Genomic DNA, 114,488 nt, shown 5'->3' on the forward strand with positions numbered 1-114,488 from the left:
GTGAGTGAAGATGAATATCAGTCACGAATGGCGATTTGGAACAACCTAATCACACCTACGGCACCGATAGAAGAAGCAAAGAAGTTTGTCGATGCAGCTTTTAGCAAACTAGAGCAAGACCTCAAGGCATCAAGCAGTGAGTTAGTCATCAACTACAACGAGTTTGTCACTCTAGCCAACGAAGAGATTAACTACATCAGAGTTCATGTTGCAGACAATCGCTCGCAATATTTTTGGTACGCGACAATCGCGTTAACTATCTGTTTAACGGCTTCGCTGTACTTCTAATCAATCTCGGTGTTAAGCCTTCCTCATGAAGGCTTAACACTAAACTAGTGAATGGCTCCGCTTTGCCTTCTCCACCGGGATCAAAGCAAACAGCATAGATGAAGCCATCAATAGTATCGCTGCGATACTCCAGCTTACCCCTATTCCAAAATGATCGGCTAAGTAGCCGAAACCTAACGATGCCCCCATCCCACCGACCGTCACCATTAGCGAACTTATCGACAACATAGTCGAACGCATATGACTCGGCGTGTTGTCTTGCAGCAAAACGCTTTGCGAGTTCTCACCAAGGGTAAACAAAAAGAAAAATAGCAGATAGACGATGGCAAAGCTCTCTAGCTCAGTGGTCAACGCTAGACCACACAGCGCCCCTCCAGAAGCTACCCGACTTACCAAAAGCAACATTCTGTGTGACCCGGAAAACCAACTCAGCACTTTGACAGAAAGCCAAGAAGAGAGAGCAGCCATAAGAAAATAAAGTGCTGAGATAAGGCCAAATACCTGAGTTCCAGTGTCTCGCTCACTCAACAGCTCTGAAAGGTAAGGCTGCCACAAATTCTCCACACAGCTTAATACCATGCCTAACACGAGTGTTGTTTGCATCACGGGTTTTAGAACACTGTGATGCCAAGATAATCTCAATGCTTGACGCCCTTTGGTTAACAGATTGCTTGGCCTAGGTTCAGGCTTGCTTTCTACCTTAGACAGTTCGATTGGTACTAACCATTGAGTCACAATGAGTAAAGCGATACTTGCGGTGATGATCACCAGTAAGTTGATATCATAGATAGATTGCGTCCAAGAAAAATGTACTAGGCCAGAGTCAGGTAACCAGCCTCCAATCAGAGAACCAAGTGCTAAGCCAAAAGTAACCATAATGTTGATCTTAGCAAGTGCTGAGTGATAGCTAGCCTCTCCTTCAATTGACTGAAATTGTTCATAAAACCAAGCGTCTAACGTACTCGAATAGATGGCACGAGCTGCGCCAAGTAATACAGCACTCACCATAACAAGAATCAAGTTTGACGCCTGCAACATTAGTGCTGCACCTAATATGGTCATTAACAGAGACAATCGGTAAGTTCTCACTCGACCAAACTGATCAGCAAAGCTACCTAGTGGTACCTCAAGCAGTGCAGTAGTGCCAATCCACAGCGCCATCACGATACCAATTTCGGTGAGATTTAAGCCGCGGGTTTGGAAAAGCAGAATCAGAACCGGAACGAGCAATCCCGTAATCGACCAATGCAAAGCTTGCTGAGTTGCAAATCGATATATGAGGGCTGATTGGGTCATTGTGTCTCTCACTCACTAATTAGAATGAGAGAAGAATCCCATAGTGATTCTAAAATACAAACATATCTATTTTAGGTCATTAATATGATACTCAATGTATCGTCACATGCGTTCGGAAATAGAATGGATCAAAATCTGGCAGTAGAAATCTGCCGACTAATTAAACGAGAATTAAAGAAGCTGGGAGTTTCTTATCAAGATCTTGCCGAGCAACTCGATCTCTCAATCGTGAGCGTTAAACGATTACTTAATAATGCTCAACCCATGTCGATGCAACGACTGATTCATATTAGTCAAATTATCGAACTTCCATTGTCTCAGCTGCTCAAATTAGCCGAGCAAAACCTTAATACGCTTCCTCTATTCACCACAGAGCAAGACACGGCTTTTTACCAATGCCCTCCCCTGTTTACTTTTTGGAGCGAACTTGCCGAACACAAAACCGTAGACGACATTGCGTGGAGGTATCAATTGGATCAAGCATCCGTGCATTTGTATCTACGCATGCTCGAAAAGGCGGAACTAATCTCTCTGGGTATCAATAATCAGTGTAAGCTCTTGGTTCCCGGTCATACCGCATTTGAACAAGGCGCCAGATACCCTGAATTTTTCACCACCAGAGTTTTAAGTGGCTTGCAAAAACGCGTCATCAATATTCCCGTAGAAGATGATCAGGCTTTTCTGGTTAGCCTGAAAGCAGAGCTGACTCACCAAGAATTTTTGGAGATAAACCATAAGCTCGAAGACTGGATGTTCACTCTGCTCAGAGAAAGCCAAGATATCGCGGCAAGAGATGGACTCAAGGTGACCCCCTATACCTTTGGTTTTATGGGAGCACAGGGCGCATTTCATGACACATTGCCGACAATTGTGCGACTGACTGAGAAACAGTAATCCGTCACCAATAACAAAAAAAGCCTCCAGTTGGAGGCTTTTACGTATCTAGTGATTGATATTAGCGAACAATCAAACCAAGCAGGATACCGACAGCACCGAAGTCTGCGTCACTGAAAGTTGTGTTAGCAAAACCTAGGTCGCCCAACACTGGCATTAGGAATACTGGTAGGAAGGTAATCAGTAAACCTTGAGCAAAAGCACCTAAGATTGCACCACGACGGCCACCTGTTGCGTTACCAAATACACCCGCTGCAGCACCAACGAAGAAGTGCGGTACCACACCTGGGATAATCACAGTTAAGCCCATCACGTAAAGTAGGAACATACCTAGCAAACCCGCAGCAAAACTGGATAAGAAACCAACTAGTACTGCATTTGGCGCGTATGGGAATACCACAGGACAATCTAGAGCCGGTTTAGCGTTTGGCACAAGCTTGTCTGAAATACCCTTAAATGCAGGAACGATTTCAGCGATAACCATACGAACACCTTGCAGGATAACGTAAACACCACCAGCAAAGGTAATCGACTGCATCAGGGCAAACATAAACCAGTGCTTGCCACCACTTACTTCGCGAACAAAGTCACCGCCAGCGAAGATACAGGTCACCATAAAGATAATGCCCATAGTGAAAGAGATAGCGACTGGCGTATCACGTAAGAACAACAAGCTCTTTGGTACGTTCATCTCTTCTGTGGAGTGCTCTTTATTACCAAACTTGCTGCCAATGAAGCCCGCTAGCACGTAGGAGAGTGTCGAGAAGTGACCAATAGCCACATCATCAGAACCTGTCACTTGCTTCATGTAACGGTGCGCGATGGCTGGGAAAAACACCATCACTGAGCCAACAACCAAAGAACCTAGTGCAATAAGAGGTACACCACTCATTCCACTTGAAGAGAGGATCGCCGCCACCATCATCGACATAAATAACGTGTGATGACCTGTCAGGAAGATAAATTTCCATGGTGTTAGACGAGCGATCAAAATGTTCACCAGCATCGCAAAGAACATGATCATCGCCATCTCTTTACCAAATGCTTCTTGAGCAATTGACACAATCGCTTCGTTGTTTGGTACTACACCCGTAATGCCAAACGCTTGTTGGAAGATAGTCGCAAAGTCACCTAGAGAGGTAACAACTAAGCCAGCACCGGCGCCCAAGATGATAAAACCGAGAATGGTTTTTACTGTGCCTTTAATGCATTCAGTCACCGGCTTTTTCTGAGCAATTAGGCCGATAAGAGCGATAAGACCGACCAAAACAGCAGGTTCTGATAGGACATCGTTCATTAAGAAACTAAAGAATTCCATAATGGCCCCCTATAGTGCGCCAAGTTCTTGTAAAGCCGCAGATAAACGCTCTTTCATTGCTACTTTATCAACCATGTTATCTAGGCTGACGATCTTCGGTTCAACATCGAGTGCTTTCAGTTGGTCAGTAATATCGTTCGTACCAATAAAGATGTCACAATCTGTGCCTTTTGCACTGCCTAAATCAATGTGATCAACCGCTGCATTAATCTCAAGCTCTTTGACGATGCCCTTGATGCTCATTTCCATCATTAGGCTCGTGCCAAGACCGTGTCCACAAACAACCATAATTTTCATAATTCAGTACCTTTTTATTCTTGATATCTATAGGGGTGATAGTCAGGAGTTATGTTTTAGTAATTCTTGATGACGGCTAAAACGTCATCGACAGATTGAGCGTTGCAGATTTGCTCTACATGCTCTTCATTCATAAACAGCTCAGCCAGTTTTGAAATGGCACCGACATGGCTATCGCTATCCGTTGCCGCTAGCGTCACCAACATCTTCACAGGGTCATTACCTTCAGAGTCAAAGTTAACGCCGTTTTGAATCACAGTGATCGCAAGTGATAAACGATTAACGCCATCTTCTGGTCTTGCATGCGGCATCGCCATACCAGGGCCAACGACATAGTAAGGACCTAGCTCTTGATGCGAGCGGAAAATCGCCTCTACGTAGCTTGGCTCAACAGCGCCATTATCAAGCAATGCCTGACACGATTTTTGAACAGCGTCTTTCCAGTCACTGGCTTCAGCATGGACTCGAATCACATCAGAGGTAATCAGTTCACTTAGCATTGGATCTTTCCGATTTGTTGTTTTGATGGCGCTACTCTAACGATGATCCTTTTGGAAAAACCGGATGATGATCACAAATGATAGCGCTATCTGGTAGCGCTATCATAAATTGTGATAGCGCTACCATTTATTAATCTTAATGCGGTTTCATATGCTTGTGATCACCATCTAATGCGCTAATATCATTTCAACCCAAGGGCTGTGATAAGATGTCGCGGCGAATTAATAGATAAAAAAACGAAAATAAAAAATGAGCGAACCGCGAAAACGCAGAAGCACTGGAAAAGTCACACTTGCCGATGTAGCCAAAAAGGCCGGTGTGGGTTCAATGACCGTTTCGCGAGCATTAAGAACGCCAGATTTGGTGTCTGATAAACTGCGAGAAAAGATTCAGCAAGTCGTTGATGAGCTAGGTTATATTCCCAATAAAGCGGCGGGTGCATTGGCCTCAGCTGAAAGCTATTCCATTGCTTTGATCCTGCCTTCATTGATCGATAAATCTTGTGCCTTGTTCCTACCTAGCTTCCAGCAAACCCTAAACAAAGCGGGTTACCAACTGATTCTCGGCTACAGCGACTACTCGGTAGATCAAGAAGAAAAACTGCTTTCAACCTTTCTCGAAAGTCGCCCTGCGGGCGTGGTACTGTTTGGTGGCGAACACAGCAAACGCACCCATCAGTTGTTGGAGGCAGCAAATACGCCAGTACTTGAGATCGCCGAACTTACCTCTACCGCCCAATATCTGAATATTGGTGTGGATCATTTCGACATCGGGAAATCCTGTACCAAGCATATTATCGAGCAAGGTTTTAACAATGTTGGCTTTATTGGTGCACGTGGTGAGCATTCAACTCTCCAGCGCAAACTCCATGGTTGGCAAAGCGCGATGATAGAGAACTATCTAACACCAGATCACTTTCTAACCACGCACGAAGCCCCTTCTTCACAACTCGGAGCCGAAGGTTTGGCTAAGCTACTGCTGCGCGATTCCACTCTCAATGCGTTGGTATGTAGTCATGAAGAGATTGCCATCGGCGCATTATTTGAATGCCACCGTAGAGTACTCAAGGTTCCAACCGATATTGCGATCATCTGTTTAGAGGGATCGTCAATGGCAGAGCATGCCTACCCGAGCCTAACCAGTGCAGAAGTCGACTACGAGCGAATGGGAACCAAAGCCGCAGAAAAACTGCTCCACCAGATCAAAGGCGACCGAGTAGAAGCCGTAACAGATATCGGCTTTAAGCTGACGCGCAGGGCTAGTACTGCGATCAACTAATTAGGTAGTTTGTTCAGTCAATATCGGACTTTATAAGCGGTTCAACGACCCAAGGTTTACATTGTTTAAAGGATTCCAGTAGCCATAGTCGAAACTGCTCTTCCAATTTTGTGGCTGGCTGATTTTTGCTGAGTAAGATATAGCTATGCCCCGACGGGATAAAACCAAACGGGGCGATGAGATTACCACGTTGCAGGTCATCAACAACCAAAGGGTAAGAGCCTATCGTTGCCCCTAGCCCATCAACACTGGCTTGAAGTGAGAAATAAAAATGAGCAAAAGTCTGTTGCTCATTGGCTAGCAGCTCCGGTTTGTTGAGCTCATTACACCAATTTTCCCAAGCCAACGGACGTGTCTGACTGTGCAGCAGTTTCATGGCACTCAAATCCCGTTCTACTTGTTGCCAGTACTCAGGTGACATCACAGGTCCAACCCACTCTTCAATTAAAGGAGTTTGCTGATAGTCATGGGGAATAGCAAAGTCATCTCGTCGTATCGCCATGGATAATCCAGATCGATCCAGATTGATTGCTCCACCTGCGGTTGATAAGCGCACATCCGTAGCGAAGTCGTCGTTAAACGTAGACAACCTAGGCATTAACCAACGCATGGTTAGTGTCGGTTCACAAGAGACTTCTAGTACGTTTTGATTGTGTGTTCCTAACTTAGCCACACCCGTTTCAAGCGCTTGAAAAGCCTGCTCTGTGTAGGTTTTCAGCAGCTCACCTTGCTGACTCAAACGGACATTTCTTCCTTGCTTCACAAACAAGGTCTGGTCGAGATAGTTTTCCAGCACTTTAATCTGCTTGCTGACTGCACCGTGCGTAATGTTCAGTTGCTCTGCAGCCTCGCTGTAATTTGAGCACTGCGCTGCAACATGAAAAACATGAAAGGATTTAAGATGCCTCATTAGTGAATTTTTCTCACACAAAACTAGAATTCATTTCGATTATAGGCACAACCAGATTTACCTACAATGCTAGCCACAATCCAATCAAACTGGGAATAAATATGGAGTTAGTAAGTTTAGCGCTATTGGGCATCTTAATCGTGATTAGCCCGGGAGCTGATTTTGTTCTGGTGCTTAGAAACAGCCTTAATCATGGCCGTAAATCGGGTGTGATGAGTGCACTGGGAATCAGTCTTGCCATCGGTGTTCATATTGCTTACTCGATGCTCGGCATTAGTTACCTAATCTCACAAAATGAATGGTTATTTAATCTGGTGCGATACCTAGGTGCAGGATACTTAATTTACTTAGGATTAAAGGGCCTTTTGGCACGCTCCTCAGCGCCGTCTAATGCAATCGAGCCGAGCGCAGCCAAATCCGCTTGGCGCTATTTAGGTGAAGGCTTTCTTTGTAATGTGCTTAATCCTAAAACCATGCTGTTTTTCTTGAGTATTTTCAGTCAGGTAATGACCAACGACGCATCAAGCAACAACAATGCCCTTATCTATGGTGGCTATATGATGCTTCTACACGGCCTGTGGTTTGTATTAGTCGCACTACTCTTCTCCTCTAATAAGCTGCAAACCTTACTGAGTAAAGCAAAGCATCGACTTAATCAATTGTGTGGCGCAGGGCTACTTCTATTCGGACTAGCACTAGGATTTAATGATTAACCGTAAGGGCTGGCGATGACAGCCCTTTGTCTATTTCGATCTGACGCTAGGCTAACTCGCCTGCTCCTTGAACTGAACGGGCACTGTTTTCAACCAAGAACACCGTGGCCGCTTGTTTTAATGTCTCCCACTCAGCATCTTCAACCAAGATACCCTCTTGCCATGATGTTTGTTGGGCGCGGCTTAACTCTGCACTATCAACATGGATAGAGTAACCTTTCGCACTTTGGTTAACATCAAAGTCGTTAACCGATAGCTCAATCAGCATTGAGTGTACGTCATCGTCACCATTTACTAGGCTGTCGGAAAAATACACCTCCGGTGCGATGCAACCACGATTAAGCACATACAAGGCGCGTTGAGGGCTGCTACCATTGACCCATTGTGCACGGCAGGCGATGCCTTTTGCGGCCAAACGAACCAGCTCACTGTAGGCTAACCAGCGATTATGGCACTGCTTTAGCGTGATTGAGATGGTTTTGTTATCCACCATTTTCTCTAAGGCAAAATCGAGTACCGCAGGCAACTGACATGCGATACTGCTATTGTGGAAATCAACCTCAAAGCTAGAATCGCTTTGGTTGGAGATCGATACCGCACAATCTGAATCTAGGCTGAGAAACTGACTGGCATTGTTAAAATGCCTCACGCCGCTAAGCCCCACCATCTGCAAATCCGCCACCATATTGGCGATGACATCCGCTTCACCACAATGACGACGCATACCTAAAAATGCCTTATTCACTGCGGCAACCAATTCATTGTGTGAAACGATCATGATGCCAATCCTCCATTGATCTTTTGTGGCTCTGTGCAGGTAATCTCTTGGCTACTTGGCGTGGTCGGAAAAATCCATGTGTCACTATATTCTGGGTCACGGATTTCATCTAACAATGGCGCTCCTTGGAAGAAGGTCACTCGTACCCAGCGATCAGAGCGCGGGTCAAATTTGGTTGCGCCGAATATTGCCAGCTTGCAGCGTAGCAGGTGCATTGGTAGCGCATCTTGACGTAATACGTTCATCTGGATGTCACCCATAACGCGATTACCTAAAGTCCAGACCCGTCGGGTGATAGCACGATATTGAGGGCACTGGAGGAGAAACTCCGCCACGCTCGTCTCAGCAGAGTAGTCATCAAGCGCATGGAACAACTGATTGGCCTGACGACCAATATCAAGTGGCAGTTCACGATCTTCACCCGCTTCTTCACCGCGGACACCGAGTCTTGGTTCTTCTTTATCTTGAGAGCGATACCAGAACCAGTATTTGTTTTCTGCTAGCGAGTAGTCTGCTTCGACAGCCCACTTGTATTTGTCGCTGAGTAACTGGCGCAGCTGTTGGACGGTTTTACCACTTGGAATCGATAGTGCTTCGCTGGTGTTCATTTGGTTTTCAAACTGATCAACCACACTCGGATAGATCTCAAGCAGACAAGAGGTAAGGATTTCTTGGGCTTCCAAACTCATGCTTTCAGCCTGCTTAACAACATCACACCAGTGCGAATGCGCCGCAATAACTTGCGGCAGGTGCTCTATAAGCTGAGCAATATCGGTGATCGCCAATTGATTTAAGCTGTCTTGTTGTTCGTTAATGGTGATGACTTGTTCTAAATGGCACTTGGCCTTAGCCAATAAATCTCGCAATTGCTCATGCTTCTGGCTGTCACACGGCAACGCCAATACTTGCCCAATCGCGCGCTCTCTTGACGTCATCCACTGATCAACGATACACGGATGATTGATTAGATAAGGCGCCATGCCTAAGCCCGTTGCGTTGCCCACTCCTAAATAGCGCTGCAAGCCTTTGTGTAGCAAGATAGCCTTATCGCCACCTTTCTGCTCTGCAAGATAATGCACCCAATCTAGGCTAAACTCACGCAGCATGTACACGGCACACATTTGCGCGCTAAAGGACTGATTAAAATCAGGATTCGTTTCAAGCAGCTTAAAATCGGCAATGCCAAATTTACCATTGCCATACACCGCCGTAGTACGCAGTATGTAACCAACCTCTGCCAACTCGTCGGGCTGTGGCTGCTGACCTTTGGCTAAAGCGCCGACTATATGCTCAAAAACTCGCACGCTCTTGTTTGCACGCGCCAATACAAGCACCTTGTTAGGATTTCGACCTGCTTCTTGCAGGGGCACATTGGCACGCAACTGCTCTAACAGTTCAACATCAACATCGCCATGAACCAAAGCGAATGTGACATCCCACTTTTCCGCAATGACACGATCATTACGCTCTTCGTCGGCAATCTCATCGCAAAAGACGACTAAGTGATATGTTTGGGTCGGAGTCGCCAGTTGGTAAATAACATGACCATAGCCCTGCGGACATAATTGCCACTCATGCTTGGTTACACGCCAGTTTTGTGTCGCCATTTTACGAATCAAACTTCTCACAAAGCTGATTCGATTTTGGTGCATAGCGCCTAGCCTTTCCGGAGCCATGACAAGGGCTGCATTGCGCAGCTGGGTTTCAGTGTAATTAGAACGATGTGCATCCATTTTGCTCACCACCTATTTTTTATTGTAAGAATAATAGGAGTTTGCGCGGGCGTAGGGTACAGCCTACGCAAACTCATCGGTATTGGATTAATAAATTAAAGCCCTTGCTCCTTGGCCATCTTCATTGCGATCTGAGGTGCATTCCATAGCGAAGGCAGCAGTATTAGAGAGACAGGTACTGCGGTAATAACAATGAAAGATTGCAGAGCTGAAATGCCTCCGGAGCCCAGTGAGATGAGAATCAGCGCAGTGACCCCCATCGCAACGCCCCAGAAAGTACGAACGATAGCGTTAGGCTCCGTTTCACCACTGATCACGACACTGATGGTGTAAGTCATCGAGTCACCTGTCGTGACAATGAAAATCGTGGTCAAGATGAGGAACAAAATCGAGACAAGCATTGGTAGAGGCAGTTGCTGCGTAACGGCAAGCAGTGCACCCGGTAAGTTGAAGCCTTCAAACGCTTTACTCACACTGCCCGGTTCTGCAATTTCAAACGCCAGACCTGAACCACCAACAATGGTGAACCAGAAACAGGTTGTGAGTGGCGCAATGATGCTAATTGTCGAAATGATCTGACGAATGCTGCGTCCACGTGAGATTCGAGCAATGAAGATCGCCATCATTGGACCATAACCTAGGAACCAGCCCCAGAAGAACACCGTCCACCAACTCAACCAACCTTCATCTCCGCGGTAGGTCGCCATTGGGATGAAGTTATCCAGCATGCTACCGACACCTTGAATGTAACCATTGAAGATAAAGTCTGTTGGCCCAAACAGTAGGATGTAGATCATTAAGGCAATCGCCAGAATCACGTTGTAGCGGCTGAGCATTTGCATGCCTCGATTAAGACCACTCAAAGCAGATAGGGTATACAGAGCAATCGCAAACAGAATGATAATAAGTTGCGTGGTAAAGCCATCAGGAATATCAAACAGCGCATTTAACGCGTAGCTAACCTGTAGACCGAGGAAACCAATTGGCCCAATGGTGCCGGCCGCCACAGCGATAATACAACACGCATCAATCAGTGCACCGGTATGGCCTTTAAGGGCACGCTCACCAATCACAGGGTAAAGCAAAATGCGAGGCTTTAGAGGTAGGCCTTTGTCGTAATGCAGGTGCATGACAACGATTGACGTTAAGCTGCCAACAATTGCCCACGCAAGGAAACCCCAATGCATGAAGGATTGCGATAGTGCATTGACCGCACCTTGCTGCGGATTATCCTGCGCACCATATAGTGGCGGGGGGCTCACGTAATGAGCGATAGGCTCCGCCGCTGCCCAGAATACGCCACCACCAGCAAGCAGGGTACAGAAGATGATCGCCATCCAGCGAAAACCATCCATCTCCGGTTTGGCCGAACCACCAAGAATCACCTTGCCTGTTCGCCCTGCAGCGAGACCAAGACCAATAAGAAAGGTGAGAAGAAGCAGTATTTGCCAGTAAGGTCCAAAGACCTGCACTGACCATGCAAAGCCAGCATTGACTAAGCTTGATAGCAGCTCACCATCATAGAGCGCGAGTGCAACAAAAAGTGCGATAAAACCGCCACTGTACCAAAAGGCTGGGTTACTCAAACCCAGCTTATCTGGAGAGTTTTCGGTGGCAGGCGTAGTGTTGTGTTTTGCTTGTGGCTTACCCGATGACACGTTCATAGGGTTTGCTTTCATGCTATTGGTTAAATCAGACATACTCTGACTCCAGACTGTTTTGCGGCAGCCGACGACTGGCAGCAAAAGTTAAATTAACACCTGCCTTATTATTGTTGTGTTGGCAGGCTGTTCCTTGTTTGGGTTACTGCTCTGAAATAGGCTCGAGTCCTTGTTTGAGGAAATTAAACCAGTTATCACCCAGTATTTGTCCCGCCTCAGATTCACTGAATCCATGGCGCATTAATCCGTTGTAGATGTTCTCCATCCCCTTACTGCCACTAAACCACGGCAGCGCATCTGGCCAACCCGAGTTACTGGCCGAGCCTTCGCCATAATCCATCGCTTTCGACCAGCGGCCATTGCGCATCCACTCCAGAACTTGTTGTGGTTGGTTAAGACACAAGTCACTACCAATGCCCAAGTGTTCGGCGCCAAATAGGTCAGCCGTTTTCGCCACCATTTGGCAAAAATCGTCCAACGTGCACTGGCTGCCATTTGGCAAATGGAAGGGGTACAAACTAAAACCAAGTAAGCCGCCACGTTGTGTTAGTGCTTTGAGCACGGTGTTGGATTTGTTTCGCAGAGCATCATGAGCGAACGTCGGGTTAGCGTGGCTAATGCAGATTGGTCTTGAAGAGAGGTCGATTGCTTCTAGCGTTGAGCGCTCTGCACTGTGAGACATGTCGATGATCATGCCAACGCGATTCATCTCTTCGATCGCTTGTTTGCCAAAGCGAGTAACACCTGAGTCATTCTGCTCATAGCAACCTGTCGCCAATAAGCTCTGGTTGTTGTAAGTCAATTGCATGATTAACAAACCTTGGCGACGCATCACTTCAATCAGACCAATTTCGTCATCAATAGGCGAACAATTCTGAGCACCGAAGAAGACGCCGACTTTGCCCTGCTGTTTCGCCTTTGCCACATCTGCCATGGAATAAATTGGCATGATGAGGTCTGCGTTTTGCTCGAAGCGAAGGTTCCATTCGGCAAAGCGAGTTAGGGTCTCACGTGCATTTTCGTGATAGACGATAGTGGCATGAACAGCAGTGATGCCACTCGCCTTAAGGGTTTGGAAATACTCACGATCCCAATTGCAGTATTGCAATCCATCTATCACAATCCGTTGTTGGTACATAACCACTCCTTAAACGTTGAATCGCCTTTAATTGGGAAGCAGGTAATGTTCTGCCTCCCACGGTCAGAGCCTAGTAAGGGCGTTGGTAAGCGGTTTTCACCACGGTGTAGAATTCTTTCGCGTATTGACCTTGTTCGCGCGGGCCAAAGCTAGACTCTTTGCGGCCACCAAACGGTACGTGGTAGTCGGTGCCTGCGGTCGGTAGGTTCACCATTACACAACCGGTCTGCGCTTGCTGCTTGAAGATGGCACTAGTGCGCAGGCTTTGCGTGATAATGCCGCCCGTCAAGCCAAAACGGGTATCGTTGGTAACGGCTATGGCTTCATCTAGGTCAGCCACTCGAATCACACTCGCCATCGGCGCAAACACTTCCTCTTGGTTCACTTCCCAACTGTTTTGGGTGTTGAGGAATAAGGTTGGCGACATGTAGTAGCCGTCGTGCGCTAAGTTAAGGCGCTCGCCACCAAAGGCCAGCTCAGCACCACTTTGACGAGCGTTTTCAATCCACTCGAAGTTTGCTTCAAGCTGATTACCGTCAACAACTGGCCCCATGAAGATACCTTCATCCAGTGCATGACCCACTTTCAGCTCACTCATACGTTTGATCAGCGCTTCAACGTAGGCATCATGAATCCCATCCATCACCACTAGACGTGATGACGCGGTACATTTCTGTCCGGCACCAGAGAAAGAGCCGGCAATGGTCGCTTCTACTGCGATTTGAATGTCTGCATCATCGGCAACCACCAAGGCATTTTTACTGCCCATTTCAAGCTGGCAGCGTACAAAGTTTGGTGCCGTTGCGGCCGCAACCTTACGGCCCGTATCGACAGAACCGGTAAAGCTCACTCCATTGACCTCTTTCGAGTTGATCAAGGTATTGCCCACCTGTGAGCCACTGCCGAGTACTAGGTTGAACGTGCCCGCTGGCAGACCTTGACGATGAATGATTTCCGTCAGCGCCACAGCACTTGCTGGTGTTAGATTGGCAGGTTTCCAAACCACGCTGTTACCAAACGCGAGTGCCGGAGCAATCTTCCACGCTGCCGTTGCGGTCGGAAAGTTCCACGGAGAGATAATGGCGATAACGCCAACCGCTTCGCGAGTGACTTCAACGGAGACGCCTGGACGGACGGAGGCAGCGTTATCACCAATTTGGCGCAGCACTTCCGCCGCAAAATATTGAAAGAACTGACCTGCTCGGTAGATTTCTCCGCGTCCTTCCGCAAAGGGTTTACCCTCTTCGCGTGAAAGCAGCCTGCCTAACTCATCGCAGCGCTCAATCAACTCATCGCCAATCGCTTGTAGCACCGCTTGCTTGCGCTCCATTGGCGTCTTTTCCCACTCTGGTTGCGCTTGCTTAGCAACTTGAATCGCTTGCTCTACCTGAGCCTGACTAGCTTGAGCAAAATTGCCCAGATTTTCACTGATGTCCGACGGGTTAATGTTTGCTACGGTGTCGACACCTGCCTGCCATTCGCCGCCAATATAAAGGGCCTTTTCTGCTTGAACATTGTTAATAAAAGTCATTGCTCTTTCCTTGTTCTTGTTTGACTGACGAGATCAATCAGTTTCAATTATTGGAGGGTTACTCTGGCTGACTTGCCGACGCGTAAACCACAAACTCCACCAGCATTTCTTCGCGAGCTAAGCCTGCAACCACCATGGCTGCACGATTTGGATAAGGCGCTTCAAAATACTCTGCGTAAATTTGATTAACAGTTTTTAGGTATTCGCGATCGGTCACGTAAATAAGTACCTGCAGCACCGAGTCAAGCGACTCACCTGCGCACTCTAGGGTATGAACGAGATTGTTAAATGTCTGTCGAGTTTGTGCCTCAATGCCGCCCTCGACCACCGCACCGGTGTCATCGATCGGGATCTGCGCCGTGTATAAAGTTCCGTTGTTAACAATCGCCCATTCAAGGGGAGCCTTAGAAGCAAACAGAGCGGTTTTTACTGGGTGTTTTTTCGTTTGAGTATTCACGTGCCTTTCAACCTATGTAACAACTTTGTTTCAAGATGGTTAAATCATGCACATTGACACCTGATAAATCTAACGGTAAATTTTTTACATTTGATAAGTTTTATTTATCACTTTTAACAACATCAGAGAATTAAAGGGATTTGAAAGGTGGTCAGATGAGTATCAAGCTTCAACAATTAATGCATTTTGTGATGGTGGTAGAAGAAGGTGGTTTCCGAGCCGCATCACACCGCGCTAATCGCTCTCAGGCAGCATTATCTACGTCAATAAAAGAGCTAGAAAAGATACTCGGACAAAATCTTTTTGAAACGGGAAACAAAGCCAAATTAACGCCATTTGGTGAAATATGTCTGCCTAAGATTATTCAGTTTCTCAATATATATACAGCGCTCGACAATGACTTACGTGCAGCGGCAGCGGGTCAGCAAGGTCGAGTCAGAATCGCCAGTGTCCCCTCTGTGGCGGCGAAACTGATTCCAAGTGTACTGGGTGCGTTTTGCGAGCAGTACCCGAATGTGGAAGTGAGCCTAATTGACGACAACGCAGCTGGGGTAGAAGAGCGCCTGTTATCTGGTGAAGTAGATCTGGCGCTAGGTAATCCTTCCCACCTTGATGAAGGCGGGATTAACTTTACCCCACTGCTGTCTGACCCAATTGGTGTGGTCTGTTTACACGACAACCCAATCGCCAAGCAGCCAGAAGGCATCGCATGGCAAACCCTACTGGAGCAGCCTTTCATTCGCAACGGAACCTGTACCCTACTCGATCCAACCCCAGCGCGAGCTTTGAGCCAACAAGCCCTGTATTCGGTAGAAAACATCACCTCACTATTTTCTGTGTTGGAACTTGGGATAGGTGTCACGACTCTGCCTAAGCTCGCTTTTCCGACCAATGAAACCCGCTTGGTGTGGATTCCGTTAATCGACCCGCCACTGGAAAGACAAATCGGTATCTTTACCCTCAGCGACCGAACCATTTCGCCACAAGCCAAAGCCTTTCATGATTTGTGCATTGAATACCTTAACTATAATGAACAACCTACATAGCCTGATACGAGCTAGAGTATTACGCTTCACAATCCGGCTCGAACTGCTTTATTGAAGGCATGTGGACTTGATCGAAACAAAGTACAACACAACGCCCAGATTTAACCGTCTTATTCTCGTAATGCCAACCATACTTGTGGATCAATCTTTCGGTTAACTCTAGCCCTAACCCGAAGCCTAACTCCTCTTCTCTGTCACCACCGGAAAGATTGCGATTAGTGATAACTAACCTGCCACCGGATTGTTCAATAAGCACTTCACCTTGATAGGTGTGCTGAAACGCATTACGAACAAGGTTAGTGATGACGATTCTACATAATCCTTGTGGCAACGAATGCTTCGTCTCATCCACATTAAGGTCTACTTTGACCTCTTTTCCCTGAAGCAAATACTGGAGCTCACTGCCAATTTGAGTAACAAGCTCGCCAATAGACAAGTCGCTGAATGGCAGCGTCTTGTCTTCCTGACGGTTTAGCCAAAGGAGAGTTTCTGTCAAATCTGTCATCGTGTACCCTGCACGCTCAATTCTCTCCAAGACCTCGAGTTGCTTGTCCTGCGCCAATTGCTTGATGATCATCTTCTTCAACAACTCGGTATTGGTACGGGTGACTGCAATGGGCGTCCTCAATTCATGGCTAGCATAGCCCAAAAATTGCTGCTCACGCTCCAAACTTTCCTGCACGCAACTAAGGCTGGATCTTATGATTTCAGCCAGTGTATTGAGTTCATTGTAATCGAACCCTGGAATAGGCTGGCTAAGCTTTTCTTTATCCAGAGATTTCGCCCAGTCTTTTAGTTGCTCAACGGGAGTCGAGACACTGCGAATAAAAGCGATCAATATTAAAGAAAACACAAAGATTGCAGCGATCGCTACAAAAATAATGTAGATAAACTGGGGCAGTTCACCTGGAGTATATTCATTGTCAAGGAACAGTACAGAGGCGTATCGGACGTCACCTTTGTACTCCATTTTCATCGCAAAATAGCCGGCTTTAGGCGGGTCAATCAGAGGGATTCCAACAACTTTCTTAAGAACTTCATTCAGTACCAACTCATTCGGGTCTAGGTTGTCTTGAATTGGCTGTGGTAGGTCTTGCCATCGTCTCGCCACTGTAAGGTCATTGATTTTGACAGGCGTGTTATCCGTCAATTGTACTTGATAAGCTTGTGTTCGCATGAACCCTGTCATCGCCAGATCCAAGCCGGAAAAGAAGTAACTTACCGCGACACCAGACATCGCTATAATCGTCAACGATCCTGTCAGTAACATGGCGAATAAAAAATAAAGCCTCAGACTACGTCTTATCTTCATCAGGTAGCCTCTCGTTTCAACGCAAAGCCACGTCCTGTGATCGTATGGATCAACTTAGTTTCAAAGCTGTTATCCACGACTTTACGCAGATTAAACATATGAACCTTTAGACTGTTGCTGTCTGGCTGTTCATCCCCCCAAACACTTTGCATCAATTTTTCTCGAGAAACTGTATTGGGGCTCGCTCTAACTAAAGTTTCAAGTAACTTGAACCCGATTGGAGAAAGTTTTAACGGTGTATTCGCTCGAGTCGCAGTTTGAGTTTGTATATCGACTTCAAGATCGCAAACAGAGAACTTAGTGACCTGTCCACTGCGCCGACGGGACAAAACCTGCGCACGAATAATTAACTCTTCCATCGCAAAAGGTTTCACCAAGTAGTCATCCGCTCCTTTCGAAAAGCCGGTTAGCTTGTCATCAAGGGTATCCTTAGCCGTCAACATCAGAACAGGTACATCAATCCCTTGCCCTCTAAGCTTTGCACACACTTCGAGACCGTTCATTTTGGGCAAGTTCAAGTCTAAAATCACCGTGTCGTAGTGTCCGTGTTGAATCAAGTTTAGTCCAGACAATCCATTTGCAGCGTGGTCACACTGAATGTCTTCCAAAGCAAGGTAGTCAACAATCGCCTTAGCTAAATCCAAATCATCTTCAACCAGTAACAACTGCAAGTTTTCCATGACTACCTCTTACTCTATGAAACCACTATTAATCTAGACGCTAAACACTCTGTGCGAGCTTTTTCTCACCCATCACCGCTGTCTTCAATTTATCAAAACCATTGTGAATATCGCATTGGATCAGTAGCAGTGATGGGGTTAGCACCAATGTAATCACCGTAGCGAATAAAATACCGTAACCTAATGCAGCGGCGGCTGGAATTAGGAACTGCGCTTGCATCGAGGTTTCACTCAACAACGGAGCCAAGCCAGCAAAGGTGGTGACAGAGGTTAGCAATACCGCTCTGAGTCGGCTGCTGCACGACTCTACAATGGCTTCACCCACGGGGACGTTATGATTTCTCGTCAACTCATTAAACCTAGATACCAACAGCAGACTATCATTGACCACAACACCACTCAGAGCAAGAATCCCATTTAAAGACAGGATACTTATCGTCAGGTCATTGAGCCAGTGGCCTAAGATCGCACCTACAATACCAAACGGAATCGCCACCATAATAATAAGTGGTTGAACGTAAGATTTTAACGGTATCGCCAGCAGAGCAAAAATCACCACCAGTGCCATAACAAAAGTCGATTGCATTGAGTCTGTCGACTCTTTCTGCTGTTCCGCTTCCCCAGTAAAGTCTATCTTTAGCGTCGGATAATCCGATTTAAGCTGAGGCACCAGCGTTTTCTCCAAATGAGCCACCAGTTCATTAGACGACACCACATCTTTATCCACCACAGCAGTCAGATAAACTGCGCGCAAATTATCAATACGAGTGATTTCCGCTTGTTGGTAGTCAGAGTAGACATTCGCGACTGATAGCATAGGAACCACCTTGCCATCAGGAGTACGAACACTCGATTTCTGAATATCAGCCAACGTTTGACGGTCACTTTCTGGGTAACGCACTCGGACTTTGACTTCATCTTTGCCTCGCTGAAAGCGCTGAACAATATCACCACCGAACGCCTGTAATACCTGCTTAGCCAAAGTCGCCGTATCCATACCTAAAGCACGCCCTTGTTCGGTCAATTCGAAGCGGTATTGCGGCTCCCCGAGATCTAGATTGTCATCAATGCCACTTACTCCTGGTGTTTGTTCCAGAAACTGCTTAAACGCCTTCCCTGCATGAGTGAGAACCGTTTCGTCGCTGGCTTTCAACTCTACTTTAAAGTTATCAACCATTTCCATCGAAGAGAGGACTTTAAGCTTCTTCACCCCTTCCATCTGTCCAGACATTTGCAGCCACAAATCCGCAAACTCACTAGAGCTGTAGTTCGCGTCAGGCGACAGCTCTACCTGTACCGTGCCATTTCGGTCTTCATCAGCAATGACTTGAAGGCTTGTAATGTAGGACAGATCCTCATCATGGTTTTTTACATCCGATCTCAATTGCTGATCGGCCTTAAGTGCATTGGCTTCAAGCTTTAAGAGGTTAGTCTGCGTCTGCCCAAAGCTAGAATCGTTATACATACTGATTTCAGCACTGACTGTATCGCCTGCAATATCAGGAAAGAAAGCGATTCTCACGGCTCCTGTAAGTGGCATACCAATAACAAGAATAAACAGCGCGATAAAGGCGATGACGACAGCATAACGGAACTTTAACGCCTGCTTAATCACCTGTTTGTACACTCTTTGATTGAACCACTCCAGTCCATTGTCTGCACCTTGCTGGATACGGTTCCAGATGCCTTTTTTCTCACTTCGATGCGTATTAATATGAGCAAGGTGTGCCGGAAGAATAAACTTCGACTCTACGAGCGATAACAGCAAACAAATAGTTACTACAGTCGCAAACTGCGCATAAATCTGGCCCATTTTTCCATCAACAGCTGCAATCGAAAGAAAAGCAACGACCGTTGTCAGCACACCAAAAACAGTCGGTGCCGCCACCTTCAATGTGCCAAGTATCGTATTATTTAGCGTATCCCCCTGTGCACGCCGAGTCGAATAGATGCTCTCACCTACTACAACTGCGTCATCCACCACGATCCCCAGAGCCATGATAAATCCAAAAGTCGTCATCTCATTAATGGTTAAACCCACGAAGGAATCGGTCATAAAGAACAGTGTGCCGAAGAAAACAAACGGTAAGCTGGCTGCAACCCAAAATGCGACGCGAATGTTGAGAAACAGCGCCAATACGATAAAGACTAAAGCGATACCCGTCAGTGCATTTTTAGCCAGCAAAGATAGTCGATCTTTGATCAAGGTACTTTTGTCATACCAAGTTTCGATACTGACGTTTTCCGGCAGCAGGTTGCTGTTACGCCATTGCTCGACTACCTGTTTAGCTTGCTCAACGATTTGCACAACATCACTATACTCATCCATGACAATTTGAATGCCCATCGCATTACTTTGGTTGTATCGTGACAAGCTAAACGTATCTTCCTCAAAGGCATCCGTGACACGAGCAATATCACCTAACGTAACTTGGCTACCGTCAGGGGTCGATATAACGGGAATCGCTTTGAAATCCTCGACCTCGTAGGCTTGTTCAGACACCTTTAGGCGCACCGTTTTCTCATCATTGCGCAGGCTGGTTGAAATGCTAGTGGAAGATTCGGCATTGATCGCTTCAGATACATCGGTAAGCGTTAAGCCATAAGCTTGCAATCGACTCTCATTAACCTCGACCGAAATCATAGGATCAATTTCTGCTTTAACTTCCAGATCACGAATGGCACTTTCTGCCAACAGATCGGCCTTGAGTTGCTCAGCTAAATCCTGCAACGTAGCGCGATCAGCATCGCCATAAAGTTGAACCCACAAAGCGTGATCTTGCATTCGAGCCTTATCAATCACCGGGTTATCAGCTTCTGTCGGCAGATTGTTAATGGCGTCCACTTTCGTTTTCACGTCAGTCAGCAGAGTATCAAGACTGTAGTTGGTCTCTTTTTCTATGGAAACATGGCTACCCGATGCACTAGAAGTCGACGTAATGCGCTTTATACCCGCGACAGTTTCTAAAGCCTCTTCAATCTTTATCGAAATCCCCTCTTCTGCTTGAATAGGATCGCCGCTGTTATAGTTAACGGACACAGTTACGATGTCCGGCTCCATGCTTGGGAAGGCTTCCTTGCGCAATGAGTTCACCGAGAGCAGACCGACGATTATAACTCCTAGCATAAGTAGGTTAGCGGCAACCGGGTTTTGAGCAAACCAAGCGATCATGCCTTTAGGCGTTTGGGAAGGTTGTTCCATTTTATCCCTCCTCCTTTGGCATGACTTTCAGTCCTGGCTTGAAGTTACTCAGTGGTCTGATAACGACTTGAGCCATATCGTCTGCTAAGCTTGGGGTCACGTACACTTTACCATCACCAACAAACTGCTTGCTGGCGTTGGATTTTTGCAACAGACCTTGTCCGTCAACCGTCCAGATTTCACCCTGTTGGGAAATCGCTGACGCGGGCACTTCCCACAGGCCATCGACTTCGGCTCCGCTAAGCGTTGCTTTCACGAAAGTGCCAGGATAAAGAGGCGAGTCTTGTTCGAGGGGGTTGTCAACAACCACGACCAACGAACGTTGGCGAGTATCTTGGGTCACATGTTGGAATTTTCTCTCAACCTTGCCAAGCCATTGGTGAGCGCCACTGCTGTCAGTTAGCGTCACCTGCCAGTCACCTAAATCGCTCGAGGTCGGCAGATTTTTCCATTGCTGCGCTGACAGGGGCACCTCGACTTCGACATGCTCAACACTGTATAAGGTGGCAACTGCACTGCCTGTACTCAAATAGCTCCCTGGTTGAACCTCTCTGCTTACAACTAACGCGGTGAAAGGTGCGCGTATTGCCGTATCTTTTAAGTCTTTCTCCGCTTTCTTCAGTGCCTGTTTCGCATTCGCTAATTTGGCTTCCGCACTGGCGAGTTGAGGCTCTCTGAGCACTAATGGAGAGTTCGGTTCTCCACTCAGACCTGAGCGCTTCCATTCCGACTTCGCCTGCTCTCCCTCACGTTGCTCTTCTAAAAGCTCAAGTTCAGCCGTCGCTACATCTGACTTGGCTTGCGCCAACGCCTGTTGGTACCCAGTATCATCCAGCTTTGCCAATATGGTGCCTTTACTGACCACTCTTCCTGTTTCAAAGTCATTAGACAATGAGATCACCCTGCCGCTGACTTCGCTGGCATAATTGAGCTGATACCTTGAACGAGTCTCTCCATAACCGACCACCTGAGCCTGATAACTAGCACTGGTCGTCATCTGAACTGCGACTTGTTGGAGTTTTAAACTCTCGTTCACCGTTGGTTGCTGCAAGGTATCTGGCATCTCCTGCTCAGACTGGTTACTCTCGCCCGCTTGAGCCATGTGGCTGCCATTATAGCCAAGAGCTGCAAAGACGCTTGCTACAGCAGCAATTGTCACCGCTAAAGTGATGGCATTTTGTTTCATGATGATACTCCCAAGCCCAGAGCTAGGCCTAAATCGATTCGGTTTAATAAACGTTGATAGGTGGCGTTAACAAGTTGAGATTCAGTATCATAGGTCTGCTGCTGAACGGTCAGTAAATCAAAGATGTCGACCAGACCTTTTCGATACTTCTCTTCGTAACTGACAAAGCTACGCTTCGAGCTTGCGAATGCTTGATTTAAATGTAACTGCTGCTTTTCGAGCGAATACTCCTGCCCCACAGCATTCTCGACTTCATTGATCGCCGTCAGTAAGGTTTCCTGATAAGTCCAATAGCTTTGCTCTGTTGTGAGCTCAGCAATTTCGGCTTGAGATTTGAGTTTCCCGCCCTGAAAAAGTGGTGCCGATAACTGCCCAAGTAACCCCCACAATGGGTCGGTGAACAAAGCTTCACTTGGTGACTGCGCAATATCCGTCAAACTTGCCGTTAAGCTAAAAGATGGCAACATGGCTTTGTATGCCGCATCGGTACGAAGAGATTCAGCTTCGATATTGTAGAAAGCTTGCTGCAAGTCTGGTCTGCCAGCCATGTTCTGCTCAGCGAGAGAATCAAGAGGGTTGACCACTTTTGGAAACGTCATTGCGACCTCTGGCTGCCCCAACTCAGATTGCCATTGTCCAGTAAGCAACTGGAGACTACGTTTGCTCTTTTCTAAGCTTTCTTCATACTCAGCAACAGTAGCGCGAGTTGACGCCGTACTGGCTTTCGCATTGTCTAAATCTTCTAAGCTTCCCAGTCCCACCTGATAGCGCTCCAATACCAACAGCTCATTATTCTCCAGCACTTCAAGCCTTCTTCGCTCAATATCAAGCAACTGCTGATTGGCGCTTATTTCCAACCAATTACGCATGATATTAGCCGCCAGCAAGTTTTTGGCTGATTGTAGGCTTGCCTGAGAAGCCGCAATATCTTTCCGTGCTGCCTCGCTGCTATCTGCCAGTTTTTGCCACAAATCCAGCTCCCAACTCACGGTCACTTCACCCGTATAGCTGTCGTCAGTATCTTGTTTGGATTGACCCGAAAAGCTAGCACTCGCAGTAGGTAGCTGTTCGGCAACAGTAACGCCTTGTTGAGCATAAGCAATTTTCAACGCGATCACGCTTTGTTGCAGGCTAGGGCTGTTTGAAAACGCAATGTCTAAGTAGCTCTCAAGCTCTGGCACTGAAATCAAGTCAGTTAACTCAGTTACTTGGGTGGCTTCCCGTGTCATCGATGTGATTTGTCGTTCTGCTATAACTTGTTTGAGCAAACGATCAACAGACTGGGCACCGTTTTGCTCAGCCTGTTGTGCAAAATCGGCATTAGTCCCCACCGCGCAGCCCGTAACAGCCGTCAACATCAGAGCAAGAATTGAGTATCGAAATGTCATCGTTGTTATCTCCCGCTAATATACAGACAAGGTATCAAACGCTGGGGTTAAGGCAGGGTTAAGGTGGAAAGATCCAACACTAGAAATGACCGGATTTAGCAGGCAGTCATCCTAAAACGAACATTAGCTGACTGTTATCAATAGAGGACGATGATTATTTTCTGCGGCATAAACTTGCTATAATCTCAGGGTTTTCTTTCCCAACGAGTAATAACAATGATCATTTTATCAACCACTTATGGCGATATCGAAATTGAACTGAACATGGAAAAAGCCCCTGTTAGTTCAAAAAACTTTTTACGTTACTGCCAAGAAGGGTTTTATGAAGGCACGATTTTTCACCGTGTGATTGACGGTTTTATGATTCAAGGTGGTGGTCATATTGAAGACATGACCGAGAAAGAGACCCATGCACCTATCGCTAACGAAGCGAACCGCGGCCTAAAGAACAAAACCGGTACCATCGCTTTTGCTCGAACTGATGCCCCGCATTCTGCTACAGCACAGTTCTTTATCAACCTAGACGACAATGACTTTCTTGATCATACCGCCAAAACCAACCAAGGCTGGGGCTATGCCGTGTTTGGTAAAGTGACCACAGGGATGGACGTGGTGAACAACATAGGTAAAGCCATGACTGGCAGTAAGAAAGGCCACGATGACGTGCCTTTAGACACAATTAAGATCAACAAAGTAACCATCACAGACTAAACACTTTGTTTGTGCCAACAATTGCTATGAATGAAAAGCCATTGAAATAGCACCTAAATAACAATGGCTGCGGCATTGCCCGCAGCCATTGCATTTTTCTTCGTCTACCACTGGACGCTCGCCCTCTTCAACACGGATTGCTGATTGAGGACACCCAACAGCACACTGCTGACAATCAATTTGTAGGTAGTTATTACAGCTCTGAGAGAAGTTTGGTCGTAGATTGACTTTGCTGTTCTGAGAAGCGTGTAACGCGCCACTGGAGCACACCTTAGTACACTCGTCACATAGTGAACACTCGTTGTAATCCAGATTGAGCCTTGCAGTTTGATCACTCATCTCGATAACACTATTGGGACAAATACGTTGGCATTCGCCACAACCATCACAGAGACGCAAGAAAAGCGCCTCATCCACAGCTTTAGGTGGTCGCGGCGCTTTTCTTGGCGTTTGCTCTGGTTGCTCAGATAAGCGACTTACTGGTTTAGATAGCCGAGAGAGAAACCCTCTGCGATTTGTATCAATAGCTTCAATCATTTAAGTATATTTTCTTCTCTTCAACGACTAACTCTAAGTCAATAATAAGTTTATTTAGCCAGTTAGAGACATCTAAGGCTAATAGACTATAAAACTTATTGTGTGAAACTTTATTTAATAAATCTAGATAACTCATTCCCCAAACTAATAAGTGAGACTCCATTAATATCTTAGCAGCTTTCGATTTATTATTTTCTAATAAAAACGCAAACGCTAATAGCATCAAACCAAATTGGTCTTCTGGCTCTCTAATACCCGTATTTAATTCAATTTCGTTGTCTGATAAAAACTGGCGATATTGAACCGTTGAATCGCCAAAGACGACTTTCTCTCTATCTAGGTAAACAGAACCCCATGGCGGAGCTTTCATCTCACCTAACCCTTCAAAAAGCTCTGTAAAGTCAGCGTTTAATGTGTCTTCATCAAGCTCCAATAGTGACTGTATAGTCACCTCACTCAATACCCCATCTTCTACAAGTGCGGTAGTAAGCTCGATTAGCTCATTTTTGCTTATCTTTTGATGGAATAATATTCCCAACAACTTTGCAGTATCGATAATCATTTCTATTTTCATTAAATTTAACTGTGATTAATTATAAATTACCACTCACTATTTAATATTAAATGAATGTCAAAAATACAAATATTAAAATTTATAGCACGTTATTTTGATTTTTATCAAAACGAGTCCAATCCTTGATATTACCGACAACAAACTACCTATAAAGTATTACCCATTAGTAATATAAAAGGCATCTTTGTATGACGAATAACAAAAAAGAATCTGGAGTAATGAATCTTACTCGCCGAGGGTTTATCAAAGCCTCTTCGGCGGTAGGTAGCGCTGCGGCATTGGCCAGTGGTATCAGCTTACCATTCACTTCAAAACCTGTTGCTGCCGCTGTTTCAAAACACGTCGACGAAAAAGTTGTGTGGAGTGCGTGTACCGTTAACTGTGGTTCACGTTGCCCGCTGCGTATGCATGTGCAAGATGGTGAAATCAAGTACGTTGAAACCGACAACACTGGCAGCGATGTTTATGGCGAAAGCACCCAAGTAAGAGCTTGCTTGCGTGGTCGCTCTATGCGTCGCCGTGTCTACAATCCTGACCGACTTAAATACCCAATGAAGCGTGTAGGTAAGCGGGGTGAAGGTAAGTTCAAGCGCATTACCTGGGAAGAAGCGTACGATGAAGTTGCAGGTACGATGCAGCGCCTTATCAAAGAGTATGGTAACGACTCTATCTACCTCAACTATGGTACAGGCACACTGGGCGGTACGGTCACTAAGTCTTGGCCACCTGCGTCAACATTGATTGCTCGCCTTATGAACTTATGTGGTGGATACCTAAACCACTATGGTGACTACTCGACAGCACAAATCGCCAAAGGTTTGAGCTACACCTACGGTGGCTGGGCAAACAACAACTCTTTCTCTGACTTAGCCAATACTAAGCTCAACGTTCAGTTTGGTAACAACCCAGCTGAAACGCGTATGTCTGGCGGTGGTTTGATTCACCATTACGTTGAAAGTAAGAATAAGTCGAACGCCAAAACCGTCATCATTGACCCGCGCTACACAGATACTGCAGGCGGTCGCGAAGATCAGTGGATTCCAATTCGCCCATCTACCGACGCTGCCCTTGTTGCTGGTTTGGCTTATGTCATGATCACCGAAGACCTTGTTGATCAGCCATTCCTAGATAAATACTGTGTCGGTTACGATGAGAAGACGCTTCCTGCCTCTGCGCCTAAAAACAGCGATTACAAGTCTTACATTCTCGGTAAAGGCGAAGACGGCATTGTTAAGACACCTGAGTGGGCGTCAAAAATCACGGGTATTCCAGTCGATACCATCGTTAAGCTTGCACGGGAAATGGGCACGAACAAACCTTGTGCTATCCACCAAGGTTGGGGACTACAACGCACTGCAAACGGCGAGCTCGCTTGTCGCGCGATTGCAATGCTTTCTCTGCTTACAGGTTCTGTCGGTGTTGCAGGCGGCTCAACAGGAGCACGTGAAAGTGACATCAACATTCCATTTGTGCGCTTCCCAACCGTCCCTAACCCGATCGAAACCTCTATCTCAATGTTCCTTTGGACGGATGCAATCTACCGTCACCATGAGATGACCGATAAGACTGATGGTGTTCGTGGCGCAGAGCGTCTTAAAAACCCAATCAAGATGATTTGGAACTATGCGGGTAACTGCTTGATCAACCAACATGCAGACATCAACCGTACACACGATATTCTGCAAGATGACAAGGCGTGTGAAATGATCGTAGTGATCGACAACCACATGACTTCGTCAGCGAAATACGCAGACATCATACTGCCAGATTTAACAACGTCAGAGCAAGATGACTGGGCGATGGATGGTAAAGCCGCTAATGCGCCTTACTTCATCTATGCACAGAAAGCGATCGAGCCGCAGTTCGAAGCAAAAGGCATCTATGAGATGTGCAGTGAAATTGCTAAACGCATGGGTGTAGAGCAGGCCTTTACCGAAGGTCGAACTCAAGAGCAATGGGTAGAACACCTTTATGCTGAAACGCGCAAGCAAGACCCATCTCTCCCTACATTCGAAGAGATGAAAGAGCTAGGTATTTACAAGCGCCAATACAACCGCGACTACATTGCTTACGAAGATTTCCGTAACGACCCAGAAGCGAATCCACTCAACACTCCTAGTGGCAAGATAGAGATTTACTCCGAGCAACTGGCTGAAATCGCGGCGACTTGGGAACTCAAAGATGGCGATGTCATTCACCCGTTACCTATCTATGTAGACTCATTCGAAGGTCACAATGACCCACTAGCGAGCAAGTACCCACTACAACTGACAGGCTTCCACTATAAAGCTCGCTGTCACTCAACGTACGGCAACGTGGCTGAAATTAAAGCAGCCGCACGTCAAGAAGTGTGGATCAACCCGATTGATGCAGCAGAGCGCGGTATTCAAAACGGAGACATGGTCAGTATTTTCAATGACCGTGGCGAGGTTCGTATCCCAGCAAAAGTGACCCCACGTATTTTACCGCGTGTTGTCGCACTTGGTGAAGGTGCTTGGTATGCACCTGATGGTCAGAAGGTCGACCACGCTGGCTCAATCAACGTATTGACCACACAGCGCCCAAGTCCGCTTGCTAAGGGTAACCCTCAGCATACAAACCTTGTTCAGATTAAAGCAGTTAAAGCATAAGGTAGGTTGGAATGAAACAATACGGCTTTTACATTGATTCAAGTAAATGCACTGGTTGTAAAACTTGCCAGCTTGCTTGTAAAGATTACCGCGACTTAGACATCAAACGTAACTATCGCCGCGTTTACGAATACGCCGGTGGCGGCTTTGTTCAAGATGGCGACACTTGGGTACAGAAAGATGTTTTCTCGTACTATCTATCGATTGCTTGTAACCACTGCTCTAACCCAGCATGTGTGAAAGTGTGCCCATCTGGCGCAATGCATAAGCGCACCGAAGACGGTCTTGTCGTCGTTGATGAAGACGTGTGTATCGGTTGTCAGCACTGTAGCAATGCCTGCCCTTACGGCGCACCACAGTACAGTAAAGAGAAAGGTCACATGACTAAGTGTGACGGCTGCTATGAGCGTGTGGCAGAAGGCAAACAGCCGATGTGTGTTGAATCTTGCCCTCTGCGCGCACTTGAGTTTGGTGAGATCGGAGAACTACGTGAAAAATACGGCACCACAGCTGATGTGGCACCATTGCCATCCTCTAGCCTAACGCTGCCAAACATAGTGATTAAGCTCAACAAAAACTCAAAACCAACCGGTGATACCAGTGGTTTCTTAGCGAACCCTAAGGAGGTGTAAGATGATTTTCCATGAGTATTCGTTGATCTTCTTTACGGTGTTAGCGCAAACCGCTGTGGGTGGCTACATTCTAGTCAGTGCTCGCGCACTCGCAATGGGCCATGATGAAGATAAAATCAACAGCTATAAGGTCCCGATGTTTGTACTTTGGGCTCTAATGGGAGTGGGTTTCTTGTTCTCTACTACTCACTTAGGCTCTCCATTACGTGCCTTCAACGCACTAAACCAAGTGGGAACCGCATGGCTATCGAATGAAATCTTCTTCGGTGCCGCTTTCTTTGCGGTAGGTGGTTTGCAATGGCTGCTTTCTGTACTGAAAAAAGGTGGAGCGGGTATCCAAAAAGCACTGATGATTGCGGCGATGGTACTTGGGGCGATCTTCATGTACGCGATGATTAACGTCTACATGATTGATACCGTGCCGACTTGGTTTAACGCCTATACACCGCTGAGCTTCATCATGACTATGGTGGTTGCAGGTTTGCTACTGTCTCAACTTGTGATTGTGTCAGCGAATGACTCACGCTTCATCGTTGATCGCAATATCATCATGCTTGCTGTCGTAACTGTGGCGTTGAGCCTCGTTATCACAATGGGCAAAGCCAACCTAATTGGTGATATTCAAACTTCAGTGGTCAAAGCATCCCAGCTGGTTGATGGTTTAGGAGTCTACCTTGGTGTTCAAGTAGCGTTGTTGATGGCTGGCCTACTGATTTGGGCTTTGCCAATGATCAACAAATCAAGCGTTAACCCGGTCAACCTAAGCATAGCGCTAGTGTTAATCCTCGCATCTGAGCTAATTGGTCGCGGTTTGTTCTACAGCCTGCACATGACCTCAGGTTTGTAACCAATCGCTAAAAATAAAAAATCCCCAAGCTAAAACTTGGGGATTTTTATTTTGACTCTTTAACCTTAGTTATAGGCACGTGCTAGGGTGCCATTCCCTTGGTAACTGTACATACCTGAATCATTACTGATAAACACTGACTCTCCCGGTTTTAGTCGCAGCGCTTGCTGATTTACTTCGACCTGAACCTCCCCCTCAACACAGAACAGTATCTCAGCACTACGAAGGTATTGACGCTTAATAGCATCACTGGCGGTTAAGATGTCAAAGCCAAAGTCATCTACTGGAATGGGGTAACTCAGCTTTCCTTCTTTGTAGATAGGTACCAGCTTAATTTGCTCCGGATTGGTCGAGACAAACAAGGTGTTATCAATCAACTCATCCACATCAATATGCTTGGGCGTTAAGCCTGCGCGCAGCACATTGTCCGAGTTGGCCATGATCTCTAGCCCAGTGCCTTGTACATAAGCGTGCGGCGTTTCAGCATGAAGGAACATAGCCTCACCTGGCGCTAACTCAACTGTGTTAAGAAACAACGGAGAAAGTAAACCAATATCACCTGGGTAGTGCTTGTTAAATTCCGCTACATACTCAAACACTTCACGCATCAAGGCGGTTTTAGGACCACGTACCAATGCTTGATCAAGCTGTTCTAAGGCGCGGTTTTTTCTCTGCTCATCCAAAGACATAATGGCAATGAAAAACTCACCTAAGCCATCGCTGTTAGGTTTTGCCTCAAGCGCGCCTACCTCAGCATCTAAGCTTGCAATACCCGCTTGTTGGAACAAGTCGATGATCTGACTTATAGGCCGAAATCCATTCATCGCCTTGTAGAAGGTTAACGCATACACCAACTCAGGCTTGTGGTTCGGATCTTTGTAGTTACGATGGGCAGCGTTAAGTTCAATCCCCTGCTCATTTTCACGCGCAAATCCTGCTTCCGCTTTATGTTTACTTGGATGAACCTGAATCGACAACGGCGTTTCTGCCGCAAGTACCTTAAACAGATATGGCAGCTCACCAAAACGCATTGCCGTGTAATCGCCAAAGATACTTTTGCTGTCTTGGGCAATCACATCGGAAAGCAGCTCTCCCGTCGCAGCGACACGCGAGCATCCATTGGGGTGTGCGCCCATCCAAATCTCCGCTTGCGGTTGGCAGTCCGAGTTATCGATCCCAAACATTTTAGAAATCGACTCTTTACTGCCCCACGCGTAGTTTTGAATAACGTTATCCAGTTTAAAAACAGACATAACGCACCATTAAAGTAATAGGAAGAGGAATGCTGAAATCAGCACACCCGCCCCAAGCACCAACGGATAAGCAAAGCGGCTAAGATCTTGTGCTAACTCTTCGGTTGAATTTGGCTCATCTTGATCTGACTCAGCGGGCTGCTTTGCATGATTCTCTGCCTCTTGCTCTGCACCAAACAACGCCATCACTTGCTGCGGAGAGTTCGCTGCTTGCAGTTGGTCACGAAAATCATCGTCCACTAATGAAGAAGTCAGTGTAGTCAGCACTTCCATATGGGTAGAACCCGCTTCTGCTGGCGGAATCGCCAATAGGAAAATCATGGTCACCGGCTCATCACCATCGAGACCTTTCCACTGCATCTCATCTTTAACAAACGCACACGCAAACACCGGCTCTTTTACTGCTGGCGACTTACCATGTGGCACCGCTAAGTATTCGCCGAGAGCTGTTGGGCCTTCGTCTTCGCGTTTAAGTACAGCTTCAAGGAACTGGTCACGATCAGTTAACTTGCCCGCTTGATCAATTTTGTCGACCAAGGCATTGATCGCCGCGAAGCGCCCATCAAAGGTAGCATCGAGCATGATTAGATTTTCAGACGTTAAGTTAGCTAGTTTCATCATAAACTCCTACTACTGAGCTTGCGGCTGAGTCAGCCAAACAAATTGATATGGTTTAAGTGTAAATTGCGCATCAAACTCGCGCTGTGAAATCAGATCCAAACCGCTTGCTTCTAGCGACACTTCCGTTGCTTGCTCTGATAGGTTGACCACAAATTGAATCGCACTTTCCCCTTCACCGCGTTTAAGCCCAAACAGCCCATGACCTAGTTCTAACACTTGCTGAGATGAGCTTGGTGAGAAGGCTTTTTGCCCTTTACGCAGTTGGAGAAGACGCGTCATTTCACTGTAAACACGTTGACGTAACGAGCCCTCTTCAGCCAGCTCAGTTTCTAGCTGAGCAAAATTAAACTTCTCACGGTTAATGCGGCGATTAATGCCCGAATCCAACATGCCTTGTACATCGTTTTCACTGCCAAGTAAGCTGTGATAGTAAACCGCAGGCACACCGATGAACGAGAGCAAAATAGATTGCGCAGCTAGGAACTTGCTCGCTTTTAACTCGTCACTATCGTTAGGCTCTGTCACCGCACTCAAATAGTTGATATTCAGTTCGTAAGGCGACTGGGTGCCGTCACCGTTATTCTTGTAGTTAACTCGTCCACCTTTGCGTTCGACGTGCTGACACATCATCAGACGATCGTCATCGCTCAAGATCCCTTCTGTTGGTCGCACACCGATGCCATCATGGCTAGCGAGGAAGTTAAAGTAGGTTGTCTTGCGTTCCGTATTGAGAGACTCCATCGCCTCTGCCGTTAAACCTTTAGCCCAAGTTGTTAATACTTGGCTATCTTGGCTCAAGAACGCGTGCAAGGTTAATGGTGGCAATGGGAACTGATACACCATGTGCGCTTCATCGCCTTGACCAAAGTAAGAGATGTTCTCTTTGTGCGGTACATTGGTTTCGGTGATCAGCAGAGAACCCGGCATCACCTCGTCGAGCACAATGCGCCACAACTTAATGATCTCGTGAGCCTGCTCTAAGTGGATACAGGTCGAGTTCAGTACTTTCCAGATAAAACCAATCGCATCTAAACGAATCGAACGACCACCATTTGCCGCATACATCAGCAAAATATCAATGCTTTCCAGCAGAACTTGTGGGCTCTTAAAGTTAATGTCTATCTGGTCTTCTGAGAAGGTGGTCCACACATGAGTTGTCTCACCCGAAGCCTTGGTAAACGGTGTTAGGAGCGGTAATGCGCGGGGGCGCGTAACACTCGAATAATCTAGGCTTGGGTCAGACTCAATAAAGTAATCTTGATAAGCTTCATCACCGGCTAAAAAGCGCTGAAACCAGTCACTGCTTTTAGAGATGTGATTAATCACGCAGTCGTACATCAAATCGAAGTTTTCAGCTAGTGCGTTAAGCTCGCTCCAGTCGCCTAAATTAGGATCGACTTTGCGATAATCAACCACACTAAAACCATCGTCTGAGGTGTATGGGAACATTGGCAAGATATGAATGTTGCTCAATGCGCCTTTCAGATACTTGTCAGCAAAGGTTTTCATCGTTGCTAAAGTTGGCCGGCCTTGCTCTTGTACGCTGTCTCCGTAAGTGATGAGATATGATGTTGTCTCATCGACCCAGTTGGAATACTGAAGTGCTTTGCCTTGCCACTTTTCAACCAGAGCTAAGATATCTTGGGTGATGCTTTCCGCTTGCTCATCACCGTAGAGCAAAGCGACTTTTTGGTAGATTTTCTCGTTGTTCATACTCTGCTCCACTAGATTTTAAAGCTAATGCGTAGGTCGATTGAGTTGTTCGGTTTGACTGACCACTCTTGTTCCACGCTCTGCTCGCGGTAGTTCACACGCTCCATCTGAGCAAAATGGGCAAACGCAGTGGTATCAAGTTGCTGCACATCCTCTGTGGCATTAAACAGGCGCACAACAACAGCATTGTCTTGATAGAAGGAGTGACCAATACTTGAAAGCGTCAGTGCCTGATTTACTTCAAACAAGCTGAATGACTTAACTGCTGAACGGGTGTCAAAGCGGACTTGGAAACGTTCGAGACGATTTTCAAAGCTGTTTAGTGACTGCTTCTGGTAGCTAAACGGCAGGTCGAGATATTGGCTTTCTAGGGCTCGCAGCGTTTGATGGCTAGCATCCGTCGGCATCGCAACCGAGAAAGCAAAGCTCATCGATTTTTGCAGCTGAGCATCTGGCGTGTAAACCACGGTATTGTTGATACCGGAAGCACGCCCCGGACGCCACAACAAATCATCTTTACCTAGCTTACCCGTTGCTTTAAACAGCGTCAGCGCAATCACATCACTCTGTTCACCTTGCAAAACTTGGAACTCTTTCAGGCCGCGACCATTAATCACCACCGCTTTACCTGCTTGCTCAATCGCAACCGCACCATCTGTGGTTTCAATATCAATCGGACACTCACGGAAGCGCTCTTGCCAGCCTTCAACACTCGGTGCAATTGGACGCGTCATCACAGCAAACGGCTGAGTGGCGACAGACTCCTGGCTTTGTACATCGGAGTTAATCAGTACACGAACGCGGTGGTCACACGCCTGATTTACAGTGTGAATTGCGACTTTAAGCTGCTCGTCGTTGGCATCTAGCGTCAATGTAATTTCAAAACTGGCTTGAACCAGCTCGTTGCCTGCTTGACGCGACTCTAAATCTGAAGGCACTGGCATTGTTGCCAACAGCGTCATCGTCTGCTCAGTCTCACCTACTTGGCTTGATAACCAAGTCAACTCATTAAGGTAACGTGGCGCGTCCCCTTCTAAAGGCGAAAAGTCGTAAGAATCCCCATCATCAGCCTGCTCTTCAAAACGCAGCAACTGCCCAATCACGCGGCCTGTCGCTTTGTTAGTTAAGCTCAGTTCGCCATCTTTCAGCGTGACGGTTAACGCCGCATTTTCAATCGTTTGGACGTCACTGCTCTGCGTAAGCATCGCTGACTCTGACTCAACCACTTGGAAGACCTGATAACCCATCGCAGGAAGGTTGGACACCTTCACGTTCAATTCAAAGCGGTAGTACGGCGGCACGGCGACTTCTTTCTCACCATCTTTGGTCACTTCAATGACTTTGCCACCATCTAACGTCTCACGCGCTAGAATTTCGGTCGCAAGCAGGGCTTTGCCATCCGACAAGGCAATAGATGGGTGCTTAGAGAAAGCAATAACTTTAGCAACGCCGCTAAATGGTGTGATTTGGCCATTAAAGAGCATCACTTCATTGTCATCACATGCGGTGCTCGCAATCTCTTTCACCACTAGGTTGTATAAGCCGTGACAGATCTCTTCAGCTTGCTTTAGACGGTGCATGATGTCAGCGTTGGTGGCATCGCTATTACACCCTCCCATACTGTCATGGGCATGACATTCAAGGATCTTCTTCCAAGCCATATCCACCAGCTCAGTGTGAACTGTGATGCCTTGCGCCTTGGCAATCGCAATCACAACTTCAAGCTTCTTGAGTAAGAACTGCTCAATCTCGAAGTTAAGTTTTTTAATGTCATAGCGAACAGAGCCAATCGTCTTATGGATACGAGTGTATCGCGGCGCTTTGAACTCACCTTGGTAAGTCTCAAATTCACTGCTGTTGCGGCGAAGAAAATCAACAAAGCTTTCCATCGATGAGATGGTGTAGAGGTCTCCACTAGGCGAACGTTCGCTGGCTGATTGCAAAGTTTCCGGTAGGTTCGGGTCAATGTTGACCTGGTCACCACCGGATGGGATCAGCACTTCATCGAGACCTGACAGCGATTTGATCTTGTCAATCATCGGGAAGATTTTCTTATCCAGATGATCTGCATCAGGAACAATGTTTTTCGCCGCGCCGTAACCATGAACTAGGTTGTAAGCGTAGATTGAATCACCACCTTGCGACTCCCAGAAGAAGTGCGATTTTTCTACGTGTTGGTCGTAATCAATACCACGCCAAAATACGATGTTATCGATCCCCATTCCTTTGAACAGTGTTGGCATTTGCGCGTTGTGACCAAAGGTGTCCGGCAGGTAGCCGACCTTCATGCTGTGACCGAGTTCTTCTGCGATATGCATGCCGTACTTCAGGTTACGGATAATCGACTCACCTGCCACATTGTAGGTATCGGTCTGAGTGTACCAAGGGCCGATAAAGAGTTTTTTATCGCTCACCAATTTAGCCATACGCTCACGCATGTACGGCAGCACTTTGAGATAATCTTCAACAATCGCAGATTGACCATCTAAGTGGTAGCAGCTGTAGCTTGGTTGATTCTCCAAAGTTTCAATTACTTTGGTGAAGTTATAAGTCGCCAGAACGTCACTGTCTTGCTGAGTAAAATACCACTCACGATCCCAGTGAGTGTGAGGAATGACATGTACTTTTGCCATGGGGAAACTCTCGATAAATTCTTGATAGTTTGGGGAGGCGAGCCTCCCCGCTAGACGTTTTTAGGCTTTTGCGTGGTCTGGTTTAGTGCACAGCAGTAGAGCTATAGCGATAAACATAGAACCCGCGATAACAGAAATGGTGTAGCTGATTGGGTCAGAAGATAGGAACCATCCCCAAACGGCTGGTAGTGGTAGGCTTTGCCATACGTTGAGAACGACAGCCAGTTGCGTACCGATAATTGAACCCAGAATCATGATTGGAATCATCTTAGGATTTTTCAGAATGAATGGAATCGCACCTTCTGAGATACCGATTAGGCCCAGCATCAGAGAAGTTTTACCGACCGTGCGCTCTTCATTTGAGAAAACTGGTTTGCGGAACTTGCCATCCAGCAGCGCCGCGATGCCCACACCGATTGGTGGAATAACGATACCCAACTCACGAGCAATCAGGTCAAACCCTTCACCCATGCCGTTCAAACCAAGCGCAACCGAGCCTGCGGCTTTGTTGATTGGACCACCTAAGTCAAAGGCTGTACCTGCGGCAATTACCATTGAGTAGATCCCGCGCCCAGCATCACCGGCTTGAGTAAACAGGTCGATCATCGCTAGGTTTACAGCGCCAAAGAATGGGTTAATCGCGTACTCCATAGTAAGCACCATCACGACACCCGTCACCGCTGGGACAAGTAGCATGGTCTTGAGTGTGGTCAGTTCAGTTTTCACCTTAATCACATCGTTAAGGTAGCGAACCAGGTAACCGACAAGGAAACCAATCGCAATCGCACCGAAGAAGCCAGATGGCGCCCAGCCTTCTAAATCAAAGAATCGCTTGTAAGGCTCATCGGTCATCAAGCCGCCAATAAAAGCAGGAATCAATGCTGGTTTGCCAGCAATCGAATACGCGAGGTAACCAGCAAAGATTGGGTACATAAACTTGATGGTCATGAAGCCAAGTTTATCTAAGGTTTGGATAGGCGTACCTGAAATATCGATGAACTCACCAGTGATTTTGGCGACAGCCATCAACAGACCACCCAGCACCACGACCGGCAACATGTAGCTGATACCTGTCATGATATGACCGATAGCAACTTGGTAAGCCGAACGCTTTTCATCATGCACTTCGACATCTGCGTCCGACTTTTCCTTACCACGTAAAAATACCGTTGGTAACAAATCATCGACGCGCTTGATCAGCTCTTGAGTACGAACCTGAAGTGGATTAGCGTTATCAAAACGCTCCATGTCCATAATAGGTACATCAACCGCTAGAACAACGCCGTCTGCGGTTGCAATATCATGAGCAGTGAGTTTGTTTTTAACACCATCACTTCCCTGCGTTTCGACCTTCACTTCATAGCCTTGCTTTTCAGCCCAGGCCTTGATTTTTTTAGCCGCCATAAAGGTGTGTGCAATGCCGGTAGGGCAAGCGGTCACTGCAACGAGTTTTTTCTTACTCATGGTTGTTCACCGTTATACTTATCAACTGAGGCAAGTATATTTAGCGGTGATGTATCAAGGTACAGTTTCCTCGTACAACCCATGTATGACGATACTTTTGTGATAACTATCAAGGTAATTTCCCGCATTTTAACGCCTAATATTAACCATTCTGTTATTAAGTCTTAGTGTAAGCGATGAATACCTTTAAAGGGATCGAACGAGTCATATATGAGTACCTGATCAGCCACGCCAAAGAGCTAGATTCAGTCTCAGCCAAGACGATAGCCAACAAGGCCTTGACCACAACAACATCGGTAAATCGGGTGTGTAAAAAGATGGGCTATGCGAGCTACACTGAGCTCAGATACAAACTCGCCGACGACCTGAATAAAGATGTCTCGCCAACAACTCAGGGCGATGACCAAGCGCAGCGAGTCGACAAGATAGCTCAGTCGCTGATTCACTCTCCGGTGGTCTATCTATACTCTCGTGGGGCGTCGATTGTGAGCGTTTCGTATTTGTCGCGCTTTCTTTCCCTCGCTAACATTCCTCACTTAGTCATTACCGATATTCACCAGTTAGCTCGCGCAGAATCAGGCACAGTCATCCTAATTAGTAAATCAGGAGAGACTCAAGCTGTGGTCGATATGGCCCACAATGCTAAGCGCAAAGGATTAAAGGTTTTTGCAATTAGTCATTTAGGTTCAACATTAGCAGGCATAGCAGGTATCAACCTCGACTTGGAAGAACAGGTCGATGGTATCTCACCATATCATCGCGAATCTCAAATCCATATCTTAGAGCTAGTCGATTTGATCGGACGAGAGCTGTTAGCGGGCTAACTCTTCGCTCGGGCCGCGAAGATAAGGGCAATCCCACCCAATACCAGTAATGATGAGATAGCAGCGGTCAGCGTTATCGATTCACCTAACCCTATACTTCCTGCGGCAAAAGCAATCACAGGCACCGCTAACTGAGAGACAGACGCCTGAAGAACTGAGATATGCTTTACAACTTGATACCACAAAATGTAGCCAAAACCGGAAGCAAAGACGCCCGACAGTAACGCCCACAAAACGCCATCAGCCGTGACAGTTTCAATCGAGACAAGTAGTGGGCTGGCAGCAAAAGCAAGCACACTTGCGAGCATAAACCCTTGGGTAATAGACACTGAAGCAACGCTATTTTGACGCCCTAACAGAGTGAAAATGCCCCAACAAACGCCAGAAACAAGCATTAGAGCAGCGGCACTCAAACCCGGAGCCTCTGCCGACGGTAGCATTAAAACAGTAAAGCCAGATAGAGCCACCCCAATACCTAGCATCTCTTTCACACTCAAGCGATTGCCAGAAATAACGTGAAACACCACTAAGGTCAGCTGCACCATACCAAACAGAATCAAAGCGCCGGTCCCCGTACTGAGCCGGGTGTAAGCATACGAAAAGCAAACTGCATAACCAAAAAGAGAGATGCCTGACCACCAGCTGTGTTTATCAGTAAAGAAGCGATAGCTCATTTGACCACGCCAACTTTGAATAAGCATCAGTGTTACCGCTCCGGAAACCAATCGTAGCCAAGTAAAAGAACCCGGATCGATAGCGTGATTCGCCAATGCTAGGCGACAAAAAAATGAGTTGGCGGCGAAGGCAATTAGCGCGACGACAAGTAGTGAAATAGTGTGCATGACTCTCCCTTTTAGCTAGAAGAGTGTAGTGGGTAATCAAGCGCTTGTAATAGCTTTAATCATTCTGGTTAAGACGGATTAGCTATAAAGAACCAGACATAAAAAAGCCAGTCAATGAACTGACTGGCAAAGGACAGATAGAGAACAAAAAACTACACTACAGGTTCATTACAACGCCAAAACGCACCGCGTAGTCATTTTCGCGCTTACCATTGCTATCCACATATGTCTCGTCTACCGACACCAACTCCATGTATGGCGTCCAAGTTTCATCGACTTTGTAGTTAACCATGATGGTGTGCTCCCAGTAATCGTCTCGACCTGTACCCTGATCAACACCGTCTTGAACACGGTAGCGAGGGTTATACATTAGACCCCAATCACCAATGTTTTTAGAGATCCACAAATCAAACTGATTTGATGCACCGCGTGTTGTGCCGCTACCATCCAGATACTGCTTACCGTTAGCTTCATTTGACCAGTTGTAGCGATAGCGACCTGTCATCGACACCCCATTGTCAAACGTGGTTCCTAGCTTTAAGTAAGGGCGATATTCCGTCCAGTCTGAAGTTGTGACTGTCACAAGACCCGGAGACCAATACCAATCCTCATTGAGATTAAACTTGTAAGATGCTTCAAACTCTTGAGCCGCCGCTTGCAGGCCGTTTTTATCTGGGTTGCTAGCATCATTACTGCCAAAGTAAGCGTCGTTATGTAGCTGAGCCGCTTCTGCACTGAAGTAAAAACCGTTTTCGAAAGTATGCATAAACTTCACGCGGCTATCACGATTTTCTGACGTCGTATTGTAACCAAAACGAACATCAAGTTTGGTTTCTCCAGCGATAGCAGAAGTCGATGCACCTGCAAGTAAAGCTGCGCAAATTAGGGTTTGGAGTTTCATTCGTAGACCTTTAAAAATGTTTATAAAAATGTGCTGTCAGCGACGCCAAATATAGGGCTACGGATAAACTCGGTAAAAGGTATGGTGATACATTCGCTGTATCAAGATTCTATTGAGTCCCAAGTCACAACAGATGTTTCTAGGTTGTTTCTATTCAAAGAGACACGTAAGAAAATGTGACAGAAAAATCACTACGAAACGGGCAAAGAGTAGGTGTTGTGACTTATCTCGCGGCGAAAAGAGAGCAATCAGATATGCTGAGTGAGTTACAGCAAAAAGGAACCACCATGAAGCGCCTCACACTACTTTTTACATTACTGGCTGCGCTAAGCCTTCCAGCTTTCGCCTCTGAGCGGGCAGAGATAGGCTGGCAATGGATAGAACAAGGAGCAATGATTGTTGATGTCAGAACGCCACCAGAGTTCGCAGAAGGGCATTTACCACAAGCTGTGAACTACCCGCTCTCAGCGCTGAACATTCACTTTGCCGATATCGATAAAGACACTCAGATAGTACTGTATTGTCGTAGCGGCAATCGTTCAGGGAAGGCTTATCAGTATCTAAAAGCAAAAGGCTTTACCAATTTGCATAACGCTGGCGGTTTGGTAGAGATTCTAGAGAGTCAAAACTGATAAGCTCTGCCTTGAACAATAACTTCCTACTTAATTTGATACCGTTTCACCAATTCTCGCTTGTGATTGTATGATTCAATAAGCTCCTGCTGGGTTTTCCCTTCATTGTGATAGAAAAGTCCACCTTGCTGCTTGAGCTTATTGTAGTGCTCGCGGATCATCGACAGCACTAAATCCACTCGCTTAATAGTAGTCGGTGTACAACTTTGACCATCAAGATCATCCTCAATATCGAGTACATGCGAGCGAAACATTTCTACTTGGAACAAAGAGTCGAGCTCGTGATCATTCTCCAGTGCTTGCTGGTAGCATTTAGCAAGATTCTCTTTTTCGGTAAGAACACCTAGATCTGCATCGTTATTTCTCAGCCAATTTATCTGTTCTACTAAGGTATTGAGCGCTTCGTACTTAACATTTTTAAAAACTTCAATAGAGTCGTTGTAAGATAAATCATTCTCTAACAACCAACCGGATAAGAAGCGAGTTTCAAATCGCTCACAGAAGTTGAACATAGGTGCTTCTAGCCCATTGCTGTTGAGTTCTTTAAGTGGATTGAACGGATACATATAACCAAAGTCGAACAGCCATAATTTATGCTGCTCATCAACAAGCAAGTTACCTGCGCATAAATCCCATTCAAATAGACCTATCTTTTCGCACGCTGATAACGTAGAAAACAGCTGCGAGAGCATTGAACTCGTTACCTGTTTAACGGGTTCCCCTTCAACCCAGTCAGACAGAATAATGCCTAAACGATAATCAGCATAAATCGTAGACACTATGCACTCGAAATCCGGCGAAGTACTCGTATCGTCTTTTTGCTGCTGAATATCGAGACGACGTTGGACTTCGTTAAGGAAGGAGTACTGACCATCAAGGTTTTTCACCTTCGCTTCTGGCCTCTTTTTCTTCAGGGTGTAATCCTTGCCATCAAATCGAACTCGAAAGACTTCTGCGGTTAGTCCACTTTGAAATGTGTCGACAACGTAATCAGAGCCAGCAGTGGTAGCTGCCAGTAACTCGGGAGGTATAGGGCATTGCTTAGCACAACCGACAATTAGGTTACGTTCACTTAGGTCAAACTCTTGCTGTTGCGACTGACGTTGATTCACGGGAGACTCCTTGTCTGGCATGTGTATTTGGTGATTTTATCAACAGCAACATGATGTAAATCCTCCCAAATTTATAAATTCAGGGTTGAGAGAAGAGGCGTAAGCCAAAAGTATAAGCCTATGATTGTTATCACGAAGCAGTCTTGAACCCTGATAGTTTTCTGTACATTAGTGACAATGGCGCTAAAATGCTCATCAACGAATAACCGAAAGTGACAACACTTTCATAACTAACTTAAGGAGGAATTTATGTCTTTGTGGTGTTCAATCAACCCACGCTTTTATGGCATGAAGGCTCGCTCAAGAGTTTTAGATATCGCGCTGCGATAATCTCGACTTGAGCGAAATATCAACTATAGACGAATAACGTCCCCGAGTACTTTCCCTCAAGCTCGAAGAATTATTGTCAGCACAGACAACGGCCTTTTGCGCCCCAAATTCTTGAGAAAATTATGAGTACTTATTTAACTGCACAATCACTAACTCTTTCCTACACCTCAAACCCGCTGTTTAAAGCACTAACCTTCACCCTTAATCGTGGTGATAAAATTGGACTCATTGGTCATAACGGCTGTGGCAAAAGCTCTCTATTGAAGCTACTCAATGGTCAATATGAACCGACAGAAGGTCACATAGCCAAAGCAACTCATTGCCTTATGAGCTATGTAGAGCAACATGTTCCTGAGCACCTTTATAGCCAAAATATCCGTGAAGCTTTAGCCGAAACATTAAGCGTGGATGACGACTGGCGCGCTGAACTGGTGTTGGCCGAGCTTGGTTTTTCTGACTCTGAGCAAGATATGCCTGTCGCCAATTGCAGTGGTGGTCAGCAGATGCGATTGCTTATCGCGAGAGCCATTATCAATCAGCCAGACTTACTGCTTCTCGATGAGCCCAGTAACCACTTAGACTTACCTTCGTTACTTTGGCTAGAGCAGTTTCTCTCCAATTGGAAAGGCTCTTTTGTGTTGGTTTCACACGACCAAACTTTGCTAGATCGAGTGACAAATACGACTTGGGTCATGCGAGATCAATCTCTTCATCATTTTGCCCTACCTTGCACCCAAGCAAGAGCAGCACTACTTGAGAAAGATCGGCAAGACCAAGCCCGACATGCCAACGAGCAAAAAGAGATAGACCGAATAGAGAAAAGTGCTAAACGGCTCGCGACCTGGGGTAAGGTTTATGACAACGAAGATCTCGCCCGTAAAGCAAAAACCATGTTCGCGAGAAAAGAGCGCTTAGAGGAAGCTCAAACAGAGCTGACAGAAGGCACACCTTGGCAGCTTGTATTGCAAGGTGAAGCTCTGCCTGCCAATCGACTGCTTGAAACCGGCGAGTTTAGCGTTACACCACCAGATAGCCATTTCCATCTATTTAATATGGTAGAAATGCGCGTAAAAAGTGGCGACCGAATTGCGGTTTTAGGAAGTAATGGCTGTGGTAAATCAACCCTGCTTAACCAACTTTACCGACATTATCTCACCGAGATTAGCCCATTTAGCTCACAGGCTGTCACCTTCCATGACAGGTGTCGCTTAGGATATTACGACCAATCTCTCAAGCAGCTGAAAGACTCTGACACTATAAGCGACGCCTTACAGGCCTTTTCATCCGTGAATAGTGAAATAGCTAAGCGTTCGCTCATTGGTGCAGGCTTTGAGTATACGCGGCATAACCAAGATGTGGCATCACTCAGTGGTGGTGAGCGTGCGCGCCTGCTATTTATCGGCCTAACCCTCGCGAAATACCATCTGTTGTTTCTTGACGAGCCAACCAACCACTTGGATATGGAAGGCAAAGAAGAGCTGATTGCGACTTTGAATGAGTTCAATGGTGCAGCACTCATTGTCAGCCACGACCGTAGCCTCATTGAACAAAGCTGCAATCGTTTCTAGTTAATCAACAATGGCACATTGACCGAATACCTAAGTGTTGAAGAGGTGTATCAAGAGATAGCCGAACATCCTGACACAGCGTTAGCTGTTCAAGCATCTGATAATCAGCAGGAGTTGAGTCCCTTCGATGGAAAGCTAACTGGCGAAGAGCAACTGTTGGAGCGTTTGATAGAGCTAGAAACGTTACTTGAAGAAGATCTTGAGCGTAAACCTAAACATCAAAAGCCCAACCTGCAGCAAGGTTGGCGTGAGGAGATAGAACAAATAAACAGTCGACTATAATCAGAAAGTAAGGGCACCATCAGGTGCCCTACATTATTCGTACTGTTTAATCAGTTCGGCAATTCTTCCCGACTGTTGCAGAGACTTCAGCCCGGCATTAAAAGCCGAAAGAATACTCTCTTTGTTTGGATGATCACGACTGATAGCAATATATAACGGATTCTCTGCTAATGGTTTGTCGATCAAAGCAAAGTCATTAATCTCTAACTCATTGTTTTTTACATACCACAAGAAAAAAAACTTATCGGCCACTAATGCATCGATCCGGCCAGCTTTTAACTTTCTCACGTTGGTGGCTAAACTATCAGAATCCATCCGATCAAAAGCATTCGATTTCAAGAAGTCATCATCATAGGCATAGCCTCGCAATACTCCAATCCGTTTCTCTTTTAAACTTTCTAGACCTGTATAACTGAATGAGTTTTCTTTTAGCGATACAAAGATGAGTGAATTGGTCAGATAGGCATCACTGAAATCAAGATACTCGAGTCTCTCGCTACTCTTCCAAACGGTCAGCGCAATATCATAGCGCTGAGTCGTTACCTCCCTTAAAGCTCGGCTCCATGGTTTAATGGTATTTTTAATGGTGTAGCCTTGTTCAGCAAAGGCTTCCGAAATAATCTCATAGGCCAAACCTTTCACTTCTGCAGAGTCGATAACATATGGCGGCCATTCATCCTGTATCGTCCATACTATGCGCGAAGGAACCTGCGCTTGAGCTGAAAAGACAAACAACATACATATTGTGATAAACCGGACAATCATGGTTAGTCCCTCTCAATCATATTTCGAGTTAGAGTCACTGCTTCGCGACACCTAACCTCGGTACTCTCCGCCTTTTACAACACAACGCCTTTAGTGAAGAGAATGCAACGCGGTAAGGTTAAACTCCAACGCTGGCTTAAGAAGCTTTGGGGGCGTGAGTTGATGATCTCGTCCCTCCCTTTTCTCAACAAATTGTTGGCATGAGGTATTCTCATCAACCAAGATGTTGTCATGCTTTTCATCACCTATCGTGGTTTTATAATGGAGGTTTTCTGCCTTATCTGGGTAATCATGACAAAGGTACACTTCTGTACTGTCCTTCAATTCATACAGCTTACGTATCGACTCAAACATTTTCTCAGCGCTGCCACCAGGAAAGTCAGCCCGACCCGTACCATTAAAAAACAATGAGTCGCCAACAAACAGTGCATCACCTATCTTAAAGGTTAAGTCAGATTGCGTGTGTCCGGGTGTCGCAATGACCTCTAAGTGAGAATTGCCAAAATCCATCTCTTCGTTTTCCAAAAGATAATGTTCAAAGTGATAAAGCTCACTGAGACACAGTTCGTCCTTCCACTGCGCATAAACCTCTTTGACCCCTTCAGAAACGTAAATCGGAGCCTGAAGTTCCTTACTCAAATAAAACGAACCCGACAAATGATCCGCGTGAATATGCGTTTCCAAAATAGCCACTATGTGCAGCTGATTAAGTTGAATATGATCAATAATCTCTTGCGCAGACTCGTAGCTAATCTCGTCATTTTTCACATCATAATTGGCAACAGGATCAATGATGATCGCTTCTTTTGTATCCTGATCAGCCACCACATAGCTTATGGTGCCAGAGTCAGGATGAAAAAAATGTTGGATGTTCTGAGATGCCATTTTGCCTCCTTGAGAGGGGTCGGATTCAATAGGAAAAATAGAACAGCGAATAGTACTCAGTTTAGACCTTTGTCAGGATCATGAAGGAAAAAAGTACGACTAAAATGAGCAATGAAATCGTAATATTATGTTCGTAGAGCAAGCAAATACTTGTTTTAACGATAAGTTTTCGATAAGGCATCGCTGTGCAAATAAGCGAGTGGCAGGTGACTTCTTAACTCAGTAATTAACTCGTTTGCAGATTGTGCATCAAGTCTATATGGATTGAATTCAGGTGAATCCATAAAATAGAAGTTGAGCGTTTTTAGAATCTCTGATTGAAGCAAATAAGCCATAGACCAACCGCTAAACTGCCTATTTTCTATTGAACTTCTATCTAGCAGCGTGACATTACAATGACGCTTATCTTTCTGGATACGGCGATAGGTAGACTCCACATTCTCCTCGCTACCTTCCAAATACTGTATAAAATAATGTTGATTGAAATACAAAATCCCCGTGACTTCATGTTCACCATTATTTTCCTGAGCACTGTTCATTATGTCTTCAAAGGACGTCAGCTCAAACTCCTTGCTAACTGTGCTCACATAGATAAGTTTAATCAGCTCCATTGATCCCCCTCAAAGTGCATATAGACAAAGCTTAGTCGCCAGCACACTAACTTACAAAATGATCACTAAACTAATGCAAATTAAAGATATTAAAGCGAGAAAAGATATCAAACGTAAAAAAGCCAGAGATTAACACTGGCTTTTTAAGGTCATCATCAATTGGCTACATCAGTTAGGTATCGCTCTCAGTAGGCGTATATTCGAGCAAATCGCCTGGCTGGCAATCCAGGTGCTTGCAGATTGCTTCTAAAGTAGACAATTTGACCGCTTTGGCACGGCCATTTTTAAGCACTGATAGGTTCTGCTCGGTAATACCAACTAGTTTCGCCAACTCATTGGAGCGCATTTTCCGTTTAGCTAGCATTACATCTAGGTTGATTACAATCGCCATAAACTTTCACTTAAATTGTCAGCTCACTTTCTTCTTGAAGCTCTGCTGCTCTTTCCATTACTACTGCAATAACACGAACCACCAATCCAATAACAAACATTGTGATGTCAGCGTCATTCACTTCAAACGATACGTTCCAATTTCCGTCATTGTACGACAATGCGAAGCTAAGAAGTATGCCCATAATAAGTTGAACGAAAGGCGTTGCCATCAATAAATAACTGATCTTTTTGTAACACAGTGTATTTTGACGTTCAAAGATCTGACCTTTTTCATACAAACGAAAGAGAACTATCAACTGCCACAGTAGAGCCATTGTCAAAAACGTTGTCAGCATACTTGGCAAAAAGCCAATCAATGACCGAGTCAAACTTAAAGGCAATGTCACCTCAACGGGAAAGCCAGCCTTAAACCATTCTGCATCCCATAACGTTGCAGAAAACCAAAATACCGTATTTAACACGGCGGTAAAAACAAGAGAGAACCAAAATAGCACCAATAAATTTCGACTAAATTTGCTGATAGATTGTTGTGTCATGAGAGGACCTAAGTGAACTTAACTTGAGTATATCTTAGGCAAACCAAACCTACTTAACAATAAAAAATTATCGTAATACGATAATTTTTTATTGCTTAAATTTTATTTTGGCTCTAATTTATAAAAGTAACTTCGCTAAAGATTTTATAGACAGGCACCTTTTTATGACCAAACATTTGTTGCTAGCTTTCTTACTATCCGCTACCACCACCAGCGCCTATGCGGGTACATTCCTTGATGAATTACCTCAGAACCATACTATCTCTGCTCCAGTCCAGTGGCAGCCTTCCCCTTACGATGAAGATACGACACCGATACAAACTCAATTTTCAGGAGATGAATGTACAGAGAGAACCCAAGACTCTTTTGACGCAAAAAATCCGAAGCAAAAAAGCAGTGATGTAAAATGTTACATTACCCAATTCCCTAGCAAAGGAATCGAAACTCACGTTCAATCAAATGAGAACGGAGAAATCAGTGCTGGATTTAAATGGGAGATTGATTAGAGTTTAATGTTCAAACTCAGCGGCCCCTTTCAACTCAAATTGGAACTCGCAATCACCTTGGTGAGCCAGACGAATTGAATACTCCCACCACCTTGTAGAGATAAAAAAAGGCCCTTCTGCCTTAACAGAAGAGCCTTAGTATTGACTAGTTTGGCTTAAGCGTTTCCTAGGTCAGCAACCATTGCCTTAGAAAGAGCTTCAGCCACCTTGATACCGTCAATACCCGCAGAAAGGATACCACCCGCATAACCAGCCCCTTCACCCGCTGGGTAGAAGCCTTTAAGGTTGATGCTCTGGAAGTCTTTACCACGCTTGATACAAACTGGAGAAGATGTACGAGTTTCAACACCAGTCAATAGACCGTCATCAGACGCAAAGCCTTTGATCTTCTTATCAAACGCCGGAATTGCTTCACGGATCGCTTCAATGGCAAAATCTGGTAGCGCTTTAGAGATATCCGTTAGGTGGATACCTGGAGTGAATGACGGCTGAACGTCGCCAATCTCACTCGGATCGCGACCTTTAAGGAAGTCACCAATTTTCTGCGCTGGTGCATCATAGTTTTCACCACCAAGTACGTAAGCACCTGATTCAAGCTCACGCTGGAAACGGATACCTGCTAGTGGGTCTCCTGGGTAATCACGTTCAGGGTCGATACCCACCACGATTGCACTGTTTGCATTACGCTCTGAACGCGAGTATTGGCTCATACCATTGGTAACAACGCGACCCTCTTCTGACGTAGCGGCGACGACAGTACCGCCCGGACACATACAGAAGCTGTAAACAGTACGACCATTCTTACAGTGGTGAACCAATTTGTAGTCTGCTGCGCCAAGAATTGGGTTGCCCGCGTTAGGACCAAAGCGCGCTTCATCTATCATTGACTGCTTGTGCTCAATTCGGAAACCAACCGAGAATGGCTTCGCTTCCATGTACACGCCGCGATCGTGCAGCATTTCAAACGTATCACGCGCACTGTGGCCGACGGCTAGAACAACGTAGCGAGATTTAATCTCTTCGCCGTTTGATAGTGTTAGACCCGTGATTTGCTCGCCATCCATGTGGATATCATCGACGCGAGTGCTAAAGCGGATTTCACCACCCAGTTCGATAATTTTTGCACGCATCTTCTCGATCATCGTTACCAGCTTAAAGGTACCGATGTGCGGCTTACTTACGTACATGATCTCTTCTGGAGCACCTGCTGCAACAAACTCAGTGATTACTTTACGACCGTAGAAGTTTGGATCTTTTACTTGGCTGTATAGCTTACCGTCAGAGAACGTACCAGCACCACCTTCACCAAACTGTACGTTTGATTCCGTGTTTAGAGTGCGCTTACGCCAGAAACCAAAGGTATCTTTTGTACGCTCACGAACCTCTTTACCACGCTCAACAACGATAGGTTTAAACCCAGCTTGCGCAAGAATCAGTGCTGCGAACAGACCGCACGGACCAAAGCCGATAACCACAGGACGTTCCGTCACGTTCTCAGGCGCTTTCGCAACGAATTTGTACTCCATGTCTGGAGTTTCTTTTACGTGCGGATCACTAACGAACTGCTCAAGTAGTGCGGCTTCATTTTCAACCACCACGTCTAGCGTGTAGATCAATAGAATGTTGGCTTTTTTACGAGCATCGTAGCCACGTCTAAACACATTGTAAGAGATGACTTGGTCTTCAGAGATGCCAAGCTTCTTGGTAATGGCAGCAGTCAGCGCCTCTTCCTCATGATCAAGAGGAAGTTTAATTTCATTTAAACGTATCATGTTGATGTCTCGTATAGATAGGTGTCTTAGCCAAAACCGTTTGACGAACGGTCAGCTCACAATGGCGCGCATTTTACGAGAAATTGAATTGTCTGTCATACTAAATCAAACATATTGAATTTTGCCTTGGGATGAGTATTATCCCCTCTCTTCTATTTTGACTAACTTAAGAGCATTCATCATGGCGTTTGTCGTAACTGATAACTGTATCCAATGTAAATACACTGACTGTGTCGCTGTATGTCCGGCAGATGCGTTTCATGAAGGCCCAAACTTTATGGTCATCAATCCAATCGAATGCATTGATTGTGGTTTGTGTGTTGATGAATGTGATGCGCACGCGATCTTCCAAGAAGATGAAGTGCCAGATGATCAAACGCTTTTCATTGAGCTCAACGCTGAACTTGCCGAACTTTGGCCAGTACAAACCGAAGTAAAGCCAGCCATGGATGAAGCAGAAAAGTGGAACGGCGTGCCAGACAAGCTAGGCATGCTGGAGAAGTAGCGAGAAAGCGAGAAAGCGAGAAAGCGAGAAAGCGAGAAAGCGAGAAAGCGAGAAAGCGAGAAAGCGAGAAAGCGAGAAAGCGAGAAAGCGAGAAAGCGAGAAAGCGAGAAAGCGAGAAAGCGAGAATTTTGAAGGGTTGGCATTTTGTGTCAACCCTTTGTTTTTTTAATATCAATCACCCTAAAAAACGACGAGCGAGTTGGGAAGTTCTTAAAGCTCGATAACTTATTTTGGATAGAAATGAGTTAGAACCTAACGATGGTTTCGTAGCAATATCCGGCATTTATATTTTCCAAAATAAAATATCAGACCTTAATTGGGGGGATATATAGTACTTGAGGTTTCGAACAAAACTACGTCTAGTTTCTTCTCGCTAAATAGTTTATTCCTCCAAACTAAAAAGACTCACGTCATTGCAATATAGCAAGAAATGCAAAGTCGCCATTTTTTAATATTAATATACTTCTCACCATCAATGAGCGCAGAGTGAATTGAGTTTTAACTACATGAATAAAGAGAGAAGCATATTATGGAAAAACAAGTATTCTTAATCGTAGAGGCAACCCCAAATCCTGAGAACAAAGAGGAGCTACAAAGTTACAGTTCACAAGCACCTTTATTAATGAAAAAGCATGGTGGTGTGCCGATTGCTCGCTATAACGTGGAATCTACAATTGGCTTAGGCGAAAAACCAGCTGCGGTGGCGGTGATTTCTTTTCCTAACCGGGATTCTATTGAAAACTTACTTATGAATGACCCTGAATATCAACAACTTATTCCTCTTAGAGATCAGGGATTTACTAGTATTCGATTCCTAGTTTGTAATGAACAAGTATAATAGGTAAAAGCTAATGGAACGTATTTTTAATATCATTGAATATATTGAAAAAAATATGTACGAACCCATCGACATTCACGATATGGCGAGAGTTTCGAATTATTCTACCTACCATTTTTGTCGAATTTTTCGTTCCTTAGTCGGCGATTCACCAAAAGAGTATCTTCGTAAAAGAAGGCTTACTGTAGCAGCGGAGCGCCTAGCCAAAGGCGAAAGCTCAATTTTGGATATTGCACTTGATTGTCAATTTGAGTCTCATGCATCTTTTACGCGTTCCTTTAAGAGCTTTTTCAAAATGACGCCTGAACAGTACAGAAATAATGCGGATCCGTTCAGGCTCATTTACAAAGACCAATTTAGCCCGCACATGTTGCATCACCTTCAAAACCGTCTATCAATGGAGCCTAAAATTGTTACTCGTCCTGAAATAAAAGTTGTGGGGGTTGCCCGCCAATACCGGGAAGAGGACTTGGACATAAACACGCTATGGTCAGCTTTTCGACCTAATGTCAGTCAGATTAAAAATAGAGTAGGTGATGATGCTTTTGGAATTTATGAAGAGTATCTAGAAAGTGATGGTGATATTGGGTTTAGCTATATTTGCTCTGTTGAGGTCAGTGACTTCGATAGTGTTCCTGATGGAATGATTTCGAGAGTTATCCCAGAACATTTATATGCGGTATTTCAGCATACAGGACCTATGTCCTCTTTACCTGAAACCTTAAAATACATATGGGGGAGCTGGCTTCCAAAATCGAATTATGATTATGTGGAAAAGCCTGATTTTGAACTCTATGCGCCAAACACTCAACAACAGAGTGCCGAAAAAATACTGCTTTTGCATATCCCAATAGCCAGAAAGCAATAAAAGTCTGCAAGTTGTCACAATGAATCAATCGACAATTAAAACTCGAATAAGCTGCTCGATTTTCATTTTATTCAATTGAATTCAGGTAAAAAATCATGACCCATAATATAGAAGTTACCCAGAGATTTAGCGTTCCAGCATTGAAAGTTTGGCATGCCTTAGCCGATTGGGGGCATGTCGATAAATGGCATTTTTCTGTAGAAAAGTCCCCCGCAATAAACGATAGAGAATTCGGTTTAGGAGCAAAACGTAAGTGTCATTTTTATGATGGTAGCAGTGTCGTTGAAGAGATCACCCATTATGAAGAAGGAAAAAGTTTTGTTGTAGAAATCAGTGAATTTTCCATGCCTTTAAAAAGTTTAATTGCGGGAACAAAAGTCGCGGTAGTCGATGAAAATACGTGTGATATCACAATAGATATGGCTTTTATCGTTAAAGGGGGAACATTAGGCTGGCTAATGGGGGCTATTGTGATGAAACCTATGATGAAAGGAATAACTAAAAAGCTATTAAAAGGTTTAGCTTATCATGCGGCTACCGGTATTTTGGTAGGCAATAAACTACCTCCAGAGAAGGAACTTTTGTCAGTTACAACTCCATGATTTTTAGTGGGTTTTGTTGAGATATATTTGACCATGTGACGAAGAACAACTTTCTACAACATACGGAAACGCCCAAAGTTATTAGCTTTGGGCGTTCCTTCTAACAAACATTGCTTTTTAATAAGCTGAACTACGACAAACCGAACTTTAGAGTGTCATATGTAGAATTGGAAAAGGTTTCCCCATATCATCAACGGGCGAGCGTGAAACGACCTTAAAACCCATATGCTCGTAAAAGCCTACCGCTTGTGGGTTCTGCTCGTTTACATCGACTTTCGTCGCGCCTAACTGCTCTATTGCATATTGCAGTAGCACAGCGCCAATGCCTTGCCCTCTTGCCTCGTTTAAGATGAACAACATTTCAATTTTTGATTCGTGAATCCCCACGAACCCGAGAATTGAACCACTTTCATTTTTTACACATCTTAACGTAACGGCAGGGAATGCCTGCTCAATGATAATGGGTTTAAAAAACTCAATATCGTCTTCTGTTATGAAATCATGAGTTGCTCGGACTGAGTTTTCCCAAACATCAAGCATTTCTGCGTAATACTCAGGAAGCACATTTTCTACAATCATTGTATTGTCTCTTAAGTTGACTGAAATTTATGTGCAGCCGCAAGAGCGATTCTAGCTGAAGAGAAAGTATGGCGTCTAGTTTGGTGTACGGATGCTGAAGGAGATTCCCTACTCCTTCCTTAGTCACGGAGAACTGGAGAACTAAAGTTGACTCACTTTGGATAAACGGTCAACTCTAGCTATCTGGCAAATTGATGCGCCCCTGCTCTTAGCCGTGTTGGCGACGCAGGTTGTCTAAGATGATGCCAGTTGCCATCGCAACGTTAAGTGACTCCGCACCACCAAAAGCAGGAATGGTAATCTTATCGGTAACAAACTTAGCGGCTTGCTCGCGAATGCCGTGAGATTCGCTGCCCATCAATAAAATCCCTTCTGCAGCAAACTCTGTTTTGTGCACGCTTTCACCTTCGAGGAAAGCACCATAGACAGGTAAGTTCGATTGCTCTAGGTAGCTTGGCAGGTCAAGTTGGCTAACCGTCACACGACCAAAGCTGCCCATCGTGGCACTGATGGTTTTTGGGTTGTATGGATCGGCACAATCTGTACTTGCGACTATGTGTTTAATACCGTACCAATCGGCAACACGAATAATAGTCCCTAGGTTACCAGGGTCAGACACGCCATCTAGCGCAATCATCAAGCCTTGCGCTTTTGGTGTCTCTACACTTGGGATTTCGACTACGGCAATCGCCGCATTGTTACTGACTAAAGTGCTCGCTTTCGTCAGCTCATCAAGTGATGCTTCGATGCACTCGAATCCACTTAGCTCAGTGTGATAATCAGCAAGAAACTCAGGTGTAGCGAACACCTGCTTTACCGTTAGCGCGCTATTCGCCAACTCAAGTACATTCTTCTCTCCTTGCACCAAAAACAGACCATGCGCTTTACGCTGCTTCTTTTGGCCAAGAGCTCGAAGTAGTTTAAGTTGGTTTTTTGAAATCATAATTTTTCCACAATGATGGGCTAACCCAGATAAAAGCGCGGCAATTATAGAGTAAAGCCTTGTTGAGCTAAAGAGGCCAACCAAGATTACTCAGATTCTAGTTACAGTCTTGAGTACGAGGCTATTAACAAAAAAGCACCTCACTGGGGGTTGTGAGGTGCTTTGTCTTAGTTTGACTCGCTTCAATTAGCTGGCTTGATACTCGGGGTAATCAAGTAAGCCTTTTTCTGCGCCACCAAATAGCGTTGCAGGGTCGTGCTCAGCTAGTGGGTAGTCGTTCGCGATGCGAGCCGGAAGATCAGGGTTTGCGATAAATGGGCGACCAAAACCCACCATATCAGCTAAACCATCATTCAGCGCTTGCCCCGCTTTTTCAGTGTTGTAACGACCTGCGTAGATGATCGTTCCTTGGTAAGCCTCACGCACTGCGGTTTTAAACTCAGCGGGAGTATCTGGAGCATCATCCCAGTCCACTTCAGCAATGTGCATGTAAACAACATTGAGCTTGTTAAGTAGAGCCGCCGCCGCCGTGTAAGTTTCTACTGGAGTTTTGTCTACTGTGCCATTCAGTGATGTGAACGGAGCTAGACGTACACCAACGCGATCCGCGCCAATTGCATCTGTCATCGCTTCGACCACTTCGCCTAAGAAGCGCAGACGGTTTTCAACTGAGCCACCGTACTCGTCTGTGCGGTTATTCGCCTCAGAATCGATGAACTGGTTGATCAAGTAGCCATTCGCCGCATGAAGTTCAATGCCATCAAAGCCTGCTTCAATCGCATTTAGCGCAGCCCAGCGATACTCTTCAATCACTTTTTGAATATCTTCTTTGGTCATCGCTCGTGGCTCTATAACATCGACAAATCCCGGCTCATCTGTGCCATTATCGATGAAGACTTTTACATTCTCAGCTTTTAAGGCAGATGATGAGATTGGCTGCTTTCCACCAATATTATCTGGATGAGTAACCCGTCCTACATGCCACAACTGAGCAAAGATCGCACCGCCTTTTGCATGAACGGCATCGGTGACTTTCTTCCAACCCGCAATCTGCTCTGCTGAGTAAATACCCGGTGTCCAAGCGTAACCCTGACCCATCTCAGAAATTTGAGTGCCTTCTGCCACAATTAAGCCCGCACCAGCACGTTGAGCGTAGTACGTCGCCATCATATCGTTTGCCACATTACCCGGCTGACTAGCACGTGAGCGAGTCATCGGCGGCATCACAATGCGATTTTTAAGTTCAAGTTTGCCTAACTGGATAGGTTGAAATAGTGCGTCTTTCATTAGTCTATGCCCCATTACTTGCTGACTTGAATCAGTTCAATTTGGTAACCATCAGGATCGGTGATGAAGGCGATATGTGTTGAGCCGCCTTTTACTGGACCAGGCTCACGAGTCACATTGCCACCTAAGGCTTTAATTTGATCACAAGCGGCGTAAATGTCTTCAACGCCTAGTGCTAAGTGACCAAATGCATTGCCCATTTCGTACTGGTCTGTATCCCAGTTATGAGTCAGCTCAATCGTTGTGCCGCCTTGTTCATAACCGACAAACACGAGCGTGTAGCGGTACTGGGTATTTTCAGTGCGATCCAGAACGCGCATACCTAACACCTTAGTGTAGAACTCGATCGATTTTTCTAAATCAGTCACGCGGATCATGGTGTGCAGAAATTTCATCATTTCCCCTTGTCGATAGCGACAACAGCCTAGAGTCACTCGCGGGCTATTGTGTCGGTGGTTCGTGTCATAAACTTTGCACCAAGAATACGTCCAAGCTATCAAGACAGGAAATTATCGTTTTTTATTATTTAAATAATGATTTGTTATCATCATTCAATTTGTTAACCATAAAGGATTTGAAGTGGTGATACGCAATCGGCCAAGCGGCGCTAGCAACAATCACGAGTAGGCCAAGTATCGCAAGCTCATTAGGTATTTCGCTAAACAACCCATACCCAAGAGCAACAGAGTAAATAATCTTTCCATATTCGACATTGGCAATAACGTTCGCTTCCCCATACTTATAGGCCGTCACACCAATCCACTGCGCCACTGATGAAAGCACACCAACACATAGCAGTAGACCTAGCTCTGACCAACTCGGCCACTGCCAAGCTGCTAGGCTTGGTAACAAAGCCATCACTCCAACAAACAGCGCCTGATACGCGAGTAGTGTAATTCTAGGTTCTTCTTGTGCCACTTTTCGCACGCAAACAACAGCCACAGCAGCCCCCATTGCAGCCAGTAAGCCTGCTCCGGTATATTGCAGAGAAGCTTGTTGGAACTGTGGCTGAACCACCATCATCACACCGATAAACCCCGCAATGATGGTGAATAAGCGCGCAGTAGTGACGCGCTCTGACAAACAAAGCCTAGAGATACACGCTACAAACAGGACTTGAGTAAAGCCAAGCGCCGTAGCGTCGGCTAAAGGAATATTACTTACCGTGACAAACCCAAAGTAAAGAGCAATAAACGCTCCCAGAATACGTAGCGCGTGAAGCTTAACTCGCTTAGGTTTAAGCAAAATGTCTACGCTACGAACCATGGCTGGCACCAACAAGGTAATAAACACCAGTTGTCGGAAAAACAGTATTTGAAACACGTCAATGGTATCGCTTAGCACTCGAACAATAACACCGACCAGAGTAAACATTGCTGTTGAACATAGCGCTAAGGCAATCCCTTTCCACATTGGAGGTAATTGGTCTAGCCTGCGAATAAATGGCTGGATATAGCCACTGAATATATGGAGAGTATGCAAGATTCAATGCCTCGAAATTAACCGCGAAGAATCTAGCTTAAAGGTGACACCAATAGACGGGTCAAGAAGCTCGAACATTGAAATGACAGTATGGGACAATCGCTATGTTAAGCTTTTAGAAATCAAACCATTATTGTAGGAGATCGCTTGGAACCTGTAGAAAAGTACACTCAAGCCATGTTTGAATTTATTGAAAAGGAAATGATTCAAGATCCCGCGCACGACATCAATCACGTTAAACGAGTAGTCAAAACTGCGCGCTACCTATGTGCGCAAGAAAACGCCAAGCTAGAGGTGGTACTACCTGCCGCTTATCTGCATGATTGTTTCACCTTCGCTAAGAACCATCCCAAGCGCAGTAAGAGCTCTGTGGTCGCAGCCGACAAAGCCATCGAATTCCTTACTTCCATCCGCTACCCAGCTCAATATTTAGATGCCATTCATCATGCGATTGTCGCGCACAGTTACAGCGCAAATATCACACCGCAAACACTCGAAGCGCAAATTGTGCAGGATGCAGACCGCCTTGATGCCTTGGGGGCGATAGGTATTGCTCGCTGCCTACAAGTAAGTACTAACTTTGGCGCAAGCTTATACAGTTCAGACGATCCATTTTGTGAGAATCGAGAGTTTGATGATAAAAACTACACTGTCGATCACTTCTACAACAAGCTGTTTAAACTAGAGCAGATGATGAACACTGACGCCGCTAAAACCGAGGCAAGAATTAGAACTCAATACATGCGCGCGTATTTAGCCCAACTCGCGAGTGAAATTTAGCTTTTGTAGAAAACCGCTAGCCAGACCGTTATCTCGTCTTGAGCGGTCTGCTTCACTTTATGTTTGCAGTGTGCAGGGATATTGACATGGTCGCCCTGCTCAAGCTTAACGATACGACCATCTTCAAACTCAATCACACCAAACCCAGATAGAACCATCACCCACTCGCTCTCATCTTGATCATACCAACCAGACTCCGGTGAGCTTTGACCATGAGAGAGGATTCGTTCAATACGTACATCCTGACCGGAAACAATGTCTTCAAACACTTCTTCATTCAGCGCTTGAGGTAACCCCGCTAACAAATTATCCATATCCGTCCCTATTATGTACGTAGACTCATAAGCCAAACAGTTTATCACGAGATACCGCAGCTGAAATTATCAACATCTCGGCTTGTATGTTAACAAGTGATATAGATTGCATTTCATCACGACTAAAGCTACTTTGTAATGCTGCGTTAATTTTACCGCACTAACTGTCTTTGGCAGTTCTCACATCGAAATCGATTAAAGGTAAAATATGAAATATCCAACCACTCTTCCCCAATCACACAAGCAGCTACTGGAAAAGATTGTCGCTTGTTTCTCTCAAGATCCTAGAATCGTTGGCCTCGGGGCTAGTGGCTCTTATGCCTCTGACACTATGGATAAATACAGCGACTTAGACATTGTGGTTGCTATCAATCCAGACGATTTTCCTAGTATTATGGAAGAGCGATTTGATCTTATAGACAAGGTAGAGGGAAAGGTCGCAGCTTTCACTGGAGAGCACGTTGGCGAACCACGATTAGTAATCTCTATCTACGAGCCGGGCGCCGTCCACGTCGACTTCAAGTTCGTTTCTTTGCCGGATGCAGCCACACGTGTCGATGATACTCAAGTGCTTTGGCAGCGAGGAACATGTCTCTCTGACGTCTTTGCAACTCAGCAGCCACATTACCCTCAACCCGATCCTCAGTGGATTGAAGATAGGTTTTGGATATGGATGCATTATGGAGCAACGAAAGTAGCACGTGGTGAGTATTTTGAGGCAACTGAGTTTCTTTCATTTCTGCGTACTGTTGCGCTCTCTCCGTTGGCTTTAAAGCAACAAGGGTTGACACCTTCAGGCGTTAGAAAGATTGAAACTCGCTTACCAGACTTTGCAGCTCAACTAGAAGAAACCGTAGTAAAGCCTGAAAAACAGGCACTCATTGCTGCTTTTGAAAAAATCACTGATTTGTATCTCAGCCTTCGTCAGCATGAAGAGGTTGAAGTGAATCAACAGGCGCAGCAGCTATGTTTGGATTACTTCCACAAAGAACTCCGCAGCTAACTCAATAACTGACTAAATCAAGGGGACAGCTGTCCCCTTATTTTTGTGCCAGCGGAAATATTAGATGTTCTGATTGGTAGTGCTCATCTAATCGCAATATAAGCTCTTTATCGTATCTCGCAGCCACTTTATCTTTGGATTGCGGTTATTACGTTTATGCCAAATCATAGTGAATGGGATCTTAAGTTTCTGTTGCTGCTCCTCATCTAATGGAATCGGCATGGCAACCAGATCTGGGTGGAGTTGCTGGCAATATTTCTGACAATATTTTGGGGCGGTGGTGATCATCTCATGGCCGGCTTTTTCAGCAACAAACAGAGCCTGCTCAAACCCCGACATGGTTAAGTTAACGTTACGGCTTAACCCAAGCTCGATCAGTATTTCATCCAGAGCCCAGCTCTCACTTTTCTCCCACGTAACGTTAATGTGTGGGTAGCTGAGAAACGTCTCCAAGTTCCATTCCTGCTCAAGCGCGGGGTGATCTTTACGTAGATAAACCAAGGGCAAGTCAGTAAAGAGTACTTCAAAATTGATATAATAAGGCAGCAGTTCGAGAGACTCTTTTGATCGAGGGTGGCTCTCTCTACCCGTAAAACCGATATCGACGTCACCACGGGCAATGGCCTCTAGTGAGTCATAGTCCCAATTGGTAAATTTAATCTTAGAATCTGGGTATGTTTGGTGAATGCGCTTAGTCAATTCATCAACCATGATCAAAGATAACGGAGACTCTACGCCAAGATTAAAACGCACACCTGTTGGTGCTTCATCACCACGTCTTGAGACGATTTGGCTACCAATAAGTAGCCAGTCAGACAGGCTCTCTTCCATGCTGCTCGCCAGTGGCGTTGGCCTTAAACCCTGCGGAGTATTGACGAACAACGGGTCATCAAACCAATCACGCAACTTACCCAATGCCTTACTTACCGTTGAAGGCGTGACATTGAGCTTCTTTGCCGTTTTGGTCACACTCTGCTCTTGTAGCAACAATTGCAGAGTAAGCAGTAAATTCAGATCAAGGCGTGCAAGTGATTTCTTCATGAAGATCGCTACGTGGTTGATTTGCTCCTAATAGTATTAAAGCGATGCCGATAACGCCACCAGCAACCAATGCAATTAGCAACATATTTACCGCAGACACACCAATCCATGCCATAAACCAGATATACAGTGCGGAGCAACACACTTGAGAAATACCCAGCACCGAACTGGCTAAACCGGCTTTGTTGGAAAAAGGGCTAAGTGCTTGACTCATCGCGACCCCAAACCCCATAGAGAACCCCATGCTAATCAAGCCAAAACCTAGCATGTAAAGCGTCGAGCTATCGCCATTCAAGTGAGCCGCGAGGATGACGATAGCCGACGTCAAAGTAATGATTTGTGAGCCTAGCAACAAGGTTCCTTGCTTAAAGTAAGACAGGGCAATAGGGGCTGAAAATGAAGTTGACATCCCCACCATAGCCAAGAGCGCCATTGCCGTAGAGTATTCACCGCGGCTGAAGTTCAGTGTCTCCATGACTATCATTGGAGAGGTATTTACATAAGTAAGAATTGCCGTAACACCAAGAGAGGTAAACAAAACTCTAGAAAGGAAATAACGGTCCAATAGTGTTTCGTTAGAACCTGACTCTTCGCTGTGAGCAAGGTTATTTGACTGTTTTGACAAGGTTTCTTTCAACACAAACGTCGCAATCAAACAAACTAAAACACCCATTGCCGCCATCGCACTAAACAGGACAGGCCAAGGAAATTTCAGCATGATTAAGTGCCCAATGACTGGTGCTAAAACAGGGATCATGCAGGTGATGCCGTTCAACATAGAGAGCACTTTAGCGCGCTTTTGATCGTCAAGCGTGTCGCGCAAAATAGCGAAGGCCACCACGTAACAACACCCTGCCCCTACGCCTTGGAAAAAACGCATCATCAGGAAAGCATCACTGGTTTGAGATGCGCCACCGAGCCAGGAAGAAATAGCAAAAACAATGGCACCAGCAATAGCGACAGGCTTACGTCCGAGTCGATCAGCAAGTCGACCAACAAACAGCATCGTCATTGCCATACCTGACAAGTAGATAGAAAACGCCATATGAAGCTGTGACTGCGTTGCGGCTAGATCGGCGGCTATTTGAGGTAACCCAACAAGGTAGAGGTCAATGGCCGTAGGATAAAGAAGCACAAAGGAAAATGCGCATAAAAGGAATCGGGACATAGCTACCTCACTTATATAGTAATCGTTTGCGAGGATAATATTCGATACTCCACCGTTTGGCGCGTTGCCATTATGACAACAAGCATTTCCAATTACGACATCGGTAAAAACGGATTATCTTATCTCTCATCGGTTACTCATTAACCTAAGCAAGTTCACTGAAATACAGAGTTAATTTTCATAAGATAAACAGTTCTTTAAACAGCATTAGATAATCAATATGGAAAAGTTACTTTCAAAGGAATGGAAGTCTATCGAGTGGGTTTTGACGGATGTCGATGACACATTGACGTGGCAAGGCAAACTGCCACCGGAAACACTGATTGCGCTTTCAGAGTTACAGCAACAGGGGATTAAAGTTGTCGCGGTGACTGGAGCGTGTGCAGGTTGGTGCGATCATATTGCTCAGCTTTGGCCTGTCGATGCAGTACTGGGTGAGAATGGGGCTTTTACTTTGGAAAAAAGCACCAAAGGCATTTCTCTTACCAGTTCTGAACCGCTGCAAAAGATGCGTGAACAACAAAGCCAGCTAAAGCAGCAAGTAGAAGATATTCTCGCAGATTACCCACAAGTAAACTTGACCCTAGACCAAGCCTATCGCCTGTGTGAAGTCGCGATTGATATCGGCCAAAATCGAGAGCCACTAAGCGCTAATATCGTAGAGCATATAGTCGCCCGTATCCACGAATTAGGCGCGCATGCGACAGCGAGTTCAATCCATATCAACGCTTGGTACGGCAATCATTCAAAACGTAACAGTGCATTCGAGTATTTAAAATCGAAAGGGTTAACTGAACAAGATGTTTTGACCAAGTGCTGCTATGTCGGTGATTCGCTTAATGACCAACAAATGTTTGAAACCTTGCCCTTGACTGTTGGAGTGAAAAACATCCAGCACTATTGGGATAAGCTGACACACAAACCCTCTAAGGTCATGACTCAGCCGGGCGGTTATGGATTTGCCGAGTTTACAAAACAGCTACTGGCACAAAAAGAGACGCAGTAGGGTAGCTACTACGTCTCTATTAAGGTTAGATCACTCTTCCCCTTCGGAGATAGGCAGTCGCTTATCTTTAAGGTTGGTGTACAGGTGGGCTTGATTCCTTTCAATCATTACCATAGCAAGAAGAGGATTAAGTGCACGCACTTCCCCTTTCATATAGGGAACTGGGATGTCCCATGGGTTGTTTTGGTACAAACCCTCTTCGTCGAACTGGACAAGAAACTCCATGCTTACCTCCTAACACATCGAGCATCTTCTAAGTTTAGTCCGTAATTGAGACTTTTATTAGTAATGAAGTTTCAAACAGACAACAGCCGTGTGGTCTCATGATGACCGAAAACATTTAGACAAGCGCACTACCAGTAAAATTCTCTACCGTTACTTAGACTTAACTCACTGCTAAAGCATTATTTCTCGGAACTGGTGAACCGCTTATCTCGCTCATGAAAATAGAGATGAGCTTCGCGCCTATCAATCAACACAATCGCGGCAAGAGGAGTCACTGAGTGGATCTCTCCTTTTTGGTATGAAACTGGTAGATCCCACGGATTATCTTGATAGCTTCCTGTCCTATCAAACTGAACTAGAACGTCCATAGCTACCTCCAAAACGACATCAAGTACTCCTTAAGTTTAGTTGATAAATGACCCTTTTATTATTTGTAAATCTAGTCACATTCTGACAACTCTTTCGACAAGGATCACCTCAACGACTGGCCTCGCTATCTATACTTAAATTAGATGGTCAATCTGATGAGGTGGCTACTATGGACTTTACAGAAAAACTTCGCTTGCGAGGTAAAGCGGAAGAAGATCTCTACTTTGCTAAGTTAGATCGTGAGCTAATTGAAGCGATGCACGAAAAGCAAAAATACGAACATGAATTACGTTCTGAAGAGCTCGATACTCCAAGAATTGAAAGTATACTAGACAGCAAATAGCCGTCACACTGAATACTTATGGAAGATATTGAATACATTAGAGCTTCAATACCCCTGTTGATGTTTGCCTTTTTTGCTGTATTGAAGAGCCACAAGGAGAGCACGAGAAAGCGCTACCCTGATATGAAAGATGTCCAAATATCTTTTTTGGGGGCGATCATTTCTTGGTTCACTATGCTGATTGCTCTTGTTCTATTTACTCAACTTGTCATTGACCCACCAGCTTCACTCTACATGGCTCTATTTATGCTGATTCTAACGAGCCTAATGATCGTTATTGCCCTTCAACATTTAAGCTATCAACTGATGTTTAATGATCAAAGGCTGATGGTTAGCCATATTTTAGGCAAAGCCAAACAATGTCAGCTTTCATCGGTCACAGAGGCAAAAGAAAAAAGCTATGCCAACGAGGGGGGAAGCAGCAGAGTCGTCTTCCTAACTCACGCCCAAGGTAAGATTAGAGTGCCCATCTCTATGTTAGGTGGTCAGCATCATCACGAGCTCAATACATTGCTAAACGAGCTGCTTTCAAACACTCAAAATACCAGATAACAAAAAGACAGAGTTTCCCCTGTCTTTTTCAATTGGCGTAAACCAATTAAATTAACTTCTTACGCACATGCACGACTAGCGCTTCAGCGAGAATAACAACAGCGAAAATACTCACTAGGACCATCGACACCTTTTGCCATTCGAACAGGTTTTGCGCGTCGTTAAGCACTACGCCGATACCACCAGCGCCTACTAAGCCTAATACCGCAGATTCTCGAACATTGATATCCCAACGGAATAAGACAATCGAGAAAAAAGCCGGCATAACTTGAGGCCAGTAGCCTTTTAGCAGAATACTCATCCAAGAGGCACCCGTCGCTTTTAAAGCTTCGATTGTTCCCATATTCACTTCAGCAATCGCCTCTGCGAGAAGTTTACCGACAAAGCCCACACTGCGAACGGCAATCGCCATGATCCCCGCTAATACGCCAGGACCGAACAGAGCGATAAACAGCAATGCCCATACCAGTGAGTTAACCGAACGCGAAGATACCAAGAAGAATTGTGCAATCCAGTTTAATGTTTTGCTTGGCGTAATGTTAGGTGCATTCAGCAAGGCTAATGGAATAGCGAGAATCAAAGTAAAAAGCGTCCCAAGAGTTGCAATGTGCAGGGTTTCAATCAGGGCTGCATGAATCATTTCAGGGTAAAAACCGTAATCCAACGGAACCATGCGGCTAAACATGTCACCAAACTGCGCTGGTGCGTCGTAAAGGAACTCTGGAATGATTTCTACAGTCTGCCAAGACCAAACTATCGCTGATACAAAACACAAGTAGGCGGCGAACCTTGCCAAACGTTCGTTGAACGTAAAACGCTGCCACTCTCTATCAATTGAAGCAGTTGTCATTAGAAGATTCTCCTTACTACATTAGATAAGAACTCACCTACAAGAATCAGTGCAATAATGGTGATAAGAATGGCGGCAACAAAATCGTAATCAAAACGTTGGAAAGCAGAGAAAAGAGTGCCACCTAAGCCGCCTGCGCCAACAATGCCCACCATGGTTGAGTTACGTAGATTTGAGTCAAGTTGATAACTAGCAAAGCCGATAAAACGCGTAAATACCTGTGGCATTACTGCAAACAAAATCACACTCGCAAAGCTTGCCCCTGTTGCTCGAATGGCTTCAACCTGTTTAAACGATATCTCTTCAATAGCTTCAGCAAAAAGCTTGGCGATAAAACCAATCGAAGCAAACACCAAGGTCAGAATCCCCGCTAACGCACCAAAGCCCACAGCCTTAACGAATAAGATGGCAATAATGACCGGGTGGAATGAACGGCACAGCGCAATAAAGCCACGAACGGGTGTCGAGACAATCGATGGCATCATGTTTCTCGCCGCCAAAAGACCGAGAAATAAAGAGATAACGATGCCAAAGAAACTAGAGATTATCGCTATCTGTAAACTCTCTGCTAAGCCACTAAGTAGCAGGTTCGAACGAGAGAAATCGGGTGGAAACATGCGAGATAGCAAGCGCTCACTTTCTCCAAAACCGATAATCAGGCGTTCAAAGCTAAGGTTGAGTGTCGAGAAGCTGTAAAACAGATAAGCAACCACGGCTACCACGCCCACTCGGCTCGCCCATGATGCTTTAAAGGGGTTCTCAACGTTTACCGAAGAAGGTGACGTGCTTAATCTAGCCATGACTCACCTCCATAGATGATCTTGAGATCTTCTTCGCTGATACCTTCTGGGCTGCCATCGTAATGCACTTTTCCGTTACACATACCAATGATGCGAGTAGCAAAACGCTTCGCCAAGTTCACATCATGAATATTAACCAGAACAGGGATTTGTTTATCTTTGGCAAACGTCTCCATCAGCTCCATAATCTCGACCGCGGTTTTAGGGTCGAGAGATGAGGTTGGCTCATCCGCCAATAAGATGTATGGGTCTTGCATGACTGCACGTGCAATACCGACACGTTGACGCTGACCGCCAGAAAGACTATCGGCACGCTGATTGGCAAAGTCTTGCAAGCCAACGAACTCAAGAAGCTCAAATGCTTTTTGCAAATCCTCTTTCGAGTAATTTCGACGCCAAGCGTTCCATGAAGACATGTAGCCTAAACGCCCACTGAGCACATTTTCTATTACCGTTAGTCTCTCAACCAAGTTGTACTCTTGAAAAACCATCCCGATGTGACGACGCTGTTTACGTAGTGCTTGCCCCTGCAGTTTTGTCAGGTCTTCACCTTCAAACAGGATTTCACCGCTAGTCGGGTCGTTTAAGCGGTTGATGCAACGCAATAAGGTACTTTTACCTGTACCTGATGGGCCTATGATGGCAATGATGCCCGGCTGATCGATATCGATGTCGATACCTTTAAGGATTGGCTTACCTGCCACGTACTCATGAAAGAGATTGTTGATCTTTATTCCGTCGTATTTTGATGCGTCACAGCTTGCTACGGCCATACTACTATTCCTTGTTTTCTTATTTTGAGCCCAAATTTAGGGTGTACGATGCCCGTGCCCTACACACTAGGCACCGTACTTTTTGACGTTATTAGAGAATTAGAAACTTTTGTTTTATTGGTTGGTGGCTTGCTTTGCTAGCTCAGCTGCTTTTTTCTTAGCACGCTTAGCCGCATCTTTCTCAGCCAGTTTCTTCAGACCAGTTTTTGTGTAAGCCGTGCCTGTTGCATGAGCGATATCGCGGATAACTGACCAGTCTTCTTGGTAGGTAATTGGTGAGAAACGGTCTGCACCTTTAAATGCCGCACTCATCTCTGGAGTGAATCGGTAGCTAAAGAAAGCTTCGTTAATTTTCTCTACTAGTTCAGGTTTTAGGTTGTAAGCGTAGCCAAATGCAGACGTTGGGAAACGTGGACTGCGGTAGATAATTTTAAGCTCAGAGTCATCAACACGACCGGCCGCAACCATACGGTCATAAACATCTGATGCAACAGGCGCTGCATCGTAGTCACCGTTGTATACGCCTAGGATAGATTGATCGTGTTTACCTGAGTAAAGCACTTTGTAATCTTCATCTGGTACTAAGCCTTGTGCTGGGAACAAAGCACGTGGCGCTAGGTTGCCAGAGTTTGAAGAGGCCGATGTATGGGCAACTCGTTTGCCTTTCAAGTCCGCCATTTCGTTGATACCACTGTCTTTACGAACGATAGTCACTAGGTTGTAGCCTTGGAAACCTGCTTCGTCACCTTTTACCGCAATTGGCACATAACCCGCTAGGTTTACAGCGTAGCCGGTAGGGCCCGTTGAGAAACCTGCGACATGCAAACGACCAGAGCGCATTGCTTCAACCTGAGCTGAGTTAGAGTGAACAGTGTAGTAAATGACCTTTTTGCCAGTGATTTTGCTTAGGTGTGCTTGGAAATCGGCAAACGCATCTTTATACAGCGCTGGGTCTTCTACTGGTGTGTAGGTAAAAACCAAAGTGCTTGGGTCGATCCACTCGTTCGAGTCTTTTGGTGAGTCAGCCACTAGATCTTGGTTTTCATCACAATATCTTTCATCCAGTACCCCACGGTTAGCACACTCACTTGCCATCGCCATAGATGGAAGCAGCAAAGAGCCAGCGATTAACAATCCTTTTACACTGTTTTTCATATTAGAACCTTACATTCACGTTATTGTTGATGTTCACCTTTACTATTGCAGGGGACGTGCCATCTATTTTTACTTTTACTTTCAAATACTTAATCAAAATCACATCTGGCATTTTTTAATTTGGGTCAAATGTGTCTTGCGCAAGCTACGCCATTTGGGTCATTTTTGTCCCATGAAGTTTACAATTAAAAAAAGGGCTCGAAAGCCCTTCATTTTTAATCAAATATCTTGCTAACTTAGGCTGTATCGCCGATTAGATATCCATACAGTTTGCGTAGTAAGTGACCGTTGATGGCCAATCACTGAATACGCCTAATACGCCTACATCTTTGGCCAACACATCCAACACTTTCATCATGTCGCCATCTTGCTTAATTTGCTCAGTCACGCTTTGGTAATACCAGCCGCCACCTTGCGCAAGTGGGCCAGAACGCTCTAATGTCCAAGCGATAATATCGAGATCGGCTTGTTTGGCTAGCTTCGCGTATTCTGATGCAACAATCGCATTCTTATCATCTAACTGAATAAGCGCATAAAGAGGTGGAGCAATGATCTGAACACCATCTTTAGATAGCGCTTTCATGTTCTCTAGCGTCGCAGTAAAGCCTTCTAGATTGTATACGCGATCGTCAAGGTAAACGGCTTGTTTACCAAACTCAGGTTCGTTTTTAATCCAGTATTTCACGTCATCTAGGTTGAATGACTGAACATAAGCATCTTTGGCTGTAAACCCTGCCGCTTTCAGCTCATCAATTAGCTTCTGCGCATAATTCTCTTGGCTGAAGCCCTGATAAGGCATTTCAACTTTGGCTGACTTCAGCTCTGGCGTCACCTTCACACCATGCTTTTTGAACAACGCTGCACTTTCAGCATGGGTCATCAAAGTACCCGTTTGTGAGTACAGATCTGTACGCCAGCCAGGCGTCCCATTCATGTACTCTTCGATGGTAGTGGCTTTCGGGTTTGCGCCATCCATCTTACCTTTCAAGGTTCTAAACTCAGCCAAAGTAAAATCTGAAGTACGACACTCTACTTGTGCATCCTCGCCAGTCTCAGGATTAGCTGGTTTAAACGGCACCGAACATTTCTTAGCAAGTTCTGGGTGAGCAAGAACATCGGTTGTAGTGTGGAGATCACTTTGTGAATGGCGACATACCAGTTGTTTATCTTTGGTAAAGGTCACATCACATTCAAGTACACCCGCTCCCATCGCAATCGCAGCTAGGTACGACTCTTTGGTATGCTCAGGAAACTGCATTGCTGCGCCGCGGTGACCAATCGAAAAGTCGCTACGATAAAATGGGCCGTCACTACAGCTTTCAAGCTTAGTTTTTAGAGGGCTCTCTTCCATATCACTAACGAGATAGAGAGGGCGTGGGCCGACCTGTGCTGGTTCGTTGCCCGCCATGGCAATTGAGCTAACACCTAACAATAGAGTGATACCACTGGTTAAGATTTGCTTCATCGGTTTCTCCTTGCAGCAAATTGTTTTATTGATTTTTAATCGACTCTGACAAAAACGGTTTACATCCGTTTTACAGATTTATTTCCGCGAGTTTAAATCAGAGTGGTTACTCTATAGCACTCTCTATGCCAAATATTTTAACCTTGAATTTCAATAATATAACTTCAGCCACACTATCACTCCGTTATATTGAGTCATTTGTGTCTATCGCTCAGTTGGCGCGATTCGCCTTAAAGCTCTCTTTGTCCAGTTGATGCTTTTTCATCTTTCGATATAAGGTTTTGCGCGGTAGATTTAGCCGCAGCGACACCTCATTAATATTGCCTGCCATTTCAATTAGCGCTTCAGTAAGCACATTGCGCTCGTACTGCTCCATTTGCTGCTCAAACGCAAAGGCTTCACTACCTTGAGTCGACGGTGCCTGCAAATCAAACCCTTCGCCCACAATGCCCAATACAAATCGATCTGCGACGTTTCTTAACTCACGCACATTTCCGGGCCAGTCATGACGGCACAGCTGTTGTATTTGCTCAGCGTAGAGGGTCGATGGTCGCGTTTTATATTTTTGACTGGCTTGAACCACAAAATGCCTAAACAGAGACTGAATATCTTCTTTGCGTTGGCGTAACGGTGGTAAATTTAGACTGGCGATATTGAGCCGATAAAACAAATCAGCCCTAAACTCGCCGCGCTGACTCAGCTCCGATAAATCAGCTTTGCTTGCTGCAACCACAACAATATCAACCGGAATCAGTGTATTACCGCCAACACGTTCAATGACTCGCTCTTGTATCACTCTGAGCAACTTGATCTGAACCGCAATCGGCATGCTTTCAATCTCATCAAGAAATAGAGTGCCACCGTTTGCCTGTTCAATTTTCCCGATACGCTTTTTATTCGCACTGGTAAAAGAACCTGCCTCATGCCCAAACAACTCACTCTCAATGATACTTTCCGTCATACCGCCACAGTTAATGGCTACAAAAGGCTTATCACGACGTTTCGAGTAACGATGCAGGGCTCTAGCAATCACTTCTTTGCCCGTTCCTGTTTCCCCATTGATGATGGTATCCACCCCAGTTCGAGCCAAAGCCAACACCTGGCTTCGTACCATCTCCATTTGACTAGAAACCCCAATCACGACATTTTCAATCGGTAGCTCTGGCGTATCCGAAAGCGTATCTGGGGCGTTCTGCACCTGCGTTGAAGCGAGGTTGAGCTTTTCTATCAGCTCGTCACTTTGTAGCGGCTTTTCGATAAAGTCGAATGCACCAAGCTTCATCGCTTCTATCGCCATCGGAATATCACCATGACCACTCATCAGGATGATTTCACACGCAGGCGAACGACTTTGAATTGCATCTACCATAGATAGGCCGTCTAATTGCGGCATACGTACATCGCATAGAACAACCTGCTTACTGTCCGGAGATAACGACTTCAAACCCGCTTTCGGGTCGGTAAAACTGGTTACGTTAAAGCCTTCAAGCTCTAGCATCTCACTGACTGCCTCTACGACATCTAGTTCATCGTCAATGAGGGTGATTTGCTTTTCCATCGTCATGTTCTTGCGCCTTCTAAATGAACAACAAACTCACTACCCTGTTGCGGCTGTGAGTTAACCCGAATAGAACCACCAAAATCTTTGATGATATTAAAAGCGATAGAGAGCCCTAATCCTAAGCCCTTGCCCACCTCTTTACGGGTATAAAATGGGTCGAAAATATGAGGAATATCGCCAGCGAGTATGCCTTTTCCATTATCTTTAACCGCAATCGTGACCTCTTCTCCCACTCTAGAGACAGACACCAAAATAAGCGGCTCAGGGGTTTGTTCTACGGCATCAATAGCATTGCTGATTAAGTTAACTAACACTTGCTCTAAGCGAATCGGATTTGCTCGAACACTCTCACAAGAAGAGAGATTGCAGTCGAGCACTATCGGTATCTGCTTATTGGCAAAGAGCTCTATCGCATCGTTGACGACAGGCATCACCGCGACCGAGCTCACTTTGCCATCGCTCTTGCGCGAGAAGGCTTTCAAGTGACGCGTCAGAGCCGCGACTTTACCTAGCAAGGTTTCAATTTTGTGCAGATTCTGGGTCGCTTTATCTGAACGCGCTTGCTCTAGCCACTTTTGCGCGCTGCGAGTATGACTGCTGATCGCGGTTAAAGGTTGGTTTATTTCATGAGTAATTCCAACACTCAATTGCCCTAGTGCGGCAAGCTTACCTGCTTGAACCAACTCATCTTGAGTGACACGAAGTTTCTCTTCTGCCAGCCTGCGCTCTTCGACTTCGGCTTCCAGTTTTTGATTGGTTTTTTTCACTACTTTTGCGGTAGCTTGGAATACCTGCAAGGACTTCGCCATTTGGGTAATTTCATCCTGCCCTTTTAACTCAATATGGGTATCCAAGTGCCCTGTTGAAATGGCAAACATATCGTCTCTAAGGTTAAGCAGGCGCTCCAAAATATTTTTGCGTACGTAGAACCACGCGATCCCCGCAGCGGCAAATAGACTAAACACCGAGAGAGCAAGCGAGAAGGTGCGATTTGAAGCTAATGAGGCTTGTACATGGGCAATCGACGAATCAATTTCTAAGTTAACGTTTGACGTATTTCGCTCTATTTGAACGGAGAGTTGATGCAGGTATTTACGGCTGTTTTCAAGTAAGAATTCCTGCTGATAGTAGTGCTCCAACGCTTGGTTCTTGAGCTGAACTAAACGGCTTGAGCGAGAGGCAAGGGTGTAGATAACCGAGAGCTTTTCATCGAGCGCAGGCAAAGATTCAGCAAGCCCACTCTCGAGCCACAAGCTAAACCAATCTTGTCCCAATTGCTCTAGACGATAGGTTGTGTAATCCAACTCGTTGAAGCTGCCATCATTATAAAGCTTCTCAACCAAACCTAGTTGATAGAACAACAAAGCCTTTAGCTGACTGTACTGAAGACGAGACTTTTGCTCCGCAGGCAAGCTATCAAGCTCTTCACTCACTTGCTGCAAGAGAGGATAAAAACCTTCTAGCAAGTTGCGTAACTCTTTGTTGAGCTGCCGCGATTCTTCACCACTTTGATAAAGTAAACTCAGGCTGTTACTCACCTGCATAATCAAGTCTTTAAAGTAAGCATGGTACTCAGGAAAATGGGCAAGTACTTGGTTCATCTCTTCTATGCTGTCTTCAATACGAACCATGGCATTGCGCCTTTCAAGGTTCGAATCGGCTGCGACTAACTGTGACGAATCAGTGATCACCAAACGCACCATATCGTTTAGCCTAGCCGCCTGCTCAAGAGCTGGGATTTCTTTTTCCTTGAGCTCGAGCAGAGCGCTTTCTAGCTTGTCATAAGTGGTCGAACTAAAAAGGGCGAGCAGTAACGTCGTCATCGATAGCATTGCCAACGCAAGACCCAGTCGCACTTCGATGCCCCGCCACTTAAACTTGGCGCGATGCGTTTTTTTCGTCATGGGTTCGGTATCAGAAACCGAAGAGTCTCTACCAAGCATCTGATTCACAAAGATATTCCTACTAGCTAAATGTCCGGCTCTTTTAGAGCACAAACACCATTTACAAAGCATATAAAACATCACTACATTTTATTAATAAAGCTATCTGTATCAGATTTGTGGAATAGACAGTGAGAAACATTAACTTTCTTCAATCTAAGACTCACTACACTCGGCTCTTTTGGTTAAAATTGATAGCCTAAACAAATTGTTAGGATTTAAAGATAAATGGCTGTATTAGATATTCTCACTGCCCCAGATCCGCGCCTCAAGATAACCGCAGAGAAAGTCACGGACATTGCGTCGATACAAACTCTGATCGACGATATGCTCGAAACCCTGTATGCGACTGACAACGGGATTGGTTTGGCTTCTACACAGTTAGGTCGTAAAGAAGCGGTGGTGATCATTGACCTTTCAGATAACAGAGATGAGCCACTAATCCTAGTTAACCCGGAAGTCGTCAGTGGTGAAAACAAAGCCTTTGGTCAAGAGGGATGCCTGTCTGTGCCAGATTACTACGCTGAAGTTGAACGTTTTACTTCGGTGGTTGTGTCTGCGCTGGATCGAGAGGGAAATCCGATCACAGTTGAAAGTGATGAGTTCTTAGCCATTGTAATGCAGCACGAAATAGACCACCTCTCTGGTAATCTATTTATCGACTACCTGTCGCCCCTGAAACGCCAAATGGCAATGAAGAAAGTAAAGAAATACGTAAAAAGCCAAGCTAAGGCTCGTTAAGTGCTCATTAAATGGGCGAGTAGCTAAATCGCCCACACTTAAAACTTAATGAGAATCACAATTATTACCAATAACAATCACTAAAATATTATTTTGTTGTATGTTTGCCACCGATTTTATAAAGGCTAGGTTAATCATATGAAAAATAAATTGTTTCTTTGTTCTGCTCTACTCCTTGCACTCTCTGGTTGTGCCTCTGTTCCTACGGTAGATACCGAGGTTTCACAACATGCTAAGTCCTTCCCTGCCCCACAAAAAGGCAACTCGGGTATTTACGTTTATCGAGAAGATGCGTTTGTAGGCGCTGCGCTTAAAAAGTTTGTCTATGTCGATGGCGAATGTATTGGCGAAACGGCCCCGGGGGTGTTCTTCTATCATGAGGTGAAAGGCAACCAAGAACATATTATCAGTACCGAATCTGAATTCTCAGAAAACCATGTGACGCTTTTCACTGACGAAGGACGCAACTACTTTATCAATCAATACATAAAAATGGGCGTGTTTGTCGGTGGCGCTGGTGTTGAGCTTGTCGACGAAACACACGGTAAGTCACAGGTTTTAAAAACCGAAATGGCGCAAAACGGCAATTGCTCTTCAATCTAGTATCAGTTAGCTGAAGATAATCATCTCGGCACTAAGCTTGATAAAAGAGCTATCGGTAAGGCTTAACTCGACGTTAAATATCAAGGAACACACTGATGAAAATGAACACAATGCGTATTCCGTGTAAATCTGTTGAAGAATCCGAACAGTTTTACACCCACAAACTGGGATTACATAAGGTCTTTGGCAGCGCAAATGACGGATTTGTTGGCTATCAGTTAGACAATGTTCAGTTATTGCTCGAAGTGGAAGAAATCGGAGAATTTGAGTGTGGTCGATTCTTGGGTTTTAGCTTAGAAGTTGATGACATACACAGCTTCTTTGAAACATTGATTCAGCGCGATGTCAGGTTTGCCGGGCCTCCTGAAACACAGTTTTGGGGCGGTTTAATGACTCATATTATTGATTGCAATAACAATACATTCTCAATAGTCCAAACCAACCCGCGTCAGTAGTATCAACAGTTCGCAACAAAAAATTACAGGAGTATTTATATGAAGAAGTTAATGGCAGGATTAGTTCTGTTGTTTTGTGCGGGTACAGCCTCAGCGTATGAGGGCAAACCAAAAGAGCAAGTGGACAAATTCTTCAAAGAGCTTTCTTCTGCACAATCAACTCAAGCTATCGATAAGCTATTTAGCAATAATCCGACGATTAGCGCCAATAAACAACAGCTTACTCTTCTCAAACAACAATTTGGAGTTGTGCTGGCTATGTACGGTTCAATCATTGGAGCAGAGAATATTCATTATGAAGAATTATCTCCATCTCTAATTCGTATTGTGGAAGTGGCCAAACATGAAAATCATCCAGTAACGTGGGAGTTTTACTTCTATAAACCTAAAGATACTTGGATGATTAGCCAAGGTATGTTTGTCGATCAATTCCAAGTGATTGGAACGAAAAAATAGATGGGTCTTATTGTCTTGAGTATGAAATCGATCTATCAATCCATCTCCATAAGAATGTTGTTTTTACTGTGGTCTCTGCTCGCTGTAGGTTGTACTACAGCCACACACACAACTGATGCGGTAGGGTTTGATCAGCAAGAATACATCAAAAGGCTGTCATCTAATCTGTACTATCCACAAGAGGCAAGAAGTCTGTCGCTGGAAGGTACCGCAATGATACAGACAGATATCAATCAAAAAGGCAGTGTAATTGGGCTCACGATATTAGAAAGTTCAGGGCATACCATTTTGGATACCGCTGCAACGAAAACGATACTCGCGACAAAGTTTCCAAAGCACACGGCACCCCACCCGATCACCGTCGTCTTTCCAATGGCCTATCAACTTGAAGATAAATAGCGCCTAGTAACCTGACGGCTCGCTTCAGAGAGAAACGCCCAACAGACATACCATCTGTTGGGCGTTTTGCGTTTGGGAAGACTAGTGAGCTAAAACAGCATCAAAGATGTGTCCGTTGTCATTCCCTTCAATACTTTGTTGATAGAATTTAGCCACTTCACTTGCAGGAATTCCTGTGCTGCTATCAACACCCCATTGCTCTAAAGTCTCTTTAACCACAGCAGGGCTGACCGCATTGATACGCTTGCCCTCTTCAAGCTCTAAGGCAGCAACACCGACAAACGCATTAATACCCGCTACACCGATAGAAATCGCCGCTGTCCCCGCCATTGGGTAGTTGGCAGCCTGACCAGAAGTTAAGGTAATAGAACCTCCCTCTTTCAAATATTCCAGACCAATACGAACGAGGTTAACTTGCCCCATTAGCTTACCCTTTAAAACCTCCGCATAGCCTGAGCTTGGCATGTCTGCGATGCTGCCCATTTCACCGTTACCCGCCATTGAAACAATCGCATCTACCTGACCAACTTGCTCAAACAAAGCTCTGATCGACGCTTGGTCTTCAATGTCGACGGTAACCTCTCCACGGCTATGCCCAACCGCCATCACTTGATGATTCTGACTCAGTTGGTTAACGACGGCTTGTCCAATGACACCATTTGCTCCAATTGCTAATACTTTCATGCAGTTACCTTCTCTTGTTTATATTGTGTTTGCTCTAACCAATCGACCATTTTGTTGGCTAGCTGGACTGATTGATCTTCTTGTAAAAAGTGGGATGCGTTGTTTATCGTGATATGTGGTTGACCCGAAGCGCCAGGGAAATTGTTCTGGAATTTCTCGTCGTAACCTTGCCCCGCAAGGAATGGGTCTTGATCGCTAAATAGCGTCAACACAGGCTTGCGCCATTGCTTAAGTTTTTTCCAATCCTTATTCACTTCATCAAGTTCAGCGGCAACAATTTCAGGCATTTTTCGTGGTGCCGCATAGAACTCAGATGACGGGAACGGTGCATCGTAGGCTCGCATTTCTTCACTACTCAGTTCTTTGGTCGTCAGTAGTTGGATGACTTTGCCAATCTCTAGTCGTTCGCTATGCCTGAAGTATCCAGCCCAATTGCCGTAGTTGATCTTGTTTGCCAATTTATCTAGCGTCGCTTTACCTGCCGCAGCAGCCATGACCTTCAACACTTTTGGCACCATAAACTTTTCTAAGCCGTTCATCTCAGCGAGAGCAGTATTGGCAACCACCAAACGATCTAACCATTGAGGTTGGTTCGCTAAAGCGCGTAAGCCAATCATTCCACCCCAATCCTGCATGAATGCCGCACCATGGCGAACACCAGTTTGACGAACAAAACTTGTCATCCAACGAACATGATTCGCGTAGGTGTGCACGTCACTTGTCGCTGGCTTATCAGACTTACCAAAGCCAATTAGGTCAGGGGCAATGACGCGATACCCGGCATTCACGAGCACAGGCACCATATGGCGATAGAGATAGCTCCAGGAAGGCTGACCATGAAGCAGAAAAATAACCTGAGCGTCCTTTTCTCCCTCATCAATGAAGTGCATTTGCATTCCCTCAACCTCGACATAGTTAGGGGCAAATGGGTAGTCAGGTAGGTCGACAAATGCGCTATCTGGGGTCGTTAAAATCTGGAAAGTCATAGTCTCACTCCTAAATGTTCAAAACAGTTGGCCATCTTCTGCCAGTACGAACAAACCGCTTGGTTAAGCTGAGTATTTTCTGGCGATAGAGTTACTTTAGAAGAGAAACATGAACGAAAAAAGCATAGCTTTTAGACCATAATGGTCATATTATTAGACCATGATTGCCTTAGAACATTTGCACGTTGTTAACGTGATTCATCAGGAAGGTAGCTTTCGCAAAGCAAGCGAGAAGCTATTTAAAGCGCGTAGCGCGGTGTCTTATTCCGTTAAGCAGGTTGAAGATCACTATCAAATAGAGATTTTTGATCGTGACACTTACCGCCCGACTCTTACCAGAGAAGGCAAAGTTCTGCTGCAAAAAATCCAGCGGTTGCTCGATGCTGCCAACGAGTTCGACCTTTTCGCGCGTCAGATGAACAGTGAAGTCGAAAGTGAACTTAAAATCAGTATTAGTGCAATCTTCCCGGCCGACAAAGTAACCGATCTTCTCAAACACATTAAGCAATCCTATCCAGAGACTGTAATTCATCTAGACATAGAAACCGCCTCAGGCGAGCGTATGTTGTTGGATGATAAAGTGGATATCGGTATTTATGCCGTAAGAGAACTAAACCAAGAGTTGGTAGAATATCAGCGCATTGATAACCTGAGTTTGCCGGTATTCATTTCAGACCAGTTCCCTTTGGCTAAGCTAAACCAAATCAAACAGAGTGATTTGTATGAATACCCGCAAGTCGTGGTTAAATCATCCTACAAGTCAAACCCTGACTCGGGGATCGTCAAGCAAGCCTTACAATGGTATGTCTCTGATCACCAAACAAAAAAGTCGCTGATAAAAAGTGGCTTAGGTTGGGGGCGACTCGCCACACATGAAATCGAGCATGAACCAGGGCTAATCCCTGTTCCAACTTTCGAACCACTCAACGTACCCATTTATATTGCGCGCAAGAAAACTACAGCGCTTGGCCCGGTTGGTCAGTTAATGTGGGACTACTTTCAAGCTACCTTCAATGAGCTCGACGAAGACTAAGGTGAGCAACTTAGAAAACTAGCCCTTTAGAATTAATTTTAATCAATTTAATGTTTGATTTCGGTGGGTCATTCCGTATCTATCGCCTAAATTTAATGAAGTGAGCAACAGATTTCCGGCCAAGGAGCTGGCGTATGTTTAGATCATTATTTTCTAGCTTAAATAGACTCTCTTCGTTGCAGTGGTCAATGCTGCTAACCTTGTTCATTCTTCCCATTGCTATTGAACTCTTCATAGGGCAATCTTGGTTATGGCTCATTTTGTTACTGATTTATCACTTGATTGTGGTATATGCCATAACCTCTATGACCAGCTTGTTGGATCAGCTTAAGCAAATCGCTACCCACCTATCAGAGGGTGATCTTACGATAAGAATTGACAGCAATGATACTCCCAGCACTCCCTTGTTGCGTACTTTCAACCGCATTGGTGAGGATATTTCTCGAACCGTACACGCCCTTCGTAAATCGACTGCCCGCTTAGTAGAAGTTGCTGAAACCGTCCAAGAAGATTCGGGGATTTCAAAAACGGGCGCGATCGGACAAAAACAAGATGTTGATAACGCCAAAGAGATCATCAGCCAGCTCTCTGAAATCACGCAAAACGTTTCTAACTACTGTGAATCAACCGCAACGCTGGCTAATCAAGCCAAATCCAAAGCAGATCAGGGCACCCATGACATGGTTGCCTTAGAAGCAGCGCTCGATAACGCCAATCAGCATATTGAAAACTCCAATGAACACTTTCAGTCATTAATGGAAGAAACCGCGCAGATTAGCCAAGTAATGGAGACCATTAGTGGCATCGCCGAACAAACTAACTTGCTTGCACTAAATGCGGCCATAGAGAGTGCTCGTGCTGGAGAACAAGGCCGCGGTTTTGCCGTCGTCGCCGATGAAGTCCGTTCTTTGTCAAAAAGAACTCAAGAAGCAACAGAAGAGATTCGCAATAAGATAACCAATCTTCAAGCCAAGACTGATGACGTGTTGGAAACCATGCAAGAAAACAAATCAAGCATGCAACGCTCATTAGAAATCGCATCTACGGCAGAGCACACATTCAAAGAGCTTAATCTACAAATCGATGAAGTACGTACTTACGGCCAACATATTGCTCAATCATCAGAGCAGCAACTAGGTCAAACTCAAAGCTTACAAGACAGCCTAGCGCTTATTGCTTCGGAATCCGATAACAACGTTCGGTCTACGCAGGAAACCTTGATAGCCAGTATTACGGTGCGTAACTTGTCTGGGGAAATTGATTCCTTACTTCATCGCTTTGCAACCAATTCAAATCAAATCGAAGCCGATGAAGCCAAGCGAGAAAAACTGATGGAATGGAACGCTCAACTCGACATTGGTTTAGACGAGATTAATCGCCAGCATCGTACCCTACTCCATCTCATTAACGAGCTCTATTACCTGCTTAAACACAATTATGGCCTGCCTTCGATCAAGCGAGTGGTTCAGGGTTTGATTGACTACACGGCTAACCACTTTGCCTATGAAGAAATTTTGTTCGAACAAATCGGCTACGAGCAAACCAGTCATCATGTGGCGGCGCATCAACAGTTGGTAAAAGAGGTCTTAGATTTTCAGCGTCGCGTAGAAACAGGGGAAGACATCGGCGATGAGTTAATGACGTTTCTCAAAAACTGGCTTAAAAACCATATTATGAAGGAAGATAAAGCTTACGTAGACTCATTTAAAAACAACAATTTAAGCTAATAAGCGTAGTCAAATTGTAAGCTCACACTACAAGTAATTTATTTGATTGTGACGACAAAAAACCTGATTAGTTGTCAGGAGCAATTGCTGTTTAAATCCGCGCCGAGAGATTAATTCTATCCATTAACTTCAAGGTGTTTCCATGTTTGCAATTGATGATGTTGTTGTCGCAACAAAAGGCGTTGATTTCGGTAAGATGGTGGTTGTTGGTCTAAGCAGCGGCGGCTTCTACGTTCGAGTAACGGTAGATGGTATGACACTGACTTACCCAGCTCGCGATCTGCAAAAAGCGTAATCACGCAGCAAGTACACGATCAAAAAAGGTAGCGATTTCGCTACCTTTTACGTTTTTGTTCAGCAAATGCTACTGATACTTTTCCCCCGCAGCTGCGACAAATGCCATTTCAACCAATAGGTTAGGATCTGCAAGTTCGACTTTAACGCAAGCGCGACTTGGTGCTGTGCCTTCCAAAAACCAGTTATCCCACACTTCATTCAAAGAATCGAAGTTAGCAAAGTCAGTCACGTAGATAGTGACCGACAAAAGACGCGTTTTATCGCTATCGACGCTTGCGAGCATCTGCTCAGCTTGATCAAAAATCTGCTGTACTTGCCCCTTAATATCTGCGGAGGTATCCGTTTCAGCCACTTCGACAAAATGAGCAATGCCATTAAATACCGTTACATCTGACCAACGTTTTGTAGGGTTAATACGGTGAATTGTCATACTGTTCTCAATCGTTATTTTGTTCAATTACGCAGACAGGTGCGCCAACTTGGCACTGATATCCTGTTGCGACTAATGCTCCCGTCTTCAAATCACGACGAAAGCTAGTAAGGTTGTTGGAATGCTGATTGGCGACGACTACCCACTCGCCACAATCGCTAATCGTAAAATCACGTGGAAAACCACCGCCACAATCGGTTAAGCCAAGCCATTGCGCTGTAGGTTGCGAAACATCAAAGCAGCTCAACACGTTCTGCTGTCGACATGACACATAAATAAACCTCTCGTCTTGCGACAACTTAATCGCGGACGCGGCTTCTCCTTTCTCCCCATTTGGGATTAAGTCTGACTGCTGTGACACTTGCCAGCCAGTGTCTGTTTTAGTCAGCACAACCAAGGTTTCACTTAACTCACACACAACATAAGCTTTATCTTCAGCGCGATTGAACACCAAATGGCGAGGTCCAGACCCAGGCGTTAAAGCTAGCGTTTGTCGCAAGAGAAATTGGTTTTGCTCAATGTGATAGAAGCGGATGGCATCGCTGCCTAAATCCACACTTACCAACGCTTTTTCCGTGCGCTGAAACACTACTTGGTGCGCATGCGGGGACGCTTGTCTATCAAAATTGGGGCCTTTCCCCTCTTCAAATAACGTTATCACCAGCTCTCTTGGTACTCCATCATCACTAAGAGCAAACACGTTGACATCACCAGACCCGTAGTTGGCAACGGCTAGGTATTGGTTATTCTCACAAACGTCTAAGTGACAAGGATAGTCGCCTAAAATGGGCAGCGCGTGATTGATGCCTCCTTGCATACAGACAAGTTGTGCGCCGTCTTGCTGAGCAACTTCTGAAAAACTATATAGGGCTTGGCGGGTTTGTTTGAGGTAAGAAGGATTACGTAGAGGATAGAAATCGCCGAGGAGAGTCAGTTCACCAGTCTGAGGATTTAAGCTGACCTGAGCAATGCCTTGGCTCTGACTCGGGGCATCAGTGTAGGTTCCGATGAAAAACCGTAAGTGACCGCTTACTTGCATTGTAATACTTCCAAATAAAAAGGAGTTTGCCGCTAGCGTGCGCTAGCGGCAAATGGTTTAACCATTATTTACTCAGAGTTTTAAGTAAGCTCTCAGTTGGTTTAACAATGGCGACAATCGTTTCATCAATGATGATGGCATTTTGATCAATCAATGCTTGATACTCTGCCGCATCCATTGCGCGAACTTGGTGACCTTGCTTAGCCGTTTCAATTAACGTTAAGGCTAAGTCTGCTACTCGCACACTTGCGTCTGCCACTGCAACCGTATCAACTGACGCAACATTCGCTGCAAAGATTGGCTTAGCCTGAGTGGCTGCAAACTTCACCGCTTGATAATGGCCTTGCAATGTATCTAGAGCGGCTTTATCACCCTTAGCAAACGCCTCAACCAAATCATTCATCTGATATACCGCCAGGCTTTCTACAGGTAGCGCATCAGCAAAGCGATTTAAGCGTTCATATTGATTGTAAAGATCGCCTTTGTTCGGCGTTGATATCCATTTCTCCCAGTGACGCGCGTAATACTGCGCAGGTTCAATGTACTTAGAAAGTGTTTGCAAAGGCATCACATCCGCACCATTTGCGAGGCGCTTAAGCATCATGTTGGCGTCAGCGTGATGACGTAAACCAACGGAGACTTCAGACCACGTATCCATCGCATTCATACGACGATACATGCTGCGCTCATCGGTAAGCTCTTGGCTAGACCACAAACGCTCAGCAATCGCGTAGCTACGCGGCCACAAACGCTGTTCGATGGTCATTGAATCAAGATTTTCACCCCAAATGGTGATTTCACCACCCAAGATGAGTTTCTGTTCATCTTTGGTTAGCTCAGCAGGGTAGCCGCCGTTTGGCTGAGGAATAACAGAACCCTTGATTGAACTTCCTGCCACTAGCTCACCTGTCGCAGGCCAGCGAACGTTACCGATAAGCTGATAACTACTTGGCTTAAGCTTGCCACCAGCAAACTCATAGTTGAACTCGGTGTAGGACATAAAGTTATCGAAATGACCGCGGAACACTTTGCCCGGCACATATTCAAGAATATGAACTTCTTGGCGAGACTTGCCATTGTAATCGGTAAACGCGCGGTACGTACCATCTTTTGCTTCGATGATGGTCAGATTACCTTTACGCGGGCCACCCTTATTGCGTGGTTTAACCCAGTCGTAGGTTGCGAATCGCTCACCACTATGCAGTTTATCGTCGACAGTAATACCTGTTGGCATTGGATCATTGCGGTAGTGGTAGCTAGTCGGTTGCGGCTGGTCTAGATAATAGCCCGTTGACAGCACCCCTTGATACCCTTCTTTCGCGGCACGACCAATACTGTCGTGTCCACGCCAACTTTGGATAACAATTGAAGTCGGCAAATCTTTATGCCAGATCTCATCCCAACCAGACATTTTCTTGCCACGCTGCTCAAGCATCTTTTCCACTTTCGTGTTGAGATAAGATTGCAGACCACGTTCACCGTCTAGGTTATTGTCAGCAATGAACTTCTGAATGCTCGGGTTTTCTTCCCACTGCTTGTAGTTCGGCTCGTCGCCACCAATGTGGAAGTACTCATCAGGGAACAGCTCCACCACCTCATCAAAGACACTTTCGAGCATGGTGTACAGTTCTGGATTAGTTGGGTCCATCAGTGGTTCAAACACGCCCCAGCCACGCTGCTGAGGGTAAGCTTGCTCGCCGACACCAGACATCAATTCTGGATAAGCATGAGCAACTGCAGAAGCATGCCCTGGTAAAGAGATTTCAGGAATAACACGAATGCCAAGATTACGCGCGTAGTCCACCACATAACGAATCTCGTCTTTGGTGTAGTAGTCACCATCTGCCGTTTCAGACCAGAGCTTAGTGTAGTTATCTAGCTGAATACGAATCGCTTGGTCATCCCAAATGTGCCAGTGGAAGACGTTCATCTTCGCCGATGCCATCGCATCAAGCTGACGCAAAATCACGTCGAACTCGATAAAGTGACGTGACGTATCGTATGAAACACCACGCCATTTAAAGCGTGGCTCATCTTCAATCGACACTTCTGGCACGTGATAGCCCTTAGCATCTGTTGTCACTAGCTGAAGGAAGGTTTCTAAGCCATGTAGCGCACCATATGGACGCTCAGAGCGGATAACAATTTGACCATTCTTAGCATCCAGTTGGTAAGACTCATCACTCTCTATGCCTTGTACTTGGCTTTTTGGTGCCTTGCTAATATCAATCACCAAGGTTGCGTCTTTCTCGGACTCGGCTTGCCAATGAAGCATAGGTAAACCGGTTTGACGATAAAGCCTTTCCATCGTGCGTTTTACATTGAATTGCACACGCTCAGAGTCATAACCTTTTACATAGATACTAAAATCTTTGTCGAGCGCAATTTGCCCTTTCCCCAGTTCGACTTCCTGAGGGTAAGGCATAAGATTAAGATCAGTATTAGGAGCCATTGCCATCGCTGTTTGCCCCGCCATTAAGCCAGAAATAAGTAGTGCTAACGTTGCTTTGTTCATCCGTGTCATCCCAAATTTACTAATGTTCGATTCAATTACGCAACATGCGCAACCGCTTCTTGGACAAGCTTCGCGATCTCATCCCATTGTTCGTTCTCAATCAGTGTTGGAGCCACCATCCAAGTACCACCACAGCAAATCACGCGGTCAATCGCTAGATAGTCATTGATATTGTGTTTACCGATACCACCAGTTGGCATGAATGACACATCAACGTATGGAGCAAGCAGAGACTTCACCATGCTAATGCCGCCAGATGCTTCCGCAGGGAAGAATTTTAGGAAGGTTAAACCCAGCTCTAGTGCTTGCTCGACTTGGCTTGGGTTGTTGACTCCAGGAACAACAGGCATGCCTATCTCTTGGCAGCGACGAACTGTGTTTGGATTAAGTCCAGGAGCAACCACGAATTCACTGCCTGCTTCTTTCGCTAGATCAATTTGCTCCGACGTCAGTACCGTTCCCGCGCCAATGCACATTTCAGGATACGCTTCACGCATTGCACGGATTGCCTCTGCTGCCGCTTCAGTACGGAAGGTCACTTCAGCGACGGGTAGGCCATTTTCAACCAAAACTTTGGCTAGAGGTACTGCATGTTCGACCTTGTTGATTTGGATAACAGGGACAACTTTGAACTGCTGTAGCTTGTTGATAATTTCTTGAGATGTAGCTTGTAGAGACATAATAGTTTCCGATTCTATTTCTGGTCTTGTGACCCAATAATAAGTTCACTCATCGCGCTGACGGGAATAATCGCGCCTGAGTACTGAATAACGGTTGAAGCTAATTGATGGCCTAATAGCGCTGAGGCACTGGCACTTTTTCCGGTAAGGCGCGCAGCAAGATAACCTGCGGCAAACGAGTCCCCTGCGGCGCACGTGTCGACGACCTTGTTCACTTTACTTGCCGCAACGTAACGCTCTTCTATGCCTAGATCGCTAGTGGTGATGATTTTACAAGGCTCGCAACCACGCTTAATCACCACTTCTTTGCAGCCAAGGCGCAGACATCTCGCTTGCACCGACTCTTCACTGCCCCAGACGATGTGGTCATCATCTTCTGTAATCAAAGCAATATCGACGCAAGGTAGAAGCTTTGCATACCAATGCTGCGCTTGCTCTGTTGACCAAAGTTGCGGGCGGTAGTTGTTATCGAATATCACCTTTCCACCTTGAAGTGAGAAGGTACAAACAGCATCAAGTAAGCGTTGACGTGAATCGTCGTCAAGAATGGCAAGGCTGATACCGCTGAGGTATACCGCATCTAGCACCTTATCAGCCAGTGCAGCTTCAAGTTTGGTTTGGCTTTCGCTATTAAAGTAAAACTTGGCTGCGGCATCACTGCGCCAATAGTGGAAGTGACGCTCACCCGTCTCATCCGTTTCAACCATGTATAGGCCGGGCAGTTTGTTCTCAATGTATTCGACCAACTCAGTTTGAATGCCTTCATGATGCCAGTTTTCCAACATACTCTGAGACAATTCATCGTGACCAAGCCCCATCGCATAGTGCACAGAAACATTTTGATTTTGAGTTAAACGAGACAGGTAAAGCGCCGTATTGAGCGTGTCACCGCCGAATTTTTTACTCAGTGGAGACCCACTGATTTCGACCATGCACTCGCCAAAAAAAGCAATGTTAAAATTAGAAGATGCCGACATAACACACCTTAATCTTGAAAAGTAAAAAAACAATGGCTCTGCTAGGCAGAGCCAAAGTTGTGGAGAAAACTAGCTAGTTTGAGTGGCAGGACGTTGTGCAGATTTGTCTTCTTCTAGGACGCCTGAGTCAGACAATTCCATTTCCATCAGAGCACGCTCATCGTCAAGGATTGCTCTTGCCATTTCAGGGCTGACTTGGTTAGCAGGAGTACATAGGCTCACTACTACACCTGCTGTCAGCGCGAACAGACAAGATGGAATCACTGGGTTGCCCCAGAAGGCTGTGTAATCCGCGTTGAGCATGACAGTGAATGAAGCCACTGAAGCACCAGCAAGTGTCGCGATAGCACCTTGCCAGTTGTAACGCTTCCAGAAGCGACCTAGCATTCCGCACACGAACATGCCTGACATAACAGTAGAAATCATCTTAGTGATGTAGCCAATGATATCGTTTGAAGTCAGAGCAAACAGTAGAGCAAAGCCGATAACCACAACCAGCGCTAGACGAGAGTAGTTGAGCATAGATTCTTTGTTTGGCACACGACCTGTGAACATAACGTAAACATCACGCAGTAGAATCGACACACCCGCAATCGCATCAGAGCTTGCACTCGACATGGTTGCTGACAGACCAGCAATCAGAACAATCATACCGATACCTACTGGCAATACAGTCGCAGCAATGTATGGGAACGAGAAGTTAGGGTTGTCTAGTGTTGGGTCAATCGCATGTGCAGCCATACCAATGATTGCAGGAATGATAGAGAAGAATAAATACAGTACGCCCGAGCCAATGAACGAGCGGCGAATGGTAGACACATCCTTACCCGAGTAGATACGCTGGCGGAATGAAGGCGTCGCAAGTACACCAACACCAATCACAACCGCTAAAGATACCGCTGGAATGATGCCGAGCTTTTCAATCGCTAGGAAGCTCGTTGCGGCCGGGTCCATAGCTGCGTATAGGTTGTCCATACCACCGATATGTTGAACCGATAGAACCGCCATCAGAATGAAGCCAACAAATAGAATGATTGCTTGAATCGTATCCGTCCAGACAACCGCAGTGTAACCGCCAATCACAACATAGATAGTAAACGCTGCAGCTATGATGATTTTCGCTAGGTTAAGGTCGATGTCAGCGATCCACGCGAGGTACATACCACCGCCAAGAATATGCGCGCCTAGCCAGCCGATTGAAGCGATAAAGATAAGCAAGCCAACCACATTCTTAACGATGCGATTTGCACCCACATAGTAAGCAAGCTCTTCACTCATGGTCATAAAGTTCAGTTTACGAACCGGAGCAAACCATAGCGCAAGAAGTAAGATACCAATGGCACCACCGATGCCATAAAGCGCACCAGCCCAGCCATTAGCATAACCAAAACCAACCGCGCCCATACTTGAGCCCGTACCGACCATAGTCGCGACGGTTGTACCTAATACAAGAAACAGAGGTAAGCCACGGCCACCTAATAGAAAATCTTCCCCCGACTTTTGGTTGCGCGAAACAAACCATCCAAGCCAAATCAGAAATACTACATATGCGCCGAAGCCAGTAAGAAAAAGTGTACTATTCATTGGACACCTCTCAATGTCAAAATCCATCTTTCAGATTAATATAATTCCTGCAGCTGTATTATCTCGTCTATTTAAGACAACAATTAAATATAAAATCTACCTATATTTAATTAATATTTATGTTGCTATGCAATTAAGAATTATATTTGTAGGGATGAGATCACCGAAACAATATTAACAGGGAACGAAATTATTCCGGTACTCTTAATTATTATTTGTGAAGTCTATCGGCGATCTTCGCGGTAACAAGTCACATCAACTTCTACCTTCACATCAACAACCAAATCACACACCATGCAGATACGTGCTGGCGGGTGCTCGCCAAAGAACTCTTTGAACACCTTATTGAATGATTGGAAATAACGAGAGTCCGTTAAAACAACCTTTACATGAACCACATCTTCTAGTGTGTAGCCCGCTTCAGTCATGATATCGACACAGTTCTGGATCGCTAGGCGAGACTGGTCAACGATACCACCTTCTACCACTTCACCGTCGGTCATAGGTGTTTGACCGGAAACGTATAGGAAACCGCCTGCTTCAGTCGCTCGTGCAAATGGAAGGTGTTGACCACCAGTGCCTGTTCCACCTTCTACACCGTAACGCTTAATAGACATAATATTCTCCAGTATAAGTACTTTATTAAATTGATAATAAATAAATTGATTTTAATTTTTAGGCGTCATTTCTATAAATAAATACGCCACTTCTATTTTTGGTTACATCGCCAGATAAATATGACAACTCACCATTAACAAATACAGATTCAACACCTTTTGCCATTGAAATAGGATTTTCAAAGGTTGCAGTATCTTTTATTGTATTTGGGTTAAATAAAACTAAATCTGCGTAAGCCCCGACTTTTATTTCGCCGCGATCTTTTAAGTTATATCGCTTGGCTGACATGCCCGTCATTTTGTGAATGGCTTCCGCTAATGAAAACAGTTTCTCTTCACGACAGTAGTGTCCAAGCACTTTCGGGAAAGTGCCCCACAAACGTGGATGTGGATGTGGGTCATTGGGTAATCCGTCGGAGCCCACCATGGTCAGTTTGTATTTCAAAACGCGTTTAACGTCGTTTTCATCCATGCAGTGGTAAACCGCACCAGCAGGTTGAATCGCTTTTGCCGCCTCCATTAATGGCAGATCCATCTCCTCGGCAATGTCTTTGAGCATTTTACCTGCATGTTCAGGGGCGGTTTCCGACCAAGTAATAAAGATATCGATCTCGTCGGTCACTTGTTTTAGGTCAAGTGTTGATGAACTAGCCGAGTACGGGTAGCAGTCACAAGACACATCTTGGTGTTTCGCCGCCTCATCCATCACATTGAGCACTTCTTTTGTTCGTCCCCAGTTGCCAGCGCCAGCACACTTAAGATGCGAGATAACAACCGGTACCTTAGCGAACTGCCCCGTTTCAAACGCTTCTTCCATTGCGGAGATGATCTCTTCAAATTCTGTACGCATGTGGGTGGTATAAATGCCGCCGTGTTGACCGAGCACCTGTGCTAAGCGCATGACCTCGTCCGCTGTCGCTTGTTTCGCGCTCGCATAGGCAAGACCAGAGCTCAAACCAAGCGCACCTTCTGCCATCGCTTGGTCAAGCGTACTGCGCATTTGAGCGATTTCTTCATCGGTCGCGGTGCGTTGCAAGTCATCCATCACGTTATTACGCAAAGTGGTGTGACCGACTAATGCCGCTACATTGACTGCAGGATTTGCTTGCTGCACAGCTTGCGCGTAGCTAGCGAACGTTGGGTATTTAAAATCTTCTTGCTTACCGAGTAGGTTCATTGGATCAGGTGGGTCACCGGCTAAGATGGTCGGGCTGGCACTAATGCCACAGTTACCAACAATCACAGTCGTCACACCTTGACTGATTTTTGGAAGACACTCGGGATAACGAATCACATTGGTATCATCGTGAGTGTGAACATCAATAAAACCCGGCGCGAGTGCCAAGCCTTGCCCATCAATCACCTTGCTAGCCGTCGCTTCAGATAACTCACCAATTTGCTCTACACGATTGTGACGAATTGCGACATCAGCGGTATATGCTGGAGCGCCGGTACCGTCAAAGACTTCTACACTTTTGATTATGGTATCGAACAACATGGTTCACTCTCTTCGTCTCTCGTTTGCATGTGTACATACTAATAATTCCCGTATTTAAATCAGTGACAAAACACACATAAAAACCGAATTTGTTTGATAGTTTCTAACATATAAATTAATCTAGATAGCAACAAACATTATTAATCAACAACTTAATTCATGTTAGAAGTGAGCTTGCGATGAAAGAATTCGAGAAAAAGTGTGATACAAACTATCATAATAATACTATCAACATCCCTGGGTGGGGTGAGAAGTCTCAGCCATATCAGAGTGATAGCCAGCAAACCTACAGCTTGATCAACGAAGAAATCAGTCTGCCCGCTGCCGTTATTCAACAATCTAGAATCAACAATAACCTCGACTGGATGCAGCGCTTCGCCACAACCCACAACGTCAAGTTATGCCCGCATGGCAAAACCAGCATGACACCCGCGTTGTTTCGTCAGCAACTTGACCAAGGCGCATGGGGAATGACTGTCGCCACAGCCGCTCAAGCTGAAGTTGCGGCGTTAGCAGGGGCAAGTAACATCATTATCGCTAATCAATTGGTCGGCAAAGCCAATATGGCTATCGTGGCCAATCTGATTGAGCAGCATAGTGTTGATGTATTTGTTTGCGTTGATTCACAGCGTAACGTTGAAGCACTTGGGCAGTTCTTTGCGAGCCGTGACGTCAAACTCAATGTCTTGATTGAATTCGGTGTTGAAGGTGGACGCTGCGGCTGTCGAACTGAGCAGCAAGTTGCCGAGCTTGCTCAGCGCATTGCCGATCAATCTCACCTGTTATTGACTGGTATTGAAGCTTACGAAGGTGTCATCTATGGTGACAATGCAGAACAAGCCATTCGTGATTTTCTCAATCAGATCGTAACGCTTGGCCGTAAACTGGCTCGCGATCAACTCATCTCAGGTAAGCCAATTGTGACTGGTGCTGGCTCAGCGTGGTACGACGTGGTTTCTGAGTGTTTTGCCAACCTCGACGATCTAGATGCCATTATTCGCCCAGGTTGCTACGCCATCCATGACACGGGGATCTATCTAGACGCTCAAAACAAGGTCATGGCGAGAGCAGAGAAAAACCAAGGGGCAGCGTGTGATTTAGGTGGTGATTTACAGTCCTCTCTTGAAGTGTGGGCACACGTCATCTCAAAACCTGAGCCGGGTAAACTCGTGATTGGCCTAGGAAAAAGAGACGTCGCTTTTGATGCCGGTTTACCCACCCCAGAGCGTGCATACCGCGACGGGGAAGCCATTTCCGTCTCTAATGCGGTGACCACTGCAGTGATGGATCAACATGCGTTTATGGAGATAGGTCCTGATTGCCCACTCGATGTTGGCGACGTTGTCGCTTTCTCAACCTCACACCCTTGCCTAACTTTCGATAAATGGCGTGCCATCGCCGTGTGCGACGATGAATACAATGTGACTCACTGGGTAGAAACACGTTTCTAAACCGCTGAACTTTTACGCTTGAATGAATCAGGTATACTGCAAAGCATTGATATGGAGGCCAAACATAGGTCTCCCGAGAATAGGAAAACATCTTGAGTTTAGACGTCGATATTATTTCGCAAATCACTGAGCGTTTTAGCGCCCTGCGCGACGCTGAGAAGAAAGTCGCCAAACTGATCATGGACGATATTCAGACTGCAGCGAATGCGAGTATCACTGAACTTGCTGAAAGCGCTGAAGTCAGTGAGGCTACGATCACTCGCTTTGCTAAAGCCGTTGGCTGTAAAAACGTTCGTGATATGAAAATCAAGCTGGCGCAAACCCTAACAGTTGGTCAACGTTTCATTCTTGAGCCGCCAGATCAAAGTGGTTATCAGGGCATCTACGAATCAATCAAGCAGTCGCTAGATATCAACCGCAATTTGATCAACGAAGCCGATATCGATACCGCTGTGGGTTGGCTACACAATGCAAGACAAGTCATCTCTATTGGTATGGGTGGAGGCTCAACCATTGCCTCGCAAGAGATGCAGCATCGACTATTCCGTTTAGGCTACCCTGTGGTTGCTTATAACGACGGTTTGCTTGCACGTATGATTGCTTCTACCGCAGACAGTAATGACGTATTGGTTATGTTATCCGCAACGGGATACACGCCGACCATCATCGAAACTGCAGAGCTGGCAAAGCAATACGGGGTAAAGATCATCGCCATCACACCGAGCTCAACGCCGCTCTCTGACATTGCCGATCTCACACTACCGATTGAGCACCAAGAGACCGATTTTATCTACAAACCTTCTGCGTCTCGTTACGCAATGTTAGCCTTGGTTGATGTCCTTTCGATGGCGCTTGCCGTCAACCATAAGCGACGTTCAAGAGACAAACTAAGACGGCTTAAGTTGGCATTAGACTCATATCGAGGTGGCTTAGACCGTCAGCCGCTCGGAGACTAATAGCAATCCACCGCAAACAAAAAAGGCGCTAACCAACCGTTAGCGCCTTTGTTATTTTCAAACCATCAAAGCGTTCTAGTCGACAGAGCGACTTAATCTTAAGCTTGCCAGTAAGCCCAACGCGCCCAATGCAAAGTAGACAACCAAGTTAACAGTGCCAACATTAGCAAAGGCAACAAGTGGATTGCCCTCAATAAGAAGATCAAATGGCAAGGTCGTTACAGCCTGTAAGAAATGGCTCACAGCGTACGTCCCTAGCAGGTTTGTCGAGAGCAGTTTAATCACGTAAAACCCAATCACCATGACTAACAGAGGCGAATTAACCTTCTGAGAAATGGCCATAGCCAAAGTTGCGAGCGGCAGTAGCGCCAAGCCCACTAACCACATGCGACCAATAAACTCAAACCAATGGGTAAAGACGTAAAAGATTGACTCACCAGTGAAGAACAGTGGGAATTTCTCCGACATGACAAGATTAATCACCCACATTAGGAAGTCAGCAGACACAACCAACATTGAACAAATGATAGGTGTCACCAGCAAACCAAAACCAAGCTTCACTAAATGTGTCGTCATGTCAGAGACAGGCATGCTACGCCAAAACATCACACTGCCCTCTTGGCGCTCTTTACGTAATGTCTTCGGGAAATAAAGGCTGGTCAATAACATCGACAAAAAGCCCGTGAAGCCAAACGCCAAGCCACTTAACTGCTTACCTAATTCATAACCAGATTCAAAGCCATTCACATCATACGTTAGCTCGTAAGTGACATTGCTTTGAATGGTCGAATTCATCAAGATCGAGAGTAGCAGCAGCACACCACACACGAGCAGCACTAAAGGAATACGCGTGATTACTTTATGTTCTAACCACTCTTTCTCTAGCATATAAAAATAAGGATTCATTACGCTGCCTCCTTCTGTAGAGCCAAGAACAGATCTGCCAGTTTTACATTGTAAATTTTTTCTACGTCGTCGAGTTGTTGCGCTTGTTCACTGCGAATCAGCCAACGCGTACTACCAAGAGCGCGCTCACTAGAAAGCGGCTTCAATGCTTCCATTTGTGCGCGTTGTTCATCGGTGGTTTCTACGATCACGTAATCTTCGGCAATGTTTTCCATCGACGATTGCAACACTGCTTGACCATGCTTAAGGATCAACACATCGGTTAGCAGGTGTTCAATCTCAGACACCTCATGGCTGGCAATAATCAGGGCACGCTCTCCATCATGAAACCATTCAAGAAGATGTCGATAAAAGGTGTCTCTGTAAACAAGATCCAAGCCGAGGGTCGGCTCATCAAGAATCAATACTTTGGTGTCAGTCGAAATCACAATCGCTAGGTGTAGCTGAACTTTCATGCCTTTTGAGAGCGATTTGATTTTGCTATTAAGCTTGATGTCGGTTTTTTCAAGTACAGCGCGCGCTTTGTTCACATCGAAACTTGGGTGAACACCGGCGGTATACCGAAGAATTTGTCTTACCGTCATCCAGTCAGGCAGCACGTTAACATCTGAAATGTAAGACAGGTGCTCCATCACTTTGGCGCGCTGTGAGATAGGCTCAAGCCCCAGTACTTGAATATCACCCTGATAGTCGTGAGCACCTAGCAGGCTTTTAATCAAAGTCGATTTACCTGCACCATTGTGACCAAGCAAACCGAGGACTTGTCCCGCTTTGAGTTCAAAGCTAATGTTTTTAATCGCTTCGCCTTGCTCTTTGGCTCGACCTGAGTAGTGCTTGGTTACCTGCCGAGCTTCAATTAATACGCTCATTGTTTGCCCTCAACGTGCAGTGTTAACTGCTCAATAAATTCTTGAAGTGGAATGTCTAGCTGCTGCAATTTCACCGCGATTGACGGGATCTGCTGCTGAATAAAATCCTGTTTTTGCGACGCTTTTAACTGACTCAGTGCGCCTTGTGCCACGAACATTCCCTGACCGCGTTTTTTTTCTACGAGACCTTCATCCACCAGTAGCTGATAACCTTTCATCACAGTGATGTGGTTGATTTTCAAATCTCCTGCGACGGCTCGGACCGAAGGTAATGCCTCTCCTTCGTTCCAAATACCTTGCAGGATTTGCTCTGTAATTCGATCCGCTAGTTGACGAAAGATAGGCTGCGTTTCGTTCCAATCTGTCATGAAGCTTGCCTTATCAATTGCGCTTTAGTGTTATACATAGGTATAACACTAAAGCAATTCGCAATGATTGCAACCAATAATTGAAATATCGCCTTGGAAGACAAATTAATTGATGCAGATTAACAAAGCTTTAATCAGCGCTAGATCACACTTTTTATCCCCGTAAAATACCGCTCCTATTTTATTGAGTAAGAGATAAGTAGTGACACGCGATCAATTTGAGTTATTAGCACCGGGCGGAGATTTAGATTCGATTAAGGCAGCCATTGCCGCTGGGGTGGATGCTATCTATTGTGGTTTAGACCGTTTCAATGCGCGCAACCGAGCCACTAACCTCACCTTAGATAACTTGAATGGCGTATTGCAGCTTGCGCACCAGCATAACTGTAAGATCTTCCTAACTCTCAACGTGTTGATTCTAGAAAGCGAAATTCCAGCCATTGTGCGCTTGCTTAGTCAATTGAACACCACAGCAATTGACGGCGTCATCGTGCAAGACCTTGGTTTGGCCTACATTCTCAATAACTATTTTCCTGATTTAGATGTACACGCCTCAACTCAGCTCAATACCCATAACGAGGGGCAGATATTGTTTCTCAATCGATTGACGGCAAGTCGCGTCAATCTATCGCGCGAACTGAACATAAATGAGATCAAGCATTTAGCTCAGTTTGGTCGTGATCATGATGTAATGATGGAGGTATTTGTCCACGGCTCATACTGCATTGGTTTCTCAGGTATTTGCTATATCAGCTCTGCGCGTAATGGCGCATCGGGTAACCGCGGGCGATGCAGCCAACCTTGTCGAGAAGAGTATGAAACCACCAAAACTGGCAATCGCTACCCACTCAATATGAAAGACAACTCGGCCTTTGGCGATTTGGCAGCGCTTGCGGATGCCGGCGTGTATTCGTTGAAAGTGGAAGGCCGGATCAAGAAATCTCACTACGTTTACACCGTGGTCGACAACTGGCGTAAACAGATTGACCGCTTGTGCGATGGCGTGGAACTGTCGAATGACACCACGGAACTGTACACCGTCTTCAACCGTGATTTCTCCAATGCATTCTTGCAAGGTGACTTCGGTAAAGCGATGTACATCGACAACCCCCGCGACCATGCGGTGAAACACTTTTCGAAAATCTACAAATGTGAATCCGCCGACGATGTAAAAGTAGTGAAGAAAAAGCTCTACGACGACAAAACAGCAATCATCGAGAAAGTAGCTGAAAAGACCCAAGACTTTGACGTCACTGCAACACAAGCCTCTGCGAGCAGCCTAAAAGGGGCGATTGATGTACCCACTTTGCCGCCACTGCCTCATCCAGAAATGCGTCAAGGAGCGCCAAAGTTATCGGTATTGATCTCATCGCCACAAGACGTCGCACTGTGCGAATACACTGATGTCGACGTCTATTTTCAGCTGCCGATGGGGCTGGCGTCTGAACTGAATGCAATGATCGAGCTGTTCCAAGCAAACCCGCAGTTAAAACCTTGGTTTCCTGCAATTTTGATTGGTGACGATTACCAAGCTGCACGCACACTGTTAGAGGCAGTAAAACCCATGCTCTCGATCACTAACAACTCCGGAGTAGGCATTTTGGCTCAAGAACTTGGATTGGGTTGGATCGCGGGCCCGCAGATGAATACAGTCAACTCTTACTCATTAAAATGTTTACAACAAGAGTTTGCCGCAAGCGGCGCATTTGTCTCCAACGAGTTGAACATGAAGCAGATGCGCCATATTAAGCGTCCGCAAAACATGCGCAGTTACTACAGCATTTACCACCCAAATACACTGCTGACTAGCCGCCAGTGTTTATTCCAACAGACCGAAGGCTGCCGCAAGATCAAAGTCAATAAAGGTTGTTTGAAGCGTTGTGACAAACGTACATCGATCATTAATCTCAAAGACAACCCGTACGTAGTGCAAAAACAAAAGGGCAGCCACAACTCAATCTACAGTGAACACAACGTATTGAATCTGCAAGTATCGCAAAATTTACCGCAACTGTTCACTGATGTGTTGATCGATCTGCGTGATATTCAAACCGAAACACAAGTGACAGCCAGTAAACCAGAACTGCTTGATGCTTTCTTAGTGCTCCTAGCACAACACAATAACGACAACGTAAGTAACATCAATCGCATGATTCAGCCAACGACCAATGCCCAGTATTTGAAGGGGTTGTAGGTTCAAACTTAGATCGTTTGTGATAACTGTCATTAGATGTCTTGAACCCATAGCAATCTGTGACTTACAATGGCGCACTTTTTTTACGGACTTCAAGGTCGAAAAACATGACAGATACAGCTAAACCAGCTCTACCAGATCGCCTATCAGGTAACCCACGTAGCCCTTTCTTTGTAAAAGAGTGCTTCGATCACCAAATCGGTATTCGTTTTAAAGGTCAAGAGCGTACAGACGTTGAAGAGTACTGCGTTAGCGAAGGTTGGGTAAAAATCGCATCACCAAAAGCGAAAGACCGCTTTGGTAACCCAATGCTTATCCAACTAAAAGGCGAAGTTGAAGCGTACTACGTGTAGGCGAAGTGTACTCGTTGCAGGGAATCTGCATGAGAGCAAAGCTTTCTAAAAGGTAAACTAAGGTTTACCTTTTTTCTTATCATTTATTTTCCATGCAAATAATTTGAGCTAGTTATCATTTATACCTCAAATAGCTGCACTTAAGTCTATTAGACCTTTCACTCAAGAACAGAGCATCTATAGTTGTTTCTTTGTATTTAACTTCGGTAAATTTAAAGTATGCGATACGCAATAATGCTTTTTACTCTATTTCTAGTAGGGTGCAACGCGATCCCCACTGGATGGAGCGCCAAATGTCAACTTCCTACGAATACTATTACATATGATGAAGCGACCGATGTTTATAAGTTCACTCTCGATGGTGATGAAAGTGATTATTGCTTTCATGACAGTCGACGAAAACGAAAAGATCGCGCTGAAATAGAACGCCCAGTAAAGCAAGAACAATACTACGTTATTGAGTTTGATTTTAAATATGAAGGACTCGGTGGTGCGAGTATTTTCCAAATCCACCCAGGGCGCCCAAATCACATTCGTGAAGATATTTACTTTGACTGCCCGCCTATACAGATAACAGCATACTTTCGCGAAATACGTTTAGATATACCGGGGGTGACTGAGCAAGAGGCTTTAAGTTCTGGGGGATATAAAGGCGAGTGGCACAAAATAACCGCAGAGTTTAAACTATCAAACAAGTCACCTTCGTATAAGTTTTACTTTGATGAAAAACTCATGTTTGAGTCTGAAAACCAAGTTGGTCTAATGTGTTTTTACAATACTGAAGTACCTGATGTATCGTTGGGATTGTATAGAGGCAACCATAACAAAGTTGAAACAGTAGAGTTTCGAAACATACAGCTTAGATCAGGCAGAATCGAACAGTAACAGCCAATACTTTCTCACAATTACCTAAGCTAACTTTGGTTCTTTGCAGATCTAGATGGTCGTCAAATAGCTAACTGGATAAAGGTGAGGAAATGGAAAGCCAACTAGTCACACTAAAACGCGCCAACAAAAGTTTCGTCGATGGCAAAGAAACCCATCACGTATTGGAAGGCGTCGACTTCACTTTAGCGGCAGGTGCGAGTGTGGCATTGACAGGCGCAAGTGGTAGCGGCAAAAGTACCCTACTCAATATCATTGCTGGTTTTGAGCCGCTTTCCGATGGTGAATTGTGGTTAGATGGCGATAACACGTCAGTTTGGAAAGACCCGCAATGGAGCCAGTTCCGCCATCAAAAACTCGGCGTTATATTCCAACAATTTAACCTATTAACACCGCTCAACGTAAAACAAAACATTGCCTTTCCTCTGCATCTAAACCAACAGAAATGGAACGAGTGGTGCGATTATCTCATCGAGACATTGGGCATAAGTCAGCTTCTTGATAGACACGTTTCTGCCCTTTCTGGCGGCCAGCAGCAAAGAGTCGCCATCGCTCGCGCTTTGGCTCATAAGCCTAAACTTCTACTTGCCGATGAACCGACAGGTAATCTCGACCAAAAAGCAGGATTGGAGGTGATGAAGCTACTAAGTGAAATCACCACCCACGGCAATACTGCGGTGCTCTTAGTGACCCACAGCCCCGATTGCGCTGAGTTTATGCAGACTCGTTTGCGGCTAGAAAACGGTCAATTACGCAATGGTGATTTGCAGCAACTCCTCCCTACTTTGCAAGAGCAAAGCGACCGAAGGTAACACCATGACTCAGGTTAGATTCTCGCGTATCAGACTCACACAGACTCGACTCACATTGAATCTGTTTGCGGCGCATTATCGCCAAGCTCCTCTTCAAGCAGCTGCCATTCTGATTGGTATCGTGCTCGTGGTAACCTTGTTTGTTGCCGTACAAGCAATCAACCTCAATGCTAAGCGCAGCTATGCGGAATCCACCGAGCAACTGAGTGCTCAAGCGCAAAACCTGATTATTCCACCAGCGGGGCAAAACTATTTGCCTGAATCGCTTTACTTCACCCTCAGACAAAACGGACTCAGTGCAGCCTTACCAGTAATTGAAGGGCGAGTTCGAGACGAGCAAGGTCGTCGCTGGTCAGTACAAGGTAGCGAATTGATTGCTGCCATCTCGTCACGCTCTCGCTATTCAACCCACAACGAACAATCATCAGGCAACGAGCAAAACATTTCTCTGTTCGACAGCGCTTTACCCCTGCCTGAGCTTTTAGCTGGCGAACCCATAGTGATGATGAGCCTGTCGCAACACCAGAACTTAGGCGAAGTAGAAACGCTGACTCTGGATGAAGTCCCGACCCGTGTCGTCGTATTACCCGATGAGTGGCAATTAGGCAGCCGAATGTTGATGGATATTGGCTTTGCTCAGCAGTTACTCAACAAACAAGGACAGCTCAGTTACATTGCCGTTTTCGACGCAGGCTCTAATACAGATAACAACGCACAAGCAAAATGGCAACACCTCATCGGCGAGCAAGGACAATGGATCGCCAACAATCAAAGTACTGACCTTGGCTCACTCACTGATAGCTTCCACCTCAACCTTACCGCGATGAGCCTGTTAGCATTTCTAGTTGATCTATTTATCGCTTATAACGGCGTGAAGTACAGCTTACTCAAACGTAATCGGCTGTTAGTCCAAGTCCAACAAGCGGGGGTTGGGCAAAACCTGGTGTTCACGTCACTGCTGATTGAACTGACCATTCTGGTTACCCTCGGCGCTTCACTCGGTTTTGTATTAGGTATGCAGCTTAGTCATTGGCTGCACCCAACCGTTGCGCTCACACTTGAACAGCTTTACGGAGCAACACTGCTTCCCGGCACTTGGCAGTGGCAATGGTGGGCACAAGCGCTGCTGCTAACCCTCGCGGCAACACTATTAGCTTGTTGGCAGCACTTTAAACAGCGAGTGAACCAGCCGCTCTCTTCTCATGGCGGTTTTTATCAAGCCCCAGAAACGTCTAACGAAAACCAACTGTTCATGATTGGTATTGTGTTGACTGTTGCTGCACTCGCTGGATTATGGCTGAGTGAGCATCACCGTTTTACAATGGCTTGGCTCGGCGTACTTGTCGTATCGATTCCTCTGTATCTGCCTAAAACACTCAGCGTACTCGCCAACGAATGTGAAAGGCGTTCCCGTTCCGGTTTGATCCAATACCTGTTCGCTGAACTGCGCGAGCTCATTTCTCCGCTTTCTCTTGCCATGATGGCACTGCTACTTGCGGTCACAGCGAATATAGGAATGAACACCTTGGTTGGCAGCTTTGAATCGACGCTAAAGCAGTGGCTCGAACAGAGGCTTCATGCCGATATTTACGTCAGTCCCGCACAGGGAGAGATTGCCAATGTAGAACGCGCATTAGAGCAATTTGACAGCGTTGAGACGGTCTACAAGCAATACTATGTTGACGATAACCTACAAGGTTTGCCCACTTTGCTCGGCACCAAAGACAAGGATACCTTAGAGCAAACCATGGTGTTCAAGTCTCACATTGATAACTTCTGGCAACGCTTTTACCAAGGTGAGTTGGTCGCCATCAGTGAACCGACTGCGGTCAAGCTCGGCTTATCGCTCGATAGCGAACTTCAGCTTGATGCAATTCCAAACCAAACTCTGCATGTAGGGGCGATATTCCATGATTACGGTTCACCCAATGGTGAAGTGTTATTGGCTCCAAAGTTGTGGCGTGAAAGCGGCTTTACCAACTTGCCCACCAGCCTTGGCGTCAAAGTCTCTGGCGACCCAGATCTCGTCTACGACCAACTGCGTAAGCAATTGAATCTGCACCCAAGTCAGCTTTATGATCAGGCTCAAATCAAATCCATCGCGCTCAATATTTTCTCGCAGACCTTCGCCATTACGCGCGCCCTCAATGGCGTAACTCTAATGGTCGCGGTGATTGGTTTATTTAGCGCTTGTTTTATGTTGCTCGACGCGCGCAAAGCCGCCATTGCGAGGCTTTACGCGCTTGGCGTCAGTCGCCGCAAACTAATGACCATGGTCATCGGGCAAATCGTCGCTTTGGTCAGCTTTACTTTGATTATCGCTCTACCACTCGGCGCTATGGTCGGTTATGTATTGACGGACATCGTTACCCTGCGCGCCTTTGGTTGGAGCTTAAATTACCTGTGGAGTTGGAGTGATGCCCTAAGCATTGCGGCAGTCACTATCTTAGTCGCGGTAGTTGCGACCCTGATTCCACTGTGGCGCTTGGTCAGCAAGCCTGTCGTGTCTAGTTTGCAAAGCGAGGTATTGTAATGAATCAATTAGCACGCAACCTCTCTTTGATATTGGGTAGCCTGTTGCTGCTTGGCTGTGAAAAGCCTCAGCAGCAAAATATGGCGATGCTATTGGGTAGTGAAGGCTCTCAACCTGAAACCAAGCCATTCACGCCTGTAGTAAAGGGCGTTGAACTCACCTTCCCTGCCGATCATCAATCACACCCTAGTTTTCGTCATGAATGGTGGTATTTAACGGCGAATTTAGTCGATGAAAGTGGCAATCCACTCGGTGTTCAATGGACACAATTTCGCTTTGCTGCCGAACCAGAAGATGGGAAAAACAAAGCGCAAAAAACCGTATGGCAAAGCCAACAAATTTATATGGCGCATAGCGCAGTAACTACGCCAGACAAGCATTATGCTGATGAGAAATGGTCACGCGATCAAGCTTCACTCGCAGGTGTCGATGCATCGCCATTTCGGGTTTATCTCGACGATTGGCAGTGGCGCTCTTCAACCGACGACCTCTTCCCCGCCACACTCAATGCCAGTTCAGAGCAGTTTGGCTACTCGCTGACACTCACTAGTAGTTCACCTTATCAAAAACAGGGCGAGCAAGGTTACAGCACCAAAAGCGCCGATGGTCAGGTGGCTTCATATTACTATAGCCAGCCGTTTATTGATGTTTCTGGCCAAGTCATTATTGATGGCAACACTCATCAGGTAACGGGTCAAGGTTGGATAGACAGAGAATGGAGCTCGCAGTTCTTGCTCGACTCACAACAAGGTTGGGACTGGTTTGCCTTAAGGCTCAGTGACGAAACCAGCTTAGTGGTATTCCAGTTGCGAGATTCCGATACAGGAAAAGCCAGTTACTCTAGCGCCAGACTGATGCGACAGGACGGCTCGGGTATCGCCATTTCACCCAATGAGATTCAATTGAACGCGACCAAACAAACTGAAATCCAAGGGCGGAATTATCCAACCGAGTGGCAAGTGGCTATTCCGAGCCAGCAAATCGAGCTTGTGGTTTCAGCGCTCAACCCAAAAGCAAAAATGCCCCTTTCAGTCCCCTATTGGGAAGGCCCGGTTCGCATCGAGGGCACTCACTCTGGCTCAGGGTATATGGAGCTAACGGGCTATTAAGCCGCAATCTAGTTTCAGCTAATTAGATTTGCGCTAGTTCAATCCGCGCTATCCAAGTGATAAACTGCTGCGCAAAGTCATCAATAGATTGAAAAGGAAATATGATGAACCCGATTATTGCACTGCTGAAAGAGAACAACATCAGCGATGAACAGATCAACGAAATCTTCCAAACTCTGACGCAAAACCCTCTTGCAGCGATGGCAACAATCAGCCAACTAGGTCTGCCACAAGACAAGCTACAAATGCTGATGGCACAAGTGATGCAAAACCCTGCGCTAATCAAAGAAGCAGTCGATGAGTTGGGATTGGATTTCTCAAAAGTTGAAGAAGCAAAAGAGAAGCTTCAAAGCCAAAACCAAGGCAGCTAAGACCTAGGGTCTATTAATATAGAAAAGGCCGCTAACCCGATAATGGGCATGGCGGCCTTTTTGTTTGCTGCTTAAACGCGTCGCTTGATCACTTAACGACTGAAAGAGGCGAATTGCTCTGCGGTCATACCGTAGTATAGTTTGTCTTCCAAGCCTTGCTCTAGCTTGTAATAGTCTTTCTGACGTCCTTCTTGGCTAAAGCCGCATTTCTCTAACGTTTTGTATGAACCCACATTCGATGAGTAGCAATCTGCACTGACTTTATGCGCCTTAAGCTCGGTAAAGCCAATATCCGTCATCATTTGGCACGCGCGAGTCGCAATGCCTCTGCCCCATGCACAAGTCGGTAGCTGATAACCTACCTCGTAATTACCCGTTAGGAACATTACCGACGTCACGGCACACATCCCCATGTATTTACCTTGCTGATCACGAATGACAAACGTCGGACTCTCTGGCCAAACGTCATCTTTGATCGCTTGAGCTGTGCTCTCAATGATTGGGCCAAAGAAACCTTCATAAAGGCTATCGTCAGCCGGGGCGAAGAACAGATACTTGTTGACCTTATCGTCATTCAGCATCTCGATAATATCTTGCAGATCAGACGCTTGAATCAGTTGAATATTCAACGACTCATTAAATGGAATGGTTTGGCCTTGTTTTAGTTTTTGATATGACATGTGTTACCTCGTTATCTGGCAACTATCTTAGTGGAACCAACCAGAGAATAATTGGACTTTTGCGACAACTTGCTTGTCTTGGTCGCCGCAAGTTCCTATTCGAAGTCACCGTAGATATCTATCGTCAGATCGCGTTTTTGCAAATACTTGTTCGGCGTTTTTCTAAGCTGCTGCTTGAGTGTGCGTATCAAGTGTGACTGATCACTAAAGCCAAATTGCTGCGAAAAACTCACCCAATCGATCGCATCTTGTTGTTTGTAGAGTGCCAAAATCATCTGCTCAAGGCGGGCCATTTGCTGATACTGCTTAACGCTCAGGCCAACCACCTGCTTGAAACTGCGCTCTAACGTTCTTCGAGAACACGCGCACTGCGCAGCAATCTGTTCCATATCTATCGCCAGCTCTGGTGAACTCAATGCTTGCGCGTCCATCACCAAAATTGCCTTCTGCGATACTAAAAACGGCTTGGCTCGACAAGGTTCAACCCTTAGAGAGTCTAAGTGACATTTTATCGAATCTAACAACGCTTCTCGTGAATCTTGCTGCCATAGTGCTTGTTGAAAATCCTCATCAAACAAAGGGCTCAGCCAATCAAACCACTGACATTGGTTAACCGCATTGACTTGGGCATCATCGTAACAAGCAGATTGGAGGGCATAGAGCCCTTCAGGTCGAAAGGTAATACCGATGCGTTTGATCGGAGCCTCATCCTCTAACAGAAGGAGATTTTCATTCGCAGTCAATAAGTGACTGCCTTTTCCTCGAAGTAAGGTTTCCCCGTTGTCATAGCTGTAGGTTTGATGCTTGGGAGTGAACAGCAAATGAGCGCGCGGATTGGGAATAAGATGAGGTTTTGGATCAATCACTTCACCATGTTCAACCTCCAAGTACCAGACTTGGTGAATAAGCCACTCGTAACCGGCTAAGTGCTGCTTCCAAGCGATCATGGTTGTCCTTGCTTACGGAGAAATGAGCAATAAGTGTGACTCAATTCGTCACTGTGCGCTACGCATTTATCAAAACTCCATTTTTAAATTGAGCCTATTTACTGTACGCTTATACAGTCATTTTAAAGCAAGGGTGAGCTCAGTAATGCGCGTTGATTATCAAAAGAGGCTGATTCCAGTGATTCGTTATCTGGAAAAGAATTTCAACCAACCCCTCAATTTGCCAGAAGTCGCGGCCCTAGCGAACCTGTCGCCATATCACTTCCATCGCACCTTTAAAGCCGTCCAAGGAGAAACCCTCGCTGATTTTGTCAGACGTTTGCGCTTGCAGTCGGCAGCCGACGATTTGTTTAAATCAAAACAACCCGTGCTAAACATCGCATTGGAGTATGGTTTTGCCTCTTCACAGAGCCTAGCTAAAGCGTTTCAGCAACATTATGGGGTAACGCCGAGCGCTTTTCGTGATTGCGAAAACTACCAGCAATTTTCTGAATTATCGCGAAACAGCAAGATTGGACACACGCTGCGCAAGAATGGAAACGCAGGAAAACCTAGCGATTCATATACTGGCTCTGAACTAACAACGTGGAGCAACAAGATGGAAACGCAAAACTTTACAGCGACAAAACTGGCTTATGTCCGAGTAACAGGCCCTTACGGCGAAGGTTATCAAGAAGCCAGTGGTCGACTCTATCAGTGGGCTGGCATGAAAGGGTTAGCGGAGAGCACTTGTATCTTCATCTATCACGACAACCCGGAGATCACCCCAAGCGATAAATGTCGTACCGATATCTGTTTGATGGTGCCTGAAGATACAGACGTAATAAATGGCATAGAACTGCAAGACTTTCCCGGTGGCGAGTACGCAGTGATGCGCCAAAACATCACACAGCACAGCCAATATGCGCTCGCTTGGGATGATTTGATGAGTAAAGTGATCGAAACAGGGCTAGAAAACGATGACAGACCTTGCTTCGAGCTCTACCACAGCTACGACCCACAAACCCAGCATGCTGACGTCAGTTTTTGTACTGCGATTAAGTAACCATAAAGCCTGCGAGTAAGCAGGCTTTTCCGCTTTTCTTATACCCCATCACTTATACTCTGACGACATAATTATTAATTACATCAATGAGTTAAACCACTAGTTCGTGATCTTAGTTCGCAAACCACAACCATATGTCAAGTGTTTCATTTAAAGTGAGAACCAATTCACAGACTATCTGAGAGGTAATTTTACACTGCAAAAAATCCGTCGACTCAGATCGACACATAACAACACTAGGATCCCCTAATGAAGAAGAACATCATTGCCCTCGCCCTAGGTAGCTTTATCGCTTTAACTGCTGCGCCATACTCTCTTGCCGCTAATGACTCTACAATACAAGCCTCAACAGATTACGCCCAACTCATCACTAAAAGACAGGTAGTTGATCAGCTTCTGAGCGATGCGGTGACAGCATTTAAATCCCCCGCTCGAATTTCGCATGCTGGGTTCACTGCGAAAATGCCAAGCAATATGGAGATCGTAACCGATCGCTTACTAGAGGCATACGAACTAGAACCATACCGTACTGATCTTCTTATCTCAGCGGCTAATGCTCAGATTTATAACAAGAATGTCGATCGTGCGATTGAGCTATTTGAGCAAGCACTGACGGTGGCACCGGATGATGTGGATCTACATGCCTACCTTGCGGTGTGGCAGCGCTTCAAGGGCAACCAAGCTGAGTCAAGCAAACACATGGATGCTTTATCTAAACTCAATGCAGGTAAAGCGGTTGACATGAAGCGAATTTTCTCGACAGTGGATCGCGTACTAGAGGCGCCACTAAAAGAGAAAGCAGCGCAGGGTAAGTTAGAAGATAAGGGAGCGATCGTTACTCTGGGTTACGCACTAAACCCAGATGGCTCAATGCACCAGATCTTAGTTGAGCGACTAGAAACCACTTTGGCAATGGCAAAAGCGAACCCTGATGCGCTTATAGTGCTAACGGGTGGCGTACCAAAGAACCACAAGACCGAAGGCAAGTTGATGGCTGACTGGCTGATCGAGAAAGGCGTCAGCAAAGACAGAATCATTGAAGAAAACTACGCCACCAGCACTGTTGGCAACGCGCTATTTAGCAGCTATGCCCTTGCCCGCCACAACATCAAACATGCAACCATCATTAGCTCTGCAAGCCATGTTCGTCGTGGTCAGACACTGTTTGAAATTGCAAGTTGGCAAACAGGCCCACAAGGAATCACGTTCGATACAGTCAGCTACCCAGACAAGCCGCTAAAAGAGCTCACCAAGGCAAGTGACAGTGAGCTACTAGGAATCTACCGCGATGCCCTTCGAACTTACGGTATGTGGAGCTACCGCTCATACCCGCTAGAATCTCGCTAAGGCAAAAACAAGAAGGTCGCGTGACGCGACCTTCTTACTTATTAAATCAAGGCTCGGTGAGAAGAGTTGGTTTTTATTGAGGTGCAGGTAAGAATGGCTTTGCCAAAGACTTTGAGTACTAGAATTACTTTTGGACATAAACAAGTTAAGGAAAACTGTCGGATGTTATGCTCAGCATCAGTCTAAAAGCATTAATCGAGTCGATTTCATAGTGAAGTAAGGGCCAAAAGTTAGATTATCCCAACATTGAATACGTAAACAGCCCCTCTTGATACACCATAGCAAGACGCTCCCTTGTAGCTGTCATTTTGAGTCTCAAATTCAAATTCGAACGAACCCTGAAGGAATAAAATCTTTAATCACTGAAATTTAAAGCAATATTTAATGGTATAGAGCTTGCTGGAGTTTCAGATTTCCAGACTGAGAAAACATTATGGCCGGAGTAGTACGCAAACTTACCCCTGAACAAACAGTATCGTTTGACATCGAGTATATAGATGATGCGATGTTCGCTACCTTGGTAAAGCATCTCAATATGCTTTACCCCACCCAATACCCGTTCCACTTGCTCGATGTTGGCGGAGGTAATGGCATGTACGCTGATAAGATTCTGTCATACTACCCCAACGCCAGCGTCACTTTAGTTGAGCCAGAACAGTCTCTAATCGAGAAAAACCACCCTCACCCCAGAAAGCAGTTAGTGTGTTCAACCTTCCAAGACACCATTTTCACTGAAAAATTCGATGTTATTCAGTTCAATTGGGTTCTTCACCATTTTGTTAGTGACAGCTACGAAAGATCGGTAACGCTGCAAAAGAAAGCTCTAGAGCGTTCATTTCAAAACCTCTCTGAAAACGGCATCGTGGTCGTGTTTGAGAACTTTTATGAAGGGCAATTTGTTCACAACTTACCGAGCGCGTTGATCTATCAATCGACTTCATCGAAATCTTTGGCTCAAATAACCAAAAAGATGGGTGCAAATACGGCCGGTGTCGGGGTCTGCTTTAATAGCAGAAGTCAATGGCACAATATGATGCTTGACGCAGGATTTGTCGCAGTTCTTCACGTACCATTCTATGAATTTGGCAATTTAAGCAAGCTTAAGAAGCAGTTGTTACACATTAAACAACAAAATGTCGGCTTGCTCATTGGCAAAAAAGACTGATCACCCTCAATTCGGCGAAAATTTTGCTTCTGCTAGGGATTCATCCGTGGCTGCTGGAAGGTCTAATTGCATGATTTACACATTAATTAATTCGATGACTAGAGCTATGCTTTCTGAAACATCTTGGGGCAAAAGTGTTTCAGCCAAAAGTGGCTGAAACTAATAATGGCTATTTAAATAATGCCTCAAAAGATTGCTCTCTTTTAATTGAAGTCAAGGTAGAGGATAGAGAAGTAAGCATTGCCTCATGTACAAAATTGCCCATGCTTATGCGTTTTACACCTAGATTTTTCAGTTCAGAAAAACTAGGTAATCCCGGAAAGCACATTACATTTATTGGCAGTGACGTGCTATCGACAACTGATTTGATATCATCTTTTTTATTAATACATGGAAGGAAAATGCCATCAGCGCCCGCCTGTTGGTATTGATTTATTCTCTCGATACTAGTTGCAAGAGGCTCTTCAACATTAAGTAGGAATGCGTCACTTCTGACATTAATAAAAATTTCAAGACCTGCTTCGCGAATACATTCTCTAACTTTTTCTAAAGTTTTGCTGAACAGAGCGCTGTCACACAAGCGCCTTTCACCGTCTACCACGACACTGTCTTCTATGTTGACTCCAACAACACCAACTTTAACTAGCTCAATCATATTCTTTGCTATGATTTCAGGCGTCTCTCCGTAACCAGACTCAAGATCTACGGTTAACGGAAGTTCTGTTGACTTCACAATAGCTTTTACAATCGACAAAAGGTCTTCGAAACGGATATTTTCTCCATCTTCCTTCCCAAGGTTCTTAGCAATAGCTGCGCTAGAAGTACCAATAACAGAAAATCCGACACTTTCGGCGATTTTCGCGCTTGGTACATCCCATACATTACAAATAACTAGTGGTTCTTCCATTTCATGCATATTCTTGAACATGGCTTATACTCCAATTTGCTTTTTATATTGAATACTTTCAATTAGATGCTATCAACGAAAGATAAATAAGACGTGCCATTTTCGGAACTGAACAATAAATATTGTAAGGCCTATATTCATACGGCTCTTCTGCACGCGATACAATAAGTCAATATCCCCCTATCACCCTTCCCCGCGAAACGTCAGCCGCCATTCAGACGGCGAGACATTGAAGCTCTTTTTGAAGTGTTTACGGAAAACACTTTCAGAGCCGATCCCAGAAAGCTCTGCAATGGTCGATATTGGGTGATGGGTAGATTCCAGCAGTTGCTGGCTTAATGCTAAGCGTTGATTTAGCAACCACTCGCCAAAAGTGCATCCATATACCGCCTTAAACTGGCGCGTAAATGTCCGTCGACTCATTGCACAGCGCTGAGCGACAGAGTCTAGGCCATAGTCGTTGACCAAGTTCAGGCTGATATCATCGAGTACCTTGCCAAAACTGGTGACGTTATCTGACTTAGCCGCAATTGGGCTGGGGATATATTGCTGCTGTCCACCACTTCGAAACGGTGCCGTCACCATTAAACGGGCAATTTGCGATGCCACTTCATTACCGCAACGGGTTCGCACGATGTTAAGACAACAATCTAGAGAAGCAGCCGTTCCGGCAGAGGTCACGATTCTATCTTGCTCGATGAACAGCGGCTCACAGTCGATAGTCACGCGAGGAAACTCAAGTTGGAAAGCTTGCTTAAAGCCCCAATGGGTTGTTGCTCGTTTGCCATCCAGTAAACCTGCTTTTGCGAGCGCATAAACACCCAAGCAAAGACCGACGACTGTCGCACCGCGTTGATAGGCGCTATTTAGTTTCTCTAGCAAAAACGTGCTTGGCTCGGGCAATGAGTTGGGCCAACTCGGAATGATCACAATATCCGCTTCATCCATCGCCGACAGGTCACGGCTTACTAAAGCGTTAAAGCCAGAGCTCAGAGAGACGCTCGACATATTTTCACTACAGATCACCAGATCAAACAATGGCTGTTGGTCGATAAAGATATCTTGAAAAACCAAACAAGGCACCGAAAGATGAAATGCGCTGATGTCATCGAGCGCCACTAAAGCAATCTTGTATTTCGTCATCCACTTTGACCCGATTTGAGCGGTAGTTGTCCTTTTGACCAGTATTGCACAATCCTACTAAGCTGCATACTTACCCTATCAACCAGATAGGAGTTACACATGAAAATTCACCACTTACGCAGCGCGACGTTCGTTATTGAATCTGGCGAGCACTATATTTTGATTGACCCGATGCTAGGTGGTAAGGGCTCTATGCCGCCGTTTTCCGTGTTTCGCTTTAAAGCAGCAAAGAACCCAACTGTAGATTTACCAAACAATGCGAATGCCCTGCTTAGCAAGGTTAACCAGTCATTGATTACCCATAGCCAGACCTTTGGCTTTAAGCCGCTACAACATGGAGATCATTTAGATCCTGTCGGTGAAAAGTTCCTGATTGAGCAGAGCGTGCCAGTGACCACATTGAGCAAAGACCAAGCCTACCTAGAGAAGTACGGAATGACGGTTGCCAATGGGCTAACACCTTGGCAAACCACACCATTTCTTGGGGGATCGATTACCGCCGTACCTGCACAACACGGTCATGGCTGGATTCATAAAGTGATGGCGAATGGTTGTGGTTTCTTCCTTCAACTGCCGAACGAACCGAGCCTTTACATTAGCGGTGATACTGTATTAACACCGGATGTAAGAAAAGCGCTGAGTGAGCTAAAACCAGATATTACTGTGGTCGCAACAGGGCAAGCTCAGATGGATGTCGGCCAGCCGCTGCTTATGTCGAGCGATGAGGTGATGGAGTTTATTCGCTTATCGCCGAACAAGGTTATTGCCAACCATATGGAAGCGCTAAACCACTGCCCAATAGATCGAGACACTCTGAAGCGATCGCTCGAAGCAGAAGGGTTAAGTAATAAAGTACTCATCCCACTAGATGGTGAAACATTGGAGTTTTAAGTCGATATCGCTCTCAGAAAAGCCCTGTTCGGCGCTTCCTGAGAGCCTATTTACTTACTGAACTAAAAGCGGCGTAACCACATGCTCATAACCTATGGTCAGCGAAACATAAACAAGCAGCGCCGCCATCAGAAGATTGAACACTTTAAAGTAACTCGGATTAGAAATTCGTTTGCCTAATACCAACCCCGCCAATGAGTAGCCTGTCGGTGCGCCAAAAGCCAAAATAGCTAACACTAAAGACCACAACACAATCGCACTGCCCGTAATACCAACACTTGGAAACTGAATCGTTGATACAGGCAAGGTCGCAACTAATGCCTTAGGGTTGAGTAGCTGCATGAACAAGCCATCGCGAAAGCTCAGCGAATTTGAATCGCAGGTATCCTGAGAGAGTTCGACATTCGCGCCCGCAACCTTCCACGCGATATGCAATATATACAGGCAACCCGCCAAGCTAATGAAAGGTAGAACCTGCGGATTAATCACCTTTAAACCAATAAATCCCAGCATGACGAACAAAATGAACATCGCCATTCCGACGCCAATAAAGAATCCAAGGTGAGAACGTGTGTTTCTGTTCAAGCCACTATGTAACCCCAAAAGGTTCACAGGGCCAGGGGTATACATCACCCCGATCGCGTAGGCGAAGATTTCTGACATTTAGCACTCCAAAAACACAGTGAGCCGCTTAGCTTATCGGCTCCACTGAAGCTGAAACTGTTTTGGTGTCATGCCAAATACGCGCTTAAAGTTACGGTTAAGGTGACTTGCATCTGCAAAGCCAGAGGCAACAGCAGCAATCGTTGCGCTGTGTCCTGCCAATAACTGTCTGCGCGCATAGTTGATGCGACAATTCAAAACATATTGATGTGGAGTTATGCAAAAGTGCTCGCGAAAGGCGCGGATGAAATGGAACTTCGACATGTTGGCGACCTCTGCAATGTCATCAATAGAGATATCATAAGCAAGGTTCGCCAAAATATACTCTTTCGCTCTAAGCAAAAGCCTGTCTGCTCGCGTCTTGTGAATCGGAAGTTCAAGGCTTCCATGCAGACGAGTTAAAGATTGTGCTAACTGAAACAGGCTCGCTTCATGTTCAATCTTTGAGTAAGACTCTCCTTGTAAACGCTGAGACATGGCATAAACCTGACGCCTTAAAAGTGAGTCATCAAATAAGGTTTGGTTTAACCTAAGTGTCGTGTTCTTTTTATGGCCTAGCGCCTGAAACAGAGGATGCAGCTCATTCGGATGGATGTAGAGCATCACGTATTCTAAGTTTTGCTCTACACCTGAGTGACCATCATGTATGTCTTCCGGGTTGAAAAGCATCACACTGCCGGGAGTGCTTTTATAAAAAGCGCTGCGACAGAAAAAGTCTTGTCGGCCTTGAAGCGTTAAGCCGATTGAGTACTCCTCGTGCGCATGCTTCGCGTAGGTAAAATCACTCATAACCGCGCACAGCATAGAAACCTCATCCTGCTGAGAACTGCTTGTATATTTAAAGTGATTATCTTTACCCACGCTCCCTCCTTTTATTGAGCTCTTTCACATAATTCCTAGGCCAATATATTCAAGTCATCAATAAAAAACTTGAACAAAATTGCTCAACTGCCATCAGTGAACCAAAGCCTACGGATGACTGCATTTGCCCTGCGATAGCTCTCCTGCTTAATGCAAGTGGGGCTGACTGACCATAAACATCACGACAAGCACTAAACTGGCACCAAAGCCTCGATTTATCCAGACCATTTTTTGCGGAGATTGGATAAAGCGATTAAGCATCGAACCAAAATACGCCCATAGCAGCATACCAATGACACCAGTAAACACCATCACGCTAATAATAATCACCACTTGAGTTAGGTAATCGCTAGTTGGGGAAATGAACTGAGAGAACACCGTCAATGAAGCGACCCAGCTTTTCGGGTTGAGTATTTGAACCAAAATACCGGACATAAAACCAGACTTCTTGATACTGGAGTTACCGTCCATCTCCATGTTGGCAATGCCCCAAGCCATGTAGAGCAAATAACCCGCCCCTAACCATTTCAAGACATTGTATAGATCGGGGTAAAGAGTAAATAAACTCACCAAGCCAATACTCGCACCGCCCAAAATCGCGACCACACCGACCGCGTTACCGAGAATAAACGGTAGCGTTGCCCCAATGCCATAGCGGCTCGACAGTCCTACTAAAGCAATATTTCCCGCCCCTGGCGTCAATGAAATCGATATTGCAAACAACATGAAAGCTGTCATCAGTTGAGCACTCATTGCTCTCTCCCATAAAGTGATAATTTCAATATGAGATCCAGTCTAACGATTCGCTCAGGAATAAAATTGCTATTTGGGTTAACATTAAAGCAATTTAAGGCAGACTATTTCCATTTGAGATATGAAAAAGAAAGAATCCACCAACTTTGAGCTAGATAGTACAGATTTATCCATCTTAGAACATATACAGAAAGATGGCAGAATGAGTAACTCCAAATTGGCAGAGACAGTGAACCTAAGCGAAACGCCTTGCTGGAGACGCTGGAAAAAGATGGAGGAAGAGGGCTATATCGAGGGGTATGCAGCTCGATTGAATCGTAAGAAACTCGGCTTTCAGGTTTCGGGTTTTACGCTGGTGACTTTAGGGAGCCATGAGGTCGAAAATACCCAACCATTTGAAGATTATGTCGCAGAATCGGATTGGATACTCATGTGTCATTGTATTGCAGGCGGAGCAGATTACATTGTGCAAGTGGTCGCGAAAGATCTGGATGAATACTTTGAACGAATCAGCTCGATAAGACGCGTTAAAGGAGTCAGCGCCATTCAATCAAATGTGTCGGTAAAAGAGATCAAGAGTACCTTCCAATTACCCTTAGATTAACGGGTTTGATGACGAAACTGCTGAGGAGTTACATCAAAATACGCCTTAAAAGCTTTGATATATGAGGAGTCATTTTGATACCCAACACGATCTGCGATGGTTTGAATCGAAAACGTTTCATCCAGTAATGAGAGCGAATAGATTAAGCGGATCTGCTGACGCCATAACTGAAATGAGGTATTAAACTCCTTGGCAAACAAGCGCGATAATGTCCGCTCTGACGCGCCAACTTTCTCTCCCCACTCTTTGAGTGAGATTGCCGATGCAGGCGTTTCTGTAAGTTGTTCGAAGATAAGCTTTAAGCGCCTATCTTTGGGCAACAGTAGCTGATAAGTCTGTACGTTATCTCGCGATACTTGGTCATGCAGCACCGCTAACAAACGCGCTAACTCATCATCACCTACATGGCGCTCACACTGGCGACGAATCTCTTGCAATAGCTCATTGAGAAATGGCGTAAGGGAAATAGTGCGCACATCAGACTCGTAAGGCACACCAAACGTTGGATTGAGATAGATACCAATGAAGGTAGTATGACTTAAGGCAATGGATTCATGCTGGACACCCGCAGGAACAAATAAAACCGATGTATGAGGCACAAGGTGCTGGTACTGCTCTGTTTGAGTTTGTAGCAAGCCCTTTAACGGAAAAATAATCTGGTGCCAAGTATGTTGGTGCAGATGGTCAATATAGCCTTTCGGCATATCAATCGTTTTCACTAAAGCGGGTAAATGAGGGTTTGCAGCCATCATCTCATTGGAAGTGGCCACCCCTGAGTTAGACTCTATTTGGCGAGTTAGCATGGTTAACTGTCTTTACATCCCTATTCCGTCAATACTGGGCTAGGCTATCATGCCAAGTAGATTGATTGAAGAGAGTGTGAGAGGAAGCATGAAAAAGCTCGGTGTTGTAAACGCGGTTCTGACAGGAACAACAAAGCCCTTCGCGCATGGCGCACAAAGTGCCATCAACAAACAGGTTCGCACAGAGCGACAACACGCCAATGAAGTTGGCTTTACCAACGATGAACAAGGCGATCCGCGCTTTCATGGTGGCATTCAAAAAGCCCTTCACATTTACCCAAGTGAGCACTACCCACTTTGGCAAAAAGATCTCGGTGATAAAGCCATTTTGCAATCCGTGGGCGCTTTTGGCGAAAACCTAAGTTCATCCGGTGTGACAGAAGCCAACATCTGCCTTAAAGATAAAATTCGTATTGGTTCAACTCTGCTCGAAGTGTCGCAAGGACGCATGCCGTGTTGGAAACTCAATGTCCGAATCGACCAACATGATATGGCGAAAAGAGTTCAAGATACGCTAAGAACCGGGTGGTACTTCCGTGTCTTAGAAGAAGGTGACATTGGCGCAGGTGATGAAATCATTCTGTGTGAGAGGCCTTATCCAGATTGGTCACTTGCGCGTGTTATGGGTGCCGTTTTTGAAGGTTGCTTAGAGCCGACACTTCTACAAGAGATGTCTACCTTGCCCTTAGTTGAATCATGGGGAGCTTTGATTCAACGCCGTTTAGACACAGGCATACTCGAAGACTGGCAGCAAAGACTTGTCGGGCCAACCGCAGGCTAAGCTTTTCAATAAACTAAAAAAGAGGTCGCATCACGCGACCTCTTTTACATCCAAATATCGTACTATCGACTTCCTAACTCAGCGAAAATCGCTTCAGCATCAACAATACCGCCAGAGATAGACAGCGTACTAAATGGTACTAAATCTTCCGGAGACGATGGCTTCTTCACTAATAACTCAGGATACGTACGTGATTTGCTCATCAGCAGCGATTTAAGCTCTTTTACTGATAGCTCTGGGTAATGAGACCATACTAAGGCAGCAACACCCGAAACCACAGGCGCAGCCATACTGGTACCACTATACGCAGCGTAATTGTTGTCAGGTGTTGAGGATAGAACGCGATAGCCAGGAGCGAATACATCTACCGTTTCCTGACCAAAGTTACTAAAGCTTGCGACCATAGAGTCATCTGCATATTTCGCCGATGCACCAACATCCATCCAAGTAGAGATTGGACGAGACCATTTGTGCTTAGCGAAACGGTTCGGGAAGCTTGGCTTGATATCGTTGTCCGTTTTGCTGTTACCCGCTGAGTGAACAATCAGCACCCCTTTGCGCGCTGCATAGCGGAAAGCGTGGTCAACAATATGTTTGCGTGGTGAGTAGCTCTTACCAAAACTCATATTGATGATCTTTGCACCGTTATCTACTGCGTAACGGACTGCGTTTGCGATATCTTTATCACGCTCATCACCATTTGGCACCATGCGCACTGCCATGATCTGTGCGTGATC

The 114,488-nt window shown here is 45.6% G+C and carries 115 protein-coding genes and 1 pseudogene (2 of these 116 running past the window's edge); 45 read left to right on the forward strand and 71 right to left on the reverse strand.

Going from position 1 to position 114,488, the window contains the following annotated elements; translation table 11 throughout:
• A protein-coding gene (locus AC6R16_RS14475) for a thiamine-phosphate diphosphorylase (protein WP_367940015.1) crosses the window boundary here: on the forward strand, nt 1–288 show its 3' portion. 51 nt of this gene lie to the left of the window's left edge; the window shows 288 of its 339 coding nt (coding positions 52–339); the start codon falls outside the window, past its left edge; the stop codon is at nt 286–288.
• Nucleotides 289–327: 39 nt separating this feature from the next.
• On the opposite strand, the gene AC6R16_RS14480 is transcribed toward AC6R16_RS14475, so the two are convergent.
• Nucleotides 328–1,584, reverse strand: coding sequence for an MFS transporter (locus tag AC6R16_RS14480; protein ID WP_500674830.1), 1,257 nt, complete (start codon nt 1,582–1,584; stop codon nt 328–330).
• Between the two features lie 123 nt (nt 1,585–1,707).
• Between AC6R16_RS14480 and AC6R16_RS14485 the strand changes: the two genes are divergently transcribed.
• Nucleotides 1,708–2,478, forward strand: a complete 771-nt coding sequence (locus AC6R16_RS14485; RefSeq protein WP_500674831.1) for a helix-turn-helix domain-containing protein — start codon at nt 1,708–1,710, stop codon at nt 2,476–2,478.
• A gap of 61 nt (nt 2,479–2,539) precedes the next feature.
• On the opposite strand, the gene ulaA is transcribed toward AC6R16_RS14485, so the two are convergent.
• Genes ulaA through AC6R16_RS14500 form a run of 3 tightly spaced genes read right to left on the reverse strand, consistent with a single transcriptional unit; the run spans nt 2,540 to nt 4,593 of the window.
• Nucleotides 2,540–3,796: a PTS ascorbate transporter subunit IIC gene (gene ulaA, locus AC6R16_RS14490; RefSeq protein ID WP_004744109.1), complete on the reverse strand. Its 1,257-nt coding sequence runs from the start codon at nt 3,794–3,796 to the stop codon at nt 2,540–2,542.
• A 9-nt stretch (nt 3,797–3,805) separates the two neighbouring features.
• Nucleotides 3,806–4,093, reverse strand: a complete 288-nt coding sequence (locus tag AC6R16_RS14495) for a PTS sugar transporter subunit IIB (protein ID WP_004744110.1) — start codon at nt 4,091–4,093, stop codon at nt 3,806–3,808.
• 56 nt (nt 4,094–4,149) lie between these two features.
• Complete coding sequence (locus tag AC6R16_RS14500) at nt 4,150–4,593, reverse strand: PTS sugar transporter subunit IIA (RefSeq protein WP_004744111.1); 444 nt, start codon at nt 4,591–4,593, stop codon at nt 4,150–4,152.
• 250 nt (nt 4,594–4,843) lie between these two features.
• Between AC6R16_RS14500 and AC6R16_RS14505 the strand changes: the two genes are divergently transcribed.
• Nucleotides 4,844–5,872: a substrate-binding domain-containing protein gene (locus AC6R16_RS14505; protein WP_494503985.1), complete on the forward strand. Its 1,029-nt coding sequence runs from the start codon at nt 4,844–4,846 to the stop codon at nt 5,870–5,872.
• Nucleotides 5,873–5,885: 13 nt separating this feature from the next.
• Here AC6R16_RS14505 and AC6R16_RS14510 read toward each other — a convergent pair whose 3' ends face one another.
• Nucleotides 5,886–6,782, reverse strand: coding sequence for a LysR family transcriptional regulator (locus AC6R16_RS14510; RefSeq protein ID WP_500674832.1), 897 nt, complete (start codon nt 6,780–6,782; stop codon nt 5,886–5,888).
• Nucleotides 6,783–6,883: 101 nt separating this feature from the next.
• Here AC6R16_RS14510 and AC6R16_RS14515 point away from each other — a divergent pair, with 101 nt between their 5' ends.
• Complete coding sequence (locus AC6R16_RS14515; protein ID WP_500674833.1) at nt 6,884–7,495, forward strand: LysE family translocator; 612 nt, start codon at nt 6,884–6,886, stop codon at nt 7,493–7,495.
• Nucleotides 7,496–7,541: 46 nt separating this feature from the next.
• Here the strand turns inward: AC6R16_RS14515 and AC6R16_RS14520 are convergent, their stop codons facing one another.
• The 6 genes from AC6R16_RS14520 to AC6R16_RS14545 form a co-directional block, all read right to left on the reverse strand.
• Nucleotides 7,542–8,273 carry a DUF3726 domain-containing protein gene (locus AC6R16_RS14520; protein ID WP_500674834.1) on the reverse strand — a complete coding sequence of 244 codons (732 nt, stop codon included), beginning with the start codon at nt 8,271–8,273 and terminating at the stop codon, nt 7,542–7,544.
• The gene (locus AC6R16_RS14525) at nt 8,270–10,006 is read right to left on the reverse strand and encodes a hypothetical protein (RefSeq protein ID WP_500674835.1); all 1,737 of its coding nucleotides are present in this window, start codon (nt 10,004–10,006) and stop codon (nt 8,270–8,272) included. Before AC6R16_RS14525 ends, AC6R16_RS14520 begins: the two co-directional genes overlap by 4 nt.
• Nucleotides 10,007–10,101: 95 nt before the next feature.
• Complete coding sequence (locus AC6R16_RS14530) at nt 10,102–11,706, reverse strand: BCCT family transporter (RefSeq protein ID WP_425667400.1); 1,605 nt, start codon at nt 11,704–11,706, stop codon at nt 10,102–10,104.
• Nucleotides 11,707–11,809: 103 nt separating this feature from the next.
• Nucleotides 11,810–12,805 carry a membrane dipeptidase gene (locus AC6R16_RS14535; protein WP_500674836.1) on the reverse strand — a complete coding sequence of 332 codons (996 nt, stop codon included), beginning with the start codon at nt 12,803–12,805 and terminating at the stop codon, nt 11,810–11,812.
• Nucleotides 12,806–12,875: 70 nt separating this feature from the next.
• Nucleotides 12,876–14,336, reverse strand: a complete 1,461-nt coding sequence (locus AC6R16_RS14540; RefSeq protein ID WP_500674837.1) for an aldehyde dehydrogenase family protein — start codon at nt 14,334–14,336, stop codon at nt 12,876–12,878.
• A 58-nt stretch (nt 14,337–14,394) separates the two neighbouring features.
• On the reverse strand, nt 14,395–14,793 hold the full coding sequence (locus AC6R16_RS14545) for a RidA family protein (protein WP_500639780.1): 399 nt from the start codon (nt 14,791–14,793) through the stop codon (nt 14,395–14,397).
• Nucleotides 14,794–14,948: 155 nt separating this feature from the next.
• On the opposite strand from AC6R16_RS14545, the gene AC6R16_RS14550 reads away from it, so the two are divergent.
• Nucleotides 14,949–15,839, forward strand: a complete 891-nt coding sequence (locus tag AC6R16_RS14550) for a LysR family transcriptional regulator (protein ID WP_500639781.1) — start codon at nt 14,949–14,951, stop codon at nt 15,837–15,839.
• Between the two features lie 19 nt (nt 15,840–15,858).
• Here the strand turns inward: AC6R16_RS14550 and AC6R16_RS14555 are convergent, their stop codons facing one another.
• From AC6R16_RS14555 to AC6R16_RS14575, 5 genes are read right to left on the reverse strand one after another with little or no spacing between them, the layout of a single operon-like run.
• Nucleotides 15,859–17,151, reverse strand: a complete 1,293-nt coding sequence (locus AC6R16_RS14555) for a sensor histidine kinase (protein WP_500674838.1) — start codon at nt 17,149–17,151, stop codon at nt 15,859–15,861.
• Nucleotides 17,151–17,831 (reverse strand): response regulator transcription factor, encoded by a 681-nt coding sequence (locus AC6R16_RS14560; RefSeq protein WP_500639783.1) that lies wholly within the window; start codon nt 17,829–17,831, stop codon nt 17,151–17,153. The genes AC6R16_RS14555 and AC6R16_RS14560 overlap by 1 nt, the downstream gene beginning before the upstream one ends.
• A gap of 40 nt (nt 17,832–17,871) precedes the next feature.
• Nucleotides 17,872–21,033, reverse strand: coding sequence for an efflux RND transporter permease subunit (locus AC6R16_RS14565; protein ID WP_500674839.1), 3,162 nt, complete (start codon nt 21,031–21,033; stop codon nt 17,872–17,874).
• 1 nt (nt 21,034) lies between these two features.
• Nucleotides 21,035–22,219 carry an efflux RND transporter periplasmic adaptor subunit gene (locus AC6R16_RS14570; protein WP_500674840.1) on the reverse strand — a complete coding sequence of 395 codons (1,185 nt, stop codon included), beginning with the start codon at nt 22,217–22,219 and terminating at the stop codon, nt 21,035–21,037.
• The gene (locus AC6R16_RS14575) at nt 22,216–23,607 is read right to left on the reverse strand and encodes a TolC family protein (RefSeq protein ID WP_500674841.1); all 1,392 of its coding nucleotides are present in this window, start codon (nt 23,605–23,607) and stop codon (nt 22,216–22,218) included. Before AC6R16_RS14575 ends, AC6R16_RS14570 begins: the two co-directional genes overlap by 4 nt.
• A gap of 216 nt (nt 23,608–23,823) precedes the next feature.
• On the opposite strand from AC6R16_RS14575, the gene AC6R16_RS14580 reads away from it, so the two are divergent.
• Nucleotides 23,824–24,318 carry a peptidylprolyl isomerase gene (locus tag AC6R16_RS14580; RefSeq protein WP_500674842.1) on the forward strand — a complete coding sequence of 165 codons (495 nt, stop codon included), beginning with the start codon at nt 23,824–23,826 and terminating at the stop codon, nt 24,316–24,318.
• A gap of 24 nt (nt 24,319–24,342) precedes the next feature.
• Here the strand turns inward: AC6R16_RS14580 and napF are convergent, their stop codons facing one another.
• A complete protein-coding gene (gene napF, locus AC6R16_RS14585; protein ID WP_500674843.1) occupies nt 24,343–24,855 on the reverse strand; it encodes a ferredoxin-type protein NapF in 513 nt (170 codons plus the stop codon).
• Nucleotides 24,848–25,417: a molecular chaperone TorD family protein gene (locus AC6R16_RS14590; RefSeq protein WP_500674844.1), complete on the reverse strand. Its 570-nt coding sequence runs from the start codon at nt 25,415–25,417 to the stop codon at nt 24,848–24,850. The genes napF and AC6R16_RS14590 overlap by 8 nt, the downstream gene beginning before the upstream one ends.
• Nucleotides 25,418–25,617: 200 nt before the next feature.
• On the opposite strand from AC6R16_RS14590, the gene AC6R16_RS14595 reads away from it, so the two are divergent.
• The 3 genes from AC6R16_RS14595 to AC6R16_RS14605 are packed head-to-tail and all read left to right on the forward strand — an operon-like array spanning nt 25,618 to nt 29,538.
• Nucleotides 25,618–28,059: a DmsA/YnfE/YnfF family dimethyl sulfoxide reductase gene (locus AC6R16_RS14595; protein ID WP_500674845.1), complete on the forward strand. Its 2,442-nt coding sequence runs from the start codon at nt 25,618–25,620 to the stop codon at nt 28,057–28,059.
• 11 nt (nt 28,060–28,070) lie between these two features.
• A complete protein-coding gene (locus tag AC6R16_RS14600) occupies nt 28,071–28,691 on the forward strand; it encodes a DMSO/selenate family reductase complex B subunit (protein ID WP_239823972.1) in 621 nt (206 codons plus the stop codon).
• Between the two features lies 1 nt (nt 28,692).
• On the forward strand, nt 28,693–29,538 hold the full coding sequence (locus tag AC6R16_RS14605; RefSeq protein ID WP_500674846.1) for a dimethyl sulfoxide reductase anchor subunit family protein: 846 nt from the start codon (nt 28,693–28,695) through the stop codon (nt 29,536–29,538).
• A gap of 65 nt (nt 29,539–29,603) precedes the next feature.
• Here the strand turns inward: AC6R16_RS14605 and manA are convergent, their stop codons facing one another.
• The 5 genes from manA to AC6R16_RS14630 are packed head-to-tail and all read right to left on the reverse strand — an operon-like array spanning nt 29,604 to nt 37,222.
• The gene (manA, locus tag AC6R16_RS14610) at nt 29,604–30,791 is read right to left on the reverse strand and encodes a mannose-6-phosphate isomerase, class I (RefSeq protein ID WP_500674847.1); all 1,188 of its coding nucleotides are present in this window, start codon (nt 30,789–30,791) and stop codon (nt 29,604–29,606) included.
• Nucleotides 30,792–30,800: 9 nt separating this feature from the next.
• Entirely contained in the window at nt 30,801–31,409 is a 609-nt protein-coding gene (locus AC6R16_RS14615) for a fructose PTS transporter subunit IIA (protein ID WP_500675343.1), read from the reverse strand.
• 12 nt (nt 31,410–31,421) lie between these two features.
• Nucleotides 31,422–33,125 carry an alpha-amylase family glycosyl hydrolase gene (locus AC6R16_RS14620; RefSeq protein WP_500674848.1) on the reverse strand — a complete coding sequence of 568 codons (1,704 nt, stop codon included), beginning with the start codon at nt 33,123–33,125 and terminating at the stop codon, nt 31,422–31,424.
• Nucleotides 33,126–33,136: 11 nt separating this feature from the next.
• On the reverse strand, nt 33,137–35,758 hold the full coding sequence (locus AC6R16_RS14625) for a glycoside hydrolase family 38 N-terminal domain-containing protein (RefSeq protein ID WP_500674849.1): 2,622 nt from the start codon (nt 35,756–35,758) through the stop codon (nt 33,137–33,139).
• A 60-nt stretch (nt 35,759–35,818) separates the two neighbouring features.
• Entirely contained in the window at nt 35,819–37,222 is a 1,404-nt protein-coding gene (locus AC6R16_RS14630) for a PTS fructose transporter subunit IIC (RefSeq protein WP_500674850.1), read from the reverse strand.
• Nucleotides 37,223–37,398: 176 nt separating this feature from the next.
• Here AC6R16_RS14630 and AC6R16_RS14635 point away from each other — a divergent pair, with 176 nt between their 5' ends.
• Nucleotides 37,399–38,046 (forward strand): MurR/RpiR family transcriptional regulator, encoded by a 648-nt coding sequence (locus AC6R16_RS14635; protein ID WP_500639796.1) that lies wholly within the window; start codon nt 37,399–37,401, stop codon nt 38,044–38,046.
• Here the strand turns inward: AC6R16_RS14635 and AC6R16_RS14640 are convergent.
• Entirely contained in the window at nt 38,043–38,888 is an 846-nt protein-coding gene (locus tag AC6R16_RS14640) for a DMT family transporter (protein WP_500674851.1), read from the reverse strand. The genes AC6R16_RS14635 and AC6R16_RS14640 overlap by 4 nt on opposite strands.
• Before the next feature lie 157 nt (nt 38,889–39,045).
• Nucleotides 39,046–39,789, reverse strand: a complete 744-nt coding sequence (locus AC6R16_RS14645; RefSeq protein ID WP_500674852.1) for an oligogalacturonate-specific porin KdgM family protein — start codon at nt 39,787–39,789, stop codon at nt 39,046–39,048.
• Between the two features lie 287 nt (nt 39,790–40,076).
• Here AC6R16_RS14645 and AC6R16_RS14650 point away from each other — a divergent pair, with 287 nt between their 5' ends.
• Entirely contained in the window at nt 40,077–40,421 is a 345-nt protein-coding gene (locus AC6R16_RS14650) for a rhodanese-like domain-containing protein (protein ID WP_500675344.1), read from the forward strand.
• A 26-nt stretch (nt 40,422–40,447) separates the two neighbouring features.
• Here AC6R16_RS14650 and AC6R16_RS14655 read toward each other — a convergent pair whose 3' ends face one another.
• Nucleotides 40,448–41,533 (reverse strand): protein kinase family protein, encoded by a 1,086-nt coding sequence (locus AC6R16_RS14655; protein WP_500674853.1) that lies wholly within the window; start codon nt 41,531–41,533, stop codon nt 40,448–40,450.
• A 452-nt stretch (nt 41,534–41,985) separates the two neighbouring features.
• Here AC6R16_RS14655 and AC6R16_RS14660 point away from each other — a divergent pair.
• A pseudogene (locus AC6R16_RS14660) lies at nt 41,986–43,713 on the forward strand (ABC-F family ATP-binding cassette domain-containing protein).
• Between the two features lie 33 nt (nt 43,714–43,746).
• On the opposite strand, the gene AC6R16_RS14665 reads toward AC6R16_RS14660, so the two are convergent.
• The 5 genes from AC6R16_RS14665 to AC6R16_RS14685 form a co-directional block, all read right to left on the reverse strand.
• Nucleotides 43,747–44,478 carry a substrate-binding periplasmic protein gene (locus AC6R16_RS14665; RefSeq protein ID WP_500674854.1) on the reverse strand — a complete coding sequence of 244 codons (732 nt, stop codon included), beginning with the start codon at nt 44,476–44,478 and terminating at the stop codon, nt 43,747–43,749.
• 90 nt (nt 44,479–44,568) lie between these two features.
• Nucleotides 44,569–45,363, reverse strand: coding sequence for an MBL fold metallo-hydrolase (locus AC6R16_RS14670; protein WP_239854223.1), 795 nt, complete (start codon nt 45,361–45,363; stop codon nt 44,569–44,571).
• A gap of 155 nt (nt 45,364–45,518) precedes the next feature.
• Nucleotides 45,519–45,974 carry a BLUF domain-containing protein gene (locus AC6R16_RS14675; protein WP_500674855.1) on the reverse strand — a complete coding sequence of 152 codons (456 nt, stop codon included), beginning with the start codon at nt 45,972–45,974 and terminating at the stop codon, nt 45,519–45,521.
• A gap of 172 nt (nt 45,975–46,146) precedes the next feature.
• Complete coding sequence (locus tag AC6R16_RS14680; protein WP_004744137.1) at nt 46,147–46,365, reverse strand: helix-turn-helix domain-containing protein; 219 nt, start codon at nt 46,363–46,365, stop codon at nt 46,147–46,149.
• 10 nt (nt 46,366–46,375) lie between these two features.
• Complete coding sequence (locus tag AC6R16_RS14685; protein ID WP_004744138.1) at nt 46,376–46,903, reverse strand: DUF2975 domain-containing protein; 528 nt, start codon at nt 46,901–46,903, stop codon at nt 46,376–46,378.
• 164 nt (nt 46,904–47,067) lie between these two features.
• Here AC6R16_RS14685 and AC6R16_RS14690 point away from each other — a divergent pair, with 164 nt between their 5' ends.
• Complete coding sequence (locus AC6R16_RS14690) at nt 47,068–47,409, forward strand: hypothetical protein (protein WP_004749571.1); 342 nt, start codon at nt 47,068–47,070, stop codon at nt 47,407–47,409.
• 155 nt (nt 47,410–47,564) lie between these two features.
• Here AC6R16_RS14690 and AC6R16_RS14695 read toward each other — a convergent pair whose 3' ends face one another.
• Nucleotides 47,565–49,181, reverse strand: a complete 1,617-nt coding sequence (locus AC6R16_RS14695) for an NAD(P)/FAD-dependent oxidoreductase (RefSeq protein ID WP_500674856.1) — start codon at nt 49,179–49,181, stop codon at nt 47,565–47,567.
• Nucleotides 49,182–49,362: 181 nt separating this feature from the next.
• Here AC6R16_RS14695 and fdxA point away from each other — a divergent pair, with 181 nt between their 5' ends.
• The 4 genes from fdxA (at nt 49,363) to AC6R16_RS14715 (ending at nt 51,994) form a co-directional block, all read left to right on the forward strand.
• Entirely contained in the window at nt 49,363–49,686 is a 324-nt protein-coding gene (gene fdxA / locus AC6R16_RS14700; protein WP_004746605.1) for a ferredoxin FdxA, read from the forward strand.
• A 529-nt stretch (nt 49,687–50,215) separates the two neighbouring features.
• Entirely contained in the window at nt 50,216–50,524 is a 309-nt protein-coding gene (locus tag AC6R16_RS14705) for a DUF1330 domain-containing protein (RefSeq protein WP_500674857.1), read from the forward strand.
• Nucleotides 50,525–50,537: 13 nt separating this feature from the next.
• The gene (locus AC6R16_RS14710) at nt 50,538–51,392 is read left to right on the forward strand and encodes an AraC family transcriptional regulator (RefSeq protein ID WP_500674858.1); all 855 of its coding nucleotides are present in this window, start codon (nt 50,538–50,540) and stop codon (nt 51,390–51,392) included.
• A gap of 95 nt (nt 51,393–51,487) precedes the next feature.
• On the forward strand, nt 51,488–51,994 hold the full coding sequence (locus tag AC6R16_RS14715; protein ID WP_500674859.1) for an SRPBCC family protein: 507 nt from the start codon (nt 51,488–51,490) through the stop codon (nt 51,992–51,994).
• Nucleotides 51,995–52,141: 147 nt separating this feature from the next.
• Here the strand turns inward: AC6R16_RS14715 and AC6R16_RS14720 are convergent, their stop codons facing one another.
• From AC6R16_RS14720 to AC6R16_RS14740, 5 genes are all read right to left on the reverse strand, one after another.
• Nucleotides 52,142–52,573, reverse strand: coding sequence for a GNAT family N-acetyltransferase (locus AC6R16_RS14720; protein ID WP_500674860.1), 432 nt, complete (start codon nt 52,571–52,573; stop codon nt 52,142–52,144).
• 208 nt (nt 52,574–52,781) lie between these two features.
• The gene (locus AC6R16_RS14725; RefSeq protein ID WP_486788412.1) at nt 52,782–53,516 is read right to left on the reverse strand and encodes an RNA methyltransferase; all 735 of its coding nucleotides are present in this window, start codon (nt 53,514–53,516) and stop codon (nt 52,782–52,784) included.
• A 186-nt stretch (nt 53,517–53,702) separates the two neighbouring features.
• Nucleotides 53,703–54,803 carry an alkene reductase gene (locus AC6R16_RS14730; RefSeq protein ID WP_500674861.1) on the reverse strand — a complete coding sequence of 367 codons (1,101 nt, stop codon included), beginning with the start codon at nt 54,801–54,803 and terminating at the stop codon, nt 53,703–53,705.
• 14 nt (nt 54,804–54,817) lie between these two features.
• Nucleotides 54,818–55,198, reverse strand: a complete 381-nt coding sequence (gloA, locus tag AC6R16_RS14735; RefSeq protein WP_486796726.1) for a lactoylglutathione lyase — start codon at nt 55,196–55,198, stop codon at nt 54,818–54,820.
• A 127-nt stretch (nt 55,199–55,325) separates the two neighbouring features.
• Nucleotides 55,326–56,285 carry a DMT family transporter gene (locus tag AC6R16_RS14740; RefSeq protein WP_500674862.1) on the reverse strand — a complete coding sequence of 320 codons (960 nt, stop codon included), beginning with the start codon at nt 56,283–56,285 and terminating at the stop codon, nt 55,326–55,328.
• A 177-nt stretch (nt 56,286–56,462) separates the two neighbouring features.
• Between AC6R16_RS14740 and AC6R16_RS14745 the strand changes: the two genes are divergently transcribed.
• Entirely contained in the window at nt 56,463–57,065 is a 603-nt protein-coding gene (locus AC6R16_RS14745) for an HD domain-containing protein (RefSeq protein ID WP_500675345.1), read from the forward strand.
• On the opposite strand, the gene AC6R16_RS14750 is transcribed toward AC6R16_RS14745, so the two are convergent.
• Nucleotides 57,062–57,379 (reverse strand): cupin domain-containing protein, encoded by a 318-nt coding sequence (locus AC6R16_RS14750; RefSeq protein WP_500674863.1) that lies wholly within the window; start codon nt 57,377–57,379, stop codon nt 57,062–57,064. The two genes, AC6R16_RS14745 and AC6R16_RS14750, sit on opposite strands and share 4 nt — an antisense overlap.
• A gap of 208 nt (nt 57,380–57,587) precedes the next feature.
• Here AC6R16_RS14750 and AC6R16_RS14755 point away from each other — a divergent pair, with 208 nt between their 5' ends.
• The gene (locus tag AC6R16_RS14755; protein ID WP_500674864.1) at nt 57,588–58,382 is read left to right on the forward strand and encodes a nucleotidyltransferase domain-containing protein; all 795 of its coding nucleotides are present in this window, start codon (nt 57,588–57,590) and stop codon (nt 58,380–58,382) included.
• A gap of 87 nt (nt 58,383–58,469) precedes the next feature.
• Here the strand turns inward: AC6R16_RS14755 and yidZ are convergent, their stop codons facing one another.
• Nucleotides 58,470–59,423 carry an HTH-type transcriptional regulator YidZ gene (gene yidZ, locus AC6R16_RS14760; protein WP_486796148.1) on the reverse strand — a complete coding sequence of 318 codons (954 nt, stop codon included), beginning with the start codon at nt 59,421–59,423 and terminating at the stop codon, nt 58,470–58,472.
• Nucleotides 59,398–60,627, reverse strand: a complete 1,230-nt coding sequence (locus AC6R16_RS14765; RefSeq protein ID WP_500675346.1) for an MFS transporter — start codon at nt 60,625–60,627, stop codon at nt 59,398–59,400. The genes yidZ and AC6R16_RS14765 overlap by 26 nt, the downstream gene beginning before the upstream one ends.
• Nucleotides 60,628–60,811: 184 nt before the next feature.
• Here AC6R16_RS14765 and AC6R16_RS14770 point away from each other — a divergent pair, with 184 nt between their 5' ends.
• On the forward strand, nt 60,812–61,597 hold the full coding sequence (locus AC6R16_RS14770; protein WP_500674865.1) for an HAD-IIB family hydrolase: 786 nt from the start codon (nt 60,812–60,814) through the stop codon (nt 61,595–61,597).
• Between the two features lie 30 nt (nt 61,598–61,627).
• On the opposite strand, the gene AC6R16_RS14775 is transcribed toward AC6R16_RS14770, so the two are convergent.
• Nucleotides 61,628–61,822, reverse strand: coding sequence for a hypothetical protein (locus AC6R16_RS14775; protein WP_004746483.1), 195 nt, complete (start codon nt 61,820–61,822; stop codon nt 61,628–61,630).
• A 179-nt stretch (nt 61,823–62,001) separates the two neighbouring features.
• Nucleotides 62,002–62,190 carry a hypothetical protein gene (locus tag AC6R16_RS14780; RefSeq protein WP_239854211.1) on the reverse strand — a complete coding sequence of 63 codons (189 nt, stop codon included), beginning with the start codon at nt 62,188–62,190 and terminating at the stop codon, nt 62,002–62,004.
• Nucleotides 62,191–62,360: 170 nt separating this feature from the next.
• On the opposite strand from AC6R16_RS14780, the gene AC6R16_RS14785 reads away from it, so the two are divergent.
• Both AC6R16_RS14785 and AC6R16_RS14790 read left to right on the forward strand, forming a co-directional pair.
• Nucleotides 62,361–62,534 carry a hypothetical protein gene (locus tag AC6R16_RS14785; protein WP_239854210.1) on the forward strand — a complete coding sequence of 58 codons (174 nt, stop codon included), beginning with the start codon at nt 62,361–62,363 and terminating at the stop codon, nt 62,532–62,534.
• Nucleotides 62,535–62,552: 18 nt separating this feature from the next.
• Complete coding sequence (locus AC6R16_RS14790) at nt 62,553–63,086, forward strand: hypothetical protein (protein WP_500674866.1); 534 nt, start codon at nt 62,553–62,555, stop codon at nt 63,084–63,086.
• A gap of 46 nt (nt 63,087–63,132) precedes the next feature.
• Here the strand turns inward: AC6R16_RS14790 and phnE (AC6R16_RS14795) are convergent, their stop codons facing one another.
• From phnE (AC6R16_RS14795) to AC6R16_RS14825, 7 genes are all read right to left on the reverse strand, one after another.
• Complete coding sequence (gene phnE, locus AC6R16_RS14795; protein ID WP_171320451.1) at nt 63,133–63,936, reverse strand: phosphonate ABC transporter, permease protein PhnE; 804 nt, start codon at nt 63,934–63,936, stop codon at nt 63,133–63,135.
• On the reverse strand, nt 63,936–64,736 hold the full coding sequence (gene phnE, locus AC6R16_RS14800; RefSeq protein ID WP_171320450.1) for a phosphonate ABC transporter, permease protein PhnE: 801 nt from the start codon (nt 64,734–64,736) through the stop codon (nt 63,936–63,938). The genes phnE (AC6R16_RS14795) and phnE (AC6R16_RS14800) overlap by 1 nt, the downstream gene beginning before the upstream one ends.
• Entirely contained in the window at nt 64,724–65,509 is a 786-nt protein-coding gene (gene phnC / locus AC6R16_RS14805; protein ID WP_500674867.1) for a phosphonate ABC transporter ATP-binding protein, read from the reverse strand. Before phnC ends, phnE (AC6R16_RS14800) begins: the two co-directional genes overlap by 13 nt.
• Nucleotides 65,510–65,623: 114 nt before the next feature.
• Nucleotides 65,624–66,664 (reverse strand): phosphate/phosphite/phosphonate ABC transporter substrate-binding protein, encoded by a 1,041-nt coding sequence (gene phnD / locus AC6R16_RS14810; protein WP_171320449.1) that lies wholly within the window; start codon nt 66,662–66,664, stop codon nt 65,624–65,626.
• Nucleotides 66,665–66,917: 253 nt separating this feature from the next.
• Nucleotides 66,918–68,129, reverse strand: coding sequence for a glycerophosphodiester phosphodiesterase family protein (locus AC6R16_RS14815; RefSeq protein WP_004746471.1), 1,212 nt, complete (start codon nt 68,127–68,129; stop codon nt 66,918–66,920).
• A gap of 211 nt (nt 68,130–68,340) precedes the next feature.
• Nucleotides 68,341–69,693, reverse strand: a complete 1,353-nt coding sequence (locus AC6R16_RS14820; RefSeq protein WP_500674868.1) for a sigma-54-dependent transcriptional regulator — start codon at nt 69,691–69,693, stop codon at nt 68,341–68,343.
• A complete protein-coding gene (locus AC6R16_RS14825; RefSeq protein WP_500675347.1) occupies nt 69,690–71,633 on the reverse strand; it encodes an ATP-binding protein in 1,944 nt (647 codons plus the stop codon). The genes AC6R16_RS14820 and AC6R16_RS14825 overlap by 4 nt, the downstream gene beginning before the upstream one ends.
• A 228-nt stretch (nt 71,634–71,861) precedes the next feature.
• Between AC6R16_RS14825 and def the strand changes: the two genes are divergently transcribed.
• The 5 genes from def to AC6R16_RS14850 all read left to right on the forward strand — a co-directional run bounded on the left by def (nt 71,862) and on the right by AC6R16_RS14850 (nt 74,287).
• Nucleotides 71,862–72,374 carry a peptide deformylase gene (def, locus tag AC6R16_RS14830; protein WP_500674869.1) on the forward strand — a complete coding sequence of 171 codons (513 nt, stop codon included), beginning with the start codon at nt 71,862–71,864 and terminating at the stop codon, nt 72,372–72,374.
• Between the two features lie 138 nt (nt 72,375–72,512).
• Nucleotides 72,513–72,977 (forward strand): DUF2846 domain-containing protein, encoded by a 465-nt coding sequence (locus AC6R16_RS14835; RefSeq protein WP_272787851.1) that lies wholly within the window; start codon nt 72,513–72,515, stop codon nt 72,975–72,977.
• A gap of 95 nt (nt 72,978–73,072) precedes the next feature.
• Nucleotides 73,073–73,432 carry a VOC family protein gene (locus AC6R16_RS14840; protein WP_500674870.1) on the forward strand — a complete coding sequence of 120 codons (360 nt, stop codon included), beginning with the start codon at nt 73,073–73,075 and terminating at the stop codon, nt 73,430–73,432.
• Between the two features lie 39 nt (nt 73,433–73,471).
• The gene (locus tag AC6R16_RS14845) at nt 73,472–73,888 is read left to right on the forward strand and encodes a hypothetical protein (protein ID WP_500674871.1); all 417 of its coding nucleotides are present in this window, start codon (nt 73,472–73,474) and stop codon (nt 73,886–73,888) included.
• Nucleotides 73,889–73,942: 54 nt separating this feature from the next.
• Entirely contained in the window at nt 73,943–74,287 is a 345-nt protein-coding gene (locus AC6R16_RS14850) for an energy transducer TonB (protein ID WP_500640175.1), read from the forward strand.
• A gap of 81 nt (nt 74,288–74,368) precedes the next feature.
• On the opposite strand, the gene AC6R16_RS14855 is transcribed toward AC6R16_RS14850, so the two are convergent.
• Both AC6R16_RS14855 and AC6R16_RS14860 read right to left on the reverse strand, forming a co-directional pair.
• Entirely contained in the window at nt 74,369–74,971 is a 603-nt protein-coding gene (locus AC6R16_RS14855) for a short chain dehydrogenase (RefSeq protein WP_500639823.1), read from the reverse strand.
• Nucleotides 74,968–75,957: a haloalkane dehalogenase gene (locus AC6R16_RS14860; RefSeq protein ID WP_500674872.1), complete on the reverse strand. Its 990-nt coding sequence runs from the start codon at nt 75,955–75,957 to the stop codon at nt 74,968–74,970. Before AC6R16_RS14860 ends, AC6R16_RS14855 begins: the two co-directional genes overlap by 4 nt.
• Nucleotides 75,958–76,117: 160 nt before the next feature.
• On the opposite strand from AC6R16_RS14860, the gene AC6R16_RS14865 reads away from it, so the two are divergent.
• From AC6R16_RS14865 to AC6R16_RS14875, 3 genes are all read left to right on the forward strand, one after another.
• Nucleotides 76,118–76,990, forward strand: a complete 873-nt coding sequence (locus AC6R16_RS14865) for a LysR family transcriptional regulator (RefSeq protein WP_500674873.1) — start codon at nt 76,118–76,120, stop codon at nt 76,988–76,990.
• A gap of 134 nt (nt 76,991–77,124) precedes the next feature.
• Nucleotides 77,125–78,717, forward strand: a complete 1,593-nt coding sequence (locus AC6R16_RS14870; protein ID WP_500674874.1) for a bacteriohemerythrin — start codon at nt 77,125–77,127, stop codon at nt 78,715–78,717.
• A gap of 142 nt (nt 78,718–78,859) precedes the next feature.
• Complete coding sequence (locus AC6R16_RS14875) at nt 78,860–79,012, forward strand: hypothetical protein (protein ID WP_004746464.1); 153 nt, start codon at nt 78,860–78,862, stop codon at nt 79,010–79,012.
• Nucleotides 79,013–79,081: 69 nt separating this feature from the next.
• Here AC6R16_RS14875 and AC6R16_RS14880 read toward each other — a convergent pair whose 3' ends face one another.
• The 8 genes from AC6R16_RS14880 to AC6R16_RS14915 form a co-directional block, all read right to left on the reverse strand.
• Entirely contained in the window at nt 79,082–79,444 is a 363-nt protein-coding gene (locus AC6R16_RS14880; protein ID WP_500674875.1) for a RidA family protein, read from the reverse strand.
• Between the two features lie 7 nt (nt 79,445–79,451).
• Complete coding sequence (locus tag AC6R16_RS14885; protein ID WP_500674876.1) at nt 79,452–80,483, reverse strand: lactonase family protein; 1,032 nt, start codon at nt 80,481–80,483, stop codon at nt 79,452–79,454.
• Nucleotides 80,484–80,547: 64 nt separating this feature from the next.
• Entirely contained in the window at nt 80,548–82,998 is a 2,451-nt protein-coding gene (locus tag AC6R16_RS14890; protein ID WP_500674877.1) for a beta-N-acetylhexosaminidase, read from the reverse strand.
• Nucleotides 82,999–83,033: 35 nt separating this feature from the next.
• Nucleotides 83,034–83,678 carry a bifunctional 4-hydroxy-2-oxoglutarate aldolase/2-dehydro-3-deoxy-phosphogluconate aldolase gene (locus AC6R16_RS14895; RefSeq protein ID WP_500674878.1) on the reverse strand — a complete coding sequence of 215 codons (645 nt, stop codon included), beginning with the start codon at nt 83,676–83,678 and terminating at the stop codon, nt 83,034–83,036.
• Between the two features lie 14 nt (nt 83,679–83,692).
• Nucleotides 83,693–84,655, reverse strand: coding sequence for a sugar kinase (locus AC6R16_RS14900; protein WP_500674879.1), 963 nt, complete (start codon nt 84,653–84,655; stop codon nt 83,693–83,695).
• Between the two features lie 69 nt (nt 84,656–84,724).
• On the reverse strand, nt 84,725–86,239 hold the full coding sequence (locus tag AC6R16_RS14905; RefSeq protein WP_500674880.1) for a sodium:solute symporter family protein: 1,515 nt from the start codon (nt 86,237–86,239) through the stop codon (nt 84,725–84,727).
• Nucleotides 86,240–86,463: 224 nt separating this feature from the next.
• On the reverse strand, nt 86,464–86,856 hold the full coding sequence (locus AC6R16_RS14910) for a RidA family protein (protein WP_038187972.1): 393 nt from the start codon (nt 86,854–86,856) through the stop codon (nt 86,464–86,466).
• A gap of 58 nt (nt 86,857–86,914) precedes the next feature.
• Nucleotides 86,915–88,354 carry an N-acyl-D-amino-acid deacylase family protein gene (locus AC6R16_RS14915; RefSeq protein WP_500674881.1) on the reverse strand — a complete coding sequence of 480 codons (1,440 nt, stop codon included), beginning with the start codon at nt 88,352–88,354 and terminating at the stop codon, nt 86,915–86,917.
• 179 nt (nt 88,355–88,533) lie between these two features.
• On the opposite strand from AC6R16_RS14915, the gene AC6R16_RS14920 reads away from it, so the two are divergent.
• On the forward strand, nt 88,534–89,805 hold the full coding sequence (locus AC6R16_RS14920; RefSeq protein WP_500674882.1) for an amino acid deaminase: 1,272 nt from the start codon (nt 88,534–88,536) through the stop codon (nt 89,803–89,805).
• A 92-nt stretch (nt 89,806–89,897) separates the two neighbouring features.
• Nucleotides 89,898–90,761 (forward strand): MurR/RpiR family transcriptional regulator, encoded by an 864-nt coding sequence (locus tag AC6R16_RS14925; protein WP_004746447.1) that lies wholly within the window; start codon nt 89,898–89,900, stop codon nt 90,759–90,761.
• 75 nt (nt 90,762–90,836) lie between these two features.
• Here the strand turns inward: AC6R16_RS14925 and AC6R16_RS14930 are convergent, their stop codons facing one another.
• Genes AC6R16_RS14930 through AC6R16_RS14940 form a run of 3 tightly spaced genes read right to left on the reverse strand, consistent with a single transcriptional unit; the run spans nt 90,837 to nt 92,904 of the window.
• Complete coding sequence (locus AC6R16_RS14930) at nt 90,837–91,667, reverse strand: hypothetical protein (RefSeq protein WP_004746444.1); 831 nt, start codon at nt 91,665–91,667, stop codon at nt 90,837–90,839.
• Nucleotides 91,667–92,536 (reverse strand): ATP-binding cassette domain-containing protein, encoded by an 870-nt coding sequence (locus AC6R16_RS14935; protein WP_494504031.1) that lies wholly within the window; start codon nt 92,534–92,536, stop codon nt 91,667–91,669. The genes AC6R16_RS14930 and AC6R16_RS14935 overlap by 1 nt, the downstream gene beginning before the upstream one ends.
• The gene (locus AC6R16_RS14940) at nt 92,533–92,904 is read right to left on the reverse strand and encodes a GntR family transcriptional regulator (RefSeq protein ID WP_004746441.1); all 372 of its coding nucleotides are present in this window, start codon (nt 92,902–92,904) and stop codon (nt 92,533–92,535) included. Before AC6R16_RS14940 ends, AC6R16_RS14935 begins: the two co-directional genes overlap by 4 nt.
• A 202-nt stretch (nt 92,905–93,106) precedes the next feature.
• Between AC6R16_RS14940 and AC6R16_RS14945 the strand changes: the two genes are divergently transcribed.
• From AC6R16_RS14945 to AC6R16_RS14975, 7 genes are all read left to right on the forward strand, one after another.
• Complete coding sequence (locus AC6R16_RS14945) at nt 93,107–95,098, forward strand: peptidase U32 family protein (RefSeq protein ID WP_500674883.1); 1,992 nt, start codon at nt 93,107–93,109, stop codon at nt 95,096–95,098.
• 107 nt (nt 95,099–95,205) lie between these two features.
• Complete coding sequence (locus AC6R16_RS14950; protein WP_004746437.1) at nt 95,206–95,451, forward strand: DUF3297 family protein; 246 nt, start codon at nt 95,206–95,208, stop codon at nt 95,449–95,451.
• A 234-nt stretch (nt 95,452–95,685) separates the two neighbouring features.
• Nucleotides 95,686–96,336: a hypothetical protein gene (locus tag AC6R16_RS14955; RefSeq protein ID WP_500674884.1), complete on the forward strand. Its 651-nt coding sequence runs from the start codon at nt 95,686–95,688 to the stop codon at nt 96,334–96,336.
• A gap of 92 nt (nt 96,337–96,428) precedes the next feature.
• Complete coding sequence (locus AC6R16_RS14960) at nt 96,429–97,148, forward strand: ABC transporter ATP-binding protein (RefSeq protein WP_500674885.1); 720 nt, start codon at nt 96,429–96,431, stop codon at nt 97,146–97,148.
• Nucleotides 97,149–97,152: 4 nt separating this feature from the next.
• Nucleotides 97,153–99,681, forward strand: a complete 2,529-nt coding sequence (locus tag AC6R16_RS14965; protein WP_500674886.1) for an ABC transporter permease — start codon at nt 97,153–97,155, stop codon at nt 99,679–99,681.
• Entirely contained in the window at nt 99,681–100,790 is a 1,110-nt protein-coding gene (locus AC6R16_RS14970; protein ID WP_500674887.1) for a lipocalin-like domain-containing protein, read from the forward strand. The genes AC6R16_RS14965 and AC6R16_RS14970 overlap by 1 nt, the downstream gene beginning before the upstream one ends.
• Before the next feature lie 104 nt (nt 100,791–100,894).
• Nucleotides 100,895–101,161 carry a DUF2999 family protein gene (locus AC6R16_RS14975; RefSeq protein WP_272787830.1) on the forward strand — a complete coding sequence of 89 codons (267 nt, stop codon included), beginning with the start codon at nt 100,895–100,897 and terminating at the stop codon, nt 101,159–101,161.
• A gap of 92 nt (nt 101,162–101,253) precedes the next feature.
• Here the strand turns inward: AC6R16_RS14975 and AC6R16_RS14980 are convergent, their stop codons facing one another.
• Together AC6R16_RS14980 and AC6R16_RS14985 are read right to left on the reverse strand one after the other, a co-directional pair.
• Nucleotides 101,254–101,841, reverse strand: a complete 588-nt coding sequence (locus AC6R16_RS14980) for a GNAT family N-acetyltransferase (RefSeq protein WP_500674888.1) — start codon at nt 101,839–101,841, stop codon at nt 101,254–101,256.
• Between the two features lie 95 nt (nt 101,842–101,936).
• On the reverse strand, nt 101,937–102,788 hold the full coding sequence (locus tag AC6R16_RS14985) for a helix-turn-helix transcriptional regulator (protein ID WP_500674889.1): 852 nt from the start codon (nt 102,786–102,788) through the stop codon (nt 101,937–101,939).
• 145 nt (nt 102,789–102,933) lie between these two features.
• Between AC6R16_RS14985 and AC6R16_RS14990 the strand changes: the two genes are divergently transcribed.
• The 3 genes from AC6R16_RS14990 to AC6R16_RS15000 all read left to right on the forward strand — a co-directional run bounded on the left by AC6R16_RS14990 (nt 102,934) and on the right by AC6R16_RS15000 (nt 106,345).
• Nucleotides 102,934–103,833 carry an AraC family transcriptional regulator gene (locus AC6R16_RS14990; RefSeq protein ID WP_500675348.1) on the forward strand — a complete coding sequence of 300 codons (900 nt, stop codon included), beginning with the start codon at nt 102,934–102,936 and terminating at the stop codon, nt 103,831–103,833.
• 249 nt (nt 103,834–104,082) lie between these two features.
• On the forward strand, nt 104,083–105,180 hold the full coding sequence (locus AC6R16_RS14995; RefSeq protein ID WP_500674890.1) for an ElyC/SanA/YdcF family protein: 1,098 nt from the start codon (nt 104,083–104,085) through the stop codon (nt 105,178–105,180).
• A 433-nt stretch (nt 105,181–105,613) separates the two neighbouring features.
• Nucleotides 105,614–106,345: a class I SAM-dependent methyltransferase gene (locus AC6R16_RS15000; RefSeq protein ID WP_272250504.1), complete on the forward strand. Its 732-nt coding sequence runs from the start codon at nt 105,614–105,616 to the stop codon at nt 106,343–106,345.
• Nucleotides 106,346–106,514: 169 nt separating this feature from the next.
• On the opposite strand, the gene AC6R16_RS15005 is transcribed toward AC6R16_RS15000, so the two are convergent.
• Together AC6R16_RS15005 and AC6R16_RS15010 are read right to left on the reverse strand one after the other, a co-directional pair.
• Nucleotides 106,515–107,273 (reverse strand): isocitrate lyase/PEP mutase family protein, encoded by a 759-nt coding sequence (locus tag AC6R16_RS15005; RefSeq protein WP_500674891.1) that lies wholly within the window; start codon nt 107,271–107,273, stop codon nt 106,515–106,517.
• Between the two features lie 162 nt (nt 107,274–107,435).
• Nucleotides 107,436–108,395: a GlxA family transcriptional regulator gene (locus AC6R16_RS15010; protein WP_500674892.1), complete on the reverse strand. Its 960-nt coding sequence runs from the start codon at nt 108,393–108,395 to the stop codon at nt 107,436–107,438.
• Between the two features lie 99 nt (nt 108,396–108,494).
• Between AC6R16_RS15010 and AC6R16_RS15015 the strand changes: the two genes are divergently transcribed.
• Nucleotides 108,495–109,286: an MBL fold metallo-hydrolase gene (locus tag AC6R16_RS15015; protein WP_500674893.1), complete on the forward strand. Its 792-nt coding sequence runs from the start codon at nt 108,495–108,497 to the stop codon at nt 109,284–109,286.
• A gap of 54 nt (nt 109,287–109,340) precedes the next feature.
• On the opposite strand, the gene AC6R16_RS15020 is transcribed toward AC6R16_RS15015, so the two are convergent.
• The 3 genes from AC6R16_RS15020 to AC6R16_RS15030 form a co-directional block, all read right to left on the reverse strand.
• A complete protein-coding gene (locus AC6R16_RS15020; RefSeq protein WP_500674894.1) occupies nt 109,341–109,949 on the reverse strand; it encodes a LysE family translocator in 609 nt (202 codons plus the stop codon).
• Between the two features lie 33 nt (nt 109,950–109,982).
• Nucleotides 109,983–110,810 (reverse strand): AraC family transcriptional regulator, encoded by an 828-nt coding sequence (locus tag AC6R16_RS15025; protein WP_272787816.1) that lies wholly within the window; start codon nt 110,808–110,810, stop codon nt 109,983–109,985.
• A gap of 147 nt (nt 110,811–110,957) precedes the next feature.
• Complete coding sequence (locus AC6R16_RS15030; RefSeq protein WP_500674895.1) at nt 110,958–111,563, reverse strand: LysE family translocator; 606 nt, start codon at nt 111,561–111,563, stop codon at nt 110,958–110,960.
• A gap of 121 nt (nt 111,564–111,684) precedes the next feature.
• Between AC6R16_RS15030 and AC6R16_RS15035 the strand changes: the two genes are divergently transcribed.
• Nucleotides 111,685–112,167, forward strand: a complete 483-nt coding sequence (locus AC6R16_RS15035) for an Lrp/AsnC family transcriptional regulator (RefSeq protein ID WP_004749350.1) — start codon at nt 111,685–111,687, stop codon at nt 112,165–112,167.
• On the opposite strand, the gene AC6R16_RS15040 is transcribed toward AC6R16_RS15035, so the two are convergent.
• The gene (locus AC6R16_RS15040) at nt 112,164–112,970 is read right to left on the reverse strand and encodes an AraC family transcriptional regulator (RefSeq protein ID WP_500674896.1); all 807 of its coding nucleotides are present in this window, start codon (nt 112,968–112,970) and stop codon (nt 112,164–112,166) included. The genes AC6R16_RS15035 and AC6R16_RS15040 overlap by 4 nt on opposite strands.
• Before the next feature lie 88 nt (nt 112,971–113,058).
• Between AC6R16_RS15040 and AC6R16_RS15045 the strand changes: the two genes are divergently transcribed.
• Nucleotides 113,059–113,751: an MOSC domain-containing protein gene (locus tag AC6R16_RS15045; RefSeq protein ID WP_239853997.1), complete on the forward strand. Its 693-nt coding sequence runs from the start codon at nt 113,059–113,061 to the stop codon at nt 113,749–113,751.
• 62 nt (nt 113,752–113,813) lie between these two features.
• Here the strand turns inward: AC6R16_RS15045 and AC6R16_RS15050 are convergent, their stop codons facing one another.
• Nucleotides 113,814–114,488, reverse strand: partial view of a S8 family peptidase gene (locus tag AC6R16_RS15050; RefSeq protein WP_500674897.1) — the final stretch only. It continues 1,032 nt past the right edge of the window; the window shows 675 of its 1,707 coding nt (coding positions 1,033–1,707); its start codon lies beyond the right edge, outside the window; the stop codon is at nt 113,814–113,816.

It is taken from the genome of Vibrio sp. R10-SG3-ISO10 (assembly GCF_059834185.1).

Bases quoted from the DNA above. Each gene is read 5' to 3' on its own strand.
- AC6R16_RS14480 (WP_500674830.1), bottom strand. From the start codon at position 1,584: ATGACCCAATCAGCCCTCATATATCGATTTGCAACTCAGCAAGCTTTG.
- AC6R16_RS14485 (WP_500674831.1), top strand. From the start codon at position 1,708: ATGGATCAAAATCTGGCAGTAGAAATCTGCCGACTAATTAAACGAGAA.
- ulaA (WP_004744109.1), bottom strand. From the start codon at position 3,796: ATGGAATTCTTTAGTTTCTTAATGAACGATGTCCTATCAGAACCTGCT.
- AC6R16_RS14495 (WP_004744110.1), bottom strand. From the start codon at position 4,093: ATGAAAATTATGGTTGTTTGTGGACACGGTCTTGGCACGAGCCTAATG.
- AC6R16_RS14500 (WP_004744111.1), bottom strand. From the start codon at position 4,593: ATGCTAAGTGAACTGATTACCTCTGATGTGATTCGAGTCCATGCTGAA.
- AC6R16_RS14505 (WP_494503985.1), top strand. From the start codon at position 4,844: ATGAGCGAACCGCGAAAACGCAGAAGCACTGGAAAAGTCACACTTGCC.
- AC6R16_RS14510 (WP_500674832.1), bottom strand. From the start codon at position 6,782: ATGAGGCATCTTAAATCCTTTCATGTTTTTCATGTTGCAGCGCAGTGC.
- AC6R16_RS14515 (WP_500674833.1), top strand. From the start codon at position 6,884: ATGGAGTTAGTAAGTTTAGCGCTATTGGGCATCTTAATCGTGATTAGC.
- AC6R16_RS14520 (WP_500674834.1), bottom strand. From the start codon at position 8,273: ATGATCGTTTCACACAATGAATTGGTTGCCGCAGTGAATAAGGCATTT.
- AC6R16_RS14525 (WP_500674835.1), bottom strand. From the start codon at position 10,006: ATGGATGCACATCGTTCTAATTACACTGAAACCCAGCTGCGCAATGCA.
- AC6R16_RS14530 (WP_425667400.1), bottom strand. From the start codon at position 11,706: ATGTCTGATTTAACCAATAGCATGAAAGCAAACCCTATGAACGTGTCA.
- AC6R16_RS14535 (WP_500674836.1), bottom strand. From the start codon at position 12,805: ATGTACCAACAACGGATTGTGATAGATGGATTGCAATACTGCAATTGG.
- AC6R16_RS14540 (WP_500674837.1), bottom strand. From the start codon at position 14,336: ATGACTTTTATTAACAATGTTCAAGCAGAAAAGGCCCTTTATATTGGC.
- AC6R16_RS14550 (WP_500639781.1), top strand. From the start codon at position 14,949: ATGAGTATCAAGCTTCAACAATTAATGCATTTTGTGATGGTGGTAGAA.
- AC6R16_RS14555 (WP_500674838.1), bottom strand. From the start codon at position 17,151: ATGAAGATAAGACGTAGTCTGAGGCTTTATTTTTTATTCGCCATGTTA.
- AC6R16_RS14560 (WP_500639783.1), bottom strand. From the start codon at position 17,831: ATGGAAAACTTGCAGTTGTTACTGGTTGAAGATGATTTGGATTTAGCT.
- AC6R16_RS14565 (WP_500674839.1), bottom strand. From the start codon at position 21,033: ATGGAACAACCTTCCCAAACGCCTAAAGGCATGATCGCTTGGTTTGCT.
- AC6R16_RS14570 (WP_500674840.1), bottom strand. From the start codon at position 22,219: ATGAAACAAAATGCCATCACTTTAGCGGTGACAATTGCTGCTGTAGCA.
- AC6R16_RS14575 (WP_500674841.1), bottom strand. From the start codon at position 23,607: ATGACATTTCGATACTCAATTCTTGCTCTGATGTTGACGGCTGTTACG.
- AC6R16_RS14580 (WP_500674842.1), top strand. From the start codon at position 23,824: ATGATCATTTTATCAACCACTTATGGCGATATCGAAATTGAACTGAAC.
- napF (WP_500674843.1), bottom strand. From the start codon at position 24,855: ATGATTGAAGCTATTGATACAAATCGCAGAGGGTTTCTCTCTCGGCTA.
- AC6R16_RS14590 (WP_500674844.1), bottom strand. From the start codon at position 25,417: ATGATTATCGATACTGCAAAGTTGTTGGGAATATTATTCCATCAAAAG.
- AC6R16_RS14595 (WP_500674845.1), top strand. From the start codon at position 25,618: ATGACGAATAACAAAAAAGAATCTGGAGTAATGAATCTTACTCGCCGA.
- AC6R16_RS14600 (WP_239823972.1), top strand. From the start codon at position 28,071: ATGAAACAATACGGCTTTTACATTGATTCAAGTAAATGCACTGGTTGT.
- AC6R16_RS14605 (WP_500674846.1), top strand. From the start codon at position 28,693: ATGATTTTCCATGAGTATTCGTTGATCTTCTTTACGGTGTTAGCGCAA.
- manA (WP_500674847.1), bottom strand. From the start codon at position 30,791: ATGTCTGTTTTTAAACTGGATAACGTTATTCAAAACTACGCGTGGGGC.
- AC6R16_RS14615 (WP_500675343.1), bottom strand. From the start codon at position 31,409: ATGAAACTAGCTAACTTAACGTCTGAAAATCTAATCATGCTCGATGCT.
- AC6R16_RS14620 (WP_500674848.1), bottom strand. From the start codon at position 33,125: ATGAACAACGAGAAAATCTACCAAAAAGTCGCTTTGCTCTACGGTGAT.
- AC6R16_RS14625 (WP_500674849.1), bottom strand. From the start codon at position 35,758: ATGGCAAAAGTACATGTCATTCCTCACACTCACTGGGATCGTGAGTGG.
- AC6R16_RS14630 (WP_500674850.1), bottom strand. From the start codon at position 37,222: ATGAGTAAGAAAAAACTCGTTGCAGTGACCGCTTGCCCTACCGGCATT.
- AC6R16_RS14635 (WP_500639796.1), top strand. From the start codon at position 37,399: ATGAATACCTTTAAAGGGATCGAACGAGTCATATATGAGTACCTGATC.
- AC6R16_RS14640 (WP_500674851.1), bottom strand. From the start codon at position 38,888: ATGCACACTATTTCACTACTTGTCGTCGCGCTAATTGCCTTCGCCGCC.
- AC6R16_RS14645 (WP_500674852.1), bottom strand. From the start codon at position 39,789: ATGAAACTCCAAACCCTAATTTGCGCAGCTTTACTTGCAGGTGCATCG.
- AC6R16_RS14650 (WP_500675344.1), top strand. From the start codon at position 40,077: ATGAAGCGCCTCACACTACTTTTTACATTACTGGCTGCGCTAAGCCTT.
- AC6R16_RS14665 (WP_500674854.1), bottom strand. From the start codon at position 44,478: ATGATTGTCCGGTTTATCACAATATGTATGTTGTTTGTCTTTTCAGCT.
- AC6R16_RS14670 (WP_239854223.1), bottom strand. From the start codon at position 45,363: ATGGCATCTCAGAACATCCAACATTTTTTTCATCCTGACTCTGGCACC.
- AC6R16_RS14675 (WP_500674855.1), bottom strand. From the start codon at position 45,974: ATGGAGCTGATTAAACTTATCTATGTGAGCACAGTTAGCAAGGAGTTT.
- AC6R16_RS14680 (WP_004744137.1), bottom strand. From the start codon at position 46,365: ATGGCGATTGTAATCAACCTAGATGTAATGCTAGCTAAACGGAAAATG.
- AC6R16_RS14685 (WP_004744138.1), bottom strand. From the start codon at position 46,903: ATGACACAACAATCTATCAGCAAATTTAGTCGAAATTTATTGGTGCTA.
- AC6R16_RS14690 (WP_004749571.1), top strand. From the start codon at position 47,068: ATGACCAAACATTTGTTGCTAGCTTTCTTACTATCCGCTACCACCACC.
- AC6R16_RS14695 (WP_500674856.1), bottom strand. From the start codon at position 49,181: ATGATACGTTTAAATGAAATTAAACTTCCTCTTGATCATGAGGAAGAG.
- fdxA (WP_004746605.1), top strand. From the start codon at position 49,363: ATGGCGTTTGTCGTAACTGATAACTGTATCCAATGTAAATACACTGAC.
- AC6R16_RS14705 (WP_500674857.1), top strand. From the start codon at position 50,216: ATGGAAAAACAAGTATTCTTAATCGTAGAGGCAACCCCAAATCCTGAG.
- AC6R16_RS14710 (WP_500674858.1), top strand. From the start codon at position 50,538: ATGGAACGTATTTTTAATATCATTGAATATATTGAAAAAAATATGTAC.
- AC6R16_RS14715 (WP_500674859.1), top strand. From the start codon at position 51,488: ATGACCCATAATATAGAAGTTACCCAGAGATTTAGCGTTCCAGCATTG.
- AC6R16_RS14720 (WP_500674860.1), bottom strand. From the start codon at position 52,573: ATGATTGTAGAAAATGTGCTTCCTGAGTATTACGCAGAAATGCTTGAT.
- AC6R16_RS14725 (WP_486788412.1), bottom strand. From the start codon at position 53,516: ATGATTTCAAAAAACCAACTTAAACTACTTCGAGCTCTTGGCCAAAAG.
- AC6R16_RS14730 (WP_500674861.1), bottom strand. From the start codon at position 54,803: ATGAAAGACGCACTATTTCAACCTATCCAGTTAGGCAAACTTGAACTT.
- gloA (WP_486796726.1), bottom strand. From the start codon at position 55,198: ATGAAATTTCTGCACACCATGATCCGCGTGACTGATTTAGAAAAATCG.
- AC6R16_RS14745 (WP_500675345.1), top strand. From the start codon at position 56,463: ATGTTTGAATTTATTGAAAAGGAAATGATTCAAGATCCCGCGCACGAC.
- AC6R16_RS14750 (WP_500674863.1), bottom strand. From the start codon at position 57,379: ATGGATAATTTGTTAGCGGGGTTACCTCAAGCGCTGAATGAAGAAGTG.
- AC6R16_RS14755 (WP_500674864.1), top strand. From the start codon at position 57,588: ATGAAATATCCAACCACTCTTCCCCAATCACACAAGCAGCTACTGGAA.
- yidZ (WP_486796148.1), bottom strand. From the start codon at position 59,423: ATGAAGAAATCACTTGCACGCCTTGATCTGAATTTACTGCTTACTCTG.
- AC6R16_RS14770 (WP_500674865.1), top strand. From the start codon at position 60,812: ATGGAAAAGTTACTTTCAAAGGAATGGAAGTCTATCGAGTGGGTTTTG.
- AC6R16_RS14775 (WP_004746483.1), bottom strand. From the start codon at position 61,822: ATGGAGTTTCTTGTCCAGTTCGACGAAGAGGGTTTGTACCAAAACAAC.
- AC6R16_RS14780 (WP_239854211.1), bottom strand. From the start codon at position 62,190: ATGGACGTTCTAGTTCAGTTTGATAGGACAGGAAGCTATCAAGATAAT.
- AC6R16_RS14785 (WP_239854210.1), top strand. From the start codon at position 62,361: ATGGACTTTACAGAAAAACTTCGCTTGCGAGGTAAAGCGGAAGAAGAT.
- AC6R16_RS14790 (WP_500674866.1), top strand. From the start codon at position 62,553: ATGGAAGATATTGAATACATTAGAGCTTCAATACCCCTGTTGATGTTT.
- phnE (WP_171320451.1), bottom strand. From the start codon at position 63,936: ATGACAACTGCTTCAATTGATAGAGAGTGGCAGCGTTTTACGTTCAAC.
- phnE (WP_171320450.1), bottom strand. From the start codon at position 64,736: ATGGCTAGATTAAGCACGTCACCTTCTTCGGTAAACGTTGAGAACCCC.
- phnC (WP_500674867.1), bottom strand. From the start codon at position 65,509: ATGGCCGTAGCAAGCTGTGACGCATCAAAATACGACGGAATAAAGATC.
- phnD (WP_171320449.1), bottom strand. From the start codon at position 66,664: ATGAAAAACAGTGTAAAAGGATTGTTAATCGCTGGCTCTTTGCTGCTT.
- AC6R16_RS14815 (WP_004746471.1), bottom strand. From the start codon at position 68,129: ATGAAGCAAATCTTAACCAGTGGTATCACTCTATTGTTAGGTGTTAGC.
- AC6R16_RS14820 (WP_500674868.1), bottom strand. From the start codon at position 69,693: ATGACGATGGAAAAGCAAATCACCCTCATTGACGATGAACTAGATGTC.
- AC6R16_RS14825 (WP_500675347.1), bottom strand. From the start codon at position 71,633: ATGCTTGGTAGAGACTCTTCGGTTTCTGATACCGAACCCATGACGAAA.
- def (WP_500674869.1), top strand. From the start codon at position 71,862: ATGGCTGTATTAGATATTCTCACTGCCCCAGATCCGCGCCTCAAGATA.
- AC6R16_RS14835 (WP_272787851.1), top strand. From the start codon at position 72,513: ATGAAAAATAAATTGTTTCTTTGTTCTGCTCTACTCCTTGCACTCTCT.
- AC6R16_RS14840 (WP_500674870.1), top strand. From the start codon at position 73,073: ATGAAAATGAACACAATGCGTATTCCGTGTAAATCTGTTGAAGAATCC.
- AC6R16_RS14845 (WP_500674871.1), top strand. From the start codon at position 73,472: ATGAAGAAGTTAATGGCAGGATTAGTTCTGTTGTTTTGTGCGGGTACA.
- AC6R16_RS14850 (WP_500640175.1), top strand. From the start codon at position 73,943: ATGTTGTTTTTACTGTGGTCTCTGCTCGCTGTAGGTTGTACTACAGCC.
- AC6R16_RS14855 (WP_500639823.1), bottom strand. From the start codon at position 74,971: ATGAAAGTATTAGCAATTGGAGCAAATGGTGTCATTGGACAAGCCGTC.
- AC6R16_RS14860 (WP_500674872.1), bottom strand. From the start codon at position 75,957: ATGACTTTCCAGATTTTAACGACCCCAGATAGCGCATTTGTCGACCTA.
- AC6R16_RS14865 (WP_500674873.1), top strand. From the start codon at position 76,118: ATGATTGCCTTAGAACATTTGCACGTTGTTAACGTGATTCATCAGGAA.
- AC6R16_RS14870 (WP_500674874.1), top strand. From the start codon at position 77,125: ATGTTTAGATCATTATTTTCTAGCTTAAATAGACTCTCTTCGTTGCAG.
- AC6R16_RS14875 (WP_004746464.1), top strand. From the start codon at position 78,860: ATGTTTGCAATTGATGATGTTGTTGTCGCAACAAAAGGCGTTGATTTC.
- AC6R16_RS14880 (WP_500674875.1), bottom strand. From the start codon at position 79,444: ATGACAATTCACCGTATTAACCCTACAAAACGTTGGTCAGATGTAACG.
- AC6R16_RS14885 (WP_500674876.1), bottom strand. From the start codon at position 80,483: ATGCAAGTAAGCGGTCACTTACGGTTTTTCATCGGAACCTACACTGAT.
- AC6R16_RS14890 (WP_500674877.1), bottom strand. From the start codon at position 82,998: ATGAACAAAGCAACGTTAGCACTACTTATTTCTGGCTTAATGGCGGGG.
- AC6R16_RS14895 (WP_500674878.1), bottom strand. From the start codon at position 83,678: ATGTCTCTACAAGCTACATCTCAAGAAATTATCAACAAGCTACAGCAG.
- AC6R16_RS14900 (WP_500674879.1), bottom strand. From the start codon at position 84,655: ATGTCGGCATCTTCTAATTTTAACATTGCTTTTTTTGGCGAGTGCATG.
- AC6R16_RS14905 (WP_500674880.1), bottom strand. From the start codon at position 86,239: ATGAATAGTACACTTTTTCTTACTGGCTTCGGCGCATATGTAGTATTT.
- AC6R16_RS14910 (WP_038187972.1), bottom strand. From the start codon at position 86,856: ATGTCTATTAAGCGTTACGGTGTAGAAGGTGGAACAGGCACTGGTGGT.
- AC6R16_RS14915 (WP_500674881.1), bottom strand. From the start codon at position 88,354: ATGTTGTTCGATACCATAATCAAAAGTGTAGAAGTCTTTGACGGTACC.
- AC6R16_RS14920 (WP_500674882.1), top strand. From the start codon at position 88,534: ATGAAAGAATTCGAGAAAAAGTGTGATACAAACTATCATAATAATACT.
- AC6R16_RS14930 (WP_004746444.1), bottom strand. From the start codon at position 91,667: ATGAATCCTTATTTTTATATGCTAGAGAAAGAGTGGTTAGAACATAAA.
- AC6R16_RS14935 (WP_494504031.1), bottom strand. From the start codon at position 92,536: ATGAGCGTATTAATTGAAGCTCGGCAGGTAACCAAGCACTACTCAGGT.
- AC6R16_RS14940 (WP_004746441.1), bottom strand. From the start codon at position 92,904: ATGACAGATTGGAACGAAACGCAGCCTATCTTTCGTCAACTAGCGGAT.
- AC6R16_RS14950 (WP_004746437.1), top strand. From the start codon at position 95,206: ATGACAGATACAGCTAAACCAGCTCTACCAGATCGCCTATCAGGTAAC.
- AC6R16_RS14955 (WP_500674884.1), top strand. From the start codon at position 95,686: ATGCTTTTTACTCTATTTCTAGTAGGGTGCAACGCGATCCCCACTGGA.
- AC6R16_RS14960 (WP_500674885.1), top strand. From the start codon at position 96,429: ATGGAAAGCCAACTAGTCACACTAAAACGCGCCAACAAAAGTTTCGTC.
- AC6R16_RS14965 (WP_500674886.1), top strand. From the start codon at position 97,153: ATGACTCAGGTTAGATTCTCGCGTATCAGACTCACACAGACTCGACTC.
- AC6R16_RS14970 (WP_500674887.1), top strand. From the start codon at position 99,681: ATGAATCAATTAGCACGCAACCTCTCTTTGATATTGGGTAGCCTGTTG.
- AC6R16_RS14975 (WP_272787830.1), top strand. From the start codon at position 100,895: ATGAACCCGATTATTGCACTGCTGAAAGAGAACAACATCAGCGATGAA.
- AC6R16_RS14980 (WP_500674888.1), bottom strand. From the start codon at position 101,841: ATGTCATATCAAAAACTAAAACAAGGCCAAACCATTCCATTTAATGAG.
- AC6R16_RS14985 (WP_500674889.1), bottom strand. From the start codon at position 102,788: ATGATCGCTTGGAAGCAGCACTTAGCCGGTTACGAGTGGCTTATTCAC.
- AC6R16_RS14990 (WP_500675348.1), top strand. From the start codon at position 102,934: ATGCGCGTTGATTATCAAAAGAGGCTGATTCCAGTGATTCGTTATCTG.
- AC6R16_RS14995 (WP_500674890.1), top strand. From the start codon at position 104,083: ATGAAGAAGAACATCATTGCCCTCGCCCTAGGTAGCTTTATCGCTTTA.
- AC6R16_RS15000 (WP_272250504.1), top strand. From the start codon at position 105,614: ATGGCCGGAGTAGTACGCAAACTTACCCCTGAACAAACAGTATCGTTT.
- AC6R16_RS15005 (WP_500674891.1), bottom strand. From the start codon at position 107,273: ATGTTCAAGAATATGCATGAAATGGAAGAACCACTAGTTATTTGTAAT.
- AC6R16_RS15010 (WP_500674892.1), bottom strand. From the start codon at position 108,395: ATGACGAAATACAAGATTGCTTTAGTGGCGCTCGATGACATCAGCGCA.
- AC6R16_RS15015 (WP_500674893.1), top strand. From the start codon at position 108,495: ATGAAAATTCACCACTTACGCAGCGCGACGTTCGTTATTGAATCTGGC.
- AC6R16_RS15020 (WP_500674894.1), bottom strand. From the start codon at position 109,949: ATGTCAGAAATCTTCGCCTACGCGATCGGGGTGATGTATACCCCTGGC.
- AC6R16_RS15030 (WP_500674895.1), bottom strand. From the start codon at position 111,563: ATGAGTGCTCAACTGATGACAGCTTTCATGTTGTTTGCAATATCGATT.
- AC6R16_RS15035 (WP_004749350.1), top strand. From the start codon at position 111,685: ATGAAAAAGAAAGAATCCACCAACTTTGAGCTAGATAGTACAGATTTA.
- AC6R16_RS15040 (WP_500674896.1), bottom strand. From the start codon at position 112,970: ATGCTAACTCGCCAAATAGAGTCTAACTCAGGGGTGGCCACTTCCAAT.
- AC6R16_RS15045 (WP_239853997.1), top strand. From the start codon at position 113,059: ATGAAAAAGCTCGGTGTTGTAAACGCGGTTCTGACAGGAACAACAAAG.